The organism is Sporomusa rhizae, from assembly GCF_041428845.1.
Lineage (GTDB): Bacteria > Bacillota > Negativicutes > Sporomusales > Sporomusaceae > Sporomusa > Sporomusa rhizae.
This window is the reverse complement of record NZ_CP156925.1, coordinates 60,001-175,343: the sequence shown is the minus strand read 5'-3', so window position 1 is coordinate 175,343 and position 115,343 is coordinate 60,001. Positions and strand designations below refer to the sequence as shown.

The window sequence follows — 115,343 nt, the reverse complement described above, 5'->3', positions numbered from 1 at the left end:
GCATATTTTTCATCACCATAAGCGACATAGGCACGTAAATCACTCAGCCCTTCATGAAAGTCGTCCTGAGCACTTTGCAAAGCCATGGTGCGCGACACTGTAACAGACAGCATCTCTTGATAAGAGTTGCTGGTTCCTTTGAATTGATAAATACTTATCGTTAGCAGAATAACCATAAGCAGCAAGGCTATTCCCATAAGCGCACCCAATTGGGCACCGATTGGCATACGTGTTTTCATTGTTTGTTCCTCCTAATAAGTAGTGGTGCAGCGAAAATAATAGACTCTGGTACGCCTCTCTTAGCGAGTTTTTTGTATGCTAATTAGTATTTTGATTTCTTCTGTTTCTCATTTCCTCGAGCCTATAAGACAACGCCCGGCGAGTAATTCCCAAATAATTGGCTGCTGCCGCTTGTCTATCATTATGTGCAGCCAGGATCTTCATGATTATATCTTCTGTATAACGTTTTAACGAATAGCCTTCAGAAGGAAATGGCAGTTCTATAACATTACTCCTGATCGGCAATACGGCCGGTTTTTCACATCGTTGCTGGAAAAGCCCTCTGACATGCTCCGGCTTAAGCGCTTGATCATCATAGGCAAATATCGCATATTCAATAGTATTCTGCAGCTCCCGTACATTACCCGGCCAATCGTACCCTTCTAACATCCTGGCTGTTTGCGGGGCAATTGTTATAAACTTTTTTCGTTTGCGCTTTGAAAATTCTTGTAAAAACATTTGCGCGATCGGCAAAATCTCTTCCCGGCGCTCCCGCAGAGGTGGTATTGTAATATGCGCTACTTTGAGCCGGTAATACAGGTCTCTCCGGAAACTGCCATGCTCGACGCTTTGTTCCAAGGGCTTGTTGGTGGCGCTGATAAGCCGGATATCGGTCTTTATTTTCTTTAACCCACCTATCCGGTAAAACTCTTTCTCTTGCAGTACGCGCAACAGCTTTCCCTGCAACTCAAGTGGTATTTCACCAACTTCGTCAAGAAACAAGGTTCCGCCATTGGCTATATCAAACTTTCCTTTGCCCCCTTTGGTCATACTGCCGGTAAAAGAACCTGGTTCATAACCAAACATTTCACTTTCAAACAAAGTTGGGGCAAGTGCAGCACAATTAATATCAACAAATGCCCCATCACTCAACCAGTCAAAACTGTTTCCATAATGAATGATCTTCGCGATAATCTCTTTTCCCGTCCCGGTCTCACCCTCGATTAATACAGGAATTGTCCGGTCTTCATGCAGCTTTTCCGCCTGCCGAACAATGGCTTTCATACATTCTGAAAAAATACCGACAGAACCAATTATGGATTCGGCCACAAATTGTTTCATATGTAGAAGTTCGCGTCGTGTCTCCTCGGTTGCGGCATTTACCTCATCACGGAAACGGTCAGTTAAGGTTTTGTTTTCCCGTAGCAAGGCCTGGTGTTCCGCTACCCGGTCGATAACAGACACCAGTTCTTCCGGGTTAACCGGTTTTTCCAGGTAATCATATACCCCTGCCCGTAGCGCATTGACTACCGATTTTAAATCCGCATGGCCAGTAAAGAGAACAATATCTGTCTGCCAGCTGTTAGGCAGCCGCTTTATAGCTTTCGCCAGTTCTATTCCCGACATCTCAGGCATTTGAATGTCCGATAATACCAGTGGATAAGATTCCATTGAAAACCTCTCCAGCGCTTCTTGGCCGCTGGCACATTCCGTTACTTCATGATTTTCGTGCTTTAAAAACCACAGCATAGTTTGCCGGCTATATCTCTCATCATCCACGAGTAATATCTTCATAAGATATCCTCCTTTGAACTAGCAATAAAATAGCCAAAACTTCAAGTAGGTCATTATAATCCGGAAACATGACAATCTCCTTCCAAATCCAAAGCAATCTTAATGAAAAAGACCGCTATTGTATTACATGACATACTTGTCATGGCAACCTGGCAGTCATAAATCCTAAGATTATTAGACCCATAGCTTTGCGTCCTTATCTTTCGATAAGTTTGCCTAAGGATACCGTTAGCACCTTGATTCGTCTATTAACTAGCAGAGTACCGTGTTAGCTGACTAGACTCTTATAATGCAAAAAGCATGCCAATACCTGGCATGCTTTTACTTTTTCTTGTTTCGTTCTCCAAAATCCAGCATAAATCTTGATATTTCGCCACGATAAGTATTGTTTTGATTTTGGTTTAATTGTTAAAAAATAAATTTGATGTAGCACACGCGAACAAAAAACTTCCCACGTGGGAAGTTTTTGTTGGAAGTTTTTCGTTATCTATATCTGATTATTAGCCTTTCTATTGCGAATTTCCTCGAGCCGATAAGACAAAGCCCGGCGAGACATTCCCAAGTAGTTAGCTGCTGCTGATTGGCGGCCATTATGGGCAGCTAAAATCTTCAAAATAAGATCCTCTGTATAACTTTTTAACGAATGGCCTTCCGGAGGAAAAGGCAGTTCTATTACGTCATTCTTGCTAGAAAATGCCGTCGGCTTCTCCCGCCGCTGTTGTAATAACCCTCCAACATGTTCGGGTTTCAGTTCATCATCATCATAGGCAAACGTGGCATATTCAATAGTGTTCTGCAGCTCCCGTACATTACCCGGCCAAGCATATCCTTCCAGCATCCTGGCTGTCTGCGGCGCAATTGTTATAAACTTTTTTCGTTTGCGCTTTGAAAATTCTTGTAAAAACATTTGCGCGATCGGCAAAATCTCTTCTCGGCGCTCCCGTAGAGGTGGTATTGTAATATGCGCTACTTTGAGCCGGTAATACAGGTCTCTCCGGAAACTGCCATGCTCGACGCTTTGTTCCAAGGGCTTGTTGGTGGCGCTGATAAGCCGGATATCGGTCTTTATTTTCTTTAAACCACCTATCCGGTAAAACTCTTTCTCCTGCAGTACGCGCAACAGCTTTCCCTGCAACTCAAGTGGTATTTCACCAACTTCGTCAAGAAACAAGGTTCCGCCACTGGCTATATCAAACTTTCCTTTGCCTCCTTTGGTCATACTGCCGGTAAAAGAGCCTGGTTCATAACCAAACATTTCACTTTCAAACAAAGTCGGGGCAAGCGCAGCACAATTAATATCAACAAAGCCCCCATTACTCAACCTGCCAAAGCTGTTTCCATAATGGATGATCTTCGCGATAATCTCTTTTCCCGTCCCGGTCTCGCCTTCGATTAATACGGGAATTGTCCGGTCCTCATGCAGTTTTTCTGCTTGCCGGACAATGGCTTTCATACATTCTGAAAAGATGCCGACAGAACCCATTATGGATTCAGCCACGAATTGCTTTATATGTAGAAGTTCGCGCCGTGTCTCCTCGGTTGCGGCATTTACCTCATCACGGAAACGGTCAGTTAAGGTTTTGTTCTCCCGCAGCAAGGCCTGGTGTTCCGCTACCCGGTCGATGACAGACACCAGTTCTTCCGGGTTTATTGGCTTTTCCAAATAATCATATACTCCTGCCCGTAAAGCGGTAACTGCCGATTTTAGATCGGCATGCCCAGTAAAGAAAACAATATCCGTCTGCCAGCTATTTGGTAATTTTTCAATGGCATTTGCCAGTTCAATTCCTGACATTCCCGGCATTTGAATGTCTGATAACACCAAAGGGTAATCCCCTTGTGAAAATTTATCCAGCGCTTCTTGAGCGCTAGCACAATCGGTTACTTCATGGTTTTCGTACTGTAAGAACCACAGCATGGCCTGCCGGCTATGCTGTTCATCATCTACAAGCAATATCTTCATTAGATATCCTCCCTATGACCAGCCAAATATACAGGTTGATATCCCAGATTCAACGACCATTTCAACTCACGATTTCAATTTCTTAATAATCTCCGCAACTGCGTCAGTTTGATTTACTATTTCTTTCATACATCCAACCAGCTCTTCATCAGAAATTCTTTTCCCTTGATTGAGTAAATACATAATTCCGCCAGAAATCATTTTTATAGAATTAAGCGGCTGATTGAGATCATGGAATAGTCTCATTGACTCAGCACCCGCCGCAGCTTCTGTTGGATGTACCGCTGCCGTCTGAGCTTCAATCTTTTTAGTCATGTTACTTCAAACTCCTAAAATAATCATTACTTAGAAACAGTTTGCAGCGTTGTTACAATTGATTCCGCAAAATTTTCATCTTTAAAAATATATTTGATTCCCAAACTATCGGCTTTACTAACAATTTTCTGGTCAGTCTCACTGCTTAACATTACAAACATAGCCTCCGGGTAAATGGCATTTATTTGTTCAAAAAGTTCAAGTCCGTCTGTATCCGGTAAATACATGTCGGCAATTACGGCATCACACCCGGCACATTCCTGCAGCAACCTTAACGCTTCGGCGCCAGTTTCAGCACCAACAACTTCAAAATTTTCGCTTTCCAGCACCATAGTGACCATTTCCCGCATAAAGCAGTCATCTTCAATAAGCAACAGCTTTTTCAAATTAGCCCCCACCTTCATAATCAAGCTGATTATCCTATTAAGTTTCGTACGGTTTCCAGAAGATTATTTTGATCAAACGCGCCCTTAACAATATAGGCGTTAGCTCCAACCTCAATTCCCCGCCGTTTATCTTCCATTTTTTCACGGGAAGTAACAATTATCACCGGAATTTGCCGATACCGCTCATCCTGACGCAAATGCAATGTAAGGCTGAATCCATCATAGTTTGGCCTCTCAACGTCTGTGATGACTGCATCATATATCTTTTTACCTGTCTTTTCGATAGCAACTATACCGTCTTCGGCCAAATCAACCTGGTAGCCATAGGACTCCAGAATATTTTTTACAATATCCCGTGTGTTTGCAGAATCATCAACAACCAAAATTGTTTTGTGCTGTTTTTGGGGTTCAATCCCTAACCCCTTGCTTGCAGTTATCTTGTTTTCATTTATTTGCCGCATCAAAGCGCTAACTCCTAGAACACTAATTATTTCATCATTACTGCCAACAGTAAATCCGGAAATAAGAGCACAGTGCTGTATTGCCGAAGGTAAGGATTTTATAACCATGTCGGCCTCACTTATTACAGCATCAACAATTACTCCCAGTCTTTGCGCACCCGAAGTCAGCAGAATAATTAGCAACTCCTTGCGTTCATGCGGTATCGCCTGGGGACAACCCAGGATACTTTCAAGTTCCTCCAGCGGAACAATTTGCTCACGGACACGTAATGCACGTTTGCCGATAATATCAATAACCTGGCTGGCAGGTAGCATTATTACCTCTTCAACCGAGTACGCAGGTACAGCGAATGTCTGATTGGCAGCCGTCACGATTAACATATGCGAAAGCGCCAGTGTAATAGGAACTTTCAGCAAAAAAGTCGTTCCCTGGCCTGTTCGTGTCTGAAGCCGGACAAACCCCTTAAGATTCTCGGTAATTGTTTGCCGGACTACATTCATCCCAACCCCGCGTCCGGAAATATCAGTAATAATAGAACTCGTGCTAAAGCCAGGCAAAAAGATCAAGTCTAGTAATTCCGTTTCCGTTAATTTATTAGCAGCCTCTTCCGTCAGTAACTGTTTTTTTATTGCTGCTGCTTTCAGATCATCTATGGAGATACCTGCCCCGTCATCACTGAGAGTAATGGTAACCCCCCCTGCATCATACGTGGCAGCTAAATGTATAATTCCGCGGGGGCTTTTACCTGCCCTAATCCTATTTTGGGGCAATTCAATGCCATGATCGACCGCATTTCGAACCATATGAAGCAGACAATCCCCTAACTGCTCAATAATTTTACGGTCAAGTTCGGTATCTCCTCCCTCAACTTCAAACTCAATCTCCTTGTGCGTTGTGCGAGCAAGATCCCTAACCACGCGGTTAATTTTATCAAAAACAGTTGAAATCGGAAGCATACGTATCTTTAACGACCGTTCCTGAAGATCTGTGGTCAGAAGGTTTTCGATTACTGCATCATTGCGCAATGAATCCTGCAGCTTTCGCAACTGATTGTGCATAGCATTCAGAGAATCTGCCAGTTCCTTATGCCTGTGAGCTGCTTGCGCACCATTATGGCAGGATACAAATTCAAGACTTGATGCTGACAGCAGCATAATGTCATGCATCATCTTAGTTTGCTGTTTCTTCCGGTACTGAAAAGAAACCATTTCCCCCATCAATTGAATTAGTTCATCCAGCCGTTCTGCCCGAATTTGGACAAAATCATGGTGGGCTGCCGCTCGCTTTCTTACTTCTAGTTCCGGCTCCTGTATTGACTTTGAAGGATTGGCCTGACAGCCCTCAGGAACTTTGTCTTTACTGAGCAATTGTTCCAATTCAAAGCAGACCGGAGGTAACGATTCCGGTAACGGGGTCCCGGCGGCTACATCGGCAATTAACAGGCGAATAGTGTCAACACCTTTTAACAAACTGTCCATTGACTCTTTGGAAAAACTGTTTTGTCCATTACGGAGCAATTCTAAAAAATCTTCCATCCGGTGTGCCACTTCCGAAATAATAGTGAGTTTCAACATCCTGGCAGTACCTTTTATTGTGTGAGCAGTCCGAAAAACTGAATCAAGGATCTCTTTGGAAAAACCTCCGGTTTCTAACGCAAGCAGTTCTTTTTCAAGATTATCACAATGTTTGGAGGCTTCCTCTACAAATCTAGCTAAAAGAAGCTTAATATTTAATGCCAAACCTAATATACGCCTCCTTCGTTAGGGCTTCAGCGGCCTCAATCTTTCATTTTTGCGATGTTGTGCTGACATAACTGTATAAAATCCTCTTGTCGGAACGGCACTAAAAAAAAGCTTAGGCCGTGGTTTTCAAAGTTACCTTGCTTCAGTAGATTCATAGCTACCTCATACTCCCGTTTGGCATAAAAGGTTTCATCACGCAATTGGTACACTTGGGCTAAAAAGAAATGCGCCAGCCACCCCTCGGGATATACGTACACGGCCTCCTTAAATCGTTGTATGGCCTCTTCCAGTTTTTCTGAAACTTTAGCCGCCATGCCTAAAATTAAATAGGCTTCCAGGCAGAATGTATCTATCTCCAGCGCCGCATGACAAACAGCATTAGCTGCATCAACATTTTGCTGGTTAAGCAGAATATTAGCCTTTACTGTGTACGCCTTAATGAAGAGTACATCCACGGCAAGGATTTCGTCCAATTGAACGATGGCCTCATCAGATCTTTTTAGTTTTATGAGCTCCAATGCGCCTGCAAGCATCTGCCCACACCAATCACTCTTGTTATCAAGAAGTGGTAACTGTTTTTTAGCCGGAAAACTGCAATGCTTTTGGGGCGACACAGTTCTGCCTGGCCGTTTCTGTATAGGAGACGCGAAACTTTTCTTTGATTTCTCGAGCCTAATACTAGACTGATTATCAGCTTCTGTCAGTTTCTCTATAACATCCTTTGGCCTACAGGTTGAATCCACATTTTGTTTTTGGTAATAAAATGCCTTACGGCTTTTAATCAATGCCATTAACTTACTATTATGATATAAAGTCTCTGTACAACTTAAGAATAAGCAGCCATCATGATTGAGCAAACCGGTTAAACGGCGAAATACTGCCTCCCGCTGCTCTTTTGAAAAATAAATAGATACATTCCGGTAAAATATTGCATCAATGCCGCCAATCCAATCCGGATATTCCTGTTCGAATAAATTTAATGGCTCAAACCGTACTTTTTCTTTTACCAACCGTTTAACGGCAAATTTTTCTTCGGACACTTGCTCAAAGTAGGTATTCCGTATATCGGGTGTGCAGGCCCGAAAAGAATATAAACCATAAATGCCGGCTTGCGCCTTTTTTATCGCTTCATTATCCACATCAATACCGATTATTTCAAAATCCCAATCTACCCCTGCACCGGGCAACCCCAGAGCAGCTATCGCTAAAGAATAGGCTTCTTCACCGGTTGAACAACCTGCACTCAGCAACCGAAAAAAAGGGTACTCTCCGCCGTTTTTTATTAAGCCTGGAATGACATCCATAGTCAAAATATCAAAATGAGTCGGTTCGCGAAAGAAATAGGTTTCATTAACAGTTAAAAGGTTGATAAGCAACAAGGCTTCGTCTTTGCGTTGTCGCACTAAATTCAGATACTCACTAACACTGGTAATTTCACATTTCTCGATACGCTTTTGCACAGCATCTTGTAGCAATTCCAACCGCTGATGACAGAAATCCAAGCCATAGTGCCTGTTAATGAACGCGTTTAGTGCTTCTAGCTCAATTTCTACCGGCGAGTTTGCCGTTAGTATCATAAAACAGCCACCTTAGTCAATATGGATGAAATTTCATTTGCCGGCACAATAAAGTCAGCTAAACCGCGTTCTATTGCGATTCTAGGCATATTATATATAAGCGAAGTTTCTTTATTTTGCGCTATCGTAACACCACCAGCAGCTTTAATTGCTTGCATACCTTCCACTCCGTCTTGTCCCATGCCTGTCAAAATTATGCCTACAGCCCCCGCCCGATAAACATGCGCCACAGAAGAAAGCAGCATATCGCACGAAGGGTGGTATATATCATCGGGTAGATAAGGCAACAGCTTAATGTTTCCGTTTATTCCTACCCGTACGTTATATTCCGGAGGTATGATTAGTACTTTGCCGGGAATAAGCGGCTGCCCTTCGGCCGCAACTTTTACCTCAAGCGGTGTTTTATGGTTTAGCCAATCCGCCAAAGCTTCAGCAAAGCCTTCTGATATATGCTGGGCAATAACAATAGGAACCGGAAAATCGTCGGCCAGTTGTGAAAGGATAGTTTCCAGTACTTTGGCACCACCTAATGAAGATGCAATTGCTACCGCTTTTAGGGAGCGGGGTAACTGGGTCTCCATGGCCCCCCCGCCTTGCCGAAGCTGCGCAATTTTTCCTTTAATATGTCTAATTACTTTTACTCCGGCCAGCAATTTTAGCTTATGAATAAACTGTAAGCAATGCTCGGAATCAATACTGGGTTTCTCAATTACCTCTAAAGCCCCTCTGCTCACTGCCTCGTAGGCTAAGCGGGCATTTCCATAGGATGTAACAACCAAAATCGGGGTAGGATTTGCCTGCATAATGATTTCAATAGCTTCCAAACCATTCATTTCAGGCATTTCCAGATCCATAATAATTAGATCCGGGCGCAGGAGTAAAGCCTGCTTTACTCCTTCTTCTCCATTGACTGCCTCGCCAATAACTTGAATGCCGGATTTTTCAGCTAACAATTCACTAATAAAATTCCGTGCAATAGGGCAATCATCGACTATAAGCACCCTGACAGAATTCCTCCGAAAATTCATAAAATCCCTGCCTAATCGTCAACTTGTTTGGCTGCTGCAGATTTTTTTCCGTGCTCAACTACTTGTTCCAGTTCCTCAGCCAAATTAGCAAGTTCCTTACTAATTGTTTTTGTTTGTTGTATCATAGCCGTATTATCATTTGTTCCTTGCTTAATCTGCCTTAACGCCGTCAAGACCTGTTCGCCGGCTGTTTGCTGTTGCTGAATGGAGAGAACAATTTGGCGCACTGCATCGGTAGTCTGATCTGCTGCGTTTTCAATATCATAGATAATTGAAACAGTACGTTCCGAATAGGACATTCCTTCTTCAATGCCCTTGGTGTTTTTTTCGGAAGCAACTACCTGCCGGCTCACGGCAGCTACAATTTCATTAATCTTAGTCTCAATCTCCTTGGTAGACTCCATAACACTATCTGCTAACCGTCTGATTTCCAATGCCACTACACCAAAACGCTTGCCGGCTTCTCCTGCACTAGCCGCTTCCAATGCAGCGTTAAAGGCGATCAGTCTTGTCTGACTGGCAATGTTATTAATGAATTCCATAATTTTATTGATTTCTTTGGATTTATGGCCTAAAGCAACAATTTCTTGAATATTAACCTGGTTGTCATTATAGATTTCTTTCATTTTTTCCATTAGCGCATCGACCTCAGCAACTCCTTGCCGGGTTCTCTGTAACGTTTGCGCCGCGCTATCGGCCACGCCCTGACTATGGTTAGTAATTAAGACACCGGAAGATGAAAACTCTTCCATTGTCGCGGAGATTTCGCTTACTGAGGACGATAATTCCAGCGAAAAGCTCGCCTGGGTCGTTACCGTGTCGTTAATTTTTGCCGCGTAGTTATGTACTTTTGTGATGGCTCCGGCCAACGGCTCGGTAATATAACGATTAATGAAGAAACCTGCTATAGCAATAATGATTAGAAGTGCCAAAGCCGATATTAGCAAATATCTTTCAATCGTGTTCCATACCTCTTGTTGGATATGGTTCTTTTCCTCATTAACAGCTGCCTCCACATCCTCAAGATAATCGCCGGTTACCACGATCCAATTCCACTTGCCGATAACTTTACCATAAGACATTTTTGATTCGGGTTTGCTGGAGCCTGGCTTCATCCAACTATATTGAACAGTCCCCTCACCCTTTTCTTTACATTGTTCAAGCAGCTTATTTAAAAAGGCACTATTATTAACATCTTTTATCGCAGATATCGGTTGCATTTCTAAATTTTGATCAATATGAACCACCATATTACCATTGGTGTTAATAACCAAAAAGTATCCATCTGCGTCATACCGGGCATTGCGTACAAATTGTTTTGCTTCTTCTTCGGGCATCAGCGAAGCGGTGCTGGAGATTGCCTCAACAAGGTTTTTCATACTATCTGTTTTTTGTTTATAAAGCATATCCTGGTAATTACGCAGGCGTACTTCCCCTCGTTGCAGCGTACTGGAAACAGAAACATATGACAATACCGCCACCAAGCAGCACATGAAAAGAGCCATAAGGCCAATGATTTTTACCTTTAAACTACTATTCATTTTTATCCTCCATTGCTGATTTTACTTTGACCTCATATCGATAGTACCTGAAGTGAATTGCTCAAATAATTGGTTTTTATAAAAATCAATTAGTATGACAATCCCCTGTGCCTGCGGCCAAAAACCCCATACTCCTTTATTTCCCGCCGGTAACATCAAAATATTAGGCAAACTGCGAATATCCGCTACCGAAACTGTTGCCACCTCGTCTGGTTCGTAAATTAGGATTGGTATTTTCATTCTCCGTTTGATAAATAGCATTTTGGAATACTTACCATTTGCCTCAGAAGCTATCTCCAGCAGGTGTTCCATGCTTATAGCCGCTTCATTATTATCAACGTTTGACATATAGGCAATTTGGTCAACGTCAATTCCGTAGCGTTTACCATCTATCGTAAGAATTAATAATTGGATATCCTTCCGCGCCACTTCCATAGCCTCGTTATAACCTTGTCCTATCTATAATTAAAGCGGCATCCAAAACTATAACCATTCTTTTACGATACTCAAACTGGCTTGCCGCAAAGCGTTTAAAACGTTCGTCGAGAGTAGGCAGCACCGGTAGATTCTCAGATTCAGGCAACTCAATGATATCAACGATATTGTCGACCAAAATTCCGTTGCGTCCGTCTCCCTCCCGCACCATAACAAAAAATCCACCTTCTCGCCCTCTGCCGGGTTCGTTAATATCAAGTATACTCTTCAAATCCAGCACCGCGGCAACATCACCACGAACATTAATCACCCCTGGAATTAATGCATTGGCACCGGGAATCCAAGTGATCTTCGTATATGGCAGTATTTCACGTGCTTGGCTGCCACAAAAAGCGAAAAATAAATCCCCCAGTTGAAAAACTAATACACTTATTTTATCTTCGTCTACGGTAACAAGCTTATCGCCAAAGTTATAATCGTTGATTTGCTTGAGGATGATATCACTTTTTAGCGATTCGAATGACATTTTCTTACATTTCCTTCCAAGGTTTTTGTTATAATATATCACGACCTGTCTTGGTTTTCCAGCTCTTTCTTAGTAACCGCTCCGGAGTATACTTTGCCGCCATGAATTCCTCCAATAAGAAACAGGGAAACCATAGGCAGCTACTAACAAAAAAAGGCCCCGCTTTCATAAATCCGAAAGCGAGGCCCTTGGCTTGGCTATTTAGAATAAGATTTTTTCTACAGGAACATAGGGAAGATTATGAGCTTCAGCAACACCTTGGAAGGTAACTTTGCCATCATAAACGTTGAGGCCTTTAGCTAAGCCGGGATCTGCTTGAAGAGCTGCTTTCCAGCCCTTATTAGCTATTTGCAGCGCATATTCTAGAGTAGAGTTGGTCAGAGCAAAGGTAGAAGTACGGGCAACTGCGCCAGGCATATTAGCAACAGAATAATGAACAACGCCGTGCTTAACGAAGGTAGGATTGTCATGGGTGGTTACACGGTCGATGGTTTCTACCGAACCGCCTTGGTCAATAGCTACATCAACAATCACAGAGCCTGGTTCCATAGATTTTACCATTTCTTCGCTAACCAATTGCGGAGCTTTGGCTCCTGGCAGCAATACGGCGCCAATAAGCAGGTCAGCCTTTTTAACCCAGTTGGCAATGTTGTAGCTGTTGGACATTACGGTGGTTACACGACCGCCAAAGATATCGTCAAGGTAAACAAGTCTGTCTACACATTTATCAATAATAGTAACGCGAGCCCCCATGCCTAAAGCCATTTTGGCAGCGTTTGTACCAACAATACCGCCGCCGATAATTACAACTTGAGCTGATTCAACGCCTGGTACACCGCCAAGTAATACACCTTTGCCACCAAAAGGTTTTTCCAGGCAATGAGCGCCTACTTGCACAGACATACGACCAGCTACTTCGCTCATGGGGAACAGCAGGGGTAAAGTATGATTGCGCTCAATCGTTTCATAGGCAATACCTACAACTTTTTTGTCCAGCAGCGCTTTGGTCAGTTCAGGTTCCGGCGCAAGATGCAAATAGGTAAACAATATTTGCCCTTCGTGGAACAAATCATATTCAGGAGCTAACGGCTCTTTAACTTTTATAATCATATCGGATTTGTCAAACAGAGCTTTCTTATCGGCAATAATTTCACCGCCAGCTTGAATGTAGCTTTCGTCCGAAAAACCGCTGCCAATACCGGCGCTTTGTTCTACAAGTACAGTATGACCCGCCTTTTTCAGCGCTTCTGTCCCTGCCGGGGTGAGAGCCACCCTGTTCTCGTTGTTCTTAATTTCCTTCGCCACACCAATAATCATTTGTTTGACCCCCTTATAATTTAGCTGCTGCGATGCAGCTGGATATCCGCTTCATACTTATCGCAATTGTCGTGCCAAGCTTGAACTCAACCTATATTTTTTTATTGCCTGGGTTAAGATTACTTTAAAAACAAACATGTTAACCATGCGTCCTCCGAATATGGAATGACTGTCCTTATATTCAAGACCTAGTGATGGAAACCAAAATTTCCATCACTACGGTAACAAATCGAACCACCTGGAATTTTTAGTTTCCAAGTCATTAAAAATTACTTTGCAATTGTATCCTTACTGCCTTCGGCAGTCCCTTTATTCCAGCCAAATGCATAATAAGTAGCTATTAGTAGAATCAGCCATATAGGCCCCACTATCATGGCCACCAAGGTATCGGGATCTAAGCACATAATAACCGCAACAAACGCCAGGAAGGCCAGACAAACCCAATTTAAAACGGGGTATCCCGGCATCGGGTATTTAAGTTTAGCTTGTTGTTCCGGAGTTAATTCCTGGCGGAATTTCATCTGAACCAGCACGATTATGGCCCATACCCATAATGCGGCAAAAGTACCTACACTTGTTACATAAGTAAATACTTTGCCTGGTACAAGGTAATTGAGAACAACACCAATAAGCAGAAATACTGCTGATACTAAAATCCCGTTCATTGGCACCTTCCGGTCACTGAGTTTGCCAAAAAACGCCGGCGCCCGCCCCTGCAGTGATAAATTATAAAGCATCCGGCCGGTACTAAAGAGACCACTGTTACAGGATGATAAGGCGGCTGTCAGAACAACAAAATTAATAATACCTGCCGCAGCCCTCACACCAAGTTTTTCAAAAGTAAGCACAAACGGACTGCCGATCGTGCCGATTTGGTTCCACGGGTAGAGGGACATGATAACGAAGAGAGCGCCAACGTAGAAGATAAGTATCCGCCAAAAGACTTTATCAATGGCTGCCGGCAATGTTTTCTCGGGATCTTTTGCTTCACCGGCAGTAACCCCGACCAGCTCAATACCTAAATAAGCAAACATAACCATAACCATAGCCATTATCATACCGGTAAGGCCTTTGGCACAAAAACCGTCGTAATTCCAGAGATTTGATATACCGATAGGAACACCATTATTGCCAATACCAAAGAGGATCATCCCTAAACCGGCAACAATCATAATAACAATGGTAACAACTTTGATAATCGCAAACCAAAACTCGAACTCACCATAAGCTTCCACGGCAATCAAGTTAACCGCGGTCATGCAGACTAATGCTGCCAGCGCCGGAACCCATTGCGGTATTTCCGGAAACCAGAACTGCATATAAACCCCGACTGCCGTAATTTCGGCCATACAAGTAACTACCCACATAAACCAGTAGGTCCAGCCGGTAAGATATCCTGGCAGCGGCCCTAAAAAACGGTTGGCATAAGCACTAAAGGATCCGGATACCGGATAGGCTACCGCTACCTCGCCCAGAGCGCGCATAATGTAAAATATGATAAGACCGCCGATGAAATACGAGACCATCAAGGCTGGACCAGCAGTTTTAATGGCTGTTGCCGAGCCCAGAAAGAGACCGACGCCGATAGCGCCGCCTAAGGCAATAAGCTGAATGTGCCGTTCTTGCAGACCCCGGTGCAAGTCTTCATGTAAACCATCTTGTTTAGACACTTTCTTCTCCTCCTCATCTGTCGCTAACAAATTAGACAGCTAACCCGTGCGATCACCCCCTATAAGAAACTAAATAGAGATCCAGCCGTATTCACTGCAAAAACTATGCCAGTATTCCATTATATGGAAAAACACAGCATTTTTACCTGGATTTGCCTGAATACCGGAATCATTAGTTTCCATTTAATGGTAACCAAGGTTTCCAGATGGAAGAATTTGTTTACAAAAAAAATGGTAATTAAATATGTAAGCTCTGCTTCATTATTTGTAAAGCCGCTACAGGGTAACGTTCAGCTAATACCCCGGCTGCTGCGATAACATAATGATTATCTATGAGCGCTTCGGCGTTACGCGGCAGCAAACAGGTACTGCCGGACAACGAGTTAAGCTTCTGCAGCGCAGTATATCCTACCGGTAGCCGGGTTAGGGCCCCACCTGTACCAATAAGCCATTTAACCCCTGTTAGATCTTTGCCCCTAGCGACCGCCATCCGGCCTGTTGGTCCATAAATATATTCAATATTCCCGGCATGACGCTTTATCGCAGTTGCCGCGGCAATTTCAGTCAGAATCCCGGCAAACTCCTTCTCTGCCGTGGTTACCGGCAGTGGTGTCCGCAGGTCGATGAGCTGCTCCGGCTGACAGGATAGTCTCTCACATAACTTATCAAGGTCGGCAAGTGCCAATACGTTAGCGGAATTTACGTATACCCCTAAATCACCCTCAACGGTCCGTTTGGCCAAGGGTTCCGGTGTAATTAATATGGCTGCGACTTCCGGGTCAGTTTCGGCTACTGAATGTACGTCCGTGGTCGCACCGCCAACGTCCAAGACAACAAGGTCGCCAATTTCCTCGTGCAACAGCCGTGCAGCTTGCATTACGGCTCCTGGGGTAGGAATAATGCGCCCGGTGATCAGTTGGCGGATCTTGTGCATTCCCGGAGCTTCTATGATGTGTTTTTCAAACACTTCATGAATAACCCGACGGGTTGGCTCAATAGTAAGTTGATCAATGCGCGGATATACGTTGTCAACGGCTTTAACGCCAAAACCGCAACTACTTAAAATTTCGTATACCTGCTGTTTCGCGGCTTTATTGCCGGCATAAATTACTGGGATGGATGGCGATATTGTGGCCGCCAGTCGGCGGGCGTTGGTAATGACTGTTTGTTTCTCACCGTAATCAACCCCGCCTGCCAGCAAGATAATGTTGGGATTGATGCTCTTAATTTCACTGAGGTCAGCTTCACTCAGTTCTCCGGCGGTTACCAGATGAATGTTAGCCCCTGCCCCCAAGGCGGCCTCCTTGGCAGCTTTCACCGTCATTTCATATACCAAACCATGTACCGTCATCCGCAGACCACCGGCCGCACTGCTGGAAGCCAGCATTTCCTGCCAGCTAAGCGGACTGCCAAGCTGCTGCTCTAAAGCCTCAATAGCACCATCCAGCCCTATCGTCACGTCGCCGTCTAAAACAGTCGTAGGGGCCTGCCCCTGACCAACAAGCCGGGGTACTCCTTCCCGGATACCTGCAAACGCGTTGACAACAGTTGTTGTACTGCCAATTTCGGCAACAAGCACATCAACAGCTGACATACCTAATTCCACCCCAATTCTTTATAACGTTTGACAAGCAAACTTGCGACATGTATGCCTTTAGTTCCGCGGCCAAATCCGGCATCCAAACCTTCCTCAACGGCAATTTCGTTGGTAACCTGGGTGCCGCCACAAACTACAACGAGTTTATCGCGAATCCCCTTCTCCCGGCAGTACTGATGGAGCCGCCGCATATTAATCCGGTGGATGTCGGCATGAGAAATAACCGTACTGGCTAAAATGGCCTGCGCCCCAAGCTCAATCGCCGCATCGGCCAGTTTCTCCACAGGTACCGAAGTTCCCAGATAGTGGCATTCAATACCAAATCGTTCAATCCCGCCATGCTTAATATCCAATATTTCTCTTAAACCAACCGAATGCTCATCTTCACCGACGGTTGCAGCCACAATTTTAAACTTGTGTTCGGCTACATACTCACGAATTGTGTCTTCGCTAAAGGTTTGAGCCGCCTCAGGAATTACTAGTTCCCTCGGGTCGATGGCAAATGGAAGTTTGCCTTTAACCTCTACTAACGTGCCTTCTGCCGGATGCATCACTTGTTTATGGATAACCTCGACATCCTCGAAACCCATACGTTCAGCAATATTTTTGGCGGCAAACTCAGCTATCCGTTCAGCCGCAGGCAAAAACATAGTCATGCACACAATGCCGTCACCCTGCCATTGCACCTCAGGCCGCAGCAAGCCTTGTTTCCGCTCCTGCTCACACTCGGCCAGGCGGCGATGCACATTGTCTTCAGGATCTAACTCGTCAATCCAAACAATTTTATCCGGCTTGCATGATGTACAGCCAGCAATTGGGTCGCAAGCCTTGTCTATGCCTTTCGGCAACGCGTTATAACCAAAATGATTGCATACCGGCGCCATATAATCGTCATCGCGGGGAACGATGGTACCAACGCCTACCCCGCCGTTCATTTGGCGGGCAATCCCATCACCATTACGTTCAGGGTACATGCCGGAGTCAACAAAGAAACCCTGGCTGACTGCGGCAAAATATCCACCGGCACTGATAATTTCCTCCATAAACAGGCAGGCACGTTCTTTTAGGTCACGTACTTTGCTACCCAATTCACCGTCCAACCGCAAGCTAACAAGCTCTTTTATGTTATCCAGTCCCAACAGTGCCTGCTTGGCGGTGTTAACCCCGTGGATATTGTTATAATGCCAGGGAACATTCCGGCCTTCGTCAGGAGTAATCGTGCTCTGGATATCGGCGCTGGTTAGGCGGGACAGCAACGTGTTTAACACATGAGTAACGGTTACTTCACGCGTACAGGACTCCATATATTTAGTATTCATCTGTGCCCGGAAGCGGAAGCCTTCAAACAGTTGCCGCAAAGCGACAGCATAGGGAAGATCCAAACTGACGCAAGGTGCGGGCGGCGCAGTCGGCGGTACCGTTGATAGGCATATCTTATCTTTGGGCATACCAACCATGACAGAATACTGACAGTTAATTGCGTGCTGCACCATTAGTTCGGGCATAACCTTCCAGGCTTCACGGGCTGTAGCGTTGGCATTATGAGCGCCGTCAATTTGCGCCATCCCGCCGGCAGCCAGGATTTTCTTGGCTACGGCAGCATCGACAAAGGAACGGTACATATTTACGTTTCGGTACAATACGTTATATTGTGGATCCTGGTGGGCGCCGTTAACGCCTTCTTCGCTTAAGAGCACAGCCACCTCGGGACCTGCCACCCCACTAACGTAGGAATGGAAGTTAATCGGCCTGCCAACCTCATCTTCGATTAAGTCTAAAGCTTTACGGGTAGCCCGCAGTTGTTTGCGGGTAATTGGTACACCACCAACGCCTTCGGGAGTTCCTTCAATAAGACCGTCAAAATGGCTTTGGCCGGCAGTACGGATAACCATAATATGGTCGGCGCCATGCCAAGCTGCCATCCGCATGCGGCGAATATCGTCCTCAAATCGGCCTGAAGCAATTTCAGTAGTTATTACACAATCCGGCTGCGGATCAATATTGCCAAAATACTTGGCGGCAGGCAGCGGGCAAGAATTTTTGAGAGGTTCTGTTACCTGCCGGTAAATAAACTGTCCTACTTGCTCTGATTTAGCAGACTTTCGCCACGTCCAGCCTTTACGACGGGGATGATAATGTTCCAAGTCTGTCAGTATACTGGCTATATCGAGTTTTTCATCTACCTTTAAGCTCATAGTCCAGTCTCCCTTCTCCCCCAGAACTGTTGCAGCCGTTCCCAGCCTAATCCTTGCGCCAACCGCAGCCCCGCCTTGCGCAGTGGGATATTTTCAAGATGAGAAAGCCGCCATACAGCGTGCCCGGCACCTTTACCCAGCAGTTCCTGTTCCACACATTTATCTACGATTTCCTTGGCCTCAATACTGGAAAAACCCATGCGCAGTAACACCGAACGCTCAACAGAAGGCGAAGTGTGCGTAAACGCCAAATCTACTAGTGGCTGAACTACTTGTTCAGTTAACTGCCAAAACCGTTCCTTAAGCTCAGCGTCGGATAACGCGGCCACTCTAGCCCGGCGCTCGATAAAATCATCTTGTCTCTGCATAGTACCCGGGAATCCCCGGTTCACCTCCTGTCTTAATCCTCCTATTGTCCGCTTAGAAAATCGGCAATAATTCTTTCAGTCTCAGCCGGTGAAAGTCTCGTTTCCTGCGCTAAAAACGCAAGGTCGCCAGCACTCAAATCCCGTTTGTTTCCTACAGCATTACGCAGATAGGAGTGGCGCAATTTATCTAAATCAACGTTCTTAACGGCCATCTGCCCCGGGTGTTCCGGAATAACTATTGTTTTCCCCGGCACATTGTCTTCGGGGTTGCCACGCCGTACAACAATGCCGTTGGCTCTAGCAAAAGTCAGTTGGGGAGACGGATGTTTGCCTGCCCCGGTATATTCAGTTTCTTGAACAACAATAACCTGGTCCTGCGGCATTTCTTTGGCCAGCGCAATCGCTGCGGCCAATGACGTATTGCCAGCCGGTCCGCGTTCCATACCTTCCAAGGCAGCCAGCATTTCGGTAACATAAAAGACTTCGCCCTGAGTGACAGTCACATATTTATCCATATACCGAAGCGGTCTAGCTGCATTCCGCGGCACATCCACCCTGTCCGGATTGGTAGCAAACGGTACACCAAATCCGGTATGACCGGTAGTAAACGACTTACGATTAAAATCGGTATCGCTGGCCATATGCAGCCCTGATAAATCTACGCTGGCAGCAACAACCTCGGCCTGGCAGCCAGCCCGCCGCAAGCCTCTTCCTGTACCTGTTACATTGCCGCCACCGGCATGGGTAACAACAACAACATCGGGATGACGCCCGATGAGCTTCTTCGTCTGTTCGGCCACTTCCACTCCCAGGGTTTCGATACCGGCAATACTAAACGGCGTATACAGCGAAGCATTAAAAAAACCGGTTTCCTCCAATGTCAAAAGAAACGTATAAAACAATTCAGGCCCCACCGATAGTTGCAGAACCTCGGCGCCATATGCTTCACAAGCTCGGCCTTTTTCCATAATTTCCGGCTGACCTACTCCCCGGCTGTCAAATACCTCCTGAACAATAATGCTGCGCAGGTTACGCATCGCAGCCTGCGAGGCGATAGCGGCACCAAAGTTACCGCTAGTAGCTGCAATGACTCCCGGAAAGCCGTGCTTACACGCATGATAAACAGATACCGAAGCCCGGCGCGCCTTGAAACTGCCGGAGGGATTAGCGGCTTCATCTTTAAGGAAAATCCTCGCACCCTTACCAGGCTCGGCAATCTGCCTAACAAGTGCCGTTATATTCTTAAGTTCCATAAGTGGCGTAGCACCTACACCGGCATCACGTTGAATAGCGGCGATCTGGTCAATATCATAAGCGGCCTGACCCATCATTTTCTCGTAGTCAAAGGCAAGGCCACCGCTTTCAAACTCCTGATAATCTATATTGGTAGCCTGCCGGATTATGTCCGGCCTGCGAGCCATGACAGCTTGATAACTATTGTCACGCATGATATTCCCCCCTCACTATGGCCCGTAACTCTCCGGCAATTGTGAGCATTTCAGGCTGGGGCGAGCCATAATCAACCTGATAACCGGGATTAACTGCTATCAATTCACCCTGAAGCTGCCTTCCGGCAAAAGTAGTAATTGTTACTTGTTGTCCAATCATTGCCTGCTCTTCCTGTAAAAAGCCTTTGGCCTTCATTTCTAACGGAACACGCATGGTTTCGACCGGTACTTGCGGTGCCCGCTTACCAGCCTCTAAAACAACCCGGTGAATTTGTACACAGTCACCACGCCGCGCATCAGCCATATTTGATCTCTCCTCTTTCCTACAGAATGATCTATTTAATGTCGATCTGAGAACCATTTTTATCACCGGAAGCAGCTTTTTTGGGAGCTACCACCATGTAGTAATAAATCATAACTACAATTACAAAAGGTACCCCGGCATAAATAGCAATTCGTTGACTTTCATCAAACCACAAACCAATAACAATAATTAAATTTAGCAAAAAACCCAAAGCCGGCACTAACGGGAATAACGGTGTACGGTATTTTAAGTCAGTTACCTTACCGCCGCTGCCGGTAAATTGCTTACGGAACCGGTATTGTGAGGCGCAGATGCCCATCCAGCCAAGCACGCCGGCCAGGCCGCAGATGGAGACAAGCCACAAATACACACTGTCAGCCGCATAAACGCTGCACAATAGCGAAACACCGGCCACTGCCATTGTCAAAATTAATGCATTCATCGGAACTTGATATTTGTTCAATTTTCCTAACGTTTCGGGAGCCATACCACCTTTGGACATTGCCCACAAAATGCGGGTGGCACTATACGCCCAGGAGTTTCCGCAAGACAGCGCCGACGTAATAACAACAAGGGTCATAATCGTATACGCGCCAGGAATCCCCGCATATTGGAATACTTCGGCAAAAATGCTCTCTTTGACTCCGGCCTCTTTCCACGGCACTATGGCAGCTACAACTATGATTGATAAGACATAAAACAAAAGTGTCCGAAACGCAGTAGCTTTGATAGCCTTGGGGATGGTTTTCTCGGGAGTTTCACTTTCGCCGGCGGCAATACCGATAATCTCAGTGCCATTAAAAGCAAAAGCCACCGTCAGCATCGCCACTAATATTGCGCCGACACCATTAGGGAACAAACCATCGGACACATAATTGCTAAAACCAATTGTGCCATGACCGCCGATAGTCCCGGTCATGGCCAATCCACCGGTTATAATACAAGCGACAATAGCGGCCACTTTGATACTGGCAAACCAGAATTCCGATTCACCAAACGCCCCTACCCGCAGGGAATTCAAAGCAAATAATACGCCGCCAAACAATAATACCCATACCCACTCTGAGATTTGCGTCAGATTATTCATCAAAATGCCTGCAGCTACCAAGTCAATGCCAATTGTTGTCGCTCCATTCAGCCAAAACAGCCAGCCTAACAGATAGCCAACCGCCGGAGATATAAAGGTACTGGCATAGGTTTGGAACGAACCGGCCACTGGCATGGCGACAGCCAGTTCACCAAGACAGAGCATAACCATATACATGATAAAACCGCCAATAATGTAAGCAACAACTGCTCCGCCCGGTCCGGCCTGATTGATGGTGGACCCCGATGCTAAGAACAGACCTGTGCCAATAACCCCGCCGAGCGTTATCATAAATAAGTGCCGGCTTTTCATTCCCCGATCCAGACCAGACTGCTGGGACATTGCATTGTTGACCTTTTCATCAAAACAGCTACCCGCCATTAAAAAAATCCCCCTCGTAAATTGATAAAGTAGACTTAGCTTCAGATGGGGTTTTAACCCACCTGAAGGTTAGTCGCCCTTATCCAGGGACTTAGCCACTCGCCCGTGCCCGTAGGGGTATAACTCCCGCTTGGGAAGAAGGGGTCTTAGAGTGGGTTAGTCATCGGATAAAGCAACCTTAGCATTAAGTGGAGTTAATCCATTAGAGGTTAGTTCTTACTAAGCATACGAATAGTAATTATGGGCGAATATTTTCATGCATGTCTCCAGCAATATCTGAACTGTTAATCGTAGGACTAATCCTATAACAAAACTTATCGCTTGATTTTTTTGCGGATATCTCCCGCCAAAGCGCTGATAACAGGTAGCTCAGGCATGGTAAGCAGTCCGGCAGGAGCATTGATTACTTGAGGAATCATATTGACGGCAGCAGCCATTGTGCCAATACCGCCGGGAATTTCTTGCTCATCGGAAAACTTAATCGTAGGTGTGCCTTCGATAACAACATAGTCCCCGGTTTTAACACCTTCCAGTTCAGGATGAATCTGTTGCGGGTGTTCTAGCGTAATAATCTCCTGACCGTTTTTATATCCACGGGCAATATGACGACAGCCGGCAACCATCCCGGGTTGTACTTTTACATGCGGTGTTTCGCGATATACGCTGGTAACAAGCGGTTCTCTGGTTTCAACAACCTCATCCAGTTCCCAGCCCAGGGATTTAGCGATTAAATAGATGGATTGCCTAAAACCAATATGTCCAACAATAGCACCGCTTTTTACCCCTGCTTCGAATTCCGCTACCGTTGTTCCAACCCCTTGGGTTTTCATAACAGTCGGTCCAAACGGCGAGAGGTCATTAATCCGTGCTGCCCAAATTTTGTTTACCACTTGGCAGGCTCCGCTCATAGTCAAAATAAGAGTGTCCAGCACAAACCCGGGGTTAACGCCGGTTCCCAGAATTGTGACCTTATTTTCTTGCGCAAGTTTATCTAATTTGTCGGCTAAATCCGGAGTTTCTACCTGCGGTGCCGACATTTCCTCAGCAATCGTAATGACGTTTTTCCCTGACTTAACAATAAGCGAAATTTCCGGAAATACGTCTTTGGTAAACGATTGTGTGGAATGCAACACAATATCGGCTTCTGTATCTTTAAGTACTTGTTCCGGTTTATCTGAAACAATAACTCCAAGATTGCGTTCCAATCCTAACACTTCGCCTAAATCTTTGCCGATCTTGGCCGGATTCTGACCGATCGCTCCCACAATGCTGATGCCTTGTTTGTTGAGCAGTATATCTTTGGCCATACCACTTCCCATAGCGCCAAGACCCCAAAAAATTACTTTAACATTTTCCATGAAAACTAATCCTCCCTCTTAAACTAAAATTGCAATCGTAATTGCTATTTCACTATAATCGCAAGATTGATGCCAAAAACCAGAACTAGCCGTTCGGGCTTTTGGAACCGGGCTTTTAGTGCAAAAATTTTGGCATTAGCGCAAACTTTTTTGCACTAATTCAATTATTCTGAATTATCGATCCCTTTTGTTACTTACAGCAAGCCGCCTCATAGCAGCAGTCATTGTAATGCTTATAAACGCGGGAAACATACGGGGATATCATTACATGAGCAAGCGCACCATATTCCATAAAAAAGCAAAGTTCCTGCCCTACATTAATGTCCTGATGGGCATCTGTCACATCCAGGATTAGATGATCACTGCTGCCGCCCAGAATTTCTACCCCCGGTAAAATTGGCCGTAATCCTTCCAAAATAACATCTTGCCGGCCAATAGCAGCAATTGCCCGCTTTCGTATCCCACGGTCTTTTAGTACTGGTAAATTGCCAAACGCATCCCGGCAAATTTCTCCCGGTGTTACCGAAGGTTTTTCCTGAACCTCGACCACCTCGGCATGCAGAGTAAAAGCATCCTGGAAAGCACCTGGAATTGGCTTGCGGTTTACGGATTCCCGTCCTAAAAGAATGCTTTCGCCAAGTCTTAATTGGTTAATTTCCGGCGGTATTGCGCTCTTTAGCAACAGTTCCACGTTTGACGAATTTCCTCCCGAAATTACCGGTAGTTCGTGCGAAAATTCCCGTCTTGCCTGCCTGGTCAGATCAATAAGCCGCCCAAGGTTTTCCTCTGTGGGAATCAATCCACCATAACACGCAAAATTCGCACCAAAACCTTGTACCTTAATTCCGGGCAGCAATAAAGCTTGCTCAACCAATGGCAAAATTTTTTGCGGTACTACGCCTTCCCGCCAATCACCCATATCAACCATCAAAATGACTTTGTGGGTACGCCCGACCTGCCTGGCAGCCTGACTCAGCCGCTCCAGTGTTGCATATTCGGAAACCAGGCTGTATTCTGCTATCTGTACTACCTCAGCAACTTCGCTGGGCATAGGAATCCTAAGCAGCATTAACGGTACTTTGATGCCTGCTTCCCGCAACTTACGGAGATTCTGAATTCTGGCATCCCCCAGCGCCTTCACCCCGCCGCTTAGTATAGCTTGAGCAATAGCAGTATCAGCACAGACCACCTTGGTAACACCAATAACCTCAATGTCCTGTTTTTTGCACAAGTCAACAAGCAAGCGTGCATTCGCCGCTATCTTCTCCAAATCAATTTCTACAAAAGGATAGCCCATAATTAACCCTCCCGCCAAAATATATTGATCAGTAAACTATCATGCAAAAAAAATGCCAATTGTAAAAGCACGAGAGCCGCCCTCGGGCGGCTCTCGTGCTTCAACTGACATTCTATTTCAATAAATTTTGTAAGGTTTTATATAAAATTTGCGGCATAGCATCAAAAGAATAGGCTGTGCATAATCGCTCCGACAACTTATGGGCATCCTTGCCAAAAGGCCCAATGTTGACTACTGGCATGCTGATATTTTGCATAGACTTTATCGGCAAATTGTATTTATGCGGCCAGGCGGGCATGTTATCGGTTAACCCTTTTATACTTGCTGTGTTTTGGGAAATACCGCAATAGCTCAAGTCCGAAATATATGGGTAGAACTTTTTCATGACAATATTATACTCATACTGCGCCTTCACATCGTTTACTGCTTGTTCCACAGCTGAGAGCAGTCTTTTTTCCTTTTCGTCATACCCCTCAACAAAAATATGTGGATAATATGGCGGCGCAAAATACACGACGATCTTCGAATTTTGATCAGAATAATATTTATGTACCTCCTGCACAATAGCCAGCGAAAACTCCCGATCATCCACACCCTTGGTCTTTAAAGCAGCAACCAGGTCGGCAAGAATTTTATCAATCTTATCCCCCATTTCGCTTTTTACATGTTGGTATAACTCATCATAAGTTAACACTTGTGCTTGCCACGGCAGTTTACGGAAAGGTATGTTTGCCAAATTACAATACTTTTCATATTCCTCATTCAGCCTCTTAATGACATTTTCGAAGGACTGCTCCGCTTTCGCTTTGCACTTTGTTAACACTTCATCCGGTTGACTGGAGTGAGTTGCATAATTAAAGTACAGATTAACCGCATTCGTTGTTTGCACCGAGTATTCTGTCCTCAAATCCCGCTGACAAAGACTAATCGGCGGTAACGTAACCTCGCCATCGGCTATATCACATAGATCGGTGCTCAAATCTACCTGATACATGACTTCCGACGCCAGCAGATTGGCATCAAGTCCATTAAATGCCTCTCCAACATGAGTTTCTTCACCATACAGATAAAAACAAGGCAATAGCTTTCCAACTGTACCAATATATACATACTTGTTTTCATCTCCAGGATATTTTGTTGTCATATAGTCGGTGTCAACTGCGGCAATAAACTCCCAATCCCGTTCTCTTGCAAGCTGTTCCAGTTCCTCAACACAGGCAAGCATTCCCGCGGAGTTACCTTCTTCGTCAGGAACACCAATAAAAACAAGATTCCCGTTTAAGTCATCAATTTGTTTGGTGAATTCCTCCAGCATGACTAATAACGCGGCCACGCCGGTTTTCATATCAAAAATTCCCCGCCCGAAAATCCAGTCAGGTGAATTAAGTTCGGCAAGTGTTTCCTCACAAAATTTAATAGCTTTTAGTTTTTCTTTGACTATTTCCGGTTTATCAGCATACTCCTTTAATTCTGCAAAATCATCAATACCGGCCGTATCAATGTGCCCAAGTGACAGTATTGTCCGTTTAGATTGTCTTTTTGTTCCTTCAATGAATGCTAAAACACTTTTCCTGCCCAATTCATCATTTTTTATCGGCAAATAACGTAAATTCTCCGGATGGCTCTTGAAATATTCTATTTTTCCCAAATGCTTATAAATTTCTTCGGCAATAGTAACTTCCCCGCAGGTGCCGACAACACTTCGCGTACGAGTAAGTTCAACAGCAATGTTTTTTATTTTTTCACCGATAATTCCCTCATTGGCCTTATTCAAAAAACTCACTCCTTATCTAGTCTTGGATTTTTTTTTAATTACATCGCTTCTGTCGATTAAGTTAATCTACTCTTGCTCCCAAAAAAACGACTCACTCCAGCACCAAAGAACACCTTTACTTTACTTTGAAATATTTATATTGGTTTTATCAGCATTTTTAGCAATAAATACGCAATATGTAAAATATAGCAGCCCAAACCATACAGGTGCAAGATATATTGCAATACGTGTTTGCTCATTAACAAACATGATAATAGCAATTAACGCCAGATATGCTATGCATAACCAATTCGTGTACGGTGACCCTGGCATACGATATTTTAAATTATTAATTTCATCGGGCATTAATCTCTCTCTAAACTTTAACTGTGTCAAGAGAATCATAAGCCATGTCCACAAGGCGCCAGAAACATTAAGGCTTGTTACATATACAAAGACCTGTGCAGGAGCACAATAATTAAGAATTACTCCTACCAGGATTACTGATGCAGTAGCTAAAATTCCCCTTTCCGGCACTTGTGAATTATTCAGCTTTCTAAAATAATGAGGAGCCTCGCCCCGCAACGCCAGACTATACAAAAATCGCCCTGACGAATAGATGCCCGTGTTACATGCCGACAAAGCGGCTGTTACTACTACGAAATTAATAATGGCTGCAGCTCCTGAAATACCAAGCTTTTTGAAAGTTGCGACAAACGGGCTGCCAATCGTCCCGATCTGATCCCAAGGATAAATTGATAATATTACAAATAACGATCCCACGTAAAAAATTAGGACCCGCCAAAAAACTTTATCTATAGCCGATGGCAATGTCTTACTGGGATCCTTCGCTTCTCCCGCAGTTAACCCTATACCTTCGCTTCCACAATAAGCAAAGGTAACCATAACCATAGCCATAAGCACCCCTTTCAGGCCAAACGGCAAAAATCCGCCATTGGCCCACAGATTGGCTATCCCCAGCGCCACACCTTCATTGCCTATCCCAAATACAATCATAAGAGAACCAATCAAAATCATACCAATAATCGCCACGATTTTAATTAAGGCAAACCAAAATTCAAATTCTCCATAAAATTTAACGGCCACCAGATTTACAACTGTCATACAGGCAAGGGCCGCAAGCGCCGGTATCCACTGTTCAATGTCCGGATACCAAAACTTCATATACATACCGACTGCTGTAATTTCGCACATACAGCCGACTACCCATTGATACCAGTAGTTCCAGCCAGTAATATACCCATATTTCGAGCCGAGAAAGGTAGTAGCATATTGAGCAAACGAACCGGATACAGGATAGGTTACCGCAATTTCCCCTAAGGCCCTCATGATAAAGAATACGACGATACCGCCTAATAAATAAGCTAACAAAATTCCTGGTCCTGCAGTTTTGATAGCTGACGCGGATCCTAAGAATAGTCCAACCCCAATGACACCACCCATGGCAATAAGTTGAATATGCCGGTCATGTAAGCCACGGTGTAAATCTTCCTGAGCCATTTCGAGCTTATCCATAAATTTGCATCCCTCCACTTTACAAACTCTCTGCTCTTACTCCGCCGGGCATTTCTAGCGAATTAGAACATACGGTGTACCCCCAAAACTCTCCCCCTTTTTTCCTTTCTACGACCTGACTGCTTGTCGTGTTAGATCCAACAAGTTCCTTTGCTACATATCCATTTTCCTTCGTTTGCAAGATTAGTGCCAAATCTAGGAAAAACAGATTATTTAGCTTTTCTGACTCTCTTTTTCTGCAAAAAAGATGGCACTAATGCCATTTTTTTTGCACTAATGCCTTAAAATTACCCTTACCTCGCTAACATGTAAATCAGTAATAATTTTACTATTAAAATTTATTTCAAGAAGAGGCCCGGCTTTTTCCGGAATTTAACCGCTAATCGGGCGCATTTTTTTGCAGTGAAAAAAATAGACCCATAACCCAAAACTCTATATTGACGCATTTTGCCTCCGGCAAATTTAAATGCACAATCATGTTCTAAGCCATGAATCTAGGAAATTATTTCATTTTGTACTTCTTTATTTTGTATTGCAGCACTTGGCGGGTTAAACCCAGACGACAAGCAGCACGAGTAATATTACCACCAGTTTCAGCCAGCGCGGCGGCAATAATATCGATCTCCATCAGTTTCCGCTTATTGCCCAGCGATAGTCCCGCATCCAAAACCACAGACTGTTCAGCCTCGTCTTGCACCTGTTTTATAAGCTTGTTCGAATTAGAACAAAACAACATAGGTAAATGCCCTATTCTGATATATTCATCATCGGTTACCAGATTCATAGCGCCTTCAATTACATGCTGCAACTCGCGAACATTGCCAGGCCAACTATACCGCAAAAAAATATCCTCAACCGCTTTATCAATTCCCTTAATATTCAAGCTCAAAGTCTTATTATAATTCTTAATAAACGCGCGGGTGTAAATAGCAATATCGCTTCTTCGCTCACGCAACGCCGGAATCCTTATTGTCACCACACCAAGCCGGTAATATAAATCCTCCCGCAACTTCTTTTGCTCAATAGCCAATGACGGTTCAACATTCATGGTTGCAATAACCCTTATGTTGATAGGAATCTCATTGGCAGCGCCAACCCGCCTTATAACGTTTTCCTGCAAAGCCCGCAGTAGTTTAGCCTGCAACTCCATATTCATGGAGTTAAGCTCATCTAACAATAATGTGCCGCCATTAGCCTGTTCAAATAAACCTGCCCGATCAATAGCTCCCGTAAATCCCCCCTTGGCCGTACCAAAGAGCAGTCCCTCAAGTAATTGCTCCGGCAACGCGGCACAATTAACAGCAACAAAAGGATGTTGTTTGCGGGGACTTAGATTATGTATGCTTTGGACAAATAATTCCTTACCAGTACCTGTTTCGCCAAAAATTAGTACGTTGGAGGACGTGCGGGCCGCCCGCTCGGCAAAATTTACGGCAACCTTTAATAGCGGCGATTCGCCTAATATACTGTCTATCGTGTAGCGGGTATTAGGGTGGTGCAGCACTTTGCCGCCTTTTTTTCTTTTAATCAGGTTCTCCTGCAAATTAACGATTTCGTTTGCCAGTGATTCGATGTAGGTAATGTCCTTGGCAATCTCCAAAGCTCCAATTATCTTGTCATCTACGAATAGAGGAAAGGTGCTATTAACGGTAACTATTTGCTTGCCCCGGGTATTTATATACTTCTGCTGACGGTCAGGCAGCGCCTTACCTGTCCTAAGAACAGTTAGCAGAGTACTTGTCTCAGCGGTTAGATGCGTCATAGCATTTAGCAGATTTCTTCCTAGTATTTCCGCAGCATCACAGCATTCCAGCTTAGACATGGTATCGTTATAGAAGATGGTTGTACCGGTACTGTCTATAACATGAATCCCTACATCCAGTTTTTGGAGAATGGCTTCATATACGTTAAGCTGCTGCCACACTTCTCCCTGGATACTTTTCTTACAAACTGCAGTTTCCAAACCCGTCACCACTCCCTGTTAACTAATAAAAATAGGTTGGGAAAATTGCCATTAATTAACAGTGCCACCAAATCTATTTTATATCTGATACTCGCTTGAATCAAGATAGAATCTTCTGCTTATGTTAAGTTATTTTTCGAACATAGTTTCAAGGGCTTTATGCCTTTGTAAAATGCAAAAGGCATAAAAAAAGGACTCCGCTCGGAAGTCCTTTTTTTGCTGTTCTCTATGCATTTTTATAAACACGCGGAACCCGTTTACCTATCATACATACTAATTCGTAATTTATTGTTCCTAAAGCATCAGCAATTTCATCAGCCGGGATTTCCGGCGTTCCAAACAAGTTAACGGTATCTCCTGGCTTTACTCCAGGAACTTCAGTAACATCTGCCATACATTGATCCATGCAAATTCTTCCAACAAGCGGCGCTCGGCAGCCGTTAACAAGAATACTGGTTTTACCGGATAGCAGCCGCGTCCAGCCATCAGCATAACCAATCGGCAAAGTAGCAATTTTACGGTTGGTTTCGGTAATATATGTACGTCCGTAACTAACAGACGTACCGGAAGCAACCTCTTTAACATGAGCAATCTGCGCGTTCAGCCGCATTGCTGGAGTCAGTTCAATATTCCGGGCAACTTCCGAAGAAGGCCATAATCCATATAAGATAATTCCCGGACGCACCATATCCAATTGCATTTCCGGCATTTCCAGGGTCGCGGCACTATTGGCGATGTGCCGGAGCGGAATTGTAATACCTTTGGCAGATATGCGGTTAAGAGCTTCCTGGAACTTGGCAAACTGATCCCGGGCGTAAGTTTTATCTGCCGCATCGGCTGTCGCCAGGTGGGAGAAAACTCCTTCTACTTCCACTCCCGGCAGAGCTGATACGGCTGCAGCAAATTCGCCTGCCTCTTCTGGCATGATACCAATTCTGCCCATGCCTGTATCTATTTTTATATGCAGTTTTACTTTTTTTCCCATCTCAGTTGCGGCAACAGAAAGGGCCCGGGCATTATCCATACAATATACGGTTTGAGCAATATCATAAGCAACAACCGGCTTGGCTTGATGAGACGGAGTATAGCCCAGAATTTGGATAGGAACTAAGAATCCAGCTCGCCGCAGTTCAATTGCTTCACTTAGCAGGGCTACCGCCAACCGGTCAGCACCTGCTGACAGCACTGCCCGTGATACGGCAACAGCACCATGCCCGTACGCGTCTGCTTTTACAGCTGCACAGAATTTAACCTCGGGCTTAAGGCATTTCTTTATTTCTTTAACATTCTTCTTGATAGCAGCAAGATCAACCTCAGCCCACACAGGACGTTCAAACATAAACTTAATCCTCCCTCATAATAAGTTGTTTCCCTTCATTGGTACAACTTATGCAAAAATGGTGCCATCGTTAACACGCGGCTGCATAGCAGGGATGGATATATTACGGTGTCCTTCGACTAAGAACATAAGAAACCATTAGTCCCAACAGCCACAATGGCCCCAAAAACAACGCCAACGCAGTATCTGCATCCCGACTCATAATACCGGCTACCACCAGCAGCATGATTAGACAGAAAATGCCTGAGGCAGGATACCAAGGCATCGGGTAAGCCAGCTCCCCTACCTGAAGCTTAGACAGACTTCGGCGAAATTTTAACTGTACAATAAGAATCGTTGCCCATACCCAAAGACAAGCGAATGTCCCGATACTTGTCACATAGGTAAAGACTTTTGCCGGAATGAGGTAGTTAAGACCAACTCCCGCCAGCAAGCAGGCGGACGACACCAACACTCCATTAACCGGCACTTGACTGCCATTTAGCCTTGCCAAAAAGGCCGGGGCTTCACCTTGTGACGCCAAAGTGAAGAGCATGCGGCCTGTGCTGAAAATGCCGCTGTTGCAGGAAGACAGAGCTGCCGACAAAACCACAAAATTCATTATACCGGCGGCATTGTCTATACCCAATTTTTCAAACACTGACACAAACGGACTGCCAAAGCTGCCGATTTCCGTCCAGGGATATATAGACATTATCACATATAACGAGCCAATATAAAACAAAAGAATGCGCCAAAAAACCTTGTCAATCGCAGCAGGCAGCGTTTTACCCGGATTTTTGGCCTCGCCGGCAGTAATCCCGATAACTTCAATTCCCACATAGGAAAACAGTACCATTGCTAAAGCTGCAATCGTACCGTTGATGCCGTGCGGAAAAAAGCCGCCATGCTGCCAGAGATGCGAAATCCCCACCGGTGTTCCGGCATTGCCTATACCAAATATAATCATACCCAATCCCCCGAGAATCAGAAGAACTATAGCAATGACTTTGATTAAGGCAAACCAGAACTCGAATTCGCCGTATACCTCTACAGCAATAAGATTTATAATTGTCATAATAAACACGGCTGCCAATGCCGGTATCCACTGCGGCAGTTCAGGCAGCCAAAAATTTATATATACACCTACCGCAGTAATCTCGGCCATACCAGTAATAATCCACATAAACCAATACGTCCAGCCGGTTAAATATCCGGCCAATGGACCTAAAAATTTGTGGGCATAGGCACTAAATGACCCTGCTACCGGATAGGCTACCGCCACTTCCCCCAGGGCTCTTAACAAACAAAAAACTACCAGTCCGCCGACAAGATAGGTAACAAGTAAAGATGGGCCGGCCGTTTGGATAGCTATAGCCGAACCCAAGAACAAGCCAACACCTATAGAGCCGCCAATCGCAATCAGCTGAACATGCCGCTCCTTAAGACCTCGCCTAAGCTCTTGCCGCTCCTCTTGTTTCCGCACCATTTATTCCCTCCGCCGCTAAAAATTACTTGGCGGGTATAAACTTCCCCCCATAGTAATTTATAGTAATGACGGCAGGATTAGACCTTTGTTTTTGTCCCAATCTGATGGAGAATTATTTACCCTTCATCTGGCGGGCATTTGCAAGCTCGTATTCGACAATCAATCTATCCAGGTAACTACTAAGTTCAGATACCTCCCGGTCGGCAAAATTACCGCATTTTTGTTCAACTAAAAGATGCAACCGGTCGCGAACGGCCTCAATTTCCCGTTCCTTTTCCGCCAGGCTTGCCACATTACCCCCCCTAATCTCTTACTGCTTACCAACTAAACGTATCTGCTCCTTAAGCCACTGTGTCCAAAGAGATAAACCGATTCCTGTTTTGCAGGAGGCCTGAATTAAGCAAGCTTCAGGGTTTAAACCACGAATATCGGTAACCGCGTTTTCTATAGAAAAATCAGTATAAGGCAATAAATCAATTTTATTTAAGATTATGGCCTGTGACTGCCTGAAAACTAGTGGATATTTTAGCGGTTTGTCCTCTCCCTCGGTAATACTTAATACAACGGCTTTAGCATGCTCTCCAACCAAAAACTCGGCTGGACAAACCAGGTTGCCGACATTCTCCACAATTAAAAGATCCAGCCGGTCTAAATCCAGCTTGGCGATTGCGGTTTTAACCATGGCTGCATCTAAATGGCAGCCACCCTTTGTATTGATCTGGACAACCGGCACTCCATAAGCAGCAATTCTATCCGCATCTTTAGAGGTATATAAATCGCCTTCAATGATGCCTATATTTATTTCATCCTTTAATAAGCGAATAGTTTGTTCCAACAAAGATGTTTTACCACTACCCGGTGAACCCAGTAAGTTAACGGTAAATATACCCTTCTTGGTAAACGCAGCCCTGAGTTCTTTAGCTATCTCATTGTTTTTTTCTAAGATATTGCTCATTACGGTAATTTCCAAGCGCTACTCTACCTCCACACTCTCTACTGTAAGCTCGCGCCCTGTTACGATATCAACAGCGTATGAGCCGCAACTTTTACAAATGAATTGATATTTATCTACACGGTTTTGCTCGCCACAGTTCCGGCAGAATACCACCAAGGGAACTATTTGTATTGTCAAGCATGCCCCGGCGGCCGGCGACCCTTCAGCCAATGCCGTAAAGCCGAACTCAAGTGCTTCCGGCACTATTCCAGTTAATTCCCCGGCCAGTACTTTAACCCCAATAACTTTGCTGGCTGCATGGCTGGCAGCCGTATTCAAGGCAATATCCAAAATGCCCTGTGCTATTGCCAATTCATGCATCGGGGCATTCCACCTAACGAAAGAATTGTTCTAGCCTTAATAAGTATCTGCATATACATTACTTCTCCGTTTCTATTGTAAAATCCTTCCATGAACATAAAATCAAATTCCGCCATTTTCCCAGCATTATCGCCCGATTAGTTATTCCAATTTTTAACTAAATTAACATAATATTTATAGAATAACGATATTTCTAGTGTAGATACTAGGTTTAGAAACATTTTAGGAGGTGCTTAATTACATGGCAAGAAGCAGAAAACCCGTTAACCCAGGTGCAGAAAATGCTCTGGATCGCATGAAAATGGAAGTAGCTAATGAACTTGGTATTAGTGAACACGTACGCAGTCAAGGCTGGTCAACTATGACCTCGGCTGACTGCGGTCGTGTTGGCGGCCACATGGTTCGCCGCATGATTGAGCAATACGAATCGTCAATGGGCGGCCAAACCACTACCAATACCACCACTACAGCTACCGCAACCTCTGGTACCATGACTTCCCAATTTGACATTACCAGCAAATAACTCAATTGCCAAAAGGCGGCGTACAGCCGCCTTTTCTATTTGCGGTAAGTTACACAGTATCGGCTATGGCCGCTTCCGATGCAACAGTGACATGACCTCAGGTAAAGAGTATGTATTAATTACTTGGCTAGGGCTCAGTCCTGCCTTACGGGCAGCCGCCATACCATACCGCATATGCTCAAACTCACCGACAGAATGAGCATCCGGATTAATAGCAAATAAAACGCCTTGTTCTTTGGCCAGCCTGCACCAGCGCCAATCCAGATCAAGCCGGTATGGACTTGAATTAATTTCAATTATTGTACCGCTTTGGGCAGCTGCCGCTATTACTTCACCTATATTTACGGCATATCCCTTACGTCTTAGTAAAAGCCGGCCGGTAGGATGGCCCAGAATAGTAACATAACTATTCCGCATTGCCTTGATAATGCGCTTTGTCATATCTGCTTCACTTTGCCGAAAAGCCGAGTGGACCGACGCTACCACAAAATCAAAGCTTGCAAGTATTTCTTCAGGATAATCCAATGAACCGTCAGGCAATATGTCACTTTCAATACCCGCCAAAATTCTAAACTCCGGGTTTTCGGCATTTAGCTTTTCAATTTCCCGGCGTTGTGCTTTCACTGTTTCAATGCTAAGCCCCCCGGCATAAGAAGCGGTCTTGCTATGATCAGCAATGCCCAGATAATGCCATCCGCGTTCTTTGGCGGCCGCGGCCATATCTGCAAGCCGGCTGGCGCCATCCGAGTATGTTGTGTGAACGTGGACTACACCTTGCACGTTTTGTAGTGACACGACCGGTGTGAATATTTCCCCCGCAGGCGTTAACTTAGTGTTATCTTCGCGTAGTTCCGGCTGGTCATAATTTAGTTTCAGCATAGTATAAAAGTCGGACTCCTCTGCCAACATTACTTGCTGCCCGTCTTTAGCCCTAACTCCCTCAGCGGTAAACAGCAAATTGCGCTTGGCAGCCTGCCCTGCCAGCTTAGCTACATAACCGGCGCTGCCGGTATAATACACCAAAGCGGCTATATATACTTCCGGATTAACAATATAAATCCGGCAAACAAGCCCATTCGTCAAGATAAGCACTAGCTTATTGCCATCCTGCCATTCAGCCTGTTCAACTCCCTGCATTGATGTCAAGGCCGTTACCAGTGCTTCCGGCGCCGTACTGGCAGCTACGATTTCTATATCCTGAATAATTTCAAGGCCACGTCGAATACTGCCGGCAATGGCAGCTCGTTCCACACCCGGCTGCAGTGTAATATATTCGACAATAAGATCGGCTACCGGCCAAGCAACGCCGAGAATAAACTGCCCTTGGTTTCTTTGCATAGCATCAATCCCTTGTCAGATCCATTTTTAAGATTATTACCAAAAAAAGAGTACCGGCAGTGGCGCCGGTTAAATGTACTTATATTAGGTTATCCGCCCAGCTATAATGTATTCGCTGATTCAAAATATACTACAATTTCTGTTCCCGGCTTAACAGGTGTATTGGGAGATATGCTTTGTTTCGTTGCTGTTCCAGTGCCAACAGGCACAAAAGTAAGACCTAATCCGTTCAAGATATCCGCAGCTTCCCGAATCGTTTTGCCAACAAGCACAGGTGTCAACACGTGCCCGGGCGGTACTTGGGCCGGCGGGGCGGTGTAAGCCGGCGGAGCTTGTTGACGTTCAGGATTGGCCGCAGCCGCTTTTACCGGCGGCAGCAACTGGTTGCTGTCATTTGGCCGTATATTTAAATATCGCATTACCTGTATCATTATATCTTTGAACACCGGAGCGGCAATTGTGCCACCATAGTAAATTCCGTCAGGATCGTCAAGCACAATAAGCGCCACAACTTGCGGATCTTCTACAGGGCCAAAGCCCACAAAAGAGGAAATATAATGCCCGGCAAGATAACCATGGCCGTCCGGACTTAATTTTTCAGCCGTACCGGTCTTCCCGGCAAAACGGTAGCCTTGAATGGCTGCCTGCGTGCCGCCCCCTTCACTTATAACCTTTTCCATCATGGCTGTAAGTGTACGTGCAGTTGCAGGACTAACAGCCTGTCTAATTACAACAGGATCAAAGGTTTCAGCCAGAGTGCCGTCTTCATGCCGGTATTCCTTGATTATCCGGGGTTTCAACAGCACTCCGTCGTTAGCGATAGCCGCGATAGCAGCGGTCAACTGCAAGGGCGTAACAGCAATACTCTGACCAATGGACATAGTAGCTGTATCACTGTCCCTCATCTCCTTCGGGTCGAAGAGAAGACCCTCCTCTTCGCCAGGCAGCTCAATTCCTGTTGCCTTGCCAAATCCAAATGTCCGCACATAGTTTGTTAATTTAGCGGCTCCAACCCTAAGACCTACCTCAACAAAACCGGTGTTAATGGAGTTTTTAATAATATCAATAAATGATATATTGCCATAGCTGTCACCGCTCCAGTTCTGTATCCTACGCCCTGATACCTCTACATAGCCTTTATCCACAAAACGCTCGTCCGGACGCACTTTTCCTTCTTCCAGCGCCGCCGCAGCAATCACAGGCTTAAACGTCGAGCCTGGTTCGTATACGATAGATACAGCCCGGTTTTTCCATTCTTCCGTGCTATACCGTCCAAACTGATTGGGGTTATAACTTGGCCGGCTGGCCATCGCAAGTATCTCACCTGTTTTAGGCTGCATTATAATTACTGTAGCGGCTTTTGCCCCGGTTTTCTGGACAGCGCTATCCAACGCCCGTTCAACTATATACTGAATGGTGCTGTCAATGGTTAAATAAACCGAGCGCCCCTGTTTTTCCGGAATAAAAGAAAATATTGACTTAAATATAGGCGTACCATAGCTGTCTGTGTCAATAACCTGTTTTAATTCTCTGCCTTTGATGGTCTTGTCCAGCGCCATCTCAATTCCTTCCAGACCTACATCATCAGTACCAACAAACCCCAGCACTTGCGCCGCCAACGAATCATTAGGATAGTAGCGTTTGCTCTCTTCTATAAAGCCAAGACCGGTAAGCTGCTGTTCCTTAATAAGCGCAGATACAGCCTTAGCCTGGTCCGGTTCCATAGTTCGTTTAAGCCATACAAAACTATTGCCGGCGGCCAATTTATTCTTGATAATTGCCACATCAATACCAAGGATGGGGGCTAACATATTAGCCAAGCTGTCTGCTTCTTTTACCTCACGGGGATTAGCATACAATGACTTAGTCATACTGCTTACAGCCAATTCCCGTCCGTTACGATCATAAATGGTTCCTCGAGGCGATTGCATTGTCCGACTTTCCTGCAATTGCTCTTGGACTCTGGCGCTAAGCCTTTTTCCCTCACCAAATTGAATCCAGGCAACTCTGCTTACTAAACCAATTAAAGCCAGCATCGTTAACGTTAAAAACCACGCCAGGCGTTTTTGAATATGTACAGGCATAACAGCCATTTATCGTCAATCCTTCCTTAGGTCACTATTCAGCTATATGTATTCGCTATTTATTAGCGTTACCCTGCAAAAAAATAGCTTATCGACGCTACAATAGTTACCGGTCTTAACACCAAAGGGCCTCCGTCAGTTTACTACAGATAATATAAGTAGGTTACTTACATACTATCTCGAAAGCATGTACGACAGTTGTGAGGGCAAAAAAATAACACCGCTGAAAAGCGGTGTTATTGCAATTAACTTTATTGTGCTGGGTAATTATCCCTCGCGCAGGCTCCCCGGGATGCTTCTTTGTGGGCTCTCTTATACCAAAAGCCGACAGCTAATACACCTACTGTAATAGCAAACGGAAGCAGCCATTCCGGAACGAAATTATGAATGACAGGACCAATTTTATGATCGGCCATCATCATCTCGCCTGCAGTCCAAGCAATCAGAGCAGCGCCGGCATAAACAACAATCGGAAATCTGTCCATAATTTTAATAATGATTTGGCTGCCAAAAATAATTAACGGAATGCTAAGCGCAAGGCCGATACTTAAAAGCAGAAAATCGCCTTTTGCTACAGCAGCAATAGCCAAGGTGTTATCAAGGCTCATAACCAAATCGGCAACAATAATTGTCTTAATAGCGGCCCAGAACGTAGCACCGGCCTCTACATTTTCCTCGCCATTATCTTCCATAAGTAATTTAGCCGCAATCCAAATTAAGAGTAAACCGCCGATAAACTGGACATAGGGAATTTGCAAGAGTACAACTGCCACAAGTGTCAATACCACCCGTAGCCCTATCGCCCCGGCGCTACCCCACAGGATGGCCATCTTTTGTTGCTTTTGGGGCAAACAACGGCTAGCCATTGCAATGACTACAGCATTGTCGCCGCTAAGCACGATGTTCACCATCATGATACTAGCTAGCGCTAATAAAAACTCCATTTTTCTGCACTCCTTTTTTGGCTTTATAATTGTTTTGATACCAAATGACCTTAAAACAAAGCCCTTCCATGATATCTGGTTTTAGCACCAGATATCAATGGTGTGGTATTAAGCTTATTGTACCAATATGCTGTTAATTGTGCAAGTCCTATATCGATAAAATATTGTATACATAATACAACATTGACTTTTCAAATCCGCAATACAGGCATTTCACTCATAAATTCACCTTAATACTTATCATTTCTACGTTTTTGACAAAAAAAGAAAAAGCACAAGCCAGTGTCTTCTGCTTGTGTACACAAGATAATCATTAACAAATTTTGCAGAATTTATATAGTACTAGATTATAATACTTAGTATTAGTACCTTTACACCGCATTAGGTTACATTACTCTTTTTGTCCTGTTATATTGGGCAATTGTTTCAGCAGGATGTTCTTTGTATCAGAGCAACGTATCTTTAATCACTCTAAGCGCATTTCCCCAACATATTTTATCGATTTCGCCCGCAGTAAAACCGCTAGATTCTAACGCTATTGTAAGCTTACTCATTTGACCGGCATGTGCCAGTTCTAATTCCGGACTTATCCCGTCAAAATCCGAACCTATTGCGATAACATCGAGGCCGCCCACCCGGCGAATATGTTTTATATGCAAAACCATATCACTGACTCGGCTGATAGGAGCATTCCCAAGAAAATCTTTGGCAAAATTAATGCCCATAACGCCACCTTTATCGGCCAGCACTCTGATCATATCGTCTGTCATATTGCGAGGATGGCCGGCCAATGCACGCGCATTGGAGTGTGAGGCAACAAACGGCTTGGCAGATAATTGTGCTACGTCATAGAACCCCTTATCGGACAGATGGGAAACATCTATAAGCATACCAAGGCGGTTCATTTCAGCAACTACTTCCCGCCCGAACGGGGTAAGCCCCTGTTCCCTGCATTCCGGCCGCGAGTTAGGATAACCAATTTCGTTAGGGTAATTCCAAGTCAGTGTAATTAATCTGACACCCAGGCGGAAAAAATTACGCAAATGCACCAAACTCCCCTGCATTGCGCCGCCTTCTTCAATGGTTAGAAAGGCCGAGATCTTGCCATTCTCCCGATTACGGCAAAAATCACTATAGTTTTTAGCCAAGGCTATATATTGCTGATTGATTTCCAGTTCCTGATAAAAGCGGTCAATCATGCCCAACGCCCGCTGCAATAAATTCCCATCCGTTTTTTGGTTAAGGAACATAGCAAAAAACTGGGCTTGCGCCTGCCCGGCTCGCAGTTTTTCTATATCCACACTATAAGTATTACAATATAATCCGCCTTGCTCCTTCTCTTCCATTAGGCGCAAAATGGTATCACAGTGAAGATCTATACACTTCAACCAAGTCCCCCCCCTTTCCCCTCTTCAGCCAATAAAGCACTGCAATAAACACGGCTCACACTTTGGTAATACAAAAAGCCGGTCACCATATGTATACGCAGCAGTATGTGTCGAAATACCAAACAACAATCCTGTACTCCTCTGACGGCTACTATCTCCGGCTACTTGCTCTGAATCTACTCGGAAAAAGCTTCGTTAATTACAACAATTCGAGCAACTACCCGCCAAATCCCCCCGTCTGTGCCATAAAATAACACATCCTATCTACAGAATATTTTAATGTTATTTTTTTCACTTTTTCATCTCTACATCTATTGACATCTTTCGTCAACCATCTTAGAATGAAGTCAATAGGCAATTGAATATTGTCAGGATGATGCTAATAGGAGAGACTGCGTGAGCAGCGCCGAAGGAGCAAGGCTACTGCCTCAAACTCTCAGGCAAAAGGACTGTTAGCAGACTGAACTCTGGAGAATGCGCATATCAAGCGCTACCGAAGGAGAGCCTTAACGGTGAACTCTCAGGTACAAAGGACAGAGACAAGGAATTTTTCCATTGTCTCTGTTTTTATTATTTTAGGGGGAAATTTACAATGGTACACATCAGTAACCTGAACCGCGTCGGTCTACAATGGACAGCCTGCTACATTTACCATTACATGATCTCAAAACTATTCTTGGATTCGGTTATGCTAAATATGGTCAATGTATTAGCAGCCATAATCACTTCAGCTTATTTTATCCGCAAAATTCATTTAACAGCTACTAACCCCAACACCAGGCGGCAAAAATCAGATAATCCTGATTTACTTGCTCAAACAAGCCATGTGTGGCAAACCGTATTGGCCGGCACCGTGATTTTATCAATCATTATAAGAAACACCGTATACTAATCCACACTGCCAGAATCACCGGCATTACCCGAATCGCTTACATCCTTAGCCGGTTCAGGCGAAGCGAATTCTCCTTGGATCTCCTGCACCTGCTCTTCGGCCCATAACTGCTGGCTGAAGCTGTCAAAATCAGCTTCTTTCATTATTCCGGCCTTCGCCAATTCATGTTTAAGCTCCTCCGGGGCGAGACCGCGCCAATTCTCATATTGATGGCTGTCAATCAAGAAGTTATTAACTAGATAGCTAAGCATACTTCCCGTCAGGGGGCTACTCATTTCATTCGTCTCCTGGCGCAAATAAGCATCGTCTTTTATTATCTCCGGATGACTGGCCGCAGGCTGGCGCGGGCGGAGAAACACAGCAGCGGCAATAGCTATACCAGTTACTGCTATAATTACCCAAATCATGTGGTAAACCTCCTTTTATAATTGCAATACACATTTAGTATCAACAAAAAAAAATCTAGATTATCGTGTTAAATAAAACCATGATATCTTTATTGTATCGGAAGGTTATTAACCAACCTTCTGCGAATAAAACGTTATTGCATACAGTTTTTCTTACTAACTATTCCAAAACAGGCGAGGTAGCTATGAAGCATTTAGCCATACCGTCCGGTTCTACTTCACTTTCGGGGATTTTACATACTCCAGTGGCTCCCGTAGGAAATACCCTGATTATCTCCCATGGGTTTCGTGGCAGCAAAGACGGCGGAGGCCGGGCTGTCGCGCTGGCCGAAGCGGCGGCAGCGGTTGGCTGCCATGTAATTCGTTATGACTTTACGCCATGCGTCAATCTTTCTTGCCAAATTACCGAATTGAACGCAGTTATTACCTACGCCCGTCAAACAATCGGCGGACAGATATTTCTGTTGGGCCGGAGCATGGGTGGTAGCGCCTCAATAGCCGCAGCTGCAGCTGACCAAAGAATAAGTGGACTTATCCTATGGGCTACTCCTTGGAACTTAGACGAAACATTTCGGTTAGCTCTCGGTAATTATTATGAAATACTGGCGGCAGGCAAAAATATAACCTTAGAAGACGAATATGGCCGCCTGCAGCTTACTCCTGACTTTATCCATGATTTTAATCGCCATAATCTTCTAGCCTGCGTAAAACAGCTAAGCACAACCCCCATCCTCGTAATACATGGAACAGCAGATGTTATTGTGCCTGCCAATCAGGCACACACACTATACCAGCATGCTTCGGAGCCAAAGAAGCTAATACTCTTTCCCGACGGAGACCACCATTTAGCAGCCTATTCCCAGGAGGCCAGTTCTGCTGTAGCAGAGTGGCTGAGCGGCTTTGTCCGTTAAAGTCGAAATTCTAAAAAAAAGCGTCTACTATCGCCCAGGTAATAGACGCTTTTTTTCTAGCATAGTTACCTGCCAATAATAGCCACGATACCAAAAAGCATTATAACAAGACCGGAAATTTTATTGACTAGGCCAAGGTTCCTCTCGTTCACCTTCTCCCGGAACGCACTAATACAACCGCTCAACACAAACCACCACAAAAGCGAACCGGCGAAAACACCCGCAACCATTTGCACGGCTCCCAGCCGGTCACCGACTGCAGTGCCAATTCCCAATCCTGCAAAAATACCGGCAAAAGATAGAATCGTCATCGGGTTTGTTATCGTCAACAGAAAGGTTGACAGAAACGCTTTAAAGATGCCGGTACTTTTTACCTGCAGGGTGCTGTCAGGCGGCGCTGCCGTAAAAGACTTATAGCCGAGAAAACAAAGAAAACTTCCCCCTATAAGTTTAAGCAGAACTTGCTGTTCCAACAGAAACTGCGCTATAACTGTTATGCCAAATGCAGCGATACTGCCATATATAGCATCGGCCGCGGCTGCCCCCAATCCTGATACCACTCCCGCCGACATCCCCTGCAGCAATGTTTTTCTAATGCATAGTAGCCCAATAGGACCAACCGGAGCAGCGATAGAAAAGCCAATGATCAAACCTTTCACAAACAACGGCCACATACATACCACCTCACTCAGTAATTAATGGCAATACCGGGGTCTCTTTTACCGTTGACAAGAGAATCGTTGTTTTCGTTTTGACTATACCGGGAGTACTCTTAATCTGCTCGCCCAGCAGCATTTCCAAATGCCGTGTGTTGCGGCAGCGGACTTTTAAAATATAATCCTCTTCACCGGCAATATGATGACATTCCAGAATTTCCGGTGTATTGGCCACTAAATTTAGAAATCCCTGCCGGTGCTCCGGACGCTCCAAAGTAACCGAAATAAATGCCGCTAAACCCAGCCCCAACGCTTCGGGGTCAATTAACGCGGCATACCCTCGGATGATCCCGCGTTGCTCCAGTTTATGTACCCTGTCGGCAGCTGCCGGAGCCGATAGCCCAAGGTACGCCCCTAACTCAGCCCAAGAAGAACGCGCAGCCTCCATCAGCCTTCCGATAACTTTCAAATCCAAAGTATCCATTATCAATCACCTTCAAAAATAATTTTATTTTTAATTATATCATACGAATAATAATAAAACACTTTTTTTATCTGCCTTCTTTTTTTGTTCTTTACCCGGGCTTCCAAAAAAAGATAACTAATTCAAATGACTTGATAAAAATTTAACTTGTATGGTTTAATGTAAGAGGAGTTTTGGCAAGCATACGCAAATACTAGGAGAGAACATTAACAACTCCAATAGTTAATCCTAGTGTTAAGAAACTGAAATCCGTCACTATCTGGAGGTTCTATGGAACAAGAGAAACAAAGACTTAGTATTGATGTTGCCAGACTATACTATCAGTCCGAATACAGTCAGGAGCAGATTGCTAAACGCTTGGGAATATCACGTCCAACTGTCTCAAGGTTATTGCAATACGCTAAAGACCAAGGGTATGTCACCATCCGAATCGCCGATCCGATTGAAGATGTAAACGAATTATCGAAACGTTTAAAAGATAAATATAAGCTGGACGAAGTTCAAGTAGCCTTTTCACCGCTCAGCGATTACGAAGTAAGCATACAGCACATCGGACGTAAAGCGGCAGCATATTTATATGAGATAATCAAAGACGGAGATATTATTGGCGTTACCTGGGGAAGAACCATGTACACTTTAGCCAGCCAGCTTAAAGCTAAAACAACCCAGGGAGTTGAAGTAGTTCAACTCAAGGGCGGTGTAAGCCATTCCCAAATAAACACCTATGCTCCGGAAATTGTAGATCTGTTTGCCAAAGCCTACCATACCTACGCAAGGTACTTGCCATTACCGGTTATTTTTGATACTCCGGAACTTAAACAAATGGTGGAACAGGATCGGCATATCCGCCGTATTATTGAACTTGGCAAACAATCCAATATTGCGATATTTACTGTTGGTACTGTGGACGATGACGCCTTGCTGTTTCGCCTGGGATATTTAGGTTCAGAAGAAAAAGCCGAATTACAACGAAACGCTGTGGGCGACATTTGTTCACGCTTCTTCGATACAAAGGGTCAAATCTGCAACCACGAGATTGATAGCCGAACCGTAGGAATAAGCCTGAATGACTTGCGCAAGAAAGAAAAAACTGTCCTGGTTGCCGGCGGCCAAAAAAAAGTCGCCGCTATCAAAGCTGCCTTCGCAGGAGGTTATGCCAACACTTTGATTACAGATCAATTTACTGCTAAAGCCTTATTAGAATAAAAGCATGGTAGCTGCCCGGGTGTTTAAACGCCCGGGCAGCTTTTTTATCCTATAAAAATAAAACCGCCCTCTCTTGAACATATTTTCAAAACTAAATTTACAAATGTTCAATGTTGTGTTATGCTAAATTTGGCCAATAAAGTGAAATTTCAGAAACGTGCACGAATCTCAGGGTACCGTCTAGTAAGCAAACAGGGAGGACACAATGAATTTAGCTAAACTTATTGATCACACACTATTAAAGCCGGATGCAACAAAAGAACAAATCCTATCTTTAACGGCAGATGCCAAAAAATATGGCTTTGCTTCTGTCTGCGTAAATCCGACTTGGGTATCTCTTGCCGCTCACGAGCTGCAAGGAACAGACGTTAAGGTTTGTACTGTAATAGGTTTTCCTTTGGGAGCAACCACAACAGCCGTTAAGGTTTTTGAAACAAAAGACGCTATCGCCCATGGCGCCACAGAAGTCGATATGGTTATCGCTATCGGCCGGTTAAAAGCCGGCGAAAACAGCACTGTTGAAAATGACATCCGTGCTGTTGTTGAAGCAGCACAGGGAAAAGCTTTGGTAAAGGTAATTATTGAAGCATGTTTGCTTACCGATCAGGAAAAAGTAAAAGCCTGCCAACTTGCGGTTCAGGCAGGTGCGGATTTTGTTAAAACCTCCACCGGGTTCTCAATAGGCGGCGCTACCGCGGCAGATGTTGCGCTTATGCGCAAGACCGTTGGCAATAATGTGGGGGTTAAAGCTTCAGGCGGAATCCGCGGTAAACAAGATTTGGACACCATGGTTTCTGCCGGCGCCAATCGTATCGGAGCGAGTTCCGGCGTCAAAATTGTTCAAGGCGAAGTTTCCACTGAAACATACTAATTAGCGCAACATATTTAGTATCAAATATACATCAAAGCTGTTTTTCCGGTTTAGTAATAACGGTATTGCTTACATAAATTTAGGAGGAGAGTTTCGATGAAAAAGGCAAATATGATCCAATTGCCCGATGGATATCTGAATAAAACCCCTATTTTTCAGTTCATACTCCTATCTTGCCTATTTCCTTTATGGGGAGCGGCGGCTAGTTTAAACGATATCTTGATTACTCAGTTTAAAAGTGTATTCGCTTTGAGCGATTTTGCCAGCGCGCTGGTACAAAGCGCCTTTTACGGCGGATATTTTTTAATAGCAATCCCAGCCTCGCTTGTTATTAAGAAAACCAGCTATAAGCTGGCTATCTTAGTTGGCTTATCGTTTTATATTGTTGGTTGCAGTTTATTTTACCCAGCCTCTCATATGGCTACCTATACCATGTTTTTGTTCGCCATCTTTGCTATTGCGATTGGCCTGGGCTTCCTTGAGACTGCTGCCAATACCTACAGTTCAATGATTGGGCCCCGCGAATACGCGACACTGCGTCTTAATATCAGCCAGACTTTTTATCCTATCGGCGCAGCCTCGGGGATCTTATTAGGAAAGTATTTAGTATTTCAGGAAGGCGACAGCCTTGGCTCCCAGCTCGCACGAATGACTGCCGAACAAGCACATGCCTTCAAGCTGGAGATGCTGCAGCATACTCTTGAACCATATAAATTTATCATTTTTGTCCTGCTGGCAGTCATTGTCCTATTTGTCATTACCCCATTCCCCGCTTGCAAAACCCGGCAAGCAGCGGCTACTGCCACCGAAAAAGCCCCTTCTATGTTTGAAACCATTCAATATTTAGCAGGCAACAGGCGCTTTAGGAAAGGAATTATCGCCCAATTCTTATATGTAGGCATGCAAGTGGCTGTGTGGTCTTTTACAATTCGGCTAGCCCTGACGCTTGATGCTAACCTCAATGAACGTCTTGCCTCAAACTTCATGTTGTATAGTTTTGCCGCCTTTTTCATTGGCAAATTCATTGCCAACTTCCTGATGACCAGATTCTCACCCACTAAAGTATTATTCCTGTATTCGATTATTGGTTCCGGCTTACTGTTATACGTCTCAACGATGCCGAGCATGTCAGCGGTTTACGCAGCGGTAGCTGTAAGCATTCTGTTTGGACCTTGCTGGCCGACTATCTATGCTGAGACTTTAGAAGCAGTAGACAAAAAATATACTGAAGTAGCCGGCGCTGTAATTGTAATGTCAATTGTCGGTGGTGCAGTGATTCCGGCAATACAAGGCCTTGTATCGGATGCCTTCCATTCCATGCAGCATTCCTTCGCCGTTTCTTTATTCTGCTTCTTATATATCGGATATTATTTCTACAGTGAAATGAACCAGCAAAAAATACACACAGTACAAGGAGGATCCGTATGTCAGGAAGAATAGAACTGCAACGGGAGTTTTTTGGCAAACATTATGCTGTCCTATTTTCGAACGATGAGTTTGTAGTAACATTATTTCGCTATCCCTCCGGCGTAGAAGCAATTGAAATAGTAAATTCCCGGGGGAAAGTAGTAATTCTTCCCTATATGGGACAAATGATCTGGGATCTTGAATTTGACGGTATTGATCTTAAAATGAAGAATATGTTTTCTCAACCTAAACCGGTTAACTGTGTAGTAGACACCTACGGCTGTTTCGCCTTTCACTCCGGACTCATTCGCAACGGTTGCCCGGGCCCTGAAGATGATCATGGTTTACATGGCGAAATGCCTTGTGCCACTATGGATCAGGCCTGGCTGGAAGTTGCCGGTGACAGTCTGACAATTACAGGCACGGTTGAATATGTTAAAGGTTTTGGCCATCACTACCTGGCAAAACCCAGTGTAACTCTGGGCGCTGGCAATTCCTTTATTGAGATTGGCATGGATGTGAAAAATTTGGCAAGCGCCCCAATGCCCTTGCAGTACATGTGCCATACCAACTATGCCTACCTTGATCAGGCCGCGTTAACGCAAAATGTTCCTGATACTGCCTTTGTCCTAAGAGAATCGATCCCTGCCCATGTTAAACCTACTGAAAAATGGCTGGCATATAACGAAGAACTTAAAGGTCAGGGCACCCTAAAGGCTTTAGATCAGCCGGAAATGTATGATCCGGAAATTGTTTTCTTTGCCGATAACTTGGATAAATATCAGGAGCAGGTTGTGTTCGAAATGACCGCACCGACAGGCACCACTTTTTTCACCAAGTTTTCTACTACCCAATTTAACTATGCTACCCGTTGGCTGCTATATAGTGGAGACCAACAGGTAGGAGCATTTGTTTTGCCTGCCACCTGCCGCCCGGAAGGGTTTTTGGCTGCGCAAAAGGCAGGTACTCTAATTATGTTACCTCCTGGTGAACAAAAATCATTCCGAGTGATAACAGGCAAAAAATAGAAGGAGGAACAAGACGTGGATATAGCAGTAATCGGCTCCAACATGGTAGATTTGGTTTCCTACATTGATCAAATGCCTAAAGAAGGGGAAACATTGGAAGCTTTAAGCTTTAGCATTGGCTGCGGCGGCAAAGGTGCCAATCAAGCAGTGGCGGCAGCTAAACTGGGCGCCAAAGTTATGATGCTTACCAAAGTTGGCGAAGATCTGTTTGCCGACAATACCATTCGCAACCTCAATGAATATGGTGTTGATACCGAGTTTGTCAGCAAAGTACCCGGCACCTGCAGCGGTGTCGCCCCGATTTTTGTAGATAAACAATCGCAAAACAGAATCCTCATTATCCCAGGTGCCAATAAGCATCTATTGCCTGTCGATATTGACGCTGCGGCAGAAAAACTAAAAAAATGCTCGTTATTTGTTCTTCAAATGGAAATCCCTTTACCGACTATTTACTACGCTATTGAATTTGGTAATAAGCATGGTATCCCGGTTATTTTAAATCCGGCTCCGGCCTCCCGGGAATTAGATTTGAACTATGTACAAAAATGCGAATTCTTTGTGCCCAACGAAACTGAACTTGAGATTATTACCGGCATGCCTGTAGAAACAGAACAGCAAATTGAGGCAGCAGCTATGTCGCTCATACAAAAAGGTATAAAAAATGTAATAGTAACTATGGGAAAACGCGGCGCACTGTGGTTAACAGAGGAGCAAGTCCACCACGTCGAAGCCTACAAGGTAAACGCCATCGACACTACAGGTGCCGGCGATGCATTTATTGGCTGTTTTGCCCATGTCTATGTGAAAAACCGCGATGTGCTTATGTCCATCAAAATGGCTTCCGCTTTTGCTGCTTTAAGCGTTACCGGCCGCGGCACACAAACGTCTTATCCCGATGTTGCTACCTATGAACAATTTCTTCAACGGCATGGTAAATAAAATAGCGCTGAATAATCCAGTTTATTGATATAAAACTTATTGTAGGAACCGACTCCAAGCTTCGTGCTTTGGCGGTTCCTTTCTTTGTGGGAATTACTTTCAGATAAAACAAAAACAGCTATTAGCCTTTCGGTTAATAGCTGCTACTTACATATGGCGGAGTGGCAGGGATTTGAACCCTGGCAGGCCTCACGACCTCTAACGATTTAGCAAACCGTCCTCTTCAGCCACTTGAGTACCACTCCGTTTTAAATTGTCTAAATTATATCAGCCGCTGCGCCATAAGTCAATCGTAAACCTTAATGGCGGAGGGGGTGGGATTCGAACCCACGGTCCCTTGCGGGATCACTGGTTTTCAAGACCAGCTCCATAAACCACTCGGACACCCCTCCGTGTCCGGCACATTAAGTATTATAGCAAACGCCATGAGTGCTTGTCAACAAAACAAACGCAGGTAATTTTTTCTCGTTTACGAACTTACCGCCTCACCACCGCCGCACACTTACCGTGCACAAATAATACAATAAAGTAGACGTTAGCTTCCACTGAGGTTTTAATCCAACCTGAAGGTTAGTCGCCCTTATCCAGGAGCTTAACCGCTCGCCTGTGCCCAGGGGTAAACCCCCGCTTAGAGAAGAGGGGGTCCTAGAGCGGATTAGACATCGGATAAAAGAAAGCAATTTATTCCCCGGATAATACATAGAAATTTCCTTTTAGTATCATTCTAGCATACAGGGGCTCTAGGTATGCTGAAACTAATAAAAAGCGGGTTAATTTTTTACAAAAAGGTTGACTATTAACGTAAACAGACTTATATTTTATATAGATATTTAACGATAATCACTAATATCTTAAAGGCAGGTGAGATAGATGGATGTAGACCTACCTAGTAGTCCCATTTTGTTTAATTTAATAGAAATTAGGGGAATATTCCATTTTTCTTGCCAATGTTTTAGACAATAACGTGGGTTCCACTTATGTCTCAATAGGACAATGGCCTGAATTTGTGTTCCCCTTTAAAAGAAAGGGGAGCTCTTATGCTTACTATATATCGCAGCAACTGTACTCAATTACACGAATTAGCCCTTAATACCCTGGAAAAGGGCGCTTGGTTTAACCTTATCAATCCAACCCCCGGGGAAATCGAGCAAGTAGCACTTGCCACAGGTAGTCCGCTTGATTTTCTTAAAGCGGCATTGGACGAGGAAGAACGTTCCCGTATTGAGTTAGAAGAAAATCACATGCTCGTTATCACCAATATTCCGGTTATGCGTGGCCATGACAGTTATGACGCACTGCCACTTGGTATTGTGCTTACTCCTGAATATATTATTACCGTTTGCTTAGAAGCTAATGAGGTTTTAGCTGATTTTAGACCGGAGAGCGCCCGGGCGTTCAGTACTTTTAAGAAAACCCGTTTTTTGTTCCAGATTCTCTATAAATCAGCCACACTCTTTTTAAAATACTTAAAACAAATTAATCGCCGGACAGATGAAATTGAGCGTTATCTTCGCAAATCAATGCAAAACGAAGAAATCTTCCTGCTGCTGGAACTGCAAAAAGGCTTAACCTACTTTGCCGCCTCTCTGCGCTCCAACGGCATCGTACTGGAAAAACTTTTAAGGCTTCGCTCTACCAGCCAGGTACAGCATCTTATCAAAATTTATGAAGAGGACGAAGATCTGCTGGAAGATGTCATTACCGAAAATAAACAGGCCATTGAGATGGTTGAGATGTACAGCCGCATTCTAAACGGTATGATGGATACCTTTACTTCCATTATTTCCAACAATCTAAACCGGGTTATGAAATTCTTGGCCTCTATGACTATCATACTGGCTATTCCAACAATGGTCTCCAGCTTTATGGGAATGAACGTCGATGTACCTTTTGGCCCAAACAGCGGCTTTACCATTACCGTACTTTTCGCTATTGTCCTCACAGCACTTAGTGCGTTCGGCTTATGGCGGAAAGGAATGTTTTAAAAAACTGCTTATAAAACATGCGAAACCCGGGGAGACAACTCCCGGGCTTCGCTTTTTTTAGTTTTCCATTACGTAAACAAAAACTGTGATTTTGTTTACCAGTTTCCAATTAACATACAGGAAAATAGTCCCACTGGGCGAATTATTCTTAATACACAGTTTCGAACACTCTGATATTGCGGGCTGCAGTTTTTCGGCTGCAATATCGTTTCTAAAAAAGGAGGAATCCACTTGTTTAAGAAAATTTTAACCTACCTGACCATTTGCACTACGCTTCTTGCCGGATTACCCCTAATAGCCAGCGCGGCCAACGGTACCCCTGTAAAACCTGTTGTCGATACCGCCATTGACCAAGTAAGTTCAACCGGCTCTGTTAACTGGGATACAGGTGTAATAGAAGCTTGCGGCATCGGCGTGCCTTCCAGCATCGCCAAGTCTCCCGCCCAAGCCCGCCTTATGACTAGACGCGCTGCTATTGCAGATGCACAGCGGAATCTACTCGAAGCTATCGGAGGGATAAAAGTTACTGCAGAAACCACAGTCCGAAACTTCGAGACAACTAGTGACATCGTCAATACCCAAGTTTTTGGGATTGTCAGAGGCGCTAAAATCGTGGACGAACAACTCCTTCCCGACGGTACATATCAAGTAACTTTACAGGTTGCCCTATTTGGCAAAGGTGGTTTGTCCGAAATTATTACTAATGCTACCAAGCCAGCTGCTCCTGTTCCCCTGCCGCAGCCCTCGACCTCTTATAAACCAGTGCCACTACCGATATATACCGGTTTGGTTGTTGATGTTACAGGACTGCCGATTAGCCGTGCCATGTCCCCGGTAATCTTTGATGAAACCGGCCGCGCCATTTACGGCCATATCAATATTATTCCCGAGTTTGCCGTATCTCAGGGAATGATGGACTATTTGTGCACTCCTGAAGATATCAGATCTCTTGAATTGGGCCAATCCCGTGCCGGCGACAAGCCAATTGTAGTAAAGGCTATTGCTCTTAGAGACAACAACGTAAATATCATTATTAGTCAAACGGATGCAGACACCATCCTTGACGCAGATGTCCTGGGCAACTTCTTAGCAAAAGCGAAGGTTGCCGTAAAACAATATCAACTGACGGCACCAGCACCAAAGAATAATCCGCAGAAAATTACTAAAAAGAAATAGTCGCCTTTATCCAGGTACTATCCACTGGCCTGTACCCGTAGGGGTATAACTCCCACTCAAAAAGCTGGACATCTTAGACCGGGTTAGCTACAGGATAAATCTCAGGAAGATCAGGCCTTTAAAAGCCTGATCTTTTTTATTTATTAAGTCGGCAGGAATACTCTTTGCTCTCAGGAAATATATGGTAGAGATGTGGACCAGAAGTATTCTCTGTGCAGTCGGCAAGGAAAATATGTCACAAGATTATTTCTTTGTAATCGCTTCGAACGAGCGACGTTGTGACGCTAATGAAGGTGATCTGAGTTGAAATCCCCTAAATTACAGTTATATAAAGGACATTTATATATTGTACTGTCCTCCTTTGGCTTTAGCCTAGTTCCGCTGTTGGCAAAATTCTCATTGGATAGCGGTATGAATGCCGAAACGATGTTAACCTATAGATTTATTATTGCCGGTGGTTTTTTCACCCTATATTCAATATGTAATAAAATAAAATTGTATACAACTATGACAACAAGCCTTAAATTATTAGGAATTGGCTTTTTATATGCTTTGGAATGCACCTGCTTTTTTACGGCTTTTAAATATATTTCGCCGTCTATAGGTGAGCTGCTGTTTCAAATAACCCCTATCATGGTGGCCTTGACTGCATATTTCGTATTTAAAGAAAAGATAACACTAAATGTAATTATTGCGCTCTTATTAACAGCCTTAGGCTGCATATTATTAATTTGGGAACCTTCCGCTCACAGAACATCATTAGGCATTGTTATCATCCTTATTGCGGTACTTCTGTATACAGCCTATATAATTATTGGCAAACAGATGCTTAAAAACATTGACTCTATTGTAGTTACAACATATATTACTGTGGGTTGCGGCTTATTTCTATTATTGTATAGTTTACTGAGCGACAAATTGATGCCTATAAATAACCCAAAAATAGTTAGTGCGATCATTGTTCTGGCATTATTTTCGACTATTATTTCGATATTATCGTTTGCCATGGGTCTGAAGCTGTTGGGAGCAACCAACGCGGTTATAATATCAACACTAGATCCTGTATTCACAGTTGTGCTTGCGTATCTGTTCATGGATGAAAAACTAAGTCCTATTCAAATTTTAGGCGGCTTGTTAATAATAATGAGTATTGTTATTATTGAAACCAAAGGCAGCATCTTAAAAAGTGTTTTCAAACTTCCTGAGAAAGATAAAGCGAGCGAAGGCAAGAAGACCCCCACCGGATACCGGTAGGGGTCATATGTGTATGGTGCTTACCATATGCGCTTTTTTAAATTATAATGTTTCGCAATTCTCGCTTTTACTTCGAGCACACCTTTCACACAACTATTATGCCCTGTTTTATTAGGTTATATACATGCACTACTATACAGGCGAAAAAAACTCAGACGCGTACAAACACGCGCCTGAGTTTTTTTAGTTTCCCTTAACCCCAAGCATCAAGCTTAATTGCTTGGCCTAAGGCGAAGGCATATAGGTACTGTTCTTTTACCGGACGTTTTAGAATACGCTCAATAGCTACCGTATACATACTCAATTGGGCAGCGTACTTGGCTGCAAGGTCTGCGGCCGAAGAAGCTTTATCTGTTTTATAATCCAGCAGCACCAGACCATCAGCTTCGGCAAACAGGCAGTCGATAACGCCCTGGATAAAGATTTGTTCGCCACAGCCTTGTAAGTCAGGATAAAACTTTTCTGCCGGCAGCATTAAGCTAAACGGCATCTCCCGCCAAACCTGCCTGGCCTTAAGCATACGCCGGCCAAGCTCGGAGGCAAAAAAGCCGGAGATAGTCTGGACGCCCAGTTCCTTGGCCTGACCTGGCAGTAATATCTGACGCGCTTCAAGCGCCTGCGCCTGTTCGGCAATAGCCGCCGGTGTACATTCACCGCTAAGCTGGATATGCTGCATAACCGTATGCACCATAACACCATATTCTACCGGTGTCAGGCTTGATGTTGCCTGAAGGAACCGGGGCCTGGCGTGGACAACCGGCAGAGCAAACAGGGGTTCAGCCTCCTCCGTCTCGATAAGCTCCAGTCGGCGTTTTATCTCAGACACCGCCAACTTGGCCGGCTTACTGACAGCCGCCGCGCAGCCGTATTCCCAGTTCAGAATATCCCCAACCCACCCGGTTCCGGCACCGCCCGCAACAGGTTCCAATCGGCTGACGGCGTCAAGCAGCGCATCATCGGCCTGCCCATACTGTTCCAACGAAGCAATTTCATCAGCCCTATATATTGCCACCTTCCACGCCGAAGGGTGCTGTGCCAATTTTGCGGCAGGCTGCTGTGTGCACTCACCGTACTGCCGCAAAAGCTCGCCATCCGTGTGCCTGGCTACCGCCATGCCGACCCAGTCTAAATAGCTTTTGCCCTTCAGCACCTGGCTCGCAGGCAGCTTTTCTTCAGGTTCGCCTACAGTTCGCTGCCAAACCGCGCATTTTTGTGCCAGTTTTTTCGCTGAACCGACCAGGATAAGTTTTTCCCGGGCGCGGGTAAGCGCCACGTACAAAATTCTCAGTTCTTCGGCTTTAGTCTCAAGTGCCAGCTTATGTTGAATTCCCCAGCGCGCCGGTGTTGGGTAGCGGAATCGGAGTTCAGGCAGCGTAACATATGGCCCTACACCTAATTCCTTGTGGCAAAGCATTAAACCGGACGCATCCTGCATGTTGAAATTTTTCCCGATATCCGCCGTTATAACAACCGGAAATTCTAAACCCTTACTTTTATGAATACTCATCACCCGGACAACATCTTCGCTTTCCCCCAAAGCCCGGGCTACGGATAAATCTGATTCCTTATCCTTAAGCCGTTCAACAAAGCGCAGGAAGCGAAATAGTCCCCGGAAAGCGGTGGTCTCATACTGCCGGGCCCGGTCATACAGAGCCCGCAGGTTCGCTTGCCTTAGTACTCCGCCGGGCATGCCGCCAACATAGTCATAATAGCCGGTATCCTGATAAATCCGCCAGATAAGCTCTGCTACTCCCTTGCGCCGGGCTAAGCCTCGCCATACCGTAAACTTCTCGAGGAACAGCTTCACATGCGCCGGTGCGCCCTCGGTTTGGCAATATGCCTGCATAGCTTCCCATAGACTGCCCCGCTCCTCGCATAGCCTAAGTTCCGCCATTTGGTCTCCGGTTAGACGTAAAAACGGTGACCGCAGTACCGCCGCCAGCGGGATATCCTGGCGCGGATTATCAATAATCTGTAAGAGTGCCAGCATAATAGTAACTTCTGTCTCAGCAAAATAACCGGAGTCGAGTTCGGCATAGCAAGGAACCCCGTTTTGCCGCAGTCTGTCCTGCAGCACCTGTGCCTTACCTTTTACCGAACGCAGTAAAATAACAATATCCCGGTATTGCAACGGGCGATAACCGCCAACCTGTTTATCAAATGCATGGTAGCCGCCTGTCAACAATTCCTGAATACGGCGGGCAATCAGAATCGCTTCCTGTTCGAAGGCGCTAAGTTCTTCTTCCGGCAAAACATTGTCAACCGGTTGCCCGTCGGCTTCCTCTGCGCCTTGCTCGGCCTGCTGACCGTCCATGTCCCCGGTTTCCTCGTCGGTTTCAGCCTTATCCCTGTCAATAATCAATAGCTCTACCGGGCCATCCAGGCACTTAAGCTCGGTTGCCTGATAAGCGGGGCCGGGATTAAGCTGTTCGGCCTCGCCGTAATCAAGCTCGGCTGTCCTCTGGGTCATAAGCTGACCAAACAAGAAGTTGGCGGCATGCAAAACACCCTCCCGGCTGCGGAAGTTTTGACTTAAATCAATCCGCTTACAGCCAGGCATCGCTCCATCCTGATAGTTGCGGTACTTGTCCATAAACAAGGCGGGTTCTGCCAGCCGGAACCGGTAGATGCTCTGCTTAACATCACCTACCATAAACAAATTTGGCTGCTTCTCATTGGCAATGAGGCGAATAATCTCTTCCTGCACGCGGTTAGTATCCTGATATTCGTCAACCATAATTTCACTGAATCTATCTTTAAGCGACAGCGCCACTGCCGATGGTACAGCAGCCTCCGGCGAAGCACCTTTGTCCCGCAGCACAGCCAGACATAAATGCTCCAGGTCATTAAAGTCGACAACACCCTTACTCTGTTTGGCTTGCAGAAAACCTATGGCAAAAGCCTTAATAAGTTTGACTAAGCCGGCAACAAGCGGCTGAGCCTGACGTAAGTCAGCCATAAGTTCCGTACCGCTGCGCTCAAAATAAACGGCTTTGGCATCTAAGACCCGCTTTTTGGCCTTATTCCGCTGAGCCTGGAAATAGTCCTTGACTTCTTTTGTGATTTCCTTACCGACAGAGGCTATCCGCGGAAAAGCTGTCTCTTGCATAGCAACTGTCAGCACAGCCCAGGATTGCTTAGCGGCTACTATAAGCTTATCAATTAATTGAATGTCTTCGGCAAAGGTCTGTCCGTACGCTGCCGGGTTACCCGGCTTTACCGTTTCAGCCAGTAAAGCAATAAGCGCCTGACGGGCTTCCTCCCAATCCAGCATAAATTTATCCCGCACCAAGGCAGACCAGGGAGTATCGTCAAAATCTGCGTCGGGCGGCAATTCAAATGCCTCTGTCAGACTGTCCAGCCAATAATCCGGCCAGGGATGACTGCGGGAAAAATCATACAGTTTAAGAACCAGACCGGCTAGTGAATTGTCGCCATTTTCATCGCCATAATGTTCAATGAGTTCCAGGAAACAAGGCTCAGCAGTAAAATAGCCCTCCTCAAACACAGCTTCTAAAACATCACTTTTGATTAGGGTGATTTCGGTATCGTTGGCGATGCGAAAGCTTGGTTCAATCTCCAGCAGGTAGAAATATTGACGTACAAGGCTTTGGCAAAAGGCGTGCAGTGTTGAGATATTGGCAGCGTTCAAGAGCACTAATTGGCGTTCAACATGCCGCCTAAGTTCAGGGTCGGTTAACTCCGGACTATTTAGCGCAGTATTCAGCGCCTCGCCAATCCGGCTGCGCATCCCGTTGGCGGCAGCATTGGTAAACGTAACTACCAGCAGACGGTCAACGCTGAGCCGCTCATTTGGATCAATAATGCGGCCGATAATCCGCTCAACAAGCACCCAGGTCTTGCCTGACCCGGCTGCCGCCGCTACCAGCAGATTATGGCTGCGAGTTTCAATAGCTGCCTTCTGTTCAGGAGTACACTGCATCATCCTCGCCTCCTTTCCGCTTGCGTAATTCATTAATAATATCGATATCCTGGAGCTTGGCAAGCACCAGATAATCGTTTTCCGGCAGATTGGGGTCAAACTGACATACCGGCCGGAAAACGCAATAGCCGCATGGGGTATTCTTGTCCAACCGGTATGGTCTGATGGCGGTTTCTCCGTCCAAAATCGCCGCCGCCACCGCCACTAATTCCTGTTCTACATGGTCTAACAGCAGGTCAAATTCCTCAACCGTTTTGAGTTTATCCCGGCAGCTTTCATAGAAACCATTTTTCCCAAGCGCAATTCTAAAGAAATCCGACCAGCCATTCAGCGTCTGATCTAAGAGACCGGCAATGTTAGCATCAGCCAGCAGCCAGCCCGGCATCTTGAGTTTCGCATTAATCTCTTTTTCAATCTGCTCCGGTGTTTTTAGTGTCGCACCGGAGATAACCGGATTCTTCAAGAAATAATACAGTATCCCGGCAGGCACGCAGCCCTCCTCTCCCTGCTGAGCGCTAACAGCCACCAGCAGGTAAGTCAAAAGCTGCAGCTTAAGCCCGTAATACACCTCGGTTAAAGTAAGCCAGGCCCCCCCCGATTTATAATCAATAACCAGTACATATTGCTGACCATCATGTTCCACTGTGTCCAGACGGTCAATCTGTCCGACCACTTCCAGTTTTGTTCCCGGCAATGTCAGTTCCAACGGCGGTAAAGCACCCGCCCCCCGTCCAAATGACTGCTCAAAAGCTGTTGGTTTAAACTTGCTCACTTGTGCCCAGGCGGCTAAGCGGGTTACCGCACGGACAGCCCGGCGGGTTAACCGGGTTACCAAGTGCTCATGCTGTTTACTGCTTAATAAAATTTCGTTTTGCAAGCGGGGAGCCAGCTCGGTCACGATAGCGCCGCACAACTCAACAATCTGGCTCTGGGTGACATCTGCCCAGCTCAGGCCAAGTTCAGCCAGTCTGTCGCCAAACAGTTTCAGAACGGCATGCAGGAACTGCCCTAAATCAGGCGCTTGCAGCCGGTATACAGCCCGCTCCTTGAGCCCCAGACCATATTGGGAAAAATGTTTGAAAGGACAGGAACGAAATGCCTCAAATCTGGTCACGCTGCCCCGTAAAATACCATTTTTAACATATAACCGGGCAGGCAAACCAGCTGGTAACCGGTCAAGTTGATTGTGGTGAAACAGGCCCCCCAGGGCTGCCGTCAGCGGCTCTCGCCAGCGCGGCTGCTCTCGTGCCCAATTGTATACATCCCACCATTTATGACTAATCCGGCCTGTCTGTTTATACAAGCGGAGCGCACCTGTTAGCGCGGCTAATGACCGTTCCGGACGAGCCAGATACTCAGCTTCCCGCCCCGGAGGCGGTTCAACAGGCAAAGCGATGGGTTTTGCACCGGTAATTTCTTTAAGCCTTCTTACAATGGATGACGGCGCTAATGCCTTGCCTTCGGCGTCGGCCAGCGGATAGCTAATCCAAAGATGCATACTGGCCCTGGTCAACGCTGTATATACCAAAAACTGCTCGGCGAAAATATCGGCAACAGCCCCGCCGCCCAGTTCCAGCCCCAGCTGTTTTAAAAGTTCCCGGTCGCTGTCACTTAACAGCCCTTCATCCCGGCGACGGCACGGCAAAGCGCCATCAGTTGCCCCGGGAACAAATGCCGCCTTTATTTTCAGCCGCCTGGTTCTCTCCAACGCAGCAATTGTAACATAATCTAAGCCTGGCGGAATAAGACTTAACGTTGTCCCCTCCAGTCCCTCGCTTACAATGGCGGCAAACTCCTCCAGTGTCAGCGGCTGATCACCGAAAGTATCGACGATCTGATCGAAAAGCTCCACCACTTTTGGCCAAAGCTGTTCATGTTCCCGCGCCTGCTCCAGATCTCCGGCTGATTCAGCAGCGGACGCCCAGGCAACAAGTGTGTCCGGCACTCCAATCTCAGTTAAAAATCCATATACCGCTTGTACCAACTCTACCGGCGGCAGCCCTTGCCTGACAGCAGGTACCAGCTTTTCTGCCAATTTCACCAATTCAGCCGTGCTCCGGCAGCGAATATCATTAATTTGTTCCAAATACTCCTTGGCTGCGACGTCAGGCTCAACGCCCGCCCCTTCATCCTCAGCCAGGGAATACTGCCGCCGAAAGGGCCAGGCTTCCGGATTTGTCCAGCGTGAACCTCGAATACCAAATTCCAGGCAATAGTTTTCCAAAACGTCAACTTCATCCCGGGTAACCGGGAACAAGTCGGTCTTTAAACAACGGAATACCGGCTCATAGCTCCATTTTTCCAGTACGACATCAAAGGCTGACCGTACCAGCTCCGACAACGGGTGATGCACTGCCGGCCTGCTGCTGTCGCTAAAAAACGGTATGTTATAGTCTGTTAGTACAGCCGCCAGCAGCTCGGCATAGTTCTCGGTATCCCGGACAAGAATAGCCATATCCCGCCACCTCAGGCCCTCTTCCCGGCTGAGCCGTATGAGCTCACAGGCCATGGCCTCAGCTTCTGTCCTGCGGTTAGCGGCTTCGGCTATGGTAAAGCTATCATCAGCCGCTATCGCTGTACCCGTTTTTTTTCCGCTAAAGAACTGCTGCTCAATAGCCGCAAGCACCGGCCGCTTAAAGCGATGCGGTACAGGCAGTTCCCGCTCTAAAATCTCGGCATTCAAGCTTGACGCCAGTTTCTTAACCTTGTTATACGTCTCCCACTGTCTGTGAAATAAGGACTCTTCATGGGCGTGGTGCGGATCGTCAGGCATGTCCAAACAACTTGTAACTGTAACAGACTCAGCCGTCTGCAAAATAGCAGCAATTACAGCATATTCCTGGGGAGTAAACCAGGTAAAGCCGTCAATCCACACCTCAGCCTGGTTTAACAGCGTAGACTCCGGGATTTTTTCGACCAATAAATTAAGATAGTCCTCCGAGTCAATGTAGCGCCCTGCCAGAAAATCTTCGAATCCCTGATATAAGAGCGCTAAGTCATGAATTTTACCAGCCAACACCTGACTACCCTGGCACTCTTTTGCATTGGCTTTTGCCGCCAGCATCTCAGGGACTATGCCGTAGGTCTTGAATTCCTTAACAAGCCCCTCCACAGTCGCCGCAAAACTCTTTTCCGACGCCGCCCGGGACAACAGTTTGAAATTAGGTTTATTCTCCATTAATAGCCGGCTAAACACCATGCGTTTGCCCAATTCCGAAATTGGAGGCCTGACCGCACCGCCGGTTTCATTAAGCACCCGGTGCGCCAGACGGCGAAAACCTACTACATGCGCCCGCATAAAGCCGTTTTCCGGACATGCGGCAGCTAAGGCCCGCTCAACCTCATAGGTAGCCTGCTCAGGCACGATAAAAATAAGCGGCTGGCCGTCAGGCGACTCGGCCAGCCGTGTTAAAATTTCCTCAAAACACTGCCAGGTCTTACCGTATCCGGCTCGACCTAAAATAAAGGTAAGCTTCAAAAGCCGTCCCTCCTATAGCGGTTTTCAACAAGCCCGCAGAATATAGCAACAAGCGCCGGATCAAACTGACTGCCAGCCTGTCGCCTTAGTTCGGCGACAGCCGCCTCAGCAGGTAACGCCTTCCGGTAAGGCCGGTCACTAGTCATAGCGTCATAGGCATCGGCAACGGCAATAATCCTGCATTCCAAAGGAATTTCCTCACCCTTTAGGCCGATGGGATAGCCGTTTCCATTCCACCATTCATGGTGTTTTAAAATAAAATCGGCGATGGGAATCAAGTCTGAGATCGACTGGGCAATGCGATAGCCAATATCTGCGTGCCGCTGCATTTCAACCTGTTCTTTCAAGGTAAGCGTCCCTGCCTTAAACAAAATCCGGTCAGGAATACCCACTTTGCCAATATCGTGGAACTGAGCCAACAGCTTAATATCATCAATCCGCCGTTCCGACAATTCCAGCGTAAACGCCAAATCTCCGGCGAAGAGCTGCATCCTGTCACCATGACCCTCAGTTATGAAGTCACGCACTTCCAGCGCTTTGATCAGCGCTTTAACAATGGCGCTGCGGGTACTGCGGCTGCGATGCAGCTTTTCCCGATACATATTGTCGTCGGCTTCCCGAAACAACTCATCCATATGTATTGCAGCGCCGTCTCCACTGCCACCGACAGCATAGCCCACAGACATACTTAGCGGCAACTCCAAATGGCCGACATTATACATGTCAACCGCATTGCGCAATTTATCGCATATATCTTCTAATAGCTCACTGTCAGCATCAGACAGCAGTATAGCAAACTCATCTCCGCCTATTCTAGCTGCAATATCGCTGCTACTTATATTGGCTTTAATAATCTCAGCAGCCGCATTGAGCAGACAATCTCCCTGCTCATGTCCCAAGGTATCGTTAATCAGCTTAAGTCCGTCAACATCGCATAAAATAATGCCAACTATCTTTTGCTTGGCAGTTTCCAGTCTCGCCATTTCGCGTTTAAAATAAGCCCGGTTGTATAACCCGGTTAATGCATCATGATAACTAATATACTGTAGTTTTTTTTCAAACAAACGGCGTTCCGCCAACTCCTGCTGGAGAGCAGTATATAACTTCGAGTTTGTCAGCGCAATGGACGCCAAATCGGCAAACCTGCTGAGAACATTACATTCTTCTATACTAAATTCCTTGGCATCGATATGCCCTAGGCCGATTATACCGACTAATTGACCATTGGCTTTAAGCGGCATACCGATGACAGAATATAGAGGCTCGTATTCTGTTCCCGCCATGCGCATAGGCCAGGATGAATAGTTATTAACAATACAGGTTTCGCCGGTTAAAAGTACTTGCCCCATAACCCCAAAACCAGGAGTAATAACGTTACCCACATGACCAACATAAAAACCTAACGCAACTTTTAACGTAAACTCGTTGGTGACTTCATCAAGCAAAGCGACAAAACCATTTTCTGTACCAACAAGATCTCCGGCCTGCCGTATCATACTCTCAAGCAATTCCCTTGTCTCAAGGTTATTCATAAGCGCCAATGCCGTATTATGCAAAGCATTAAGATATGCATTTTGGCGATAGATATCGGCCATAATTCATCCCTGTCTTTCCAAGGTTCTCTTTCTCACTGCCAGAATTATGCTGTATTATTCGCCGCTATCAACCAGTTTCCTGCTGGATAAATATGTAAAGATTTATTTTCCTGCGTACATTTTTTGGAGCATTCGACTCACCTGGTCAGGAGTTGCCGGCACAGGGTTGACACGAGTAGAACCTTTGAGGCAGTTAGCCACCAACTGTTCAAATCCTTCTCTAAATTGAGCCTCTCTAATACCGGCTTGGGCCAGGTTCTCCGGAATAATCAGTAGTTGATTAAGCTCTTTGACGGCAGCTATAAACTGCTGCCACCCCTTCCGTCCGATACTTTGTGCCAATTCATCAAGCCGGGAGGCAACCGTGCTGTCCTGCGCGTTATGTTCAAGCACATAAGGCAAAGCAATAGCATTAAGCAGGCCGTGCCCCAAGTTAAATTTGCCGCCAAGAGCATGAGAAATACCGTGAGCCATACCCAAACCAGTATTGTCAAAGGCCAAGCCGGCAATACACTGATAGTAATGTACTTTTCCCCGGCTTTCTTCGGTCTTTTCCTTAAATGAAACCGGCAGCCAGGCAAATAGGCCGGCAACCGCGCCTTGTGCCAAACAGCTGGTAAATTCATCGGAGTTTTTATTGATATAACTTTCCACAGCATGTGTGACTGCATCCATACCTGTCTCAGCCACAACATTGTCAGGCATCGTCATAGTTAAATCGGCATCAAGAATAGCCAAATCTGGAATAAAGGCCGGTGTTTTCAACCCAACTTTTAAGTCAATTTCGCGAAAAGTAATAACTGCTGCTTTGGTTACCTCAGTCCCTGTGCCGGAAGTGGAAGGAACAGCAATAAACCTCAGATTTTTGCGGGCGGACGGTAATTCGCCGGCCTGCGCTCTGGCAAAATCCAATTCCGGGTAGTCATAAAACAAAGCCATTACTTTAGCAGCATCAATCGATGAACCACCGCCCACAGCTACTAAAACGTCCGGTTCAAATTCCCGCATCTTAACTAATCCATCCAATACGGTCTGGGTATCAGGATTTTTACTAATGCCGCCATACACTAGGGTCTGACAGCCAATATCGTGTAAAATTGTCTCTATCTTAGCGATAACGCCCGAGTTTTGCATTGCACTGCCACCGGTGACAATAAAAGCACGCTTAGCATTACTGTTACCAAGCTCAGCAATAGAACCACAGCCGGTAATAATGGCCTGACCGCCTAACATAATCTTTTTCATCAACATCTACTCCTTATTTTAGCGGTAATAGATTATTAATACTTCTATCCTATAAATATTGGCTGGAAAAGACAAAAATACCTGCCTATAAAAGAAAAAGCTGTACCAGCAGTTCGCTGATACAGCTTTAGGCAGCTTACTTATTGTGGCTTTTTGCCAAACCATTTTTCGTAGATTTTAGCATATTCGCCATTTTGTTTTATATCATCAAGTGCTTTGTTGATTTTTCCGGCTAATTCGGTGTTTTTCTTGGCTACAGCAATACCGTATTCTTCGGCATTCAGAACCTCGCCTACCAGTTTAGCGTCTTTATTACCGCCTTGGGCTAAGTAGTATTCATTTACCGGCAAATCGTTAACAACGGCATCGGTACCGCCGGCTTTTAACTCAAGATAAGCTTCGGAGGCACTATTAAATTCCCGAACTTTAGCGTCTTTAATCTTCTTGGCTTCTTCGGCACCAGTAGTGCCAATTTGCACGGCAAGACGTTTGCCTTCTAAGTCCTTAAAGCTCTTAATGGTATTGTTATCAGATTTTACTACAATGGATAAACCGGATTTGTAGTAAGGTTTAGAGAAGTTCACTTTCTTAGAACGTTCATCCGTAATGGTCATAGCCGACGCAATTACGTCAATTTGGCTGCCCTCCAGTGCCGGAATCAGGCCGTCAAAGCCAGTATTGACAATTTGCACTTCCATTCCCATTTGTTTGCCGATGGCTTTCATCAAGTCGACGTCAAAACCGGTGTAATCTTTGCTCTTTTCCTCTTGGAACTCAAATGGAGGGAAAGTAGCCTCGGCACCTACTTTGAGAACTTTGGCAGCAGGCTGAGCTTGTTGACTGCCGCCGCAGCCGGCAAGACCTAATGTCAGCACGAATACGGATAAAATAGCAAAAGCAATCCATTTTTTAGACATAATACATACCCCTTTCGTATACACAATCCTTTTATAATTATACAAAACTTAGCCATTTCCCGCCAAGCTCCACAAACAGCCGAAATAAACAGAAAAACAGACACTTGCTTGAAGAAACGCCTGTCTTATCTCTTTTCCTAATGATTGTAATTAAGCGGAATTTCTATCAGCGGCTTGACGCCCAGCCCACTTGTACTTTTGCGGTGCACAAGCGAAAATCAGGAGTGACTACTATCCTGGATTAATCGCGCTAACTCCTGATAGTACACCAATTGATCTTGAAATAATATTCGGGTTAGGCCGCTGGGAGAAGGTACCACAAAGTCGATAACCCCCTCCACAATTCCCACCGGCTGCAGCCCGCAGCGAACACCAGATTGCTTAGCAAATTCGCGGTAAACGCCTACCCCGGCAAAACAAGCAATAGCCGGCTTATACAGTAGCAGTTTTTCTTTAAGCTGCTCGCGGCCGATGTGATATTCTTCTTTCGTTATCTCCGCCGCTGTCCTGCTGGGGCGAGCCACAATATTAGTAATTCCATATCCGTAACGCAAAAGCGTACTATCTTCTTCAGGCTTAAGCTGGTACGGCGTTAACCCGGCTGACGCCAGCAGCTTCCAGAATTTGTTGGAGTAACCGGCAAAGTGATGCCCGGTTTCCGCCGACCGGCATCCTGGGTTAAACCCGATAAATACAACAGAAATACCGGGAGCTAGTATATCCGGTACCGGTCTCATAATATGATACCATCCCTTTCCCTGATACTTTGTCCTATTTGTCCGGCCTTTAAGGTAAAGATACTAATTTCCGCCGGACAGCCAATTCTCAGTGGCAACCAGTGACCGGTACCAACACTGACATACCCATAGGAACCGCCCTCACGAAACATACCGCGCATATATTTATACTCTACCGGTAATAGTGATCTGCCAAAAATAGCTACCTGTCCGCCATGCGTATGCCCGGCCAATGATAACGGCACACCGGCAGCGAAGGAATTATTAAAAAAATCCGGATGATGGGCTAAAAAGACAGTAAATGCTCCTGTCGGAATACCTTTAACGGCTTGCGCAAAATATTCCTGCCGTTTAGCCTCCTGTTCTTGTTTATTTTTGCCCCAGGGGTAATCCACTCCGGCCAGGTAAAGACCCTTGCCTACCGTTTGATTGCTATTTTCCAATACAGCAATCGGGCTGTTCGCCAGTGCTCTGCGGATGCGGTTGATATCCCGGAAATACTCGTGGTTACCCCAGCAGTAAAAAATTCCATGCGGCAACAGTGGCTGAAAAGCCGTCAACCGCTCCATTGTTGGTGACAACAAATCCAAATCATCCACTAAATCGCCCGTAATGGCCAACAGCTGCGGCTCCTCTTTTTTAACCAGAGCCAACACTTTATCCAATCTGCTCATGCCAAAAAACGGTCCTATATGAGTATCGCTGATTTGAGCAATTTTAAAACCATCTAACGCTAGGGGTAATTGCGGAAAGGCTAGCGTATATCTGTTAATAACCATATGAGTATCTCCCCCGATTACTCCATAGGCACTGACCGCCATCGGCACCGCAGGAACGGCAGCCACAAACCCTTGCAAAAACTGGCGCCGGGTTATACCCGTAGGCTCATCCGGGGCCGAGGCTTGCCGCCTATCCGCGTTTCTTGTGACGGTAAACTTCCTGACAATAAGCCTGCCAACATGGCCAAGCAGCAGAACTAGGAGCATAAATACCAAACCAACCATCCATACATATGCCGCATAAATAAAGTATCGAAACCAGTCGCCGGGGAAACCGCCGGCCGGACGCAGCCACCTGCTAAAAATAAGAACGCCTACAGTCATAGCAGTAATACTCCAATAGGCATAGCGTACCTTTTTCCCGGCATACGCAGCATGCCATTTAGGTAAAAGTCGCCCTCCCAGCCACATAATTCCCGCTAACAGCAAAAAAATAACCAACATCGCAAAATAAGACGGTCCGTGTTGCATGTATACCTCCAATCGGCACAACTCTCAGTTCCTTGCCACAAATGCTACTTTATATAGTTTTTCCCTAAAATACTTTTAGTATAGTCGATGACCGGCAAAAAGAAAAGGTAAGAAAAAGGCGTCTATTTTTCCTTATCCGAAAAATAGACGCCGAAATATTAAAGAGTTAGGGTTTCTGCCTTTTTGCGATTATCAAACCTGGTCTTTAGTTTATCAATTAACAAATAAACCAACGGCACAATAATCAATGTTAACAACGTCGAAGTAATCAGGCCGCCAACCAAAACTACCCCCATAGACTGGCGCAGTTCAGCACCGGCACCAATACCCAAAGCGATAGGCATCATACCAAAGATCATAGCGGCTGTTGTCATAAGAATAGGACGCAGCCGGACCGAACCCGCTTCAATTAACGCATCCCGAACACCCATACCTTGTCCACGCAGGGTATTTGTGTAGTCAACCAACAAAATAGCGTTTTTGGTTACCAGGCCCATGAGCATGATTACCCCGATAAGCGACATGATATTGAGCGTTTGTCCGGCAATTAACAGACCAAGAATAGCGCCGATAAACGAGAACGGCAGTGACAGCATGATGGTAAACGGATGGACAAAGCTTTCAAACTGAGCGGCCAGCACCATGTATATGAGAGCTATGGCTAGCGCCAGCGCAGCCGCAATCTCTTTAAAGGAGTCTTGCATAGTTTGGGCCGACCCAACAAATTTATAGGAATATCCTAGTGGTAAATCTATACTTGGCATAAGTTTTGTAACCTGATTAATGATGTCACCGGCAGATACACCAATTGCATTGGCATAAACAACCACCTGCCGTTGACGGGCTTCCCGGTTGATTTGATTAGGACCGGCCGAGAGGTGGATATCAGCAACGTCCCCCAACCGGACAAAGCTGCCGGTTTTGCTGGCTATCCGGAGATTGGCCACATCTTCCATACCCAAACGGCCTTCGGCTGCTACCTGCACCCGAATGTCATAATCACTGTCGCCAACATTATAACGATTACGGGTAGTAGCACCCATAAACGCCATCTGTACCGTGCTGGCCACTGTTGTGGCATCTAGTCCGGCATCACTTACCCGGGTAGGATTAAGCCGAACTTCAACTTCCGGCACCGATTGTTCGGTAGAAATGTCAACGTCAGCAGCACCAGGGATCTCCTTAATTTTCTCAGCCAGCACCTGGGCATTCTGCATCAGGACATCAAGGTCAGCACCCCTAATTGCTACCTGCACCGGTCTTGACTCACCCCGCCCAATACCTTGACCTGTCTGTACAGATATTTTTAAATTACCGACACCCTGAAACTTGAGCCTGAGTTCATCCATAATTTTGTTCAAGGAACGCTTCCGTTCCTGAGCCGGTACAAGTCGTACACCAATCGTGGCTTTATACGTCTGATTGCCTGAACCGATTGTCACATACGAACTTTGCAGTTCACTGCCAAGTGCCAACACTTCCTGCTCGACAGGAATAGTCAGTTCAGTCATTTTCTCAAGTGATGTTCCCGGTGGCGCAGATAATACTACGTTAAACTCACCCGAATCATAGGTTGGCTGAAACTCAGTACCCAAAAACGGCAACAACAGGCCGTTGATAAACAACGATAACACCGCCAGCGCTACCAGTTTCTTCGGCCGTTCCAACGCCCAGGCAAGAGTGCGGCGATAGACGTGCTGCAGTTTTTGGAACCCCTGCTCAAATTTAGCTAACCCGTTCTCCAACCAGCGCCCTAAGGCAGATGAGCCCCCGAATCCATGTCCCGCCTTTAACCAGTAAGCCGACAAGGTGGGCGTCAGTGTGAAAGCAACAAATAGCGAAAACGCTACAGCAAACGCAACTGTTAAACCAAATTGTTTAAAAAACTGACCGACAATACCTGTCATACTGCCTACAGGCACGAATACGGCTAGAATTGATAGTGTCGTTGCCAGAACGGCCAAGCCGATTTCCGCCGTACCCTCTTGTGCTGCAACTAACGCCGGCTTACCTTGTTCCATATGGCGATAAATATTTTCAATAACAACAATGGCATCGTCAATTAAAATACCTACGGCCAGGCTAAGCCCCATGAGCGACATATTATTCAGGGTAAAGCCCATGGTTTTCATCATAAAGAAGGTAGCCACTACCGAGGTAGGAATAGCGATAGCGCCAATAATTGTTGCCCGTGTATTCTGCAAAAACAGGAAGGTTATGATTATGGCGAGCAAGCCGCCAAATACCAGCGACGTCAAAACATCATGCACACTATCGTTAATATATAATGAGCTGTCCCGGGTTATTTGCACCTTAACATCCTGTGGCAAAGTCGTTTGCAGGTTGTCTACGGCCGCCTTTACCCGGTTAGCTACATCGACGGTATTGGTTCCTGACTGCTTCTGTACCGATACCAACACACTAGGCACGCCATTGGCCCGGGCAATCGTCCGGGCTTCTTCCAAACCGTCCACAACATTAGCCACATCATTAAGCTTAATGAGACGCCCATCCTGATTGGCAACAATAATATTCCGGATATCCTCAATATCCTTGTATTTGCCAATTGTTCGCACCGTCAGGTCGGTGCCTTTTTCGATAACATGACCACCAGGAGCGTTAAGGTTTTGGGAATTAACGGCATCCAACACCTGGCTCATAGTGATTTTGTAAGCTTCCAGTTTTTTGGAATCCACTTGTACTTGGATTTCGCGGCCGGCAGCACCATATACACTAACATCGGCTACCCCGTCAATTCGTTGCAATTCGTCTTTTACCACATCAACTGCCAATTTACGAATTTCCGCCGGGCTTTTGCTATCCGATGATAAGCTCATAAACAGCACTGCCTGGGAACCGATGTCAAACCGCTGAATAACCGGCTCATCCACTTGGTCTGGCAGCCGTTTGCGAATAGCTGCCACTTTCTCGCGGACTTCGTTTGCTGCCAGCTTTGCGTCGGTTCCATATTCAAATTCTATGATAACCTGAGATACACCCTCCCGGGTTACCGACGATAAATTCTTAATCCCGGATAACGCACTTACAGCATCTTCCACCGGTTTGGTTATCAGACTCTCGACTTCTTCCGGTGAAGCGCCGGTATAGCTTACCGATATGGTCACAATGGGAAAATCGACATCAGGATTGAGGTCAATACCAAGTGATGGGTATGCTTTTAGACCAAACACCACCAGCAGCATGACCAGCATAACCGTAAATACCGGCCTCCTGATAAAGGTGGCAATTGCATTCATTACTTAACACCGCTCTCTATAGGCGTAATTGCCATACCATCCTTGATTTTGTTCTGACCAGCCATAACAATGGTATCGCCAGGAACGACACCTTCCAGAACTTCCGCCCAGCCGTCGCTGATAAAGCCGAGCTTAAGCGTACGTTGCTGTACTTTATTATCTGCTGTTACAACAAACACGGTTTTCTGATCTTCTTTAAGCACCAATGCACTTTCCGGCACAGCAATTACCCCCTGATGCACTTTTGCCGGTACAGCAGCCTTAGCAAACATGCCGGACTTCAGTACTCCCTGTTCATTAGGAATGGTAATTTCAGCGGTGAAAGTCCGCGCCGGCGTAGCGGCACTTGGAGAAAGCCGTGTAATAGTCCCTGTAAATTCCTGGCCTCCCAGAGCGTCAACGTTTACCTTAACATTACTGCCAACAGACAAATCATCAATTTGTGATTCACCGACAGTAGCTTTAGCCAATAAGGTAGTGGTATCAGCGACAGTGACAATAGCAGAACCTGCCCTTATATAGGTACCGGCCTGTACAAACCGCTTGGTTACTACCCCTCGTTTTGGCGCCGCTACAGTTGCGTTATTAAGTTTTTCTTCGAGAAGCATAACATTTCCCTGAGCAGCCCGGACTTGTCCAGCAGACAAGTCACGTTTAGTACGGGCTGTATCTAGCACCTGCGCGGAAACCGCCCCCTGTTCGGCGAGTACTGAGTACCGGCGATAATCCAATTCGGCCTGTTCCAAGCCGGACTGAGCAGCCATTAAATTACCTTCCGCCTGTACTACCTGAGCAGCCAACTCAGTGGTATCCAACGTGGCAATTACCGTGCCGGCATCAACGATATCGCCTTCATTTACATTGAGCGTATTGATCCTGCCGTCAACTTTTGCTGAAATATCGGCACTCCAAACAGGCTCCAAATTTGCGGGAAACACCATTAGCGGCGTTAGATCACGGCGGCTAACCTGCGCAACTTCAACCGTGGTCGCCGGAATCTTGGCTAGTTGGTTAGCCCGCGCCTTGTTACCGGCAACATTGGCATAAATGCGATAGCCGACAATACTAGTTAAGGCTAATACAATAGCTAACCCCACAGCTAACCGCTTTTTATTTGCAAACAGCATGATATCATCCTTTCGCTAAACTTTAAAACTTTTATCCGATAACTAACCCGCTCGAAGGCTCCCGCTTTTTCCAAACGGAACTTATACCCCTACGGGTGCAGGCGAGTGCCTAAGTTCCTGGATAAGGACAACAAACCTTTAGTAGGAGTTAAAACCCCAACTGAAGCTAAGTCTACTTAATTAACTGACTACCTAGTCAGATTAGTATTATATCAATTATTTGCGAAAATTGATATACAAAAATCAAGAAACTGCTATATCAAAACAGCAGTTTCTTATGGTAATAATATTATTTTTTGGTATTAGCGGTATATTTAGTCATTTCGCATCATACGGCATATATTATAAGAGTCTGCAAAAGGGGGGTCTTTATGGCTGTACCTTCAATAGCGATTATTGATGCCATTTTTAGTGATATTAATGCCGTTGTTCCCAACTTTACTTCTCTGGTTAGTTCCTACCGGCTTCTTGTCGGCTCCGCAGAAGAAATTCAGCGTACCCCCGGCGTGCCTTTTGAGATATTTGAGCGAGCCGTTATCCGCTACGACCGGGCTGGGACGCTTATTGATATTTTACTGGAACTATTGTGTTGTAAAATTGCCTTTAGCAGCCAGTTTCTAGCCGTTACCTGTGCACCGGTTGACATTTTCAGACTCTTATTTCTCAACACGTGCGTTGATGATGACCCTAGCCGCACGGCCGAAGAAATTATAGTTCTGGAATTATTGCGTCAAGCCTTGGGCCGCAACTGTGTTGACCGGGGCTGCTTCGGGCCGCCGCCGGAAGGCATAACTCCACCGCATCCGCCGGATCCACCACCCAAGGCACCAGATCCATCACCCAAGCCACCAGATCCGCCGCCTAAACCAACTGCTCCACCTGCACCATTCCTCATCCAAAGTGATTTCGAACCAACAGCAGAGCTGCAAACCGAAATAAGCCAGCTAGGTTCCATTACCAGCCCACTCACGCGCCGTCATATTTAGCAAACCCTCCACTTAATCGCACCGCATTCCAGCCTTTTTGTACAAATCATAAAAGTGATGGGTAGGTCCAGCACCTTTACCCATCGATAATGAATGCTCAATAGCCCCCGTAATATACGCTTTAGCTGCGGCTACCGCATCCGCCGCCGCCAGCCCCCGACTTAAATTGGCTGCAATCGCTGACGACAGTGTGCAACCTGTCCCATGGGTATTCTTTGTGACAATTCTCCGTGCGTCTAAATAGACGAAACTATGCCCATCAAATAAAATATCAATCGAATCGCCTTCCAGATGTCCACCTTTCATAAGTACGCTCTGTGGACCCAGCGCAAATATCACCCGGGCGGCCTCTTCCATATCGGCTAAAGTAAAAATTGACCGGCCGGTAATAACCTCTGCCTCTGGAATGTTCGGAGTAACAACCGCAGCCAACGGCAAAAGCTCCCGCACCAGTGTAGCCTCAGCGGCCGGATTAAGCAAATGATAACCGCTTGAAGATACCATAACGGTGTCGGCAACAATATTTCTCGCCCCCCACTCTCTGAGTTTGGCGGCAATTGTTGTGATTGAATCACTTTGTGAAACCATCCCTATTTTAACTGCGGCAACATCAATATCCGAAAAAATGGCATCCATTTGCTTGGCAATCATGTCTGGCGTAATGTCCTGAACCGCAAAAACGCCTTGTGTATTTTGAGCCGTTACGGCAGTTATAACACTCAAACCAAACACGCCATGAGCGGCAAAGGTTTTGATGTCAGCCTGGATTCCGGCGCCGCCGCTGGAGTCCGAACCGGCAATTGTTAATACATTTTTCATATTTCACCTCGTAAAAGTTCAGCTATGCTGCAAATACATAGCTTGTGCCAAATTCCTTGGTAAAGACACTGGCACAAGCTATGTATTTGCTTATTTTTACCACCATTCAGACTGCAGTTTGTCCACAAATCCTCCGGTAATAATGGCGAACTAATAAGATACCTCTGGATTATATCACACCGCTTCTGTGTAAGATAGTGCCGCTGTATTTCAAATTACGCCTAGCAACCCAAAACATTATACATATACCGGCAATATATAAATTATTAGTCCTATTCACCAGCTTCCCCAGTATGGTTACCTAATTATAATATCGTAATCCTCCTGGTAAATCCTATACCAAAGGGTAATTTATATGCTTACTTTTTTTAATTTTCGAAATAATTTCGACAGGTCTGCATAAAGTCAATTAAGGTCAAAAAGTCAGAAAAGGTTAGATTTATTGCGTCCGGTTCCCTCCTTTTACTAAAACTGGGCTACTTGGCGTAAAATAGGCTTAAGCTGGCATTTACCAGACTCCATTAAATTACCGCTTTCTGCTACTATTAAATTATAAAAATCATCATATTATATCCCAGTATCTTTCATATTTTAGGAGGTACCATCATGCATAATGAAAAATATACACAAAAAGTCTTAGCTGCTTTGCAGACTGCGCAGCAATTAGCCGCCCTCAATTACAATCAGGAATTAACTGCCAAACATTTAGCCTTGGCACTTGTTAAAGATGCCGAGGGAATTATGGCCTTTCTCTTGTCTAAGCTGCAGGTAGATGTCCGTCTGCTGACAGCAAAACTGGAACAGCTAGTAGCCGCTCTGCCCTCTGTGCGCGGCCAAGACAGCGGTCTCAGAATGAATACTGCTATGATGCGGGTATTGGCCTTAGCTGAAAAACACGCTAATACTATGAAAGACGAATATATCAGTGTGGAACACTTACTTATGGCAATTGCCGAAGATGGTGACAGCGACCTGGTGGCGGCCTGCCGTGACTTCGGCCTGACCAAAAGCCGGATTCAAGAGGCGATTTCCGAGTTCCGGCGCGGGCAGACAATTACGAGCGATAATCCGGACGAAAATCTACAGGCTCTTAACAAATACGGCCGCGACTTAACCGAACTGGCTCGTCAGGGAAAACTTGACCCGGTTATCGGCCGGGACGAAGAAATCCGCCGGGTTGTTGAAATCCTGTCCCGCCGCACAAAGAATAATCCCGTACTTATCGGCGAACCCGGTGTCGGCAAGACGGCAATTGTGGAGGGACTGGCCAGACGTATCATTGCCGGCGACGTACCAGAAAATCTGAAAAACAAAACGGTCTACTCCCTTGACCTCGGTTCTATGGTAGCCGGCGCCAAATTCCGCGGCGAGTTTGAAGAACGCCTAAAAACAGTGTTATCCGAGATTGCCAAATCCGAAGGAAAAATCGTTCTTTTTATTGATGAATTGCATACTGTAGTCGGCGCCGGAGCCGCCGAAGGCGCTATGGATGCCGGAAATATATTGAAACCCATGCTGGCACGTGGTGAACTCAGATGTATTGGCGCTACTACACTGAACGAATACCGCAAACACATCGAAAAAGATACTGCCTTAGAACGCCGGTTTCAACCGGTTATGGTTAACCAACCTAACACCGAAGACACAATTTCCATATTACGCGGCCTAAGGGAACGTTACGAAGTACACCATGGTGTAAAAATAAAAGACGCCGCCCTGGTAGCTGCAGCCGTTTTATCAGACCGCTATATTTCCGACCGGTTTCTGCCGGATAAAGCCATTGATTTGGTCGACGAAGCCGCAGCCAAGCTGCGTACCGAAATTGACTCCATGCCCAGCGAGCTTGATGAAGCACTCCGCCGCATCATGCAGCTAGAAATTGAGGAACAAGCTCTAAAAAAAGAAACAGACCATGCTTCCAAAGATCGTCTTGAGCGTATACGCCAGGAACTTGCCGGGCTTAAAGAACAGGCTGATGCGTTAAAAGCGCAATGGCAGTTGGAAAAACAAGCAATTGTCCGCCTGCGGAACCTTAAGGAAGAAATTGAAGCCACCCGCACCCAGATGGAGGCAGCCGAACGGGCTTATGACTTGAACCGGCTGGCTGAGCTTAAGTATGGCCGCTTGCCCGAGCTAGAGAAAAAGCTCAAGACGGAAGAAGAACAACTAACCTATAACCGCTCTCACAAAACTATGCTAAAAGAAGAAGTGGATGAAGACGATATTGCCAAAGTAGTCAGCCGCTGGACAGGCGTTCCTGTCACTAAGCTTATGACCGGAGAACGGGAAAAACTAGTGAATTTAGAATCCATCCTACACCAGCGGGTAATTGGGCAAGATGCCGCCGTCACTGCCATCAGTGAAGCCATAATCCGGGCCCGCGCCGGCATTAAAGACCCCAACCGCCCGATTGGCTCCTTCATCTTCCTTGGTCCTACCGGGGTAGGCAAAACCGAACTGGCCAAGACCCTGGCGGAAGTACTGTTTGATGACGAACGCAGCATGATTAGACTGGATATGAGCGAGTACATGGAAAAACACGCGGTGGCTCGTCTTATCGGCGCACCACCCGGCTATGTCGGCTATGAGGAAGGCGGTCAACTAACGGAAGCCGTCCGTCGCCGCCCCTATAGCGTTATCCTGCTGGATGAGGTGGAAAAAGCCCATAACGACGTATTCAACGTGCTGCTGCAAATTCTTGATGACGGGCGCCTAACAGACAGCAAAGGCCGTACTGTAGATTTTAAAAACACTGTCATTATTATGACCTCCAATCTTGGCTCCCACGAAATTCTGAATAACGAATTTTCTGTTGCCAGTGAACGGGTGCTGGAGCTCTTGAAACTGCATTTCCGCCCCGAATTTTTGAATCGTATTGATGATATTATCGTATTTAATGCGCTTACCGCCAAACAAGTGGGCGCCATTGCTGCCATAATGCTGGAAAACTTGAATAAACGCCTGCAAAAACAACTTGCAATCGGCCTGGAATGGGATGACAAAGCTCTCGACCTGCTTGCCCAGGAAGGCTATGATCCGCAATTTGGGGCCAGACCCCTTAAACGCCTTATCAGCCGTTTAGTAGAAACAGAGCTTAGCAAAATGATTATCCGCGGCGAAGTACCGGAAGGCAGCAAAGTTCGGATAAGCGCCGCCGGAGGCAAACTACAGCTAGCAGTAAACAACGGCTGAATGTAATTCTGCTCCCCCCCCATTATATAAGTGCTGTCTCTAAAGTAGGTTTGATCCGCTTTGAGACAGCACCTTGTATTTGTTACAAAAAACGAGCCAGCATAAAATGAAATGCTGGCTCGTTATAACTAGTATTAACTATTCCTTCTCGATTGTAGCTGCAACACATTCTTCAGGATAAATCATATCATCAGGAGCTACGTTACACCGTTTTGCCCAAGGATAATAAAGGGCGGCAGTAACAAGTAAGCCAACAATCCAGGAAATATCAGTACCACCTAACATCTTGGTAATCGGACCTGTGTACATGGCTGTAGCCAAAAACGGGATTTGGACCAGTACACCAGTGATATAGGAGACAAGAGCAGGTGCGTTCCATCTCCCATAGCGACCGTCTGGATCATATAAAGCAGGAATATCAATTTTTTCTTTTGAAATCCAATAATAGTCAATAAGATTAACAGAACTCCACGGTGTAAACACCGACAGTATAAGCAAGACGAAGTTTTTAAAGAGATTAAGTAAATCTTTGCTAGCAAAGATAGCAATACAGACCGTAGCTGTGAGCATGGCTATTATGAAAAGAGTACGCTGGGTTTTCGATGCAGTATTTTTACCACTAAGCGCTGTAGTGATTGTCAACATTGACATGAAAGAACCGTAGGCATTAAGCGTATTGACTGTTAGTTTGCTGGTGATGATAGCCAGGTAGATCAAGATAGCAATAATTCCGCCTCCTGCCAGTTCACCCAAATAGCCTACCTGATTTTTCAGGAAGCTTCCGCCATATCCAGCAAAGCTGGCTGCCGTAATAATGACGCCAAGTGTCATGGCCCATTGGGTGCCGATAACGCTTCCCAAAAATGTATTCCAGAATGTGGACGACTGGGAGGTGTTGCGCGGCAAATAACGGCTGTAGTCTGCGACATAAGGTCCGAAAGTGAGCTGCCAGCCTGCCGAAAGAGCAACGGCCAAGAGAAAGGTAGTCAATTCGAAAGGCTTTACACCAAATAAGGACGCAACAGGAAATTTTATAAATGCCATAATCATAAGATAGGTAAAACCGATAATCCCGGTGATGGTAGCAAGTCTACCCAGAGCATGAATATATTTGTACCCCAGAAGTGATATCAGTAAGGTAATGCTTCCAAAGATAACGATACCCACAATCGGATTTTGAACACCGATAATGAGGTTTATAGCCTGTCCGGAAAGAACTGTACTGGTGGTAGCAAAACCGAGATACATAACTACGGCTAAGATAAGAGGTAAGATTGCACCGAGGACGCCAAATTGAGCACGACTGGAAATCATTTGCGGCAAACCCAAACGCGGTCCTTGCGCAGAGTGGAGAGCCATAACCGCACCACCAAAAATATTGCCGACAAGTAAGCCGATAAAAGCCCACAGAGCATCGGCACCAAAGACTACAGCCAAAGCACCATCCACAACTGCCGTAATTTGAATATTTGCGCCAAACCAGAGTGTGAACTGACTGAATGGAGTGCCATGTCTTTCATGGTCAGGAACCATATCAATAGAACGTGTTTCAATTAAACCTTCATTTTCTTGTGCCACCATTTTCACTCCTTTTTCATAATATTGCAATCATTTTGAGCATAACTTGGTACTGTTTTATGAAAATAATGAATTCTTTTTTTGCAGCATCCCTCCTTTAGAAGACGTACAAGATCATCATTTTAACGTGTTTGTTTTTTTATGAACTAAGTATAATCCAAAACTGTCTAAAAAACGTCGATTGTTGTTAATAAAAAATGGGCTGGGCATATCCAACCTGTTTTTTATTGACGTTAAAGATTTTTATTAGGCAAAACTCAAGCCATTGCTTTGTTGCAACTACTACACTTAACCGTAAGATGATTAATACATATTTTATTTTATACTTTTTTGTCTAAAAAAGTGGTATGTGGTATTATGAAAAGGAAAACATAGTTTGCACCTAACCTGTTTACGGCTGAAAGTCAAACTCCCCTTACGATAAGTCAAAATGGCATTTTTATAGGATAAAATACAGATCGATCATTTTTATGGAGTTGAGTTTATGGACAAATTACGTGTGATCATGTTCGGTACTCCGGCTATTTATTGGAATGATCAAAAAATTAATTTTCCCTTCGCTAAGATGGAAGCTATGCTATATTATCTTCTGGTTGTTGGCGAAGCCACCCGGGAAAAATTAGCAACAGTATTCTGGGGCGATATGGATGATGTTATTGCAAAAAAAAATCTGCGTAATACTATCTATTTAATTAAGAAGACTCTATCGACTGATTTGTTTATTACACCAACTCGGACGACGATTGCCATAAATCCCAGTCTTATTGACAGAACGGATGTAGAAGTATTCAATACACTGGAGATACAAGATTTCCTTGGTAGATATCACGGAGATTTTTTAGACGGATTTTACTGCAAAAATACAGATGCCTTTGATGAATGGGTTATCGAAGAACGGGAACAGTTTAAAGAAAAAGTGAAAACCCGGCTTACCAAAAACATTATTAAGCTTATTAACGACAAAAGTTATACTGCTGCTAAAACAAATATTAAGCAGTTAATCAAACTTGACGAATATAACGAGGGTGCTTACCGTTTACTAATGAAAATTTACGAACGGGAAGAAGCCTTTTATAAAGTAATTGAAATTTACCATGAACTCGAAAAAAAATTAACGAAAGATTTAAACTTGTCACCCAGTAGTAAAACCCAGGAAATATACAAACGAGTGAGAGAAAAAAGAACGGCTAAAACGGTAACCCCCGATACTTCCAAGGACAACTGGTTTTTTGGCAGATACAAAGAATTGCAGGTGTTGCGTACCGCTGTTGATTACTTCTGTTTAAAGCGCCATAATCATCAAATGATTTTGCTGCAAGGAGAACAAGGGGTTGGCAAAACAGCGATTGTCGAGCATTTGTTTGAAAACCTGCCGGCAGATGATTATAGTATTTTGAGAACACAGTGTTATCAAGCCGAATCCGGTTATGCCTATAAAGCCTGGAGCAGTATTTTTTTACAGGTAATGAACCTGTTAGCACAAGAAAAGATTACGATTCCTCCATTATGGCATAAAGTTATGTCGTATATCTTTCCGGCACTGGAAACAAGTGAAGTTCCTGCCGAGCAGGAATCGGTTATGGTGGCCTATGAATTTAACCCGACTATGGTCGAGGAAATTATGTGCGGGGTCTTAGGCCGACTAGCCAAGCAGCGGCGGCTTATCATTGTCTTTGATGATATTCATTGGCTGGATGGCCAGAGTCTGGCAGTATTACATCAAGTGCTGCGTGTTCATGGAGTCAAGATCTTATGCATTGCGATGTGTCACAGTGAATATATCGGACATATCGAAAAAATGCTGTGGGATTTTGAACGGGATGCCATGATTGAAAAGTTTATAATTGAGCGGTTCAGCTTTGAAGATGTAGCCAAATTACTAGAAGTAAAATTACCTGCCAATACAAACAATGTGGAACTGCAGCAAAAATTGTACGAATATACTGGCGGAAATGCTTTGTTTTTACTGGAATGCTTACGTCTTTTAGAATCAGGACAAGAATTGGGCAGCGGCTCTCTTCGTTTACAAAGTGTTCTAAAAGAGCGGATTGGCACTCTATCCGATAATGCCCGTAAAATACTTGAGGTAGCATCGGTATTTTTTAAATATTCGAGTTATAATGAACTATTAGCTATATCCAAGATGGATGAATTTGCATTAGTGGAAGCGATTGAAGAATTAGAGACGAAAAAGTTGATCGCAAGAACAGATAACTCCGCTAAGCACGGACTTATCTATGCGTTTTATAATTTGCAAATTCGGAGCTTCGTATATCAGCAAATGTCAACAACCAGACAAAAACTGCTTCATAAATGGGTCGGCTTGGAACTGGAAGGTCAACTCCGCAGCGGATTACAAGCCAAAGATATTTATGAGGCAATTTTGTACCATTACACGCAAGCGGATGAAAAAATCAAGGTTCTTGAGTATACTGTAAAATTGGCTGAAAAATATTTCTGCCCGCAGTATGAACTGTTTCCTGAACTTAATGACAGTTACCCAGCCGGGTATAACAACTTTAGAGAAAGCCGCCGGCAAACTATGGATTATCTGGAGAAAATCGCCGAGTTGCTAACACTTATGACAACAGATAATTTTGATGACGGACAGGTAGCTGTTTACCAAATAGCATACTGGGAAATGATGGGGCGCCATTATATTTGGCGCGGCGAACATGTATCCGGCATAAAAATGATTCATAAATTATTGCGTTTAGCTTCCACTATACAGCTTCAAGACTATATTGTTAAGGGTTATCAGCAGATGATTTTTTTAGGTATTCAGGTTAGTAAACCAAGTATTATTAAAAAGTTTGCTGAAAAACTGCTGCAGGTTGCAGAACAAGCGGATTTGCTGGAAAAAAAGGCCGCCGCCTTACGCTTTTTGGGAATTGCTTCGGCTTTAGAAGGTAATCCGGAGCAAGCAGAACAATATTATCGTCAGTCAATTGGGCTGTTTAAAAAATTGGATATACAAAACAACTGTTATATTTTAAACATCGCCGCCAGTTATAATTACATTGGCAATTTACGCCGGGATTCACTGAATTTAAAGGAAGCACTAAATTATTATGAGCAAGCAGTCAGAATCGCCGGCCATAAAAGGATTAGTGAAGGTGTTGCCGTGTTTTACATCAATGCCGGCTATACCGCCTTTAAATTAGGGGATAGTGACAAGGCCCGGCAATACTTGGCCGAAGCGCTGGCGGTTGGTGACGGTTTTGGCGATTACCGGGGATATTGGTGCTCGCGAAGTTATTGTACATTGTACTGCGTACTGGCCATCATTGCCGTCCAGGAAAATCGTTGTCATGAAGGCCGAATGTATTTGAGCAAAGCCGACGAATTTCTAGACAGGTATCACGATCATTATCAAAATGGCCTAATACTGCAAACAAAGACAAAAATCAGACAGTCCATGGAAAAAAATCCCGTTGTAGCCGACATCTTTAGTGATTATTTGACGCTGCCGGTTTTGGAATACTATGAACAGGCAAGCACCGCTTTTATTAAGGCAGGCAGGGTTTTAGACAGGCAAGCTTTAGACGAGATGGTACCAGACCTCTCTGCAAATGCTTAGAACCCATAATTGACGATAGATAGCTGCGCATTTAAAAAACGTCGAAAAAACTATAATCGGAAATAAGCCCTGTCTTGCTCTTAAGGCAGGGCTATTTATCTTATGGTGCTGGTTAATATCTAGATGACAGTAACTTCGGCTGCTGGGAAGTCGCTGCCGGCGCGTCACTATCCATTTTTTATAGGCGTGAATAACGCCTAAAACTTTACACTATGCTAATTCGACGATGTTTTGACTTGGAGGCTTTATTATAAACTTAGGCTTATAAAGAAAGGGAGAGAAATATGCTTAAACTAAATGCCGAAGTCGCGCAAGCTATGACGATTAAACTTGATAACGTATTGCCAGAACCACCCGTTTTTAAAGAAGGTGTGCGCAGAGCCGCAAATCGGGGGTTTCGTCTTACTCCTGAACAAACTAAAGTAGCATTAAAAAATGCACTACGGTATGTTCCGGAAGAACTGCACGAGACATTAGCACCGGAGTTCATGGAAGAGCTTAAGACCTATGGCCGTATTTACGCCTATCGATATATGCCAAAAGAGCAGATTTACGGCAAACCAATTGATCAATACAAGAGCAAATGTATCGAAGGCAGGGCCTTCCAAGTTATGATTGATAATAACTTGGATCACGAGGTTGCCTTGTATCCATACGAATTAGTTACTTACGGAGAAACCGGCAGTGTATGTCAAAACTGGCTCCAATATCAATTAATTAAAAAGTATCTGGAAGTTATGACCCAGGATCAGACACTGGTACTTGAGTCTGGTCATCCTCTCGGATTGTTTCCTTCACGTCCGGAAGCACCAAGGGTTATTATTACAAACGCATTAATGATCGGCATGTTTGATAATCAAGACGACTGGGAAATTGCCGAACAAATGGGCGTAGCTAACTATGGACAAATGACAGCAGGCGGCTGGATGTATATTGGTCCACAAGGAATTGTCCATGGCACCTTTAACACATTGTTAACAGCAGGCCGGCTAAAATTGGGCATCCCTGTTGATCAGGATTTAAAAGGGACTTTATTTGTATCGTCAGGCCTTGGCGGTATGAGCGGTGCACAGCCTAAAGCAATTGAAATCGCCGGCGGCGTTGGCATTATTGCCGAAGTAGACTATTCCCGGATAAAAACCCGCCTCGATCAGGGCTGGGTCAGCAAAGTCAGCGACAATCTTGACGAAGTATTCAAATGGGTGGAAGAATATCAGGCCGCACAGAAATCAGTTTCCATTGCCTACCACGGCAATATAGTTGATGTACTGGAATATGCAGTTAAAAATAATAAACATATTCCGCTGTTGTCAGACCAAACTTCCTGTCATGTAGCTTATGACGGCGGCTATTGCCCACAAGGACTGAACTTTGCCGAACGTACCGAAATGCTGGCCTCCGACAGAGATAAATTCCATCAAATGGTTAACCAAAGTTTGCGGCGGCACTATGAGCTTATCAAAATCTTGGTTGAGCGCGGCACCTATTTCTTTGACTACGGCAACTCTTTCATGAAAGCTATTTATGACGCCGGCGTTAAAGAAATTGCCAAAAACGGTCATGATGAAAAAGACGGCTTTATCTTCCCGTCCTATGTTGAAGATATTATGGGACCTGAATTATTTGACTATGGCTATGGACCGTTCCGTTGGGTCTGCTTAAGCGGCAATCCGGAAGATTTATATAAGACTGACCACGCTGCCATGGCGTGCATTGATCCTAACCGCCGCGGACAAGACCGGGATAATTATATTTGGATTAGAGATGCCGAAGAAAATAAACTGGTTGTCGGCACCCAAGCGCGTATTTTATATCAGGACGCCGAAGGCCGCAAAAGAATTGCCTTGAAATTTAACGAAATGGTTCGCAATGGCGAAATTGGCCCTGTTATGCTAGGTCGTGACCATCATGACGTCAGCGGAACAGATTCACCTTTCCGGGAAACTGCTAACATTAAAGACGGTAGTAACGTAATGGCTGACATGGCCGTACAATGTTTCGCCGGTAACGCAGCCCGGGGCATGAGCCTAATTGCGCTGCATAACGGCGGCGGCGTCGGTATTGGCAAATCAATTAATGGTGGATTTGGTATGGTTCTGGACGGCAGCAGCCGCGTGGATGCCATTCTAAACTCGGCAATGTTATGGGATGTTATCGGCGGTGTTGCTCGCCGGTCATGGGCGCGAAACGATAATTCAATAACCACAATGATTGAGTTTAATAAACAATATGCTGGCAGAGCGCATGCAACAATGCCCTATATTGTTGATGAAGCCTTAATTGATCGGACAGTAGCTGCCGCATGTAAGAAATAGTGTTTGTCAGGAAAGGATGGTATTGCTTTGACACCAGCAGGTTTTGAGCAAGCTTCCAACGCTAAAATATTAATTAAGCACGCCTCCGAACTGGTAACCTGTGCCGGGCAGGCCCCTAAAAAAGGGGCCTCAATGAATGATTTGAACATCATTCCAGACGGAGCGTTACTAGCTGAAAACGGTATTATAACCTGGGCCGGTGCTACGGCTGAGCTGCCGGCAATTGATGAAACACAATATACAGTAATCGATGCCGGTGGCCGCTGCGTACTGCCGGGGTTTGTTGATTCTCATACTCATTTTGTATTTGGCGGTTACCGGCCGGAGGAGTTTTTCTGGCGCTTAAACGGAACTCCGTATTTGGAAATTTTATCGCGGGGTGGCGGTATTTTGAGTACCGTGCAAGCCACCCGCGCTGCCGCTGCAGCAGAATTAAAACAATCAGCAGCTAAACGCCTTGCCGAAATGCTCTCTATGGGCGTAACCACCGTAGAAGGCAAAAGCGGCTATGGCTTAGATTGTGATACCGAACTCAGACAATTATCGGTTATGGGTGAACTGAATCAAGAGCAGCCTGTAGAAATTGTACCTACCTTCCTCGGTGCCCATGCGGTACCACCTGATTACAAAGGTAAAACTGATGAATATGTTGAATATATAATCAATCAGGTTTTGCCTGCCGTGACCAAACAGGGTATTGCTGAGTTCTGTGATGTATTTTGCGAACAGGGAGTCTTTTCAATCGACCAGTCCCGCAAGCTTCTGCAAGCTGCTCAGAACCTTGGCATGAAAGCCAAATTGCATGCAGATGAAATTGTTGCTTTAGGCGGAGCAGAATTAGCCGGAGAATTGAAAGCCGTTTCCGCTGACCATTTACTGCAGGCAACCGATGCCGGTATTGCCGCACTGGCGGAAAATGGCGTTGTTGCTACCGTATTACCGGCTACAGCCTTTTGCTTAAGAGAATCTTACGCCCGGGCCAGAACGATGATTGACAGCGGTGTGCCTGTCGCGTTAGCTACAGATTTTAACCCAGGCAGCTGTTTTACACAATCGATACCAATGGTTATCGCACTGGCAGCCATTCAGCTTAAAATGACTGCGGCTGAGATCGTAACAGCATTAACTTGTAATGGTGCGGCCGCGGTAGGCAGACAAGACAAAATTGGCAGCCTTGAGCGTGGCAAACAGGCCGATATCATCATTCTTGACTATCCATCGCATTTATTCCTGGTTTACAACGCCGGCATGAATATTGTGGATAAAGTTATAAAAAAAGGACAAGTTGTATTTAGTAAAAGTAAGTAGTCAGGAGTACTGGAGGATTAATAAACATGGGTAAATTAGTAGAATGTGTCCCCAATTTTAGTGAAGGACAACGGCCGGAAGTAATTGCGGCTATTGTTAATGAAGTAAAAAATGTACCGGGCGTCTCACTGCTTAATGTTAACTCCGACGCCAGTCACAACCGTACTGTAGTTACTTTCGTCGGCGAACCCCAGGCAGCCAAGCAGGCCGCCTTTAAAGCCTGTGCAAAAGCGGCAGAACTAATTGATCTGGAGCAGCACAAAGGCGAGCATCCCCGTATTGGTGCCACCGACGTCATTCCGTTCATTCCGGTAAGTGACATTACCATGGAAGAATGCGTCGAGCTTGCCAACGAACTTGGCCGGGAAATTGGCGAAAAACTCAACATTCCCGTATATATGTATGAAGCAGCTGCCAAAACCCCGGCACGCGTCAAGCTGCCTGATGTCCGCAAAGGCGAATATGAAGGGTTAAAAACAGCCATTGCCACGCCGGAGCGCAAGCCTGATTACGGTCCGGCCCGCATGCCGTCGGCAGGTGCTACTGTTGTTGGTGCACGACAGTTTTTAATCGCTTATAATATCAACTTAAGTACAAGTGATGTTTCGATAGCTAAGAAAATTGCCACAAGCATTCGTGAAGCCAAAGGCGGCTATAAATATTGCCGTGCTATGGGGGTTATGATTGAAGACCGAAACATGGCTCAAGTCACCATCAATATGGTGGATTATACCGGCACACCGCTGCACCGGGTATTTGAGACTGTAAAATCCGAAGCAGCCCGTTATGGTGTGAATGTTATTGGCAGTGAGATTGTCGGCATGGTACCGTTGCAGGCACTTATTGACACTGCCGATTTCTACCTGCGGTTTGAAGGCTTTGACCGTAAGCAAGTACTGGAAGAAAACCTCCGGTAAATGACATATTGTCACCAGGATGAGCACCTTCACCGGGACTGTTAGTAGTCGCCAACAAGATGTTTGGCTGTTGATTTTTGCTAAAGGACTGAACTCATTACAATGGGTTTCAGTCCTTTAGCGTACAGTAAAAATTTCTACAAAGGTTGGATGAAAATGTTGAACAATAGATATGTACCAGCAGATATGGCACTATGGGCAGGACGAGTTGACAGTACCGATAACTATGATGCCTTCCGTTGGCACCAGTGGGTGCGCGAAATCAATTTAAACAGTGCAGATACTTTGACTTTTAAGGGTAAGTTAGGTTTCGTTCTTATCGGTTTTTGTTGTGATGAAGGTATTAGACGCAATCAGGGTCGGATTGGAGCCGCTAACGGGCCTAATGCCATCCGGCATGAGCTTGCCAATCTTCCCTGTACATTTACTCCAGACGTCTTGTTGTTTGATGGCGGTAATATTATTTGTACTGATGGCAACATGGAGGAAAGCCAGGCCACCTTGGCCAGTGCCGTAACCATAATCCGTAAATTAGGATTTTTCCCTTTGGTACTGGGAGGCGGTCACGAACTGGCCTTGGGTCATTACCATGGGCAACAGGCTTTTATGGTAGATAATGACCAAACGTCAGATATTGGCATTGTTAATTTTGACGCTCACTTTGATCTCCGTCCCTTTACCAATGGCAGCAGTTCTGGAACGATGTTTCGGCAAATTGCAGAGGAAGCTGTTAATTCCGAGCAGGAATTCCGCTATTTGTGTATTGGCATTCAGCGGTATAGTAATACGCTCGAACTTTTTAAGACTGCCGACCACTATGGTGTAGTTTATATACCGGCCGAAGAAGTTACCGTAAAAGGGGACTGGAATGTCATCGAAAAACTGGATGAGTTCATGAAATCAACTAAACATATTTACCTTACTGTGTGTGCTGACGTTTTTTCTACGGCTTTCGCACCGGGGGTTAGTGCCGCTCAACCGCTGGGTCTTCATCCTGAAGATGTTTTGAAATATCTCAAGCACATCCTGCGCTCAGAAAAGGTTATTGGCTTTGATATTGCCGAAGTCTCGCCAAGGTTCGATCAAGACAGGACAACCGCTAGCTTGGCCAAAGTTTTAATTTTTTCAGTAGTTAATACCATGTGCAGACTAAAAGGGCTTGCCCGGTAATTACATTTCAAAATGGTTCTGACCTGAGTGTTGCATTAGTATAGTATACGTAAAAAAGGGATTGCCTCATAGTAAGGCAGTCCCTTTTTCTGTAAAACCAGAAACATTAGTAATGATTTTGACGTCTTCCATAAAATTTAATTGCTTTTTATGTAACCAATTTATGGGACTTTAGCCTGATTGAAATTCCTTAAAATCCAATGTATACTAATTCTGCCAACATTTTCTTACATGGCAAAAAGGAGTTGGTATTGTGTCCACTAAAATGTTAGCCGTCAAAGATTTGGTTCCTGGTATGGTTATTGGTGAACCGGTGCTGTCGGCCAGCGGTAAAGTTTTACTAGGAAAAGATGTTGTAATCGCCCCGCGAACGATTTCACTTTTATTACTTTGGAACGTCTGCCACGTTTTTGTAAATGACGAAGCTGAAATTTCTTCGGCTGAAAGCCAACAAGAACAGCCGGCTGCCGGCCAATCAATCCTATCTAACGAGTTTTCTAACTTCTTTAAAGAATACGATGGTCTGATAACAACTGCGGTTCAATCCTTTGACTTCATCCGCAATACAAATAACATTCCCGTACAAGAACTTAAAGACACCTCTTTTGGTATTTACTCAACCGTATTGTCTACAGGCCCAGCCATTATGGATTATCTGCTGGTGAGCGATTATAACCTGGCTGACAAAGTTACCCGTCACTCTGTTATGGTAGCTTTCATCAGCAGTATTATTGGTCGGAAACTCAAGTTTTCTGATGACCAAATAAAAGTACTAATTTTAGCTGGCCTTTTACATGACATCGGCAAATTAGTTATCGCCAAAGATTCGGAACACGAGCCCAAGGCTCATGTAATTCATGGCGGTAAATTACTCCAGCATGTGTCTTCTCTACCACAGGAAGTGCTGCTGGGCGTTTTACAACATCACGAACTGATGGACGGAAGCGGCTTTCCTTTAGGATCGAAAGGTGATAAAATTCACCTCTTTGCCCGGATTATTGCCGTCGCCGACATATTCCACCAGCACGCTTATGACGGCGAGCACTCAAACCCTTTCCCCGTGCTAGAGCATATGGCCAAAACCTTATTCGACAAACTTGATCAGGGAGTCTGCCAGCCGTTTATCCGGCATGTACGCGACTGTCTCACCAATTCACCCGTATTACTTAGCGACGGCCGTACTGGCCAAGTTATTTTCTTTAATCAGAATCGGTTGGACCAACCTATTGTTAAAACGCATACCGGTACAATTCTTGATCTTAGTACAACAAAAAATATTAGTATTAAACGTCTGCTTAGTCAGGAATACCTGGCCAACGCTAATTAGTATATCTAGAGTAGGTTGCTGTATATTTGCAACCTGCTTTTTTATTAGAAAATTATTTAGCCTTCACTATTTTCCACTCTCATTATAAAAACAGGAGGTTTTTTACTTTTTATAGCGAAGCCCTTGTAAAAAACTGTTTATCCGATGACTAACCCTCAGATGAGTTAAAACCCCATCTGAAGCTAAGTCTACTTTATAATGAGGTGTAACATCATGCCGATATTCATGTCCCTGTTTGCCGCTTCCATTAGCTTGGTTATGCTGTTTTGCCCTTTGTCCACAACGGCAAAATCACCGGAAATAACACAACCAACAACCGTCATCAGCGACCTCAAGTATTTCCACTTAGAACACAAGGACGTTGTTGCAGTTGCTGTTGAAACCTGCCTACCGGCTGCCGACATCCCCGATCCTTCGTCTTATAGGCTAGAGCCACAATATCGCGTAAAAACACAGACCAATTCCATAGCAATCACTATTTCCGGCCAGCAGGCCTTACCCGAACTAAGCAACAAAAACCTCTATACTAAGGTAACCCCCTCTTCACGCCTCTCTCAGATCGCACTAGCAGATAAAGAAAATGAACTTGCCTTGACTGCTGCTTACAATGATCGTCTCACCCAGCCGCAAATCACTACGGTAAAGCGCAAGCGCATGATCAATCCGGATAATACTATTACCTTTCGTACCTATGTTGTTGTTAGCTTTGCCGACATGGGGAAAATACCCGCAAAAACGATAGTACTTGATGCCGGTCATGGCGGTACCGCCTTAGGCGCCACCAGCAACTTTCTTTTAGAAAAAGACCTCAACCTTGATTTAGCGCTGCTATGCCGCGACCTTTTTGTCAATCATGGGTATGATGTATATATGACCAGAACCGATGACAGCAATCCCAGCCTGCTCGATCGCGCGGATGCCGCCAATATTCTGAATGCTGATATTTTGCTTTCGATTCACAACAATTCTATGCCCGAAGATATGCCTGATGCAGCCAAAAAACTATATCGTGGTACAACAGCCCTATACAATTCAGCCGCCCCAAAACCAGCCAAAGAACTGGCAATACTCATAGCTGACGAAGTGGCCGGCTCACTTCATATTCATCAATATCCCCTGCAAGACCGTCCAGGTTTAGTACTGTTAAACTCCTCCTGGGTTCCGGTCGTGATCGTCGAAACAGCCATGATGCCGCACCCGCAGGATGCTAAAATGCTGTCCCAGCGAATATATCGTAATGAAGCTGCCCAAGCCATTTTTCAAGCAACCGAGAAATACTTTGCTATTTCCAGCCTCACAGTAGGGGGAAACCAACCATGATAAAAAAAATATTTTTTATTGTCCTATTGCTATCGGCTGCCTTATATCTGGGTAATACCACGTCCTATGCTTCAACAACCCCGGCCCAACATAATGCGAATACAGCGAATAACGGGTTAGCAGTAACCGATGCCACCGGCAGCGTCTATTACCTTGATCTGGTGGGAGACATTTATGCTGACGGACGAGAAAAAATATTTAGGCTACATCCGGGCGAAACAGCCCCAGTCCTGCTAGCCGATGATGAAGCCTGGAATTTAACTATTTCCCGGAAATATTTGTATTACAGCAACTGGTCGGACAATCATCGGCTTTATCGGCTTACCCTTGACGGCACAGAAAAGAGTAAGCTAACCGACGAACCCGTCTGCCAACTGACTGCTGCCGGCGACTCTCTTGTATATATAACCTGGAGTAACCTCTCCGCTCAAGACAAAGCTATCTACAAACTGCCTCTGGCTGGCGGATTGCCTCAAAAACTATGTAATGACAATGCGGAAAGCCTGCAGGTTTTAGGCGATTGGGTATATTACCTTAACGCTTCTGACGGATATACAATATACCGTATCCGGTTGGATGGCACACAACGCAGTAAAATTACTGAAGACCACGTATTATTCATGGCTATAGCAGATAACGCCATTTATTATAGTAATTACAGTGACGGCCAAAAGCTTTATTCGCTTAGCCTTGATGGCAAAAATAAAACCAAATTGACAGATGACAAAGCCGGATTTATCAATTACACAAACGGGTACATTTACTATACCAACGCTTCTGCCAATCACGCGCTATACCGAGTTACAGCCAACGGCCAAAATAAACAACTTGTTTGTGATTTGGGTATCGGACCACAACCCATTAGCATTATAAATAACACGCTTTTTTACAACCACCTATTTATCAAGCCCTAAGAAAACTATCCAGAAGGCAGGACGGCCCCCCTATGATAACGAAAGCCTGCATGTTACTGTTTCGCAAGGAGGATATCCCATGTTTTCTATCCGTTTTTTTAAACAAGCGGCGCTTGCGCTAGCCTGTGTAACCCTAACCAGCGGATTGTTGCCGCAGCCCCTTTGGGCAAATCAGCCAGAAAACCCGCCTGGTTACTGTATTCTGCCCCCTTATCAACAGCTGGCAAAACCGACAACACTTGATAAGCAGTTACTATCTACTATGGAACAATATAAAATTGTCGGCTTATCTGCCGCCGTTTTCAAAGACAATAAATTGGTCTGGAGCAATGGTTACGGCTGGTCCAATCTTGAAACGTGCCGTCCGGTAACCTCAGACACACTCTTCAGGGTAGCGTCACTTTCAAAAATGGTTACTGCAACCGCCCTTATGCAGCTTTATGAACAACGCAAGTTCGATCTGGACGATGATATCAGTAATTATCTTGGCTATAAGGTCAGAAACCCCCATTTCCCCAATAGTAAAATTACCTTCCGCCAACTGCTTACTCACACGTCCAGTATTACTGATAACGGTGCCTACTACAGCATTGTCGAAGAAACGCCCGATCTATTGCGTAAAATCGATATAAAAGATATGCTTGTTCCCGACGGACAGTATTATACAGCCGAAACCTTCTCCGACTATGCTCCCGGTACAAAGTTTAGTTATTCCAATTTTGGCACAGGCATCGTCGGCTCTCTTGTTGAGAAAATCTCCGGCATGCCGTTTGATAAATACTGCAGCAAATATATCTTCAATCCACTCAATATGGATGCCAGTTTTGAACCAGCCGACCTCAAGAACTGGCAAAACATCGCCGTCCTATATCGTCCCGATGAACAACTTACCAGTTTCCGGCCAACCAAAGATGACTTTCAGGGCAGCAAGCCCAAACCAGCGACCTTTTCCGCCCCCCTTGGCAGCGCTCTGGGCCGGTCACCGGCTGGAGGTTTACGCACCAGTTCTACTGACTTATCAAAGTTTATGCAAGCCCACATGAACGGGGGTAGGTATAACCGCACTCGTATTCTCAAAGCGGATACCGCCGACCTGATGCACAGTATGCAGTGGTTTGGTAATAGCATGGATGGCTTCTATAAACAAAAAGGGCTGAATTTCCATATAACCGATGATCTAGTCCCCGGTAAACGCCTAATTGGGCATTCCGGTGAGGCCTATGGCCTGTCGAGCGATGCTTATTATGACCCTGACAGCAAACTCGGTGTAATATTTATGATGAACGGTGGCAATATGACCGACGCCAATCCATACTACAGTGTGGAAAACGCCATTGCCAAAACACTATTTGACACATTCGCCCCTAAGACAATTAATACTACCAAAAAAATTAGCGCAAAAAGTAACGCCGCCTATATTATTGTCAATGACCGTAAAATAGTTCTCCCCGCTCCAGCAGCCATTGTAAAAACAGGTCAAACCAAAAATCTGTTTTTGCCCGCAATTTCAGCCGCAGACGCTTTGGGTGTCAGCCTCGGGCAAACAGGTGAAACATATACTTATACATATGGGCAAAACAAAGCTGCCCTCACTGCAGGGCGAGCGGTTATGCTAGTAAATGGCAAAACAATGAACCTCGCCAATGCACCTTACAAACAACAAGAAACCGTGCTAGTTCCTATCCAGGAGTTAGCCTCAGCCTTAAAAGTTGATATTAAGCTAAGTTTTTAAACTTTCCCTGCCCATAATTAAATGCGCTTTTCGCACATATAATACCCCTGCTGGTTGCTGCCGGCAGGGGTATCAATATGCGGGAAGCCTCTATCAGGATCATAAACAACAAGCCGCTATTTTTACTTATCAAATTTCGTTTATAAATCCGTAAATAAATAGGTACTTCCGCCTGCCGCAGCCGCCAACTCTTTTAAAAAGTCGTTATTTTCATCTAAACCAATACCTAAAAAACCACAATTGGCTTGTCTTATTTCAGCGGCTGCCGTCAACGCATCCTGCAGCGAACTTATCATTTCCCCATACCGAAAGCTGGGTATACCATCGGTAATCAGTACGAGCAGTGGGTTCTGGGGCATTTGCGCTGTAAGATAAGCAAGTGAATGTTGAAGCCCCATAGCTAACGGAGTAGCGCCGGTGGGAATGATAGTCTGCCGCGAACCAACCTCCTGTGATGCTAAGTTTCCAGTTTGAGAACCAGTCTGACAATTTTCTGTTGCTAGCTGCCTGCCGACAAGCAGCGAATCGGTTTGATCAGAGTAAGAGCTCAGTTCTGCCTGAAACTCAGGCGAGTCTACATAGAAAATACCTTCATTACATCTAAGCTCTACCCCTTGATCGGCAAGCGCCGCTTCAACTGCAGCTACTATATAAAACAGGCACATGTAGTCTATTGCCGTCAGACGTAAAGCGATATGAACATGGTTTTCGTGCACCCGGCGCAGCGACAGCTTTTGTCCACCATGTAAACTGCCGGTTATCCGTCCGCCGCCAACGGCTGTTTGAATATCAACAAAATCAGGATTGACAATCCCCGCGCAGGCTAACTCTATTTGCCGGTCAGCCAGGCTGTTGTATTTGCCGATAGCCTGATACACATAGTAAGCAACAAATCGGTGGTCTACCTGGGCACACTGGTGAAAAATATCCAAATGACAAATTTCTCCGCTATTTGACCGGTTATACAGAACCTTTCCTGCATCGGCATTAAATATTTGCACAAACTCCGGCCTGCGAGAAGCAAACGCATGAACTTTGGTACTTAAGACCGCACTTTGGCCTAACCGCATCCCTTCTCCGGCTGCAAACACTTGGCCAATAACCTCGGCCACCTGAGCCAGCCGAGTCAGTGGCAAATCCTTGAGGCTGCCAGCCAGGCTGTCAACCATGAGGCTTACGGCTCCTTGTCACAAGTTGTTCGTCAGGTAAACGGGCAAGCGGTACGGCTGGTTTAGGAGGAGCAACAATGGTAGTATTAAGCGGGTCGACAATACGTGCTGTCTCTTGCTCACCTGCTGCCCCTTTCCCGGTTTTGCCTGGTAAACCTCCCCGTTTATTTATCAAGGCCGCGGCCCGTGTTATCACAGCCGCCCAGAAATTTGCCGGAAAAAGCCTTTCCTTTAAGGACGGGGGCGTCTTTTTCCTTGCTACCATGGAATCTTGGCCGTATAGCATCTTGTATAAGTAACTCTGTATCGCCACAAGGTCGTCCGGACTGACTCTATGAGCCAAAACCAACGGCGCTATCTGTGCAAGGTCAGTAATACCGGCCACTGTTCGGCCGTCCAGCATAGCGGTAAGACAAGCTGCCGTCTCCATGGCCGTGATGCTTCGCAGACTTTCCAAGCCAAACTCCAGATAGATTTTGCCTAGCAGTTCCCGTACCTCCTGACTTACTTCGATATCCTCCAGCCGTCCTGACAGTGGCAAATTAGCTGTTGACAGCACTTCCGTTTCCTGCGTTTCATAGGTCTGCCCTGCTAAAATAGCAGCTACTGTCCGGAAATTGTCAGGCCGCCCCATGGTCACTGCTACATCAAACCGATCTGACAACTGTTTTCGAATTCGACGAAGCGGCCCCGGGTCTTCGTCAGGATTGGACGCCGCCCAGATGCTTACAGCAACTGGCAGTTCTGCTACCGGTAAACCCGGCTCTTCAATTTGCACCCTTCCCGGTCTTGTCCCCATCACGTCTAAAAGAACATCAGCCAATTCCGGTGCTGTATCGGCAAGACGGTTAATTTCATCAATAAAAATAATGCCCCGGTGCGCCTGGGGAATGGTACCAGGCAAGAGTGCAGCCAGTTGATCAGCCGGACTTGTCAGTTTAGCAAGGTCTATACTGCCAACAACAGTTCCCAGCTTAGCTGCTTGCGATATTTCCAAAAAGGGCCTGGGAACCTGCTCTACCCCTAACGCTGCAATAGCTTCCTGCGATAAATTTCGATGAGCCGGACAATGGGGAACCGCTGGATGACAGTTGTACAAGCAGTCTTTGATTCGGGTAATCGGTGGCAAAAGTGCCCGTGCTGCCCGCATAATAGTAGTTTTGCCAGTACCCCGGGGCCCTTCGGCCTGTATATGAAAAGGGCGTTCATTTACGATCGCCGCGACTGACATTTCAATGACCCGAAACAAATTTTGATTACCGCTGTGGCGAATCAGCCGTGAGTATAAATCTATCAAGTACCCACCTCCAGAATCGTAGTGTTGTTATGTAGTGTTCCCTCAGGCATAGCAGGCATACGAAAAAAATAGAAGTATGACTAATTTTTTTGTTTTAATAATAGAAAAGGACAAAGTACTTCGCGCAAAAGCGAACTGTACTTTGTCCCGTTACTTTTAATCCAATAACAAACATCACTTTATCCGATGACTAACCCGTTCTAATATTCCCGTCCTCTGCAGGCGGGAGTAAAGAACGGCTAAGTCCCTGGATAATTCGACTAAGATTCAGTTGGGGTTAACCCCCCATCTGAATCAAGTCTCATTTATAGGCTTAACTTAGTCTTAATTCTTTCAATGGCTTCTTGCGTGCTTTCCTGGCTGCCGAATGCCGTTAAACGGAAGTAGCCTTCTCCAGCCGGCCCAAAACCGGCACCAGGTGTACCAACGATATTGACTTCGTTCAAAAGCTTATCAAAGAACGCCCAGGAGTCATAGCCTTTAGGGGTTTTCAGCCAAATATACGGCGCATTTACCCCACCATAAACATCAAGGCCGACGCTTTTTAAGCCATCACGAATAGTCTTGGCATTAGCCATGTAGTAGCTAATAATCTCCTTGATCTGCTGCTGGCCTTCCGGCGTATAAACAGCTTCAGCGCCACGCTGGATAATGTACGGTACACCATTAAATTTGGTGGTCTGACGGCGGTTCCACATCTTATTCAAGGGATATTGACTACCGTCCTTGGTAGATGCCATCACGGTTTTGGGCACAACGGTATACGCGCAGCGAGTACCGGTGAATCCGGCAACTTTTGAAAAAGATCTAAACTCGATGGCTACCTCTTTGGCGCCCTCAATTTCATAAATGCTATGGGGAATATCCTTCTGCTGAATATACGCTTCATAGGCGGCGTCATATAGGATGATGGATCCATTGGCCTTTGCATAATCAACCCATTTTTTCAGTTCTTCTTTAGACAATGTAGTTCCTGTCGGGTTATTAGGAACACATAGATAAATCATGTCTACACGTTCTTTAGGCAGGGCTGGCGTGAAATTATTTTCGGCATTGCAGGTCAGATAGGTAACACCGGCAAATTTGCCGTTAGCTAACTCGCCAGTTCGTCCGGCCATAACATTTGTATCCAGGTACACCGGATATACAGGGTCAGTAATGGCAACTACATTATCTATTCCAAATATCTCCTGAATATTACCTACATCGCTCTTAGATCCGTCGCTGACAAATACCTCGTCTACATCCAGCGATACACCACGAGTTGCGAAGTCGGTTGCTATAATCTTTTCAATAAGAAAACTATAGCCTTGCTCCGGCCCATAACCACGGAAGGTTTTAGCATTAGCCATTTCGTCAACAGCAGCATGTAACCCTTTAATTACGGCTTCAGGCAGTGGTCTGGTTACGTCACCAATTCCCAGTCTAATGATGTTGGCCGTAGGATTGTCTTCTTTAAATTTTGTCACGCGCCTTGCTATTTCAGCAAATAAGTAGCTTCCGGGCAACTTAAGGTAATTTTCATTAATTACAGCCATATGTTCGAGACTCCTCTCTGTTTTCAATAATTTGGCATTTTAAAATTGTTCCCTAAAATAGGAGGGCCAATGCACACAAAGTAATCAGTGAATGATATTTGGTATTATATTCTTCTATGTATACATTTTTCCTCCAAGTATTAATAAAAAATTTGCTGACGCCCTAATTTGCCGAACGTCAGCTTTACTATTATCTCATTGCCAAACCAATCGTAAGCGTAAGCATCGCCAAAAACGTAATATAATCAACGTTTCTTAGCGCAACATCGGTAGTAAACTGCCGCCGCCCCCTGCTGCCAAATCCCCTTAGTTCAAGGCTCATAGCCATAGTCTCAGACCGGGAAACAGCGCGTAAGACGAGTGGCTCAACAATGGCTGCATAATCTTTAAGGCGTTTTAGTGGACTGCCGCAAAACACATAACCGCGACAGGCTTGCGCTTCGCGAACAGCCCGGCTTTCTTCGAGAAAATCAGGGACAAACCGCAATGCGGAAGTAAACATAAATGCATATTCATACGGTATCCGGCACTGGCTTACCAATGCCGCCGTTATATCCTGCAGCCTGGTAGTTGCTAGTAAAAAAACAAATATTAACGACATCGCAAACATCTTTAGGCCTGTAATCAAAGAAAATTCAACAGTACTGCCAAAAACGTACTGCATTCCAGCTAACATTACAGCAAATATCGCCAAACCGCCAACCGCCCTAAAATGCTTTGGGGCTGGCCGGTATAGCGCCAGCAACAGTAATTGACTGCCGGCTAAAACAGCCTGACCGGTAAGATTGGGAATGAGTAACGCCCACATTGACACAGCAGCAGTTAGAATAAGTTTTGTAAGCGGGGCCAGCCTAGGCATTGTATTCACTCCTTTGTTTCAGCAAACAGCCAAGCAAATCACTAAGGTTGCTTTCATCCTGCCTAGCCAGACTTCCTAACTCTTGGCGTAAGGCTACAGCGGCCGGCGGCACCAGTCCCCATTTTTTTATCGGCTGGTTACCGTTAAATAATTCTGCGGGTGTGCCGTCAAATACTTTATGTCCTTGCTCCAGCACAACAGCCCGAGCCGTGTATTGCGAAATAATTTCCATATCATGTGTAACCAGAATAATCGTTATTCCTTGCGTATTTAACTTTGTCAATAGATCCATAAGACTCTGTGCTTCCCACGGGTCTTGACCGCTTGTCGGCTCATCGAGAATCAATACTTGTGGCCGCATGGCAATCGCCGAAGCAATAGCTACTTTCTGCTTTTGGCCCCGGCTTAGCGTCCGGGGAAAATTTCCTGCCAATTCGGTTAAGCCCGTCATATTGAGCGCCTGCCGCACGGCTTCCTTGACGGTATCGGGTGAAAATCCCAATTGTTCCGGACCATAGGCCACTTCTTTCTCTACCGTGCCCTGAAAAATCTGCCTATCAGGATTTTGAAACACATAACCAATACTTCGGGACATGTCAGCAGGCGTCATTGTCGCCGTATTCTCTCCCTGGAAGTAAATATGTCCGCCTGTCGGCTTGATTAACGACATAGCCAAGCGTGTCAGAGTGGTTTTGCCGCTGCCATTCCGGCCGGCAATTGCCACAAATTCACCGGCGGCAACAGCAAAGTCGACTTTATCCAGTGCCCGGTAATCGCCATAAGTATATATAATATTTTTAATGTCCAGCAATATCTCAGGCACTTTTCACCACTCCCTCGGAGGATGCTCGCATAATACTCTTTAATTCTGCGGCAGCCTGAGCCTCAGACTGCCAAATACCTAACTTGAATCCGGTTTCCTGCTCCAGCTTAAACTTAATTGCCCATAGCGTCGGCACCCCTTGCTGAAGTTCTGGCTGCTGCCACATATACCCTAATGTCTCGGACAAAGTACCGGAAAAGGTAAGTTTGCCGTTATCCATAACCACAATCCGCGTCGCATATGGCAGTACCCGCGCCAGCTGGTGTTCCACAACAATGATGGTTTTTCCCTGGCGATTTAGCTCATGAAGCAATTGATAGATGCCTGCTGCCCCTTCCGGATCAAGCGCCGAAGCAGGTTCATCCAGCACAAGAATATCTGGAGACATAACCAACACGGACGCGATGGCCAGCCGCTGTTTTTGGCCACCGGACAGCCCGCCTACTTCCCGGTCTTCCAGTCCGGCCAACCCCACCTTAGCCAATGCTTGGCCGACTCGTCTGATAATCTCCGTGCGGCCCAGCCCGGAGGTTTCAAGCCCAAATGCCACTTCTTCGGCTACCGTCATAGCAACCAGCTGGCTTTCGTAGTCTGCCAGCACAGTTCCTACCTGAGCGGCCAGTTCACCCATGCTGGTTTGTGAGGTAGTGGTTCCACCAACCCGCACACAGCCGCCCTGGCGACCTCCGAAATAGTGGGGCACAACACCGGCAATCGCCAACGCGAGTGTAGTCTTGCCTGCCCCGCTGGGCCCGGTGATGACGGTAAAAGAACCGCGCGGAATAGTCAGTGTTACTTTATCAAGCACTACGCCGCTTTGGGGATAGGCGTAAGAAAAGTCTTCAAATTCAACAGTCACCTTCCTACTCCTCCTTGCCGCCGAACATTCTCTGCGCCGGAGCATACAGTACCTGAGTAATAACCATATTAATACCGGCAACCATCAGTACTACAGGCAGCATACCGTAGAGATACACAGCCATGGGTAAGGACAACACCACTTTGAGTATTGTGATAAAAGTAAAACCACTGGCCACGGTACTAATACCGGCCGTTATCGCCGGACGCAAATTTACACCACCTAGTTTCAGGCTCAGCGAAGAATGTACTATAAACGCACACAACACTGCACCTACCGGTTCGCTGGCAAAGTTGGCGTAAGGCAGCGCCGCCTTGGAAATGGGAATTGAGATAGCTCCTGTCACTAAACCGATACCGGCAGCCTGCTTATAATTCACCCGAGTCAAATTTATCGCAATACAATACATCGCAATAAGCCAGTTAGGCGTAATACCGCCAATGGCCGGGGTAACAATCTTCAAAATTACACCTATCGCCAGGAGCAACGCCGTGACCGCCACCCAACGAAACCGCCCCTCCTGTCCAGTTTTAATGGTAACTAACTCTTGTTGCTGTTGTTTGGTTTCCACGTTAACTCCTCCTTTTATCTTTGTTGTTAGTAATCGACTGTGGTATCAGGAAAAACAAAAAACCCCGTCTCTCATACCGTGCTTAACACGACATAAGGGACGGGGTATTATACCCGCGGTGCCACCCTAATTGACCAAATATAATTGGCCCGGCTCAAAGTACGGGATATAAAAATATCCGATACCCGCTTCCTGATAACGACGGAAGAATCCCGACAGTGCCTACCCCGCAAAGCGGCTCAGACTGTATCTCCCAGGTCCATTCGACATGCTGAGTAGCGCCAAACTCCCACTACCATTGGCTCGCTGTGGCTCTCCGGCCATGTGTACTCTTCCTGGTCATCGATGATTTATTATGTATTTGTAGCAAAGTATAGCAAACGTTACGGCTGTCTGTCAATGCTTTTACTCTTAATTTTTACTCTGTTCGAATGGTAATACCATCCACCTCTTCGTTATCTTCAGAAAAATAGACCTCTCCGGAAACCTTTTTACCCTTAAGTACAGCTGGGAGCCAATAGCTGTCATCAGCCCACATCTCATTGTAGGGAATATCACCCACAGCAAACCATACTGGTTTCATTTCAGACGTTTCTGCCGGCTGTCCCTGCCATTTGCGGATAATATAGAGCTGCACATCATGATCATCCTCAGGCCTGGCCGGAAACGTAAATACCAGCCTTCCTACCGGCTCAAGATCGGATTCTGCGGCCACTATCCCGCACTCTTCAGCCAATTCACGCACAGCAGCAGCCTCCGGGGTTTCACCATCTTCAATTTTTCCGCCGAAACCATTATATTTACCGCGGCCAAACCCGGTTTTCTTCATTCCCAGCAAAATACGCTCAGCTGGATTGCCTTGCACTGGCAGGCATAGTGTTGTTGAACGCATAAAATCCCCCTTGTCTAAAAGCAACTTCGCCTGTATCATTCAGGCCTTAAAACTATTGTGCCCGTTAATTGGCAAAAAGTAATCCTGTAATCAAGATAACCGGAACACCTTTAATCTATTGGTGACTGTCGAAATCGACAACGGTAGTAATGGACCCCTTTCACCATCCAGGTCACTTTCCACCGGCTCATTACTTTCAATATATATATCGGATGCCTGCAAATGCCGGATGTGGCTGCTGGAGGTGTGACGTCCGGCAAAAATACTAATAAATAAACCCATAAGTTCAGAAATGCTGCATTTATTGACGATTAATAAATCCAGTTTACCATCATCAATTTTGGCTTCTGGTGCCAGGGTTGGGAAACTGCCAACCATACCGCTGTTCATAATTAAAAACAGCAGGATATCATCCTCGATGACCTGACCATCGGCCGTTATTTTAACATGCAAAGAGCGGAAGCTGGGTAATTCACCAAGTCCTTTAAGATAATACGCCATTCGTCCCAGGGTGTTTTTTAGTGTCGTATCCACACTATGAGCCACCGAGGTTAACAGACCTGCACTGGCTACATTAAGAAAGTACTCGCCATTTACGCTGCCGACATCTACCGTACGCCAAAAACCGCCGGTTACGGCGCTCAGGCAGCGGGGCAACTCTCTACCAAAACTCAAATGGCTGGCAAAATCGTTGCAAGTACCACTGGGGATAATCCCCAGTGGTACATCAACAGCTTCTGCTAACATGGCATTAATAACCTCGTGTACCGTACCGTCCCCACCGGACACAATAAACCCGTCTGTGGCAAACTCCTTGGCCTGATGGATAAAAGAGCGGACATCTCCCTTAACCCTTGTACGAAAAGGCAATACGATGCCGCCGGATAATTGCAGGTATTCTATTGCTTCATCCAATCTGGTCTTAAACTTAGCATCACCAGATACCGGATTATAAATTAACGCATATTTCTTCATACACACCACTCCCAAGGTCTAAAATTCGACCCATTGTCCATCAGCCGGGACTGTTACCCTATTATCCAGTCTCTCTTGCCGCAAGAATTCATTAAGCTCCGTCCGGGTCAGTAGACAATGATTAATCGCGTCCATATGCAACACCACGACCTTCGCGGTGGTTGCCTGCCGGCATACCTGAAGTATATCCCCGGTTCCCATAGTGATAGGATCGCCTTGGTTAAATCTGGCCGATCCGCCGAAGAGTATAATAACCTCCGGCTTACATACCGCTAAAACATCAGCTACTTCCGGACACCAGATGGTATCGCCGGCGATATATAGCTTGGGCAAACCGGCAGCAGCAAGCACATACCCTGATACCGGAGCCATTTTGTTTCCAATCTCGCCGGTACCATGCCGACCGCCAGTACGGGTAATGGTTATCCCGTGCCAAGCAGTATCGGTATCGATTGCGTGCACATCAAAAAAACCTAACTGCCTTAGTTTATCCAAATCTTCCGGCTGGCAAAACAATGGCATACATTTAGGCAACTGCTCACCCGCCACTGGATCAAAATGATCCCGGTGCGTGTGGGTAATAAGACAAGCATCAGCCTGCATTGCGTCGTGGACACTTACCGGTAATTCTACCAGCGGATTACGCCGCTGATTAGGTGAATTATCAATGGGTGCCATGCTTTCCGCCGAACCCAAAACAGGGTCGACCAATAATGTCAAGCCATTTATATGTAAGTGAAAAGTTGCATGTCGTAAATGCCTAATTTTCATTGCCTTCCCCCCACTGAAACGATTCACACTTGCTATCCAGATTATACCACACTCCTGCATATCCTGGCAGTGGCCAGGCAGGATATTATAACAAAAATATTACTTGGGAGAGTGCTGGATCGTGAGAGGTATACCGGCCATATCGGCCGCTAGTTCTGACACTATAACAACGGTTAAAGGGCGAAAGAACCTAATCCACATTGAATTAGGGTTCTTTGTCTATTGATATAGATAATACTTCTTGGACATTTCCTTAAACCGTGCGGCAGCTTCGTCCCACTGCGGCAGCAGCTCAGTCAGCGGTACACCTAAGCGCACCCGGCTGTTGCCTGTGTAAATATCAATTGTCGGTGCAGCAGCCGTGCCGGACGGATTAAATGAAAATTTACCGCCGCTCATTTCGTTAATTGTATACAGCAGAACCAGCCCGGTTCGTACCGGCCGGAATGCTTGCCGGTCGGTTATATGAAGCTGTACCCCGCCACAAAGCCGGCCGTGGTATTTAACCTCAGGCTGTCTTGGCGTAAAGTATACGGGCCGGAAAGCAACCCCCGGTAGTTTCGCGGCGTTCATGCGTTCGGCCAGTGCTGCGGCGTCAATCCAGGGCGCGCCAACGAGCTCAAACGGACGGGTTGTACCGATACCTTCAGAGACATTAGTGCCGCCAAAAATGCCTGTGCCGCTATAAACCAGCGCCGTATCCGGCGTTGGGACATTGGGAGAAGTCATAACCCAAGGCAGCCCGGTGTCGGCAAAGTGCATACTGCGTTGCCAGCCAGCCATTGGAATTACCACCAAATCACAGTTAATATTATACTCACGGTTCATAAGCCGGGCCATCTCGCCGATAGTCAGACCATGCCGGGCAGGAATTGGGTACATACCGATAAACGATTCGTAGCCGGGTTCAATAATATTGCCTTCGACCACTTCACCGCCCACCGGATTTGGACGGTCAAACACAACAAAGGTCTTGCCCTGTTCTTTGGCACTCTGCATAGCATAGGCCATGGTATACATGTAAGTGTAAAACCGGGCGCCAATATCCTGCATATCAAAGGCCAAAATATCTACATTAGCCAGCATCTCGGCTGTCGGCTTTTTGGTTTGGCCGTATAAACTATACACCGGAACACCGGTACTTTCATCCGTATAACTGCCAACAGCCGCCCCTGCCGGTACATGCCCCCGGATACCGTGTTCCGGCGAGTACAGTGCCACTAGGTTTGTTTTGGCCTTAATTACATCAATACTGCTTTGAAATTGACTGTTCATACCGGTTTGGTTGGTAATAAGCCCTACCCGTTTGCCTGCAAAAACATTTAAATACTTATCAATATTATCAATCCCTAACCGTACCGTAACAGCCGCCGTCTGTTCCCGGGACTGCTTCTGCGGCGACGGAGCAGCGCTGCAGCCAACCGCAGCGACTAAAAATAAAACGAGAAAAAAACCGCTTAGTAAGCGTTTATGTTGCATTTTATGCCTCCTCAACCCGTACACGGCTGCCGCGTCCGGCTGGTTCTGCCGGTTCTACCAGCAAACGGCGCGGCATGCGCTGTTTTAGTTCAGCCACATGGCTGATAACGCCAATTGTTAAGCGTTCCAGATGCAGCTTCTCCAGTGTTGTCATAGCCATATCTAAAGCATGCTGGTCAAGTGAACCAAACCCTTCATCTAAGAAGAAAAACTCCAACGGATACTGCCCCTTAAGCTGAATTTGCGCTGATAGGGCCAAAGCCAGCGCTAAAGAGGCCTGGAAGGTTTCGCCGCCTGACAGGGTGCTAACAGGACGCTTTACCCCGCCATTGGCATCATCCCTGATAAGAAAACCGCCGTCAGAGCTCATTTCCAGCGCATAGCGGTGCTGCGTTATCTGTTTCAGACGCTCTGATGCCTGCCGGGCAACAAGCGCCATCTGTTCCTGAGCCAAAAACTCAACAAAAACGTTGCCACGCAGCAAATTCCTCAGCGATTGCAAGCAGTCTCTTTTATCTTTAAACTCCAGCCGCTGCTTCTCGAGCTGTGACCAGCGTTCATGCTTGACCGCAAGATCGCGGTATTCCTTCTCCGCCTCGACACGCTGCTCAATAGCTGCATTTTTGGCAAGTTCGGCGTCCTGTACCTGCTGGTTAAATTGCTCCCAGTCACTCTCGCTTATTGTCCGCCCCTTGAGTGCAGCCGCGAGTTGCTCACACTGACCGGTTAAGCGCTGTTCGGTTTGGGTATAGACGGTAAGGAAATTACGGCAATCTTCCCTCCGTACCTCGGTCATAAGTGCTGCAGTCACAGCAGCAGCGTCGGCAAATCCCTCTTCCGCCAGCTTGGCAGCAAGACGTACCTGCAATAGCTCCCGGTGTTTCAGCATCTCTTGCCAGCGGGTCTCCGCCCGGGTTCGTTCCTGTTCTGCCTCGGTCAAGGCAGCGGCGGCCTGCTCATAAGTTTCCTGTGCTTGGTGTTCTTCCCGTCGGACAGTCTCCAACTCCTGATCACTGCGGGCTAGCAATTGCTTTGCCGGTATACCTTGAGTAACAGCATTAAGTTCCTGCTTATTCGCCATCAGTTGGCTGTTCAAACTGTCTAGCTGGGCTTTACGTGCCGCTAAGCTTGCTTCTCCTGCTTGTACAAGCTGCTGCAGCCTTGTAATTTCCTGCTGACAGGCTTGCTGTTTTTGTCTGAGACTGATTAACTGCCTATTCAAGGTTTCGGTAAGTTTGTCTTGTTTACTAATATATTCATTTAGTTCCGCTACCTGTGCAAGGACGGCGGCAGCAGGCACGTCCGCGGCACTGTCTCGGCCTGCTGCCTGCAGCATCTCAACAAGCTGGTTGGCCGCCGTTTTTACAGCCACCTGTGCCTCTTTATATCCATCTCTAACCTTATCCAACTCGGTCAACGCAGTTGCTGCCTGCTGCCGAAGTGCTGCGGCGGCGGTCCGCGCCTGATCCAGCGCTTGACGTTCCCCAGCCACAGCTTTGCCTGCTTCGGTCAGTGTTTGGGTAAGAGTAGCAATATGCTCTTTAGCCGCAATAATTTCCTGCTCAAAGTTAACTGAGCCACTACTGCCTGCAGCTGCCTGCCGGGCACCGGCAAAACCGGGGTGATGTGTTGAACCGCATACAGGGCACGGCTGGCCGTCAGCAAGCTCTTGAGCCAAACGGGCAGCCGCCGCCTGTTTCTCTCCTGCCAGAAGTTGATCAAGTCTGGTAGCTGCCGCTGTGAGCTGATCTTCCGCTGCTTTGGCTTCGGCGGCTTCCCGCTCAGTTAGCCTGCGTTCAGCTTGCTGCAAATTTTCTTCGGCCTGCTTGGCAGCTGTCTGGACGTGTTCGGCGTGTTTTTTCCGCTGCACACCGTCATTTTTTATCCGCTCGGCGATTTGCAGATGCTGTTCTAGTACATGAGCGGCCTGCTGGCAAGCTTGTACCTGCGCTCGTTGTTCTGTGCTAATATTGGCTGAATTTAGTTGTTCCTCCAGCCTTTGTATATCTTCGTCCAACTGCTGGCTGATTTTGCTCTGAGCTGCGGATAACTGGCTGGCAGCTGTAGCTGCCTTCTGCTCGTCACGCTGCTTGTCTGCCATGGCAGCTGCCATTTGTGCCAGCTTGCTCACCTCGGCTTCCAGGCTGACAGCAGCCTCCAATTTAGTGCGACGCTCAATAAGCGCAGGTTCCTTTTTCAGGCGTGTTTCCCGTGCTGCCGTATACACGGACATCAGCCTTTTGGTATCCACGGTCAGTGTAACAGCCTGAGTTTCTGCTTGCTCTTTGGCTTTGACTGCCGTTTGTTCGTTCGCTTGGCTTAAAGTAAACTCTTCAAGCACAAGTGCTGTCCGTCCGGCCTTTTCAGCTAAATCAAGAGCTTCTGTCAACTCCTTAACTTGGCCGGCCTGCTGGTGATGCTCGGCAAGTTCCGCCCGCTTCTTGCAAAGTTCTTGCCGCAGATTATATACCTCTTTGGCCTCAGCAAACCGCTTTGACGCCTTTTCATATTCAACCAGCGCGCCAGCTTCCGCCTGTTTAGCTCCCAGCTGCGCAACTTGCGCCGCAGCAACAGTAGCCGGCGAAGCATCTCCTAATCCTTTTTGCTCGCTTTCTATTTCAAGATAGCTCGTCTCGGCAAACCTTAGCCTTTCATTTACCTTGTTTATTAACACATTGCCGTACTGTTCCAGGGAAAACAGCCGTTGCAGCATTTCCCGCCGCTCCTTGCCGCCCAAATTCAGAAATTCAGCAAACTTGCCTTGCGGCAAAACTACCGCTCTGGTAAAATCCTCTTCCTTTAGCCCCAGGAGAGCTGTAACCTTTTCCGTAACTTCGCGCTCCTTATCGGCAAGAACTTCTTCCTCACCAGTATTTACCGCTACTAATCGGCTGTAAGTATTGTTAACCGCCAATTGATCTTTGCGGTTATACCGGCGTTCTACCCGGTAAATACGGAGGGCAGCACCCTGTCCAAGCGAAAATGTTAAAGCAACTTTAACCTGCTTTTCTGCGTGATTTAAAATCCCCTGAGTACGTCGGCCGGCCCTAACCACCGTTCCATACAAGGCTAAGGTCATAGCGTCAAGAATGGAGGATTTGCCGCTGCCTGTAGGGCCGAAGATACCAAATACCCCCAGTTTACTCAACTCAGCAAACGGTATTTCCTGCTCTTCCCGGAAGCTATGCAACCCGGCAATTGTAAGTGATATCGGCTTCATTCTGTTGCCTCCTTGCTGCCGTCCTCCATACTGTCTTCTGTATCCTCTGTTAGAACACTCTGGCTTAACTCCAAAAACAGTTCTATGAGCTTATCATCCGGCTTCAAGCCACCGTTTTGCTGTTCATAAAATCTGATAAACAACTCATTAAGCGGCATAGTGTTAAGCCGGACTGGTTCCGGCGCGATTTCTCCGTTAGCTAAAGCAAACACCGGCCTAATGACGACAAAACCAGGATGCAGAGCTCTAAGTTCTTGAATTTCGTCCAAAGCCAACGCCTTAGTAATTTCCATTTCAACCTCAATCCAGGCATTCTTGTCCCGCCCGGCAGCAACCCATTCACGAACTTGTTCCAAACCGCCGGTTGCCCGCCATCTTACTAGCGGCTTGCCGGCCGAAACAGGCACTTCCCGGATATCGGCCTTTTGCCCGGGCAAAGCATCAATAATGGTCACCGATTTAGCATACCCAGTCTCCGAGAAGCTATAGGCCAACGGCGACCCGGCATAGCGGCAAGGCGCCGGCGTGCCGCCGACATACTGCGGTCTGTGCAAATGACCTAAAGCAATATACTGAGCTCTGTCCGGGAAAATCAGCGGATCGACAGCATACGCTCCCCCTACCTGAATTTGCTGTTCTGAGTCTGATTCTATACCGCCGCGGACGTACAAGTGACTAACAGCCAGGTTAACAGTATCCACACGATACTTTTGGTTTAATGCCCCAAATAAACCAGCCAGCCGTTCATTATAGCCCTGCCGCAAATCCCTATCTTCAAGTGATTGCGCCAGAATCTCTTTAAGCCGCCCTTCAGACGGATAAGGCAGCGCGGCAATAACCGCGGTATGGCCTATCCCGGGGACAGCCAGCTCCAGCCACGCTTGTCCGCCATCTACCCGGTAGACTTTGCCGTTTACCGGACTTGTAGGACCTAATTCTTCTTTAGGCAGTCCGGCAAGTGTAATCCCCAGGCGCCCAGCCAGCGGCGAGGCAGCACACAGTCTGTCCGGATTATCATGATTGCCGGCAACAATGACAACCCCTCGCTTGCCATGATCCGCCAATTTGTCAACAGCGTAGTAAAACAGTTCTTCTGCTGCCGCGCTGGGATTAGGACTTTGGAACACATCCCCCGCAATCAACACCAGGTCTATTTTCTCATCAGCACAAAGACTGCACAATTCCTCAACAAAAGCAACTTGTTCCGGCAGCCTGTCCCTTCCCTCGATGGTCTTGCCAAAATGCCAGTCGGCTGTATGTAAAATTCGCATGTTACACTCCTTTAACTTCCAAACAATACGGTATATGCGCATCTTCATAGGGGTTTCGCTTCATTTAATTCAAAATCCTGCTGAACAAACAGCGCACTCTATTGAGCAATATATGATAAAGAAAACACGGCTTGCGCCGAGCCTTGGCGAAAGTGGAAGCCGATGTTGCTCTTATCCAGGCGAAAGTTATACTTTCTATCAAAACAAAAAAAAAGACCACCTGTATTTTCATACAGGCGGTTTTACACTAATTCCGTATATTTAACAAATTGATTTTTCCCTTGCTTTTTAGCATGCAATAAAGCTTGGTCGGCTTGATCAATCAAAAGATCTAACTGGTCGAGATTATCTGGAATCATCGCTGCAATACCAATACTTACCGTATAGCTGGGAATGCCGTCATCTTCTATAAGCCGTCGTGCGATAATTGCTTTACACCGATTGGCAATTATTTCAGCTTCTTTTATGGCAGTATGGGGCAGCATCAAAATAAATTCTTCCCCGCCATACCTGGCAAAGATATCTTCGGTACGGACGATATCACTAATGGTAGTGGCAAAATGAACAAGCACTCGGTCTCCCATAGGATGTCCATAAGAATCATTTATGCTCTTAAAATTATCGATATCAAACATGAATACCGCTACAGACTTTGCCTCCCTGATTTCTAATGCAAACATTCTTTTGGCTAAACTGGTAAACTGCATACGATTAGTAACCCCTGTAAGAAAGTCAGTTGTTGCGGCTAACTTGAGTTCCTTATCTACAATCTCCCGACTCATTAACAGGTAAGCCATAGTGCTTGATAACATATGAATGTACGAAAACACAAGTACGGCTATTTGGATAGAATAACTGCCAAAAATGACATTTCCTTTATGATTTATTACTATATCTCCGCCTCTGATAACATGGGGAATCGCCATACACAAAAAGAAATAGCCAAAAAAACGCTTTAATTTAGTATCATTGTTGTAAAATACCAACCGGATCCCAATAAAGAGTGACGTAACAGCAAATATTGCCGCATAAAAACAGATAATTATCCAGGCTGTCGTTCCAGTCATCTGCAGAAACGAAAATGTTGCTATAACGGCGACTGCACCACAACTCCAAATGCGCATACTTCGTTTGCCTGGCTGTTTACCAACATAAATGAGGCAAAACGCCTCCGTAAAAATTCCGGTAAAAAACAAGGCACTTTCCATTATGATAAAAAAATCGCCAAGAAACATTTCCCGTCTAAATACCATTAACATGCCAAGTCCTTGCAGTAACTTAGCGTAGGCGTATAATCTTAATGAACCTTCCAACCGGGAAAATTTCGCAAATACCATTAATGCACCAAACATAACTATATTCCCCACTGTAAGCAGCAGGTAAAAAGTCCGAATGTCCAGTATCATCATTTTCCCCCACAATATAATTCCTTACCATTAGTATTATAGTTAAGTTCTCACCTATACCTTCTATGTTTCTATAATGAGCAAACCGCTCCAAAATACCCATCCGGCTTACCATATTCCCTACTTTTAAATTATCATTGTTAAAAGGATTTTTACCACTTTTTGTGGAATTGTAATAAAATAGAGAATATTCCTCCAAAGGGAGTAAAATATGAGTGAGAAGATAATTTTACTAATCGAAGACAATCCTGATGACGAGGCTCTAACACTCCGCGCTCTGAAAAAAAATAACATCATGAACAAAGTCATTGTTGTTCATGATGGAGCAGAAGCTCTGGACTATTTGTTTGGGCCTGATTTTGCTAATAACCCGATTCCGCAAATAATTCTTCTTGATCTTAAATTACCTAAGGTAGACGGCTTAGAAGTACTTCGGCGCATCCGCGCCGATGAGCGCACTAAGTTGTACCCTGTAACTATTTTGACTTCCTCCCGTGAAGAGCAGGATTTATTGACAAGCTATAATTTAGGCGCTAACAGCTATATTCGTAAACCAGTAGATTTCAATCAATTTATTGCTGCTGTTCAACAGTTAGGCTTGTACTGGCTAGTACTGAATGAACTTCCACCGGTTAGGAGGTAATACTAGGATGACAGAGCTTAATGTCCTAATTGTCGAAGATTCAGAAGATGACATTCTACTAATAAAAAGGGCCCTCCTCCAAGGAGGATTTACGCCTCATATCCGCCAGGTGGATCAGCCAGATACCCTGCTTGCCGCCTTATCCGAGCAATCCTGGGATGTTATTATCTCTGACTACGCCTTACCAAATTTCAGCGGGCTAGCAGCCTTGGAACTATTTAAACAGACCGGCCTTGATCTCCCCTTTATCATAGTCTCAGGGGCAATCGGCGAAGAGGTTGCTGTGACGGCCATGAAAGCGGGTGCCCATGACTATATCTTAAAAGGAAATATGATCCGCCTGGCACCGGCAATACACCGCGAAATCAAAGAGGCTACGGTTCGCCGCGAAAGGAAAAAACTTGAGAAACAGCTTGCTTATATAAGTCTTCATGATCCATTAACAGAACTGCATAATCGCACACATTTTTCTTCAGAACTAGAACGTCTAAGTAACCCCAAGTATTCACCTGTTGGTATTATTGTCGGCGACTTGGACGGTCTAAAACTCATCAATGACACATGGGGAAATGAAAGTGGGGACAATCTGCTTAAAATCGCGGCTGGCATACTGAAAGAACGCTGCCCTGATAATGCCACCATCACCCGTATTGGTGGAGATGAATTTGTCATTTTACTGCCCACAGCTTCTCGTCTTGCGATGGAACAGCTATGCCGCAATATTAGCCAGGACGTGGATGATTATAATAGAGCTACTCCGCTTGGAGAAGGCATTGTTCTCAGCCTATCCATGGGCTTTGCCTTAGCAGAACTTAATACCACCGATCTTAACGAAGTCTATAAGATTGCCGATAATAATCTGTGCCAGGAAAAACTGCATCGCAGCCAAAGCAACCGAAGCAGTATTGTTCAAACCGCCATGAAGCTGCTGGAAGCCCGTGACTTTATAACAGAGGGACATGGAGACCGGCTGCAGGCTTTAGTCGCCCGTCTCGGCATAGCATTAGGACTTCCGGAAAATAAAGTATCTGAGCTTAAACTACTGGCACAATTTCATGATATCGGTAAAGTCGGTATCCCTGATCACATCTTATTTAAACCAGCCAAACTTACAGCCGAAGAATTTGCTGAGATGAAACGCCACTCGGAAATTGGTTACCACATCGCCCAGGCCTCACCTGATTTACGGCTGATTGCTGATTTTATCCTCAAGCACCACGAATGGTGGAACGGCAACGGTTATCCCTTGGGACTGGCGGGCTGCAGCATTCCACTGGAATGCCGGATATTATCTATCGCCGACGCCTATGATGCGATGACCAGCAACCGTCCCTACCGTCAAGCTTTAGAGCATGAACATGCAATTGCTGAACTAAGCCGCTGTTCCGGCGTTCAGTTTGACCCAAATCTAGTAGATAAGTTTATTGAAATACTTGGTAAATAGAGAAACCACGGCTTTCGCCGTGGTTTCTTATTGTCCTGATAGAAAAAGTATAACTTTCACCAAAGACTCGGCACAAGCCGTGTTTTCTTTACAAAAACCTTACCAAGCAGCTGTGACCGAACCCTTAAAGTGTTCATCAATATATTTCTTGACCTCTTCTGAGTGATACGCCTTGATTAGCTTGGCAATTGCCGGATCGTCTTTATCTTTAGTTTTTACTGCAATAATATTTGCGTACGGTGAATTAGCATCCTCCATGGCTATTGCGTCCTTATTAGGAATTAAACCAGCGGTCATGGCATAATTGGTATTGATGGCTGCGGCATCCACGTCCTCTAAAGACCGTGGCACCTGAGCAGCATCTAACTCTTTAACCTTGAAATTCTTAGGATTCTCGGCAATATCCGCGGCGGTAGCTTTTAGACCAACTCCGGCCTTAAGCTTAATAAGTCCTTGTTTCTCCAGCAGCAGCAAGGCGCGGCTGCCATTCGTAGGATCGTTGGGTATAGCAATAATAGCCCCAGGCTTAAGCTCGTTCAATGTTTTAATTTTCTTAGAGTAAACACCCATGGGAAAAATTACTGTTTTGGCCACAGATACAATATCATACTTACGATCCTGCACCATATTGTCAAGATACGGCTGATGCTGGAAGCTGTTAGCGTTAATATCACCTTGACTCAGGGCTACATTAGGCTGGACATAGTCATTGAATTCAACAACCTGAATTTTGAGTCCATCCTTTTCCGCTACTTTTTTTACCACATCCATAACCTCAGCGTGTGGACCGGCGGTCACCCCTACCTTTAACAGTTTTTCTGCTGCAGGCGCATCTGCTGGTTTACCGCAGCCTGCCACCCCTGCTACGGCTATAGTTAAAATAGCCGCAAATGCGATTTGTTTAATATATTTTTTCATACATTTTCGCTCCTTACCTTAATTACCTTTTTACTATAAGTTTTTGCAAACGCTCGACGGCTGCCTGTAAAGTTTCAAACTTTTTGCAGAAGCAGAAGCGAACCAGAGTTTTCCCTGCTGTACTATCCGGTCGGAAAAAGCTTGATCCCGGTACAACAGCTACGCCAATTTCACTGGCCATATACTTAGCAAAAGCAACATCATCATCCCAGCCAAAAGGAGTAATATCTGCCATAATATAATAAGCACCTAGCGGTTTAACGCAGTTAAAGCCTACCTTTTCCAAAGCTGTCAGTAAGTAATCCCGGCGCTCACTATAAAAACCGGATAATTCCTGGTAGTAATCGGCGCCAAATTTAAAAGCGGCTTCGGCTGCTACCTGCAGTGGCGCGGCTGCACCAACAGTAAGAAAATCATGCACCTTGCGCACGGAAGCCGTAATTTCAGGAGAAGCCTGCACATAACCGATACGCCAGCCGGTTACGCTGAAGGTTTTGGAAACACTGTTTACCGCTATGGTTCTATCAGCCATCCCCGGTAACGTCCAAATCGGAATATGCTTAGTATTGTCATACAGGATGTGCTCATAAATTTCATCATTAATGGCCAGTACATCGTATTTAATACAGAGGTCGGCAATTAACTCTAATTCCTCACGATTAAATACTTTGCCGGTTGGATTATTAGGAGTATTAATGATAATAGCTTTTGTTTTTTCAGAAAAAGCGGCGGCTAACTCGTCGCGATTAAAATTGAATTCCGGCGGCTGCAGGCTGACATACTTCGGTACAGCGCCACACAGAATTACGTCAGCGCCATAGTTTTCGTAAAATGGCTCAAAAATGATTACCTCATCACCAGGATTTATCGTAGCCAGCAATGTAGCAATCATACCTTCGGTAGCACCGCAGCATACGGTCAATTGACGCTCTGGATCAATACTTACACCGTAGTCGCGTTGTACTTTGCCAGCAATTGCCTCCCGCAAGCCTTTTGTTCCCCAGGTAACCGCATACTGGTTATGATCACCCAAGACAGCCTGAACCGCGGCTTGCTTAATGGCATCAGGCGCCGGAAAGTCCGGAAAACCCTGCGCCAGATTTATTGCATTGTGAGCGGCGGCAATTCGGCTCATCTCCCGGATTACTGACTCAGAAAACTGCCGGGCTTTGGTTGAGGAGTATCCATCTTCTCGGATAGTTTGTATAACCTTGTGCACTAAAAATTTCTCCCTTCACGGTTTGCTTATCGCTTATTTAACTTAGTAGCAAAGTAATCACCGCTCGACTGTACAACTTGCACCATGGCAATCAGAATTACTACTGTAGCAAGCATAACATCGGCCTGAAAACGCTGATATCCATACCTGATCGCTAAATCTCCCAGGCCGCCGCCGCCGATAGTACCTGCCATTGCTGAATAGCCGATAAGGCTGATAATTGTTAATGTCAGTCCGAGGATAATTGAGGGCATTGCCTCAGGAATAAGCACCTTCAAGATAATCTGCCCAGGAGTTGCTCCCATAGCTTGTGCCGCTTCAACAAGACCGGCATCAACTTCCTTGAGGGATGACTCAACCACTCGTGCAACAAATGGAATGGCGGCAATACTTAAGGGTACAATAGCCGCATTCGTACCAATGGAAGTACCGGCGATAATGCGGGTGAACGGAATAATTGCCACCATTAAGATAATAAACGGAGTAGATCTGCCCGCATTCACAACAGCTCCCAACGCCTGATTAAAAGCTAGGTTTTCTTTGATGTGGCCCTTACCTGTTATCACCAGTATTACTCCTAACGGAATTCCTAAAAGAGCTGATATAAGCGAAGAAACCGCAACCATGTATAATGTCTCTCCCAGTGCCTCAACAAGCAGCATAAGCATGTCTTGCGACATATCCAATCACCTCTGTTCCTAAATCTCTAGCATGTAAGTAATTTAATGCATTTTGAATGTCCTCTGGTCTGCCTGACAATTCGATAAGCAGCGTTCCATATGGTGTATCCTGCAGATGGTCAATATTGCCTGAGATAATACTGGCATCTACCGCGAACCGGCGGATAAGCCCGGCAAGCACCGGCTCATTAGTTGTCGCTCCAAAGAATGAAAGCCTGACAACTACATTACTATCAGCAGCTGGTTTATCCGAAATTACCGCAGCAAGTGCCTCCGGCAGCTTGTTATTTACTACCGCCTTGATAAAATCTTGCGCAGTAGTGGATTGCGGCCTGGTAAACACTTCAAAAACGCTGCCGGTTTCCACTAACTGTCCACCTTCGATAACCGCAACTTGGTTACAGATGGCTTTAATCACATGCATTTCATGGGTTATTAAAACAATTGTCAGACCAAGTTTTTTATTTATATCTTTCAATAGAGCCAAAATTGATTCTGTGGTCTGCGGATCTAGTGCAGATGTTGCCTCATCACACAACAGCACTTTTGGCTGGCTGGCCAAAGCTCTGGCAATGCCGACCCGCTGCTTTTGCCCGCCGCTTAACTGTGCCGGATATACATCTTTCTTATCGCTAAGACCGACCAGCTCTAACAGCGGCAGCACCCGTTTCTCTCTTTCTGCCATGCTGACACCAGCCAGCTCCAGCGGAAAAGCCACATTTTCAAGTACAGTACGTGAAGAAAGCAAATTAAAATGCTGAAATATCATTCCCATGCTTTTGCGGGCTTCCCGTAACTCGGCCTCAGACAACGCCGTCATTTCCTGACCATCTACAGTTACTGTACCATCAGTTGGCCTCTCTAAAAGATTAATGCAACGAATAAGTGTGCTTTTACCAGCGCCACTTTTGCCGATAATTCCGTAAATCTCACCTTGCTGTACA

Annotated in this window: 89 protein-coding genes, 2 tRNA genes, 2 riboswitches and 1 other annotated feature (2 of these 94 only partly in view); of the genes, 24 read left to right on the top strand and 67 right to left on the bottom strand. The window is 45.7% G+C overall.

Going from position 1 to position 115,343, the window contains the following annotated elements:
* The 29 genes from SRRS_RS00685 to SRRS_RS00545 all read right to left on the bottom strand — a co-directional run.
* Positions 1-239: the beginning of a methyl-accepting chemotaxis protein gene (locus SRRS_RS00685; RefSeq protein WP_371365295.1), read on the bottom strand. The gene continues 1,453 nt to the left of window position 1, outside the view; 239 of the gene's 1,692 nt are visible here — the first part of the coding sequence; the start codon lies at positions 237-239; its stop codon lies off the left edge, out of view.
* 79 nt (positions 240-318) lie between these two features.
* Positions 319-1,794 carry a sigma-54-dependent transcriptional regulator gene (locus SRRS_RS00680; protein ID WP_371365294.1) on the bottom strand — a complete coding sequence of 492 codons (1,476 nt, stop codon included), beginning with the start codon at positions 1,792-1,794 and terminating at the stop codon, positions 319-321.
* Positions 1,795-1,934: 140 nt separating this feature from the next.
* Positions 1,935-2,021: riboswitch (cyclic di-GMP riboswitch) on the bottom strand.
* A gap of 260 nt (positions 2,022-2,281) precedes the next feature.
* Positions 2,282-3,757, bottom strand: coding sequence for a sigma-54-dependent transcriptional regulator (locus SRRS_RS00675; protein WP_371365293.1), 1,476 nt, complete (start codon positions 3,755-3,757; stop codon positions 2,282-2,284).
* Positions 3,758-3,823: 66 nt separating this feature from the next.
* Positions 3,824-4,072 carry a hypothetical protein gene (locus SRRS_RS00670; RefSeq protein WP_371365291.1) on the bottom strand — a complete coding sequence of 83 codons (249 nt, stop codon included), beginning with the start codon at positions 4,070-4,072 and terminating at the stop codon, positions 3,824-3,826.
* Between the two features lie 26 nt (positions 4,073-4,098).
* The gene (locus SRRS_RS00665) at positions 4,099-4,458 is read right to left on the bottom strand and encodes a response regulator (protein ID WP_371365290.1); all 360 of its coding nucleotides are present in this window, start codon (positions 4,456-4,458) and stop codon (positions 4,099-4,101) included.
* A 29-nt stretch (positions 4,459-4,487) separates the two neighbouring features.
* Positions 4,488-6,659: a response regulator gene (locus SRRS_RS00660; RefSeq protein WP_371365288.1), complete on the bottom strand. Its 2,172-nt coding sequence runs from the start codon at positions 6,657-6,659 to the stop codon at positions 4,488-4,490.
* Between the two features lie 38 nt (positions 6,660-6,697).
* Positions 6,698-8,239, bottom strand: a complete 1,542-nt coding sequence (locus tag SRRS_RS00655; RefSeq protein ID WP_371365286.1) for a CheR family methyltransferase — start codon at positions 8,237-8,239, stop codon at positions 6,698-6,700.
* Positions 8,236-9,267: a chemotaxis protein CheB gene (locus SRRS_RS00650; protein ID WP_371365284.1), complete on the bottom strand. Its 1,032-nt coding sequence runs from the start codon at positions 9,265-9,267 to the stop codon at positions 8,236-8,238. Before SRRS_RS00650 ends, SRRS_RS00655 begins: the two co-directional genes overlap by 4 nt.
* 11 nt (positions 9,268-9,278) lie before the next feature.
* On the bottom strand, positions 9,279-10,808 hold the full coding sequence (locus tag SRRS_RS00645; RefSeq protein ID WP_371365282.1) for a cache domain-containing protein: 1,530 nt from the start codon (positions 10,806-10,808) through the stop codon (positions 9,279-9,281).
* Between the two features lie 21 nt (positions 10,809-10,829).
* Complete coding sequence (locus SRRS_RS00640) at positions 10,830-11,237, bottom strand: hypothetical protein (protein WP_371365280.1); 408 nt, start codon at positions 11,235-11,237, stop codon at positions 10,830-10,832.
* Between the two features lie 13 nt (positions 11,238-11,250).
* On the bottom strand, positions 11,251-11,769 hold the full coding sequence (locus SRRS_RS00635) for a chemotaxis protein CheW (protein ID WP_371365278.1): 519 nt from the start codon (positions 11,767-11,769) through the stop codon (positions 11,251-11,253).
* A gap of 201 nt (positions 11,770-11,970) precedes the next feature.
* Positions 11,971-13,086, bottom strand: coding sequence for an alanine dehydrogenase (ald, locus tag SRRS_RS00630; protein WP_371365276.1), 1,116 nt, complete (start codon positions 13,084-13,086; stop codon positions 11,971-11,973).
* Between the two features lie 269 nt (positions 13,087-13,355).
* On the bottom strand, positions 13,356-14,756 hold the full coding sequence (locus SRRS_RS00625) for an amino acid permease (protein WP_371365275.1): 1,401 nt from the start codon (positions 14,754-14,756) through the stop codon (positions 13,356-13,358).
* 238 nt (positions 14,757-14,994) lie between these two features.
* Complete coding sequence (locus SRRS_RS00620; protein WP_371365273.1) at positions 14,995-16,350, bottom strand: GlmL-related ornithine degradation protein; 1,356 nt, start codon at positions 16,348-16,350, stop codon at positions 14,995-14,997.
* Positions 16,351-16,352: 2 nt separating this feature from the next.
* A complete protein-coding gene (gene oraE, locus SRRS_RS00615; RefSeq protein WP_371365271.1) occupies positions 16,353-18,548 on the bottom strand; it encodes a D-ornithine 4,5-aminomutase subunit OraE in 2,196 nt (731 codons plus the stop codon).
* Entirely contained in the window at positions 18,545-18,940 is a 396-nt protein-coding gene (locus SRRS_RS00610) for an ornithine aminomutase subunit alpha (protein ID WP_371365269.1), read from the bottom strand. The genes oraE and SRRS_RS00610 overlap by 4 nt, the downstream gene beginning before the upstream one ends.
* A gap of 17 nt (positions 18,941-18,957) precedes the next feature.
* On the bottom strand, positions 18,958-20,364 hold the full coding sequence (ortB, locus tag SRRS_RS00605; protein ID WP_371365267.1) for a 2-amino-4-oxopentanoate thiolase subunit OrtB: 1,407 nt from the start codon (positions 20,362-20,364) through the stop codon (positions 18,958-18,960).
* On the bottom strand, positions 20,357-20,668 hold the full coding sequence (ortA, locus tag SRRS_RS00600; RefSeq protein WP_371365265.1) for a 2-amino-4-oxopentanoate thiolase subunit OrtA: 312 nt from the start codon (positions 20,666-20,668) through the stop codon (positions 20,357-20,359). Before ortA ends, ortB begins: the two co-directional genes overlap by 8 nt.
* A 31-nt stretch (positions 20,669-20,699) precedes the next feature.
* Complete coding sequence (locus SRRS_RS00595) at positions 20,700-22,136, bottom strand: amino acid permease (RefSeq protein ID WP_371365263.1); 1,437 nt, start codon at positions 22,134-22,136, stop codon at positions 20,700-20,702.
* A 314-nt stretch (positions 22,137-22,450) separates the two neighbouring features.
* Positions 22,451-23,494: a 2,4-diaminopentanoate dehydrogenase gene (gene ord, locus SRRS_RS00590; RefSeq protein ID WP_371365261.1), complete on the bottom strand. Its 1,044-nt coding sequence runs from the start codon at positions 23,492-23,494 to the stop codon at positions 22,451-22,453.
* 190 nt (positions 23,495-23,684) lie between these two features.
* The gene (locus tag SRRS_RS00585) at positions 23,685-24,791 is read right to left on the bottom strand and encodes an alanine/ornithine racemase family PLP-dependent enzyme (RefSeq protein WP_371365259.1); all 1,107 of its coding nucleotides are present in this window, start codon (positions 24,789-24,791) and stop codon (positions 23,685-23,687) included.
* A 112-nt stretch (positions 24,792-24,903) separates the two neighbouring features.
* Positions 24,904-26,565 (bottom strand): M20/M25/M40 family metallo-hydrolase, encoded by a 1,662-nt coding sequence (locus SRRS_RS00580; RefSeq protein ID WP_371365257.1) that lies wholly within the window; start codon positions 26,563-26,565, stop codon positions 24,904-24,906.
* A gap of 120 nt (positions 26,566-26,685) precedes the next feature.
* Positions 26,686-28,080, bottom strand: a complete 1,395-nt coding sequence (locus tag SRRS_RS00575) for an amino acid permease (protein ID WP_371365255.1) — start codon at positions 28,078-28,080, stop codon at positions 26,686-26,688.
* 502 nt (positions 28,081-28,582) lie between these two features.
* Entirely contained in the window at positions 28,583-30,043 is a 1,461-nt protein-coding gene (locus SRRS_RS00570; RefSeq protein WP_371365253.1) for a sigma-54 interaction domain-containing protein, read from the bottom strand.
* Positions 30,044-30,269: 226 nt separating this feature from the next.
* Entirely contained in the window at positions 30,270-31,382 is a 1,113-nt protein-coding gene (gene alr / locus SRRS_RS00565; RefSeq protein ID WP_371365251.1) for an alanine racemase, read from the bottom strand.
* A gap of 103 nt (positions 31,383-31,485) precedes the next feature.
* A complete protein-coding gene (locus SRRS_RS00560; protein WP_371365250.1) occupies positions 31,486-32,850 on the bottom strand; it encodes an amino acid permease in 1,365 nt (454 codons plus the stop codon).
* Between the two features lie 112 nt (positions 32,851-32,962).
* Entirely contained in the window at positions 32,963-33,142 is a 180-nt protein-coding gene (locus tag SRRS_RS00555) for an aspartyl-phosphate phosphatase Spo0E family protein (RefSeq protein WP_371365248.1), read from the bottom strand.
* 18 nt (positions 33,143-33,160) lie between these two features.
* Positions 33,161-33,820, bottom strand: coding sequence for a hydrogenase nickel incorporation protein HypB (gene hypB, locus SRRS_RS00550; RefSeq protein WP_371365246.1), 660 nt, complete (start codon positions 33,818-33,820; stop codon positions 33,161-33,163).
* Positions 33,821-33,823: 3 nt separating this feature from the next.
* On the bottom strand, positions 33,824-34,165 hold the full coding sequence (locus tag SRRS_RS00545) for a hydrogenase maturation nickel metallochaperone HypA (RefSeq protein ID WP_371365245.1): 342 nt from the start codon (positions 34,163-34,165) through the stop codon (positions 33,824-33,826).
* 241 nt (positions 34,166-34,406) lie between these two features.
* Between SRRS_RS00545 and SRRS_RS00540 the strand changes: the two genes are divergently transcribed.
* A complete protein-coding gene (locus SRRS_RS00540; protein ID WP_371365243.1) occupies positions 34,407-34,688 on the top strand; it encodes a small, acid-soluble spore protein, alpha/beta type in 282 nt (93 codons plus the stop codon).
* Between the two features lie 63 nt (positions 34,689-34,751).
* Here SRRS_RS00540 and SRRS_RS00535 read toward each other — a convergent pair whose 3' ends face one another.
* From SRRS_RS00535 to SRRS_RS00520, 4 genes are all read right to left on the bottom strand, one after another.
* The gene (locus SRRS_RS00535) at positions 34,752-36,026 is read right to left on the bottom strand and encodes a DNA polymerase/3'-5' exonuclease PolX (protein WP_371365241.1); all 1,275 of its coding nucleotides are present in this window, start codon (positions 36,024-36,026) and stop codon (positions 34,752-34,754) included.
* 101 nt (positions 36,027-36,127) lie between these two features.
* A complete protein-coding gene (locus tag SRRS_RS00530) occupies positions 36,128-38,119 on the bottom strand; it encodes a penicillin-binding protein (RefSeq protein WP_371365239.1) in 1,992 nt (663 codons plus the stop codon).
* 242 nt (positions 38,120-38,361) lie between these two features.
* Complete coding sequence (locus SRRS_RS00525; protein WP_371365237.1) at positions 38,362-39,054, bottom strand: TerC family protein; 693 nt, start codon at positions 39,052-39,054, stop codon at positions 38,362-38,364.
* A 446-nt stretch (positions 39,055-39,500) separates the two neighbouring features.
* Positions 39,501-40,442: a dipeptidase gene (locus tag SRRS_RS00520; protein WP_371365235.1), complete on the bottom strand. Its 942-nt coding sequence runs from the start codon at positions 40,440-40,442 to the stop codon at positions 39,501-39,503.
* A gap of 373 nt (positions 40,443-40,815) precedes the next feature.
* A riboswitch (glycine riboswitch) is annotated at positions 40,816-40,904 on the top strand.
* A gap of 130 nt (positions 40,905-41,034) precedes the next feature.
* Here SRRS_RS00520 and SRRS_RS00515 point away from each other — a divergent pair.
* Complete coding sequence (locus SRRS_RS00515; protein WP_371365233.1) at positions 41,035-41,334, top strand: hypothetical protein; 300 nt, start codon at positions 41,035-41,037, stop codon at positions 41,332-41,334.
* Here SRRS_RS00515 and SRRS_RS00510 read toward each other — a convergent pair.
* A complete protein-coding gene (locus SRRS_RS00510; RefSeq protein WP_371365231.1) occupies positions 41,331-41,741 on the bottom strand; it encodes a hypothetical protein in 411 nt (136 codons plus the stop codon). The genes SRRS_RS00515 and SRRS_RS00510 overlap by 4 nt on opposite strands.
* Before the next feature lie 185 nt (positions 41,742-41,926).
* On the opposite strand from SRRS_RS00510, the gene SRRS_RS00505 reads away from it, so the two are divergent.
* Positions 41,927-42,652: an alpha/beta hydrolase gene (locus SRRS_RS00505; RefSeq protein ID WP_371365229.1), complete on the top strand. Its 726-nt coding sequence runs from the start codon at positions 41,927-41,929 to the stop codon at positions 42,650-42,652.
* 65 nt (positions 42,653-42,717) lie between these two features.
* Here SRRS_RS00505 and SRRS_RS00500 read toward each other — a convergent pair whose 3' ends face one another.
* Positions 42,718-43,326, bottom strand: a complete 609-nt coding sequence (locus tag SRRS_RS00500) for a LysE family translocator (RefSeq protein ID WP_371365227.1) — start codon at positions 43,324-43,326, stop codon at positions 42,718-42,720.
* 10 nt (positions 43,327-43,336) lie between these two features.
* Complete coding sequence (locus SRRS_RS00495; RefSeq protein ID WP_371365225.1) at positions 43,337-43,792, bottom strand: Lrp/AsnC family transcriptional regulator; 456 nt, start codon at positions 43,790-43,792, stop codon at positions 43,337-43,339.
* A gap of 270 nt (positions 43,793-44,062) precedes the next feature.
* Here SRRS_RS00495 and SRRS_RS00490 point away from each other — a divergent pair, with 270 nt between their 5' ends.
* From SRRS_RS00490 to rbsK, 5 genes are all read left to right on the top strand, one after another.
* Complete coding sequence (locus tag SRRS_RS00490; RefSeq protein WP_371365223.1) at positions 44,063-44,998, top strand: sugar-binding transcriptional regulator; 936 nt, start codon at positions 44,063-44,065, stop codon at positions 44,996-44,998.
* A gap of 205 nt (positions 44,999-45,203) precedes the next feature.
* Positions 45,204-45,869 (top strand): deoxyribose-phosphate aldolase, encoded by a 666-nt coding sequence (gene deoC, locus SRRS_RS00485; protein ID WP_371365222.1) that lies wholly within the window; start codon positions 45,204-45,206, stop codon positions 45,867-45,869.
* A gap of 96 nt (positions 45,870-45,965) precedes the next feature.
* The gene (gene fucP / locus SRRS_RS00480; protein ID WP_371365220.1) at positions 45,966-47,309 is read left to right on the top strand and encodes an L-fucose:H+ symporter permease; all 1,344 of its coding nucleotides are present in this window, start codon (positions 45,966-45,968) and stop codon (positions 47,307-47,309) included.
* Positions 47,294-48,304: an aldose 1-epimerase family protein gene (locus SRRS_RS00475; RefSeq protein WP_371365219.1), complete on the top strand. Its 1,011-nt coding sequence runs from the start codon at positions 47,294-47,296 to the stop codon at positions 48,302-48,304. The genes fucP and SRRS_RS00475 overlap by 16 nt, the downstream gene beginning before the upstream one ends.
* Before the next feature lie 15 nt (positions 48,305-48,319).
* Entirely contained in the window at positions 48,320-49,243 is a 924-nt protein-coding gene (rbsK, locus tag SRRS_RS00470; RefSeq protein ID WP_371365217.1) for a ribokinase, read from the top strand.
* Positions 49,244-49,397: 154 nt separating this feature from the next.
* On the opposite strand, the gene SRRS_RS00465 is transcribed toward rbsK, so the two are convergent.
* Positions 49,398-49,488: transfer RNA gene (locus SRRS_RS00465), tRNA-Ser, on the bottom strand.
* A 58-nt stretch (positions 49,489-49,546) separates the two neighbouring features.
* Positions 49,547-49,635: transfer RNA gene (locus SRRS_RS00460), tRNA-Ser, on the bottom strand.
* A gap of 645 nt (positions 49,636-50,280) precedes the next feature.
* Here SRRS_RS00460 and SRRS_RS00455 point away from each other — a divergent pair.
* The 3 genes from SRRS_RS00455 to SRRS_RS00445 all read left to right on the top strand — a co-directional run bounded on the left by SRRS_RS00455 (position 50,281) and on the right by SRRS_RS00445 (position 53,658).
* A complete protein-coding gene (locus SRRS_RS00455; protein WP_371365215.1) occupies positions 50,281-51,228 on the top strand; it encodes a magnesium transporter CorA family protein in 948 nt (315 codons plus the stop codon).
* A gap of 231 nt (positions 51,229-51,459) precedes the next feature.
* Positions 51,460-52,404: an LPP20 family lipoprotein gene (locus SRRS_RS00450; RefSeq protein WP_371365214.1), complete on the top strand. Its 945-nt coding sequence runs from the start codon at positions 51,460-51,462 to the stop codon at positions 52,402-52,404.
* Positions 52,405-52,707: 303 nt separating this feature from the next.
* Positions 52,708-53,658: a DMT family transporter gene (locus SRRS_RS00445; protein WP_371365212.1), complete on the top strand. Its 951-nt coding sequence runs from the start codon at positions 52,708-52,710 to the stop codon at positions 53,656-53,658.
* 193 nt (positions 53,659-53,851) lie between these two features.
* Here SRRS_RS00445 and addA read toward each other — a convergent pair whose 3' ends face one another.
* The 9 genes from addA to SRRS_RS00400 form a co-directional block, all read right to left on the bottom strand.
* Positions 53,852-57,604 carry a helicase-exonuclease AddAB subunit AddA gene (gene addA / locus SRRS_RS00440; RefSeq protein WP_371365210.1) on the bottom strand — a complete coding sequence of 1,251 codons (3,753 nt, stop codon included), beginning with the start codon at positions 57,602-57,604 and terminating at the stop codon, positions 53,852-53,854.
* Positions 57,585-61,079: a helicase-exonuclease AddAB subunit AddB gene (gene addB / locus SRRS_RS00435; RefSeq protein ID WP_371365209.1), complete on the bottom strand. Its 3,495-nt coding sequence runs from the start codon at positions 61,077-61,079 to the stop codon at positions 57,585-57,587. The genes addA and addB overlap by 20 nt, the downstream gene beginning before the upstream one ends.
* Complete coding sequence (locus SRRS_RS00430) at positions 61,076-62,674, bottom strand: diguanylate cyclase domain-containing protein (protein WP_371365207.1); 1,599 nt, start codon at positions 62,672-62,674, stop codon at positions 61,076-61,078. Before SRRS_RS00430 ends, addB begins: the two co-directional genes overlap by 4 nt.
* 102 nt (positions 62,675-62,776) lie before the next feature.
* Positions 62,777-63,919, bottom strand: a complete 1,143-nt coding sequence (locus SRRS_RS00425; protein ID WP_371365205.1) for an iron-containing alcohol dehydrogenase — start codon at positions 63,917-63,919, stop codon at positions 62,777-62,779.
* 140 nt (positions 63,920-64,059) lie between these two features.
* Positions 64,060-64,836 (bottom strand): basic amino acid ABC transporter substrate-binding protein, encoded by a 777-nt coding sequence (locus SRRS_RS00420; protein ID WP_371365203.1) that lies wholly within the window; start codon positions 64,834-64,836, stop codon positions 64,060-64,062.
* Positions 64,837-65,054: 218 nt separating this feature from the next.
* A complete protein-coding gene (locus SRRS_RS00415; protein ID WP_371365201.1) occupies positions 65,055-65,573 on the bottom strand; it encodes a mismatch-specific DNA-glycosylase in 519 nt (172 codons plus the stop codon).
* A complete protein-coding gene (locus tag SRRS_RS00410) occupies positions 65,570-66,823 on the bottom strand; it encodes a metallophosphoesterase (protein ID WP_371365200.1) in 1,254 nt (417 codons plus the stop codon). Before SRRS_RS00410 ends, SRRS_RS00415 begins: the two co-directional genes overlap by 4 nt.
* A gap of 158 nt (positions 66,824-66,981) precedes the next feature.
* Complete coding sequence (locus SRRS_RS00405; protein ID WP_371365198.1) at positions 66,982-70,080, bottom strand: efflux RND transporter permease subunit; 3,099 nt, start codon at positions 70,078-70,080, stop codon at positions 66,982-66,984.
* Entirely contained in the window at positions 70,080-71,207 is a 1,128-nt protein-coding gene (locus tag SRRS_RS00400; protein WP_371365197.1) for an efflux RND transporter periplasmic adaptor subunit, read from the bottom strand. Before SRRS_RS00400 ends, SRRS_RS00405 begins: the two co-directional genes overlap by 1 nt.
* Positions 71,208-71,578: 371 nt before the next feature.
* Here SRRS_RS00400 and SRRS_RS00395 point away from each other — a divergent pair, with 371 nt between their 5' ends.
* Complete coding sequence (locus SRRS_RS00395) at positions 71,579-72,193, top strand: hypothetical protein (RefSeq protein ID WP_371365195.1); 615 nt, start codon at positions 71,579-71,581, stop codon at positions 72,191-72,193.
* Positions 72,194-72,205: 12 nt separating this feature from the next.
* Here SRRS_RS00395 and thiD read toward each other — a convergent pair whose 3' ends face one another.
* Positions 72,206-73,012 (bottom strand): bifunctional hydroxymethylpyrimidine kinase/phosphomethylpyrimidine kinase, encoded by an 807-nt coding sequence (gene thiD, locus SRRS_RS00390; protein WP_371365194.1) that lies wholly within the window; start codon positions 73,010-73,012, stop codon positions 72,206-72,208.
* A 606-nt stretch (positions 73,013-73,618) separates the two neighbouring features.
* Between thiD and clpB the strand changes: the two genes are divergently transcribed.
* The gene (gene clpB / locus SRRS_RS00385; RefSeq protein WP_371365193.1) at positions 73,619-76,204 is read left to right on the top strand and encodes an ATP-dependent chaperone ClpB; all 2,586 of its coding nucleotides are present in this window, start codon (positions 73,619-73,621) and stop codon (positions 76,202-76,204) included.
* A 138-nt stretch (positions 76,205-76,342) separates the two neighbouring features.
* Here the strand turns inward: clpB and SRRS_RS00380 are convergent, their stop codons facing one another.
* A complete protein-coding gene (locus SRRS_RS00380) occupies positions 76,343-77,785 on the bottom strand; it encodes a cytosine permease (RefSeq protein ID WP_371365191.1) in 1,443 nt (480 codons plus the stop codon).
* 481 nt (positions 77,786-78,266) lie between these two features.
* On the opposite strand from SRRS_RS00380, the gene SRRS_RS00375 reads away from it, so the two are divergent.
* The 9 genes from SRRS_RS00375 (at position 78,267) to SRRS_RS00335 (ending at position 92,365) form a co-directional block, all read left to right on the top strand.
* Positions 78,267-81,362, top strand: coding sequence for an AAA family ATPase (locus SRRS_RS00375; protein ID WP_371365189.1), 3,096 nt, complete (start codon positions 78,267-78,269; stop codon positions 81,360-81,362).
* A 284-nt stretch (positions 81,363-81,646) separates the two neighbouring features.
* Entirely contained in the window at positions 81,647-83,677 is a 2,031-nt protein-coding gene (locus SRRS_RS00370; RefSeq protein WP_371365188.1) for a urocanate hydratase, read from the top strand.
* Positions 83,678-83,704: 27 nt separating this feature from the next.
* Positions 83,705-84,985, top strand: a complete 1,281-nt coding sequence (hutI, locus tag SRRS_RS00365; RefSeq protein ID WP_371365186.1) for an imidazolonepropionase — start codon at positions 83,705-83,707, stop codon at positions 84,983-84,985.
* Between the two features lie 26 nt (positions 84,986-85,011).
* Positions 85,012-85,902, top strand: a complete 891-nt coding sequence (gene ftcD / locus SRRS_RS00360; protein WP_371365184.1) for a glutamate formimidoyltransferase — start codon at positions 85,012-85,014, stop codon at positions 85,900-85,902.
* A gap of 156 nt (positions 85,903-86,058) precedes the next feature.
* On the top strand, positions 86,059-87,072 hold the full coding sequence (hutG, locus tag SRRS_RS00355; protein ID WP_371365182.1) for a formimidoylglutamase: 1,014 nt from the start codon (positions 86,059-86,061) through the stop codon (positions 87,070-87,072).
* Positions 87,073-87,325: 253 nt separating this feature from the next.
* Positions 87,326-88,399, top strand: a complete 1,074-nt coding sequence (locus tag SRRS_RS00350) for an HD-GYP domain-containing protein (protein WP_371365180.1) — start codon at positions 87,326-87,328, stop codon at positions 88,397-88,399.
* Positions 88,400-88,612: 213 nt separating this feature from the next.
* The gene (locus SRRS_RS00345) at positions 88,613-89,719 is read left to right on the top strand and encodes an N-acetylmuramoyl-L-alanine amidase (RefSeq protein WP_371365179.1); all 1,107 of its coding nucleotides are present in this window, start codon (positions 88,613-88,615) and stop codon (positions 89,717-89,719) included.
* Positions 89,716-90,633, top strand: coding sequence for a DUF5050 domain-containing protein (locus SRRS_RS00340; RefSeq protein WP_371365177.1), 918 nt, complete (start codon positions 89,716-89,718; stop codon positions 90,631-90,633). The genes SRRS_RS00345 and SRRS_RS00340 overlap by 4 nt, the downstream gene beginning before the upstream one ends.
* 79 nt (positions 90,634-90,712) lie before the next feature.
* Positions 90,713-92,365, top strand: a complete 1,653-nt coding sequence (locus SRRS_RS00335; RefSeq protein WP_371365176.1) for a serine hydrolase — start codon at positions 90,713-90,715, stop codon at positions 92,363-92,365.
* Between the two features lie 140 nt (positions 92,366-92,505).
* Here the strand turns inward: SRRS_RS00335 and SRRS_RS00330 are convergent, their stop codons facing one another.
* The 14 genes from SRRS_RS00330 to SRRS_RS00265 form a co-directional block, all read right to left on the bottom strand.
* A complete protein-coding gene (locus tag SRRS_RS00330; RefSeq protein WP_371365174.1) occupies positions 92,506-93,534 on the bottom strand; it encodes a hypothetical protein in 1,029 nt (342 codons plus the stop codon).
* A complete protein-coding gene (locus tag SRRS_RS00325) occupies positions 93,527-94,831 on the bottom strand; it encodes an ATP-binding protein (protein ID WP_371365173.1) in 1,305 nt (434 codons plus the stop codon). Before SRRS_RS00325 ends, SRRS_RS00330 begins: the two co-directional genes overlap by 8 nt.
* A 305-nt stretch (positions 94,832-95,136) precedes the next feature.
* The gene (locus tag SRRS_RS00320) at positions 95,137-96,369 is read right to left on the bottom strand and encodes an LL-diaminopimelate aminotransferase (RefSeq protein ID WP_371365172.1); all 1,233 of its coding nucleotides are present in this window, start codon (positions 96,367-96,369) and stop codon (positions 95,137-95,139) included.
* Positions 96,370-96,559: 190 nt separating this feature from the next.
* Positions 96,560-97,228 carry an energy-coupling factor transporter transmembrane protein EcfT gene (locus SRRS_RS00315; RefSeq protein WP_371365170.1) on the bottom strand — a complete coding sequence of 223 codons (669 nt, stop codon included), beginning with the start codon at positions 97,226-97,228 and terminating at the stop codon, positions 96,560-96,562.
* A complete protein-coding gene (locus SRRS_RS00310; RefSeq protein WP_371365169.1) occupies positions 97,221-98,051 on the bottom strand; it encodes an energy-coupling factor ABC transporter ATP-binding protein in 831 nt (276 codons plus the stop codon). The genes SRRS_RS00315 and SRRS_RS00310 overlap by 8 nt, the downstream gene beginning before the upstream one ends.
* Complete coding sequence (locus SRRS_RS00305) at positions 98,044-98,910, bottom strand: energy-coupling factor ABC transporter ATP-binding protein (protein WP_371365168.1); 867 nt, start codon at positions 98,908-98,910, stop codon at positions 98,044-98,046. The genes SRRS_RS00310 and SRRS_RS00305 overlap by 8 nt, the downstream gene beginning before the upstream one ends.
* 4 nt (positions 98,911-98,914) lie before the next feature.
* A complete protein-coding gene (locus tag SRRS_RS00300) occupies positions 98,915-99,481 on the bottom strand; it encodes a tryptophan transporter (RefSeq protein WP_371365166.1) in 567 nt (188 codons plus the stop codon).
* Positions 99,482-99,573: 92 nt separating this feature from the next.
* Positions 99,574-99,833 (bottom strand) — a binding site (T-box leader).
* Positions 99,834-99,899: 66 nt separating this feature from the next.
* The gene (locus tag SRRS_RS00295; RefSeq protein ID WP_371365164.1) at positions 99,900-100,373 is read right to left on the bottom strand and encodes an 8-oxo-dGTP diphosphatase; all 474 of its coding nucleotides are present in this window, start codon (positions 100,371-100,373) and stop codon (positions 99,900-99,902) included.
* A gap of 90 nt (positions 100,374-100,463) precedes the next feature.
* Positions 100,464-101,348, bottom strand: coding sequence for a diacylglycerol kinase family protein (locus SRRS_RS00290; RefSeq protein ID WP_371365163.1), 885 nt, complete (start codon positions 101,346-101,348; stop codon positions 100,464-100,466).
* An 18-nt stretch (positions 101,349-101,366) separates the two neighbouring features.
* The gene (locus tag SRRS_RS00285; protein ID WP_371365161.1) at positions 101,367-102,119 is read right to left on the bottom strand and encodes an MBL fold metallo-hydrolase; all 753 of its coding nucleotides are present in this window, start codon (positions 102,117-102,119) and stop codon (positions 101,367-101,369) included.
* Positions 102,120-102,338: 219 nt separating this feature from the next.
* A complete protein-coding gene (locus tag SRRS_RS00280) occupies positions 102,339-103,598 on the bottom strand; it encodes an exo-beta-N-acetylmuramidase NamZ domain-containing protein (RefSeq protein ID WP_371365160.1) in 1,260 nt (419 codons plus the stop codon).
* 1 nt (position 103,599) lies between these two features.
* Complete coding sequence (locus tag SRRS_RS00275; protein WP_371365158.1) at positions 103,600-106,818, bottom strand: AAA family ATPase; 3,219 nt, start codon at positions 106,816-106,818, stop codon at positions 103,600-103,602.
* Positions 106,815-108,089, bottom strand: a complete 1,275-nt coding sequence (locus SRRS_RS00270; protein ID WP_371365157.1) for an exonuclease SbcCD subunit D — start codon at positions 108,087-108,089, stop codon at positions 106,815-106,817. The genes SRRS_RS00275 and SRRS_RS00270 overlap by 4 nt, the downstream gene beginning before the upstream one ends.
* Before the next feature lie 242 nt (positions 108,090-108,331).
* Entirely contained in the window at positions 108,332-109,498 is a 1,167-nt protein-coding gene (locus SRRS_RS00265; RefSeq protein WP_371365155.1) for a GGDEF domain-containing protein, read from the bottom strand.
* Between the two features lie 208 nt (positions 109,499-109,706).
* On the opposite strand from SRRS_RS00265, the gene SRRS_RS00260 reads away from it, so the two are divergent.
* Positions 109,707-110,138 (top strand): response regulator, encoded by a 432-nt coding sequence (locus SRRS_RS00260; protein WP_371365153.1) that lies wholly within the window; start codon positions 109,707-109,709, stop codon positions 110,136-110,138.
* A 7-nt stretch (positions 110,139-110,145) separates the two neighbouring features.
* Positions 110,146-111,582 carry an HD domain-containing phosphohydrolase gene (locus SRRS_RS00255; RefSeq protein ID WP_371365151.1) on the top strand — a complete coding sequence of 479 codons (1,437 nt, stop codon included), beginning with the start codon at positions 110,146-110,148 and terminating at the stop codon, positions 111,580-111,582.
* Positions 111,583-111,681: 99 nt separating this feature from the next.
* Here the strand turns inward: SRRS_RS00255 and SRRS_RS00250 are convergent, their stop codons facing one another.
* The 4 genes in view from SRRS_RS00250 to SRRS_RS00235 are tightly spaced (at most 26 nt apart) and all read right to left on the bottom strand, a layout consistent with a single transcriptional unit that may run on beyond the window.
* A complete protein-coding gene (locus SRRS_RS00250) occupies positions 111,682-112,500 on the bottom strand; it encodes a MetQ/NlpA family ABC transporter substrate-binding protein (RefSeq protein WP_371365149.1) in 819 nt (272 codons plus the stop codon).
* 22 nt (positions 112,501-112,522) lie between these two features.
* Entirely contained in the window at positions 112,523-113,719 is a 1,197-nt protein-coding gene (locus SRRS_RS00245; protein ID WP_371365147.1) for a pyridoxal phosphate-dependent aminotransferase, read from the bottom strand.
* A 26-nt stretch (positions 113,720-113,745) separates the two neighbouring features.
* Positions 113,746-114,399 carry a methionine ABC transporter permease gene (locus SRRS_RS00240; protein ID WP_371365146.1) on the bottom strand — a complete coding sequence of 218 codons (654 nt, stop codon included), beginning with the start codon at positions 114,397-114,399 and terminating at the stop codon, positions 113,746-113,748.
* Positions 114,368-115,343: the 3' portion of a methionine ABC transporter ATP-binding protein gene (locus SRRS_RS00235; RefSeq protein ID WP_371365144.1), read on the bottom strand. It continues 80 nt past the right edge of the window; the window shows 976 of its 1,056 coding nt (coding positions 81-1,056); its start codon lies beyond the right edge, outside the window; it ends in the stop codon at positions 114,368-114,370. Before SRRS_RS00235 ends, SRRS_RS00240 begins: the two co-directional genes overlap by 32 nt.

Coding starts and splice junctions, on each gene's coding strand:
- SRRS_RS00680 (WP_371365294.1), bottom strand. CDS start 1,794: ATGAAGATATTACTCGTGGATGATGAGAGATATAGCCGGCAAACTATG.
- SRRS_RS00675 (WP_371365293.1), bottom strand. CDS start 3,757: ATGAAGATATTGCTTGTAGATGATGAACAGCATAGCCGGCAGGCCATG.
- SRRS_RS00670 (WP_371365291.1), bottom strand. CDS start 4,072: ATGACTAAAAAGATTGAAGCTCAGACGGCAGCGGTACATCCAACAGAA.
- SRRS_RS00655 (WP_371365286.1), bottom strand. CDS start 8,239: ATGATACTAACGGCAAACTCGCCGGTAGAAATTGAGCTAGAAGCACTA.
- SRRS_RS00650 (WP_371365284.1), bottom strand. CDS start 9,267: ATGAATTTTCGGAGGAATTCTGTCAGGGTGCTTATAGTCGATGATTGC.
- SRRS_RS00645 (WP_371365282.1), bottom strand. CDS start 10,808: ATGAATAGTAGTTTAAAGGTAAAAATCATTGGCCTTATGGCTCTTTTC.
- SRRS_RS00635 (WP_371365278.1), bottom strand. CDS start 11,769: ATGTCATTCGAATCGCTAAAAAGTGATATCATCCTCAAGCAAATCAAC.
- ald (WP_371365276.1), bottom strand. CDS start 13,086: ATGATTATTGGTGTGGCGAAGGAAATTAAGAACAACGAGAACAGGGTG.
- SRRS_RS00620 (WP_371365273.1), bottom strand. CDS start 16,350: ATGTCAGCTGTTGATGTGCTTGTTGCCGAAATTGGCAGTACAACAACT.
- oraE (WP_371365271.1), bottom strand. CDS start 18,548: ATGAGCTTAAAGGTAGATGAAAAACTCGATATAGCCAGTATACTGACA.
- ortB (WP_371365267.1), bottom strand. CDS start 20,364: ATGCGTGACAATAGTTATCAAGCTGTCATGGCTCGCAGGCCGGACATA.
- ortA (WP_371365265.1), bottom strand. CDS start 20,668: ATGGCTGATGCGCGGCGTGGTGACTGTGTACAAATTCACCGGGTTGTT.
- SRRS_RS00595 (WP_371365263.1), bottom strand. CDS start 22,136: ATGGCGGGTAGCTGTTTTGATGAAAAGGTCAACAATGCAATGTCCCAG.
- ord (WP_371365261.1), bottom strand. CDS start 23,494: ATGGAAAATGTTAAAGTAATTTTTTGGGGTCTTGGCGCTATGGGAAGT.
- SRRS_RS00585 (WP_371365259.1), bottom strand. CDS start 24,791: ATGGGCTATCCTTTTGTAGAAATTGATTTGGAGAAGATAGCGGCGAAT.
- SRRS_RS00575 (WP_371365255.1), bottom strand. CDS start 28,080: ATGGATAAGCTCGAAATGGCTCAGGAAGATTTACACCGTGGCTTACAT.
- alr (WP_371365251.1), bottom strand. CDS start 31,382: ATGTTTGAACGTCCTGTGTGGGCTGAGGTTGATCTTGCTGCTATCAAG.
- SRRS_RS00560 (WP_371365250.1), bottom strand. CDS start 32,850: ATGGTGCGGAAACAAGAGGAGCGGCAAGAGCTTAGGCGAGGTCTTAAG.
- SRRS_RS00545 (WP_371365245.1), bottom strand. CDS start 34,165: ATGCATGAATTGGCAATAGCACAGGGCATTTTGGATATTGCCTTGAAT.
- SRRS_RS00540 (WP_371365243.1), top strand. CDS start 34,407: ATGGCAAGAAGCAGAAAACCCGTTAACCCAGGTGCAGAAAATGCTCTG.
- SRRS_RS00535 (WP_371365241.1), bottom strand. CDS start 36,026: ATGCAAAGAAACCAAGGGCAGTTTATTCTCGGCGTTGCTTGGCCGGTA.
- SRRS_RS00530 (WP_371365239.1), bottom strand. CDS start 38,119: ATGGCTGTTATGCCTGTACATATTCAAAAACGCCTGGCGTGGTTTTTA.
- SRRS_RS00525 (WP_371365237.1), bottom strand. CDS start 39,054: ATGGAGTTTTTATTAGCGCTAGCTAGTATCATGATGGTGAACATCGTG.
- SRRS_RS00515 (WP_371365233.1), top strand. CDS start 41,035: ATGGTACACATCAGTAACCTGAACCGCGTCGGTCTACAATGGACAGCC.
- SRRS_RS00510 (WP_371365231.1), bottom strand. CDS start 41,741: ATGATTTGGGTAATTATAGCAGTAACTGGTATAGCTATTGCCGCTGCT.
- SRRS_RS00505 (WP_371365229.1), top strand. CDS start 41,927: ATGAAGCATTTAGCCATACCGTCCGGTTCTACTTCACTTTCGGGGATT.
- SRRS_RS00500 (WP_371365227.1), bottom strand. CDS start 43,326: ATGTGGCCGTTGTTTGTGAAAGGTTTGATCATTGGCTTTTCTATCGCT.
- SRRS_RS00495 (WP_371365225.1), bottom strand. CDS start 43,792: ATGGATACTTTGGATTTGAAAGTTATCGGAAGGCTGATGGAGGCTGCG.
- SRRS_RS00490 (WP_371365223.1), top strand. CDS start 44,063: ATGGAACAAGAGAAACAAAGACTTAGTATTGATGTTGCCAGACTATAC.
- deoC (WP_371365222.1), top strand. CDS start 45,204: ATGAATTTAGCTAAACTTATTGATCACACACTATTAAAGCCGGATGCA.
- fucP (WP_371365220.1), top strand. CDS start 45,966: ATGAAAAAGGCAAATATGATCCAATTGCCCGATGGATATCTGAATAAA.
- SRRS_RS00475 (WP_371365219.1), top strand. CDS start 47,294: ATGTCAGGAAGAATAGAACTGCAACGGGAGTTTTTTGGCAAACATTAT.
- SRRS_RS00455 (WP_371365215.1), top strand. CDS start 50,281: ATGCTTACTATATATCGCAGCAACTGTACTCAATTACACGAATTAGCC.
- addA (WP_371365210.1), bottom strand. CDS start 57,604: ATGATGCAGTGTACTCCTGAACAGAAGGCAGCTATTGAAACTCGCAGC.
- SRRS_RS00430 (WP_371365207.1), bottom strand. CDS start 62,674: ATGGCCGATATCTATCGCCAAAATGCATATCTTAATGCTTTGCATAAT.
- SRRS_RS00425 (WP_371365205.1), bottom strand. CDS start 63,919: ATGAAAAAGATTATGTTAGGCGGTCAGGCCATTATTACCGGCTGTGGT.
- SRRS_RS00420 (WP_371365203.1), bottom strand. CDS start 64,836: ATGTCTAAAAAATGGATTGCTTTTGCTATTTTATCCGTATTCGTGCTG.
- SRRS_RS00415 (WP_371365201.1), bottom strand. CDS start 65,573: ATGAGACCGGTACCGGATATACTAGCTCCCGGTATTTCTGTTGTATTT.
- SRRS_RS00410 (WP_371365200.1), bottom strand. CDS start 66,823: ATGCAACACGGACCGTCTTATTTTGCGATGTTGGTTATTTTTTTGCTG.
- SRRS_RS00405 (WP_371365198.1), bottom strand. CDS start 70,080: ATGAATGCAATTGCCACCTTTATCAGGAGGCCGGTATTTACGGTTATG.
- SRRS_RS00400 (WP_371365197.1), bottom strand. CDS start 71,207: ATGCTGTTTGCAAATAAAAAGCGGTTAGCTGTGGGGTTAGCTATTGTA.
- SRRS_RS00395 (WP_371365195.1), top strand. CDS start 71,579: ATGGCTGTACCTTCAATAGCGATTATTGATGCCATTTTTAGTGATATT.
- thiD (WP_371365194.1), bottom strand. CDS start 73,012: ATGAAAAATGTATTAACAATTGCCGGTTCGGACTCCAGCGGCGGCGCC.
- clpB (WP_371365193.1), top strand. CDS start 73,619: ATGCATAATGAAAAATATACACAAAAAGTCTTAGCTGCTTTGCAGACT.
- SRRS_RS00380 (WP_371365191.1), bottom strand. CDS start 77,785: ATGGTGGCACAAGAAAATGAAGGTTTAATTGAAACACGTTCTATTGAT.
- SRRS_RS00375 (WP_371365189.1), top strand. CDS start 78,267: ATGGACAAATTACGTGTGATCATGTTCGGTACTCCGGCTATTTATTGG.
- SRRS_RS00370 (WP_371365188.1), top strand. CDS start 81,647: ATGCTTAAACTAAATGCCGAAGTCGCGCAAGCTATGACGATTAAACTT.
- ftcD (WP_371365184.1), top strand. CDS start 85,012: ATGGGTAAATTAGTAGAATGTGTCCCCAATTTTAGTGAAGGACAACGG.
- hutG (WP_371365182.1), top strand. CDS start 86,059: ATGTTGAACAATAGATATGTACCAGCAGATATGGCACTATGGGCAGGA.
- SRRS_RS00345 (WP_371365179.1), top strand. CDS start 88,613: ATGCCGATATTCATGTCCCTGTTTGCCGCTTCCATTAGCTTGGTTATG.
- SRRS_RS00340 (WP_371365177.1), top strand. CDS start 89,716: ATGATAAAAAAAATATTTTTTATTGTCCTATTGCTATCGGCTGCCTTA.
- SRRS_RS00335 (WP_371365176.1), top strand. CDS start 90,713: ATGTTTTCTATCCGTTTTTTTAAACAAGCGGCGCTTGCGCTAGCCTGT.
- SRRS_RS00330 (WP_371365174.1), bottom strand. CDS start 93,534: ATGGTTGACAGCCTGGCTGGCAGCCTCAAGGATTTGCCACTGACTCGG.
- SRRS_RS00320 (WP_371365172.1), bottom strand. CDS start 96,369: ATGGCTGTAATTAATGAAAATTACCTTAAGTTGCCCGGAAGCTACTTA.
- SRRS_RS00315 (WP_371365170.1), bottom strand. CDS start 97,228: ATGCCTAGGCTGGCCCCGCTTACAAAACTTATTCTAACTGCTGCTGTG.
- SRRS_RS00295 (WP_371365164.1), bottom strand. CDS start 100,373: ATGCGTTCAACAACACTATGCCTGCCAGTGCAAGGCAATCCAGCTGAG.
- SRRS_RS00290 (WP_371365163.1), bottom strand. CDS start 101,348: ATGAAGAAATATGCGTTAATTTATAATCCGGTATCTGGTGATGCTAAG.
- SRRS_RS00285 (WP_371365161.1), bottom strand. CDS start 102,119: ATGAAAATTAGGCATTTACGACATGCAACTTTTCACTTACATATAAAT.
- SRRS_RS00280 (WP_371365160.1), bottom strand. CDS start 103,598: ATGCAACATAAACGCTTACTAAGCGGTTTTTTTCTCGTTTTATTTTTA.
- SRRS_RS00275 (WP_371365158.1), bottom strand. CDS start 106,818: ATGAAGCCGATATCACTTACAATTGCCGGGTTGCATAGCTTCCGGGAA.
- SRRS_RS00270 (WP_371365157.1), bottom strand. CDS start 108,089: ATGCGAATTTTACATACAGCCGACTGGCATTTTGGCAAGACCATCGAG.
- SRRS_RS00265 (WP_371365155.1), bottom strand. CDS start 109,498: ATGATGATACTGGACATTCGGACTTTTTACCTGCTGCTTACAGTGGGG.
- SRRS_RS00260 (WP_371365153.1), top strand. CDS start 109,707: ATGAGTGAGAAGATAATTTTACTAATCGAAGACAATCCTGATGACGAG.
- SRRS_RS00255 (WP_371365151.1), top strand. CDS start 110,146: ATGACAGAGCTTAATGTCCTAATTGTCGAAGATTCAGAAGATGACATT.
- SRRS_RS00250 (WP_371365149.1), bottom strand. CDS start 112,500: ATGAAAAAATATATTAAACAAATCGCATTTGCGGCTATTTTAACTATA.
- SRRS_RS00240 (WP_371365146.1), bottom strand. CDS start 114,399: ATGTCGCAAGACATGCTTATGCTGCTTGTTGAGGCACTGGGAGAGACA.